Annotated in this window: 88 protein-coding genes and 2 pseudogenes (2 of these 90 running past the window's edge); 36 read left to right on the forward strand and 54 right to left on the reverse strand. The window is 63.5% G+C overall.

The genetic code is table 11. The features are described 5' to 3' along the window. On the forward strand, positions 1 to 546 hold the end of the coding sequence (locus OIE68_RS45760; RefSeq protein ID WP_327094692.1) for an IS481 family transposase. Its footprint begins 1,281 nt before the window's first position; only the last 546 of its 1,827 coding nucleotides appear in the window; the start codon falls outside the window, past its left edge; its stop codon occupies positions 544 to 546. A 53-nt stretch (positions 547 to 599) separates the two neighbouring features. Here the strand turns inward: OIE68_RS45760 and OIE68_RS45765 are convergent, their stop codons facing one another. Together OIE68_RS45765 and OIE68_RS45770 are read right to left on the reverse strand one after the other, a co-directional pair. Further along, positions 600 to 1,253 carry a GDSL-type esterase/lipase family protein gene (locus OIE68_RS45765; RefSeq protein WP_327097107.1) on the reverse strand — a complete coding sequence of 218 codons (654 nt, stop codon included), beginning with the start codon at positions 1,251 to 1,253 and terminating at the stop codon, positions 600 to 602. After that, a complete protein-coding gene (locus OIE68_RS45770; protein ID WP_327097108.1) occupies positions 1,250 to 2,554 on the reverse strand; it encodes a helix-turn-helix transcriptional regulator in 1,305 nt (434 codons plus the stop codon). The genes OIE68_RS45765 and OIE68_RS45770 overlap by 4 nt, the downstream gene beginning before the upstream one ends. Before the next feature lie 812 nt (positions 2,555 to 3,366). On the opposite strand from OIE68_RS45770, the gene OIE68_RS45775 reads away from it, so the two are divergent. The 11 genes from OIE68_RS45775 to OIE68_RS45825 all read left to right on the forward strand — a co-directional run bounded on the left by OIE68_RS45775 (position 3,367) and on the right by OIE68_RS45825 (position 17,818). Beyond that, positions 3,367 to 4,203: an SAM-dependent methyltransferase gene (locus tag OIE68_RS45775; protein ID WP_327097109.1), complete on the forward strand. Its 837-nt coding sequence runs from the start codon at positions 3,367 to 3,369 to the stop codon at positions 4,201 to 4,203. 55 nt (positions 4,204 to 4,258) lie between these two features. Next, the gene (locus OIE68_RS45780; RefSeq protein WP_327097110.1) at positions 4,259 to 5,626 is read left to right on the forward strand and encodes a cytochrome P450; all 1,368 of its coding nucleotides are present in this window, start codon (positions 4,259 to 4,261) and stop codon (positions 5,624 to 5,626) included. 12 nt (positions 5,627 to 5,638) lie between these two features. After that, a complete protein-coding gene (locus OIE68_RS45785) occupies positions 5,639 to 6,892 on the forward strand; it encodes a cytochrome P450 (RefSeq protein WP_327097111.1) in 1,254 nt (417 codons plus the stop codon). Positions 6,893 to 6,901: 9 nt separating this feature from the next. Next, positions 6,902 to 7,408, forward strand: a complete 507-nt coding sequence (locus tag OIE68_RS45790) for a hypothetical protein (RefSeq protein ID WP_327097112.1) — start codon at positions 6,902 to 6,904, stop codon at positions 7,406 to 7,408. Between the two features lie 147 nt (positions 7,409 to 7,555). Next, positions 7,556 to 9,400: an acyl-CoA dehydrogenase family protein gene (locus tag OIE68_RS45795; protein WP_327097113.1), complete on the forward strand. Its 1,845-nt coding sequence runs from the start codon at positions 7,556 to 7,558 to the stop codon at positions 9,398 to 9,400. Between the two features lie 229 nt (positions 9,401 to 9,629). Next, on the forward strand, positions 9,630 to 10,700 hold the full coding sequence (locus OIE68_RS45800; RefSeq protein ID WP_327097114.1) for an alpha/beta hydrolase: 1,071 nt from the start codon (positions 9,630 to 9,632) through the stop codon (positions 10,698 to 10,700). A 443-nt stretch (positions 10,701 to 11,143) separates the two neighbouring features. Then, the gene (locus OIE68_RS45805; protein ID WP_327097115.1) at positions 11,144 to 11,410 is read left to right on the forward strand and encodes a hypothetical protein; all 267 of its coding nucleotides are present in this window, start codon (positions 11,144 to 11,146) and stop codon (positions 11,408 to 11,410) included. A gap of 111 nt (positions 11,411 to 11,521) precedes the next feature. Next, positions 11,522 to 11,662, forward strand: coding sequence for a hypothetical protein (locus OIE68_RS45810; RefSeq protein WP_327097116.1), 141 nt, complete (start codon positions 11,522 to 11,524; stop codon positions 11,660 to 11,662). Positions 11,663 to 12,146: 484 nt separating this feature from the next. Continuing rightward, entirely contained in the window at positions 12,147 to 13,439 is a 1,293-nt protein-coding gene (locus OIE68_RS45815; RefSeq protein WP_327097117.1) for a tetratricopeptide repeat protein, read from the forward strand. Positions 13,440 to 13,561: 122 nt separating this feature from the next. Then, complete coding sequence (locus tag OIE68_RS45820; protein WP_327097118.1) at positions 13,562 to 17,056, forward strand: CHAT domain-containing protein; 3,495 nt, start codon at positions 13,562 to 13,564, stop codon at positions 17,054 to 17,056. Between the two features lie 75 nt (positions 17,057 to 17,131). Next, entirely contained in the window at positions 17,132 to 17,818 is a 687-nt protein-coding gene (locus OIE68_RS45825) for a DUF6338 family protein (protein ID WP_327097119.1), read from the forward strand. Positions 17,819 to 19,184: 1,366 nt separating this feature from the next. Here the strand turns inward: OIE68_RS45825 and OIE68_RS45830 are convergent. Then, the gene (locus OIE68_RS45830) at positions 19,185 to 19,331 is read right to left on the reverse strand and encodes a hypothetical protein (RefSeq protein WP_327097120.1); all 147 of its coding nucleotides are present in this window, start codon (positions 19,329 to 19,331) and stop codon (positions 19,185 to 19,187) included. Between the two features lie 393 nt (positions 19,332 to 19,724). Between OIE68_RS45830 and OIE68_RS45835 the strand changes: the two genes are divergently transcribed. After that, complete coding sequence (locus OIE68_RS45835) at positions 19,725 to 20,672, forward strand: hypothetical protein (RefSeq protein ID WP_327097121.1); 948 nt, start codon at positions 19,725 to 19,727, stop codon at positions 20,670 to 20,672. Positions 20,673 to 21,163: 491 nt separating this feature from the next. Here the strand turns inward: OIE68_RS45835 and OIE68_RS45840 are convergent, their stop codons facing one another. After that, entirely contained in the window at positions 21,164 to 21,562 is a 399-nt protein-coding gene (locus OIE68_RS45840) for a hypothetical protein (protein WP_327097122.1), read from the reverse strand. Between the two features lie 453 nt (positions 21,563 to 22,015). On the opposite strand from OIE68_RS45840, the gene OIE68_RS45845 reads away from it, so the two are divergent. Then, positions 22,016 to 22,348 (forward strand): hypothetical protein, encoded by a 333-nt coding sequence (locus tag OIE68_RS45845; protein WP_327097123.1) that lies wholly within the window; start codon positions 22,016 to 22,018, stop codon positions 22,346 to 22,348. 132 nt (positions 22,349 to 22,480) lie between these two features. Here the strand turns inward: OIE68_RS45845 and OIE68_RS45850 are convergent, their stop codons facing one another. Continuing rightward, positions 22,481 to 23,230: a hypothetical protein gene (locus OIE68_RS45850; protein ID WP_327097124.1), complete on the reverse strand. Its 750-nt coding sequence runs from the start codon at positions 23,228 to 23,230 to the stop codon at positions 22,481 to 22,483. 102 nt (positions 23,231 to 23,332) lie between these two features. Then, a complete protein-coding gene (locus OIE68_RS45855) occupies positions 23,333 to 24,145 on the reverse strand; it encodes a hypothetical protein (RefSeq protein WP_327097125.1) in 813 nt (270 codons plus the stop codon). A gap of 45 nt (positions 24,146 to 24,190) precedes the next feature. Here OIE68_RS45855 and OIE68_RS45860 point away from each other — a divergent pair, with 45 nt between their 5' ends. Further along, entirely contained in the window at positions 24,191 to 26,086 is a 1,896-nt protein-coding gene (locus OIE68_RS45860) for a hypothetical protein (protein WP_327097126.1), read from the forward strand. Between the two features lie 136 nt (positions 26,087 to 26,222). On the opposite strand, the gene OIE68_RS45865 is transcribed toward OIE68_RS45860, so the two are convergent. From OIE68_RS45865 to OIE68_RS45875, 3 genes are all read right to left on the reverse strand, one after another. After that, a complete protein-coding gene (locus tag OIE68_RS45865; RefSeq protein WP_327097127.1) occupies positions 26,223 to 26,465 on the reverse strand; it encodes a hypothetical protein in 243 nt (80 codons plus the stop codon). Positions 26,466 to 26,707: 242 nt separating this feature from the next. Continuing rightward, entirely contained in the window at positions 26,708 to 27,871 is a 1,164-nt protein-coding gene (locus OIE68_RS45870) for a hypothetical protein (protein WP_327097128.1), read from the reverse strand. A gap of 415 nt (positions 27,872 to 28,286) precedes the next feature. After that, positions 28,287 to 28,592 (reverse strand): hypothetical protein, encoded by a 306-nt coding sequence (locus OIE68_RS45875; RefSeq protein WP_327097129.1) that lies wholly within the window; start codon positions 28,590 to 28,592, stop codon positions 28,287 to 28,289. A 354-nt stretch (positions 28,593 to 28,946) separates the two neighbouring features. Here OIE68_RS45875 and OIE68_RS45880 point away from each other — a divergent pair. Next, a protein-coding gene (locus OIE68_RS45880) for an IS3 family transposase (protein WP_327097130.1) occupies positions 28,947 to 30,058 on the forward strand; the annotation gives its coding sequence in 2 pieces (ribosomal slippage) (positions 28,947 to 29,214 and positions 29,214 to 30,058; 1,113 coding nt in all). On the opposite strand, the gene OIE68_RS45885 is transcribed toward OIE68_RS45880, so the two are convergent. From OIE68_RS45885 to OIE68_RS45910, 6 genes and pseudogenes are all read right to left on the reverse strand, one after another. Continuing rightward, a complete protein-coding gene (locus OIE68_RS45885; protein WP_327097131.1) occupies positions 30,013 to 31,221 on the reverse strand; it encodes a hypothetical protein in 1,209 nt (402 codons plus the stop codon). The genes OIE68_RS45880 and OIE68_RS45885 overlap by 46 nt on opposite strands. 845 nt (positions 31,222 to 32,066) lie before the next feature. Then, complete coding sequence (locus OIE68_RS45890; RefSeq protein WP_327097132.1) at positions 32,067 to 37,952, reverse strand: toxin TcdB middle/N-terminal domain-containing protein; 5,886 nt, start codon at positions 37,950 to 37,952, stop codon at positions 32,067 to 32,069. 1 nt (position 37,953) lies between these two features. Continuing rightward, on the reverse strand, positions 37,954 to 41,454 hold the full coding sequence (locus tag OIE68_RS45895) for a hypothetical protein (RefSeq protein WP_327097133.1): 3,501 nt from the start codon (positions 41,452 to 41,454) through the stop codon (positions 37,954 to 37,956). Between the two features lie 153 nt (positions 41,455 to 41,607). After that, positions 41,608 to 42,307 (reverse strand): annotated as a pseudogene (locus OIE68_RS45900) (IS5 family transposase); the annotation flags it as partial. A 266-nt stretch (positions 42,308 to 42,573) separates the two neighbouring features. Then, positions 42,574 to 42,807, reverse strand: coding sequence for a transposase (locus OIE68_RS45905; protein WP_327097134.1), 234 nt, complete (start codon positions 42,805 to 42,807; stop codon positions 42,574 to 42,576). 168 nt (positions 42,808 to 42,975) lie between these two features. After that, positions 42,976 to 43,242 carry a hypothetical protein gene (locus OIE68_RS45910; protein ID WP_327097135.1) on the reverse strand — a complete coding sequence of 89 codons (267 nt, stop codon included), beginning with the start codon at positions 43,240 to 43,242 and terminating at the stop codon, positions 42,976 to 42,978. An 832-nt stretch (positions 43,243 to 44,074) separates the two neighbouring features. Between OIE68_RS45910 and OIE68_RS45915 the strand changes: the two genes are divergently transcribed. From OIE68_RS45915 to OIE68_RS45930, 4 genes are read left to right on the forward strand one after another with little or no spacing between them, the layout of a single operon-like run. Next, positions 44,075 to 46,012 carry a CHAT domain-containing protein gene (locus tag OIE68_RS45915; protein ID WP_327097136.1) on the forward strand — a complete coding sequence of 646 codons (1,938 nt, stop codon included), beginning with the start codon at positions 44,075 to 44,077 and terminating at the stop codon, positions 46,010 to 46,012. Continuing rightward, positions 46,009 to 47,475, forward strand: a complete 1,467-nt coding sequence (locus tag OIE68_RS45920; protein ID WP_327097137.1) for an ATP-binding protein — start codon at positions 46,009 to 46,011, stop codon at positions 47,473 to 47,475. Before OIE68_RS45915 ends, OIE68_RS45920 begins: the two co-directional genes overlap by 4 nt. Then, entirely contained in the window at positions 47,472 to 48,884 is a 1,413-nt protein-coding gene (locus OIE68_RS45925; protein ID WP_327097138.1) for a hypothetical protein, read from the forward strand. The genes OIE68_RS45920 and OIE68_RS45925 overlap by 4 nt, the downstream gene beginning before the upstream one ends. An 18-nt stretch (positions 48,885 to 48,902) precedes the next feature. After that, positions 48,903 to 50,249: a hypothetical protein gene (locus OIE68_RS45930; RefSeq protein ID WP_327097139.1), complete on the forward strand. Its 1,347-nt coding sequence runs from the start codon at positions 48,903 to 48,905 to the stop codon at positions 50,247 to 50,249. 279 nt (positions 50,250 to 50,528) lie between these two features. On the opposite strand, the gene mobF is transcribed toward OIE68_RS45930, so the two are convergent. The 8 genes from mobF to OIE68_RS45970 form a co-directional block, all read right to left on the reverse strand. Beyond that, on the reverse strand, positions 50,529 to 56,549 hold the full coding sequence (gene mobF, locus OIE68_RS45935; protein ID WP_327097140.1) for a MobF family relaxase: 6,021 nt from the start codon (positions 56,547 to 56,549) through the stop codon (positions 50,529 to 50,531). A 335-nt stretch (positions 56,550 to 56,884) separates the two neighbouring features. Then, positions 56,885 to 57,271 (reverse strand): hypothetical protein, encoded by a 387-nt coding sequence (locus OIE68_RS45940; protein ID WP_327097141.1) that lies wholly within the window; start codon positions 57,269 to 57,271, stop codon positions 56,885 to 56,887. A 116-nt stretch (positions 57,272 to 57,387) separates the two neighbouring features. After that, positions 57,388 to 58,590, reverse strand: a complete 1,203-nt coding sequence (locus OIE68_RS45945) for a hypothetical protein (RefSeq protein WP_327097142.1) — start codon at positions 58,588 to 58,590, stop codon at positions 57,388 to 57,390. A gap of 335 nt (positions 58,591 to 58,925) precedes the next feature. Then, positions 58,926 to 59,417, reverse strand: a complete 492-nt coding sequence (locus tag OIE68_RS45950) for a single-stranded DNA-binding protein (RefSeq protein WP_419150656.1) — start codon at positions 59,415 to 59,417, stop codon at positions 58,926 to 58,928. Positions 59,418 to 59,528: 111 nt separating this feature from the next. Next, positions 59,529 to 61,196, reverse strand: a complete 1,668-nt coding sequence (locus OIE68_RS45955; protein WP_327097143.1) for a hypothetical protein — start codon at positions 61,194 to 61,196, stop codon at positions 59,529 to 59,531. A gap of 112 nt (positions 61,197 to 61,308) precedes the next feature. Then, positions 61,309 to 61,533 carry a hypothetical protein gene (locus OIE68_RS45960; protein ID WP_327097144.1) on the reverse strand — a complete coding sequence of 75 codons (225 nt, stop codon included), beginning with the start codon at positions 61,531 to 61,533 and terminating at the stop codon, positions 61,309 to 61,311. A 178-nt stretch (positions 61,534 to 61,711) separates the two neighbouring features. Then, entirely contained in the window at positions 61,712 to 62,779 is a 1,068-nt protein-coding gene (locus OIE68_RS45965) for a DUF4192 domain-containing protein (RefSeq protein ID WP_327097145.1), read from the reverse strand. Between the two features lie 136 nt (positions 62,780 to 62,915). Further along, positions 62,916 to 63,617 carry a hypothetical protein gene (locus OIE68_RS45970; protein ID WP_327097146.1) on the reverse strand — a complete coding sequence of 234 codons (702 nt, stop codon included), beginning with the start codon at positions 63,615 to 63,617 and terminating at the stop codon, positions 62,916 to 62,918. Between the two features lie 150 nt (positions 63,618 to 63,767). Between OIE68_RS45970 and OIE68_RS45975 the strand changes: the two genes are divergently transcribed. Then, positions 63,768 to 63,941 carry a DUF6374 family protein gene (locus tag OIE68_RS45975; RefSeq protein WP_327097147.1) on the forward strand — a complete coding sequence of 58 codons (174 nt, stop codon included), beginning with the start codon at positions 63,768 to 63,770 and terminating at the stop codon, positions 63,939 to 63,941. A 15-nt stretch (positions 63,942 to 63,956) separates the two neighbouring features. Here OIE68_RS45975 and OIE68_RS45980 read toward each other — a convergent pair whose 3' ends face one another. From OIE68_RS45980 to OIE68_RS47375, 3 genes and pseudogenes are all read right to left on the reverse strand, one after another. Further along, the gene (locus OIE68_RS45980; RefSeq protein WP_327097148.1) at positions 63,957 to 65,018 is read right to left on the reverse strand and encodes a DUF4192 domain-containing protein; all 1,062 of its coding nucleotides are present in this window, start codon (positions 65,016 to 65,018) and stop codon (positions 63,957 to 63,959) included. Between the two features lie 85 nt (positions 65,019 to 65,103). After that, positions 65,104 to 65,505, reverse strand: coding sequence for a hypothetical protein (locus OIE68_RS45985; RefSeq protein ID WP_327097149.1), 402 nt, complete (start codon positions 65,503 to 65,505; stop codon positions 65,104 to 65,106). A gap of 45 nt (positions 65,506 to 65,550) precedes the next feature. Beyond that, positions 65,551 to 65,784, reverse strand: a pseudogene (locus OIE68_RS47375) (bifunctional DNA primase/polymerase); the annotation flags it as partial. Between the two features lie 468 nt (positions 65,785 to 66,252). On the opposite strand from OIE68_RS47375, the gene OIE68_RS45990 reads away from it, so the two are divergent. Continuing rightward, on the forward strand, positions 66,253 to 66,816 hold the full coding sequence (locus tag OIE68_RS45990; protein WP_327097150.1) for a GNAT family N-acetyltransferase: 564 nt from the start codon (positions 66,253 to 66,255) through the stop codon (positions 66,814 to 66,816). Positions 66,817 to 67,106: 290 nt separating this feature from the next. On the opposite strand, the gene OIE68_RS45995 is transcribed toward OIE68_RS45990, so the two are convergent. The 4 genes from OIE68_RS45995 to OIE68_RS46010 form a co-directional block, all read right to left on the reverse strand. Then, positions 67,107 to 67,232: a hypothetical protein gene (locus OIE68_RS45995; RefSeq protein ID WP_327097151.1), complete on the reverse strand. Its 126-nt coding sequence runs from the start codon at positions 67,230 to 67,232 to the stop codon at positions 67,107 to 67,109. A 690-nt stretch (positions 67,233 to 67,922) separates the two neighbouring features. Beyond that, positions 67,923 to 73,718, reverse strand: a complete 5,796-nt coding sequence (locus tag OIE68_RS46000; protein ID WP_327102041.1) for a DUF6531 domain-containing protein — start codon at positions 73,716 to 73,718, stop codon at positions 67,923 to 67,925. Positions 73,719 to 73,822: 104 nt separating this feature from the next. After that, positions 73,823 to 76,150 (reverse strand): PASTA domain-containing protein, encoded by a 2,328-nt coding sequence (locus tag OIE68_RS46005; RefSeq protein ID WP_327097152.1) that lies wholly within the window; start codon positions 76,148 to 76,150, stop codon positions 73,823 to 73,825. Between the two features lie 169 nt (positions 76,151 to 76,319). Further along, positions 76,320 to 76,556, reverse strand: a complete 237-nt coding sequence (locus OIE68_RS46010) for a hypothetical protein (protein WP_327097153.1) — start codon at positions 76,554 to 76,556, stop codon at positions 76,320 to 76,322. Positions 76,557 to 76,849: 293 nt separating this feature from the next. Here OIE68_RS46010 and OIE68_RS46015 point away from each other — a divergent pair, with 293 nt between their 5' ends. Together OIE68_RS46015 and OIE68_RS46020 are read left to right on the forward strand one after the other, a co-directional pair. After that, entirely contained in the window at positions 76,850 to 77,260 is a 411-nt protein-coding gene (locus OIE68_RS46015) for a hypothetical protein (RefSeq protein ID WP_327097154.1), read from the forward strand. Beyond that, positions 77,257 to 77,613 carry a hypothetical protein gene (locus tag OIE68_RS46020; protein WP_327097155.1) on the forward strand — a complete coding sequence of 119 codons (357 nt, stop codon included), beginning with the start codon at positions 77,257 to 77,259 and terminating at the stop codon, positions 77,611 to 77,613. Before OIE68_RS46015 ends, OIE68_RS46020 begins: the two co-directional genes overlap by 4 nt. Here OIE68_RS46020 and OIE68_RS46025 read toward each other — a convergent pair. From OIE68_RS46025 to OIE68_RS46080, 12 genes are all read right to left on the reverse strand, one after another. Beyond that, a complete protein-coding gene (locus OIE68_RS46025; protein WP_327097156.1) occupies positions 77,574 to 78,449 on the reverse strand; it encodes a bifunctional DNA primase/polymerase in 876 nt (291 codons plus the stop codon). The genes OIE68_RS46020 and OIE68_RS46025 overlap by 40 nt on opposite strands. Next, entirely contained in the window at positions 78,436 to 78,963 is a 528-nt protein-coding gene (locus OIE68_RS46030; protein ID WP_327097157.1) for a bifunctional DNA primase/polymerase, read from the reverse strand. Before OIE68_RS46030 ends, OIE68_RS46025 begins: the two co-directional genes overlap by 14 nt. After that, on the reverse strand, positions 78,960 to 79,550 hold the full coding sequence (locus tag OIE68_RS46035) for a hypothetical protein (protein WP_327097158.1): 591 nt from the start codon (positions 79,548 to 79,550) through the stop codon (positions 78,960 to 78,962). Before OIE68_RS46035 ends, OIE68_RS46030 begins: the two co-directional genes overlap by 4 nt. 88 nt (positions 79,551 to 79,638) lie before the next feature. Continuing rightward, on the reverse strand, positions 79,639 to 80,328 hold the full coding sequence (locus OIE68_RS46040; RefSeq protein WP_327097159.1) for a hypothetical protein: 690 nt from the start codon (positions 80,326 to 80,328) through the stop codon (positions 79,639 to 79,641). Positions 80,329 to 80,330: 2 nt separating this feature from the next. Further along, positions 80,331 to 80,594, reverse strand: a complete 264-nt coding sequence (locus OIE68_RS46045) for a hypothetical protein (RefSeq protein ID WP_327097160.1) — start codon at positions 80,592 to 80,594, stop codon at positions 80,331 to 80,333. Next, complete coding sequence (locus OIE68_RS46050) at positions 80,591 to 81,109, reverse strand: hypothetical protein (RefSeq protein WP_327097161.1); 519 nt, start codon at positions 81,107 to 81,109, stop codon at positions 80,591 to 80,593. The genes OIE68_RS46045 and OIE68_RS46050 overlap by 4 nt, the downstream gene beginning before the upstream one ends. After that, on the reverse strand, positions 81,099 to 81,251 hold the full coding sequence (locus OIE68_RS46055; RefSeq protein ID WP_327097162.1) for a hypothetical protein: 153 nt from the start codon (positions 81,249 to 81,251) through the stop codon (positions 81,099 to 81,101). Before OIE68_RS46055 ends, OIE68_RS46050 begins: the two co-directional genes overlap by 11 nt. 27 nt (positions 81,252 to 81,278) lie before the next feature. Continuing rightward, positions 81,279 to 81,491 carry a hypothetical protein gene (locus tag OIE68_RS46060; protein ID WP_327097163.1) on the reverse strand — a complete coding sequence of 71 codons (213 nt, stop codon included), beginning with the start codon at positions 81,489 to 81,491 and terminating at the stop codon, positions 81,279 to 81,281. 210 nt (positions 81,492 to 81,701) lie between these two features. Further along, positions 81,702 to 82,460 (reverse strand): hypothetical protein, encoded by a 759-nt coding sequence (locus OIE68_RS46065; protein ID WP_327097165.1) that lies wholly within the window; start codon positions 82,458 to 82,460, stop codon positions 81,702 to 81,704. Next, positions 82,448 to 83,653: a hypothetical protein gene (locus OIE68_RS46070; RefSeq protein WP_327097166.1), complete on the reverse strand. Its 1,206-nt coding sequence runs from the start codon at positions 83,651 to 83,653 to the stop codon at positions 82,448 to 82,450. Before OIE68_RS46070 ends, OIE68_RS46065 begins: the two co-directional genes overlap by 13 nt. A 92-nt stretch (positions 83,654 to 83,745) precedes the next feature. Next, a complete protein-coding gene (locus tag OIE68_RS46075) occupies positions 83,746 to 84,561 on the reverse strand; it encodes a hypothetical protein (protein ID WP_327097167.1) in 816 nt (271 codons plus the stop codon). Then, a complete protein-coding gene (locus OIE68_RS46080) occupies positions 84,549 to 85,745 on the reverse strand; it encodes a hypothetical protein (RefSeq protein WP_327097168.1) in 1,197 nt (398 codons plus the stop codon). The genes OIE68_RS46075 and OIE68_RS46080 overlap by 13 nt, the downstream gene beginning before the upstream one ends. Before the next feature lie 626 nt (positions 85,746 to 86,371). Here OIE68_RS46080 and OIE68_RS46085 point away from each other — a divergent pair. Next, positions 86,372 to 86,941, forward strand: coding sequence for a hypothetical protein (locus OIE68_RS46085; RefSeq protein WP_327097169.1), 570 nt, complete (start codon positions 86,372 to 86,374; stop codon positions 86,939 to 86,941). Positions 86,942 to 86,964: 23 nt separating this feature from the next. Here OIE68_RS46085 and OIE68_RS46090 read toward each other — a convergent pair whose 3' ends face one another. The 3 genes from OIE68_RS46090 to OIE68_RS46100 all read right to left on the reverse strand — a co-directional run bounded on the left by OIE68_RS46090 (position 86,965) and on the right by OIE68_RS46100 (position 92,768). After that, a complete protein-coding gene (locus OIE68_RS46090) occupies positions 86,965 to 87,144 on the reverse strand; it encodes a hypothetical protein (protein WP_327097170.1) in 180 nt (59 codons plus the stop codon). A 1,062-nt stretch (positions 87,145 to 88,206) separates the two neighbouring features. Then, positions 88,207 to 88,947: an ISL3 family transposase gene (locus OIE68_RS46095; RefSeq protein ID WP_327097171.1), complete on the reverse strand. Its 741-nt coding sequence runs from the start codon at positions 88,945 to 88,947 to the stop codon at positions 88,207 to 88,209. A 212-nt stretch (positions 88,948 to 89,159) separates the two neighbouring features. After that, positions 89,160 to 92,768, reverse strand: a complete 3,609-nt coding sequence (locus OIE68_RS46100; RefSeq protein ID WP_327097172.1) for a tetratricopeptide repeat protein — start codon at positions 92,766 to 92,768, stop codon at positions 89,160 to 89,162. On the opposite strand from OIE68_RS46100, the gene OIE68_RS46105 reads away from it, so the two are divergent. Beyond that, complete coding sequence (locus OIE68_RS46105) at positions 92,745 to 93,677, forward strand: hypothetical protein (protein ID WP_327097173.1); 933 nt, start codon at positions 92,745 to 92,747, stop codon at positions 93,675 to 93,677. The two genes, OIE68_RS46100 and OIE68_RS46105, sit on opposite strands and share 24 nt — an antisense overlap. Positions 93,678 to 94,252: 575 nt before the next feature. After that, positions 94,253 to 94,705 carry a transposase gene (locus OIE68_RS46110; protein ID WP_327097174.1) on the forward strand — a complete coding sequence of 151 codons (453 nt, stop codon included), beginning with the start codon at positions 94,253 to 94,255 and terminating at the stop codon, positions 94,703 to 94,705. A 536-nt stretch (positions 94,706 to 95,241) separates the two neighbouring features. On the opposite strand, the gene OIE68_RS46115 is transcribed toward OIE68_RS46110, so the two are convergent. Both OIE68_RS46115 and OIE68_RS46120 read right to left on the reverse strand, forming a co-directional pair. Beyond that, complete coding sequence (locus tag OIE68_RS46115; protein WP_327097175.1) at positions 95,242 to 99,222, reverse strand: hypothetical protein; 3,981 nt, start codon at positions 99,220 to 99,222, stop codon at positions 95,242 to 95,244. Between the two features lie 279 nt (positions 99,223 to 99,501). Continuing rightward, positions 99,502 to 101,163 (reverse strand): ISL3 family transposase, encoded by a 1,662-nt coding sequence (locus tag OIE68_RS46120; protein WP_327097176.1) that lies wholly within the window; start codon positions 101,161 to 101,163, stop codon positions 99,502 to 99,504. A gap of 615 nt (positions 101,164 to 101,778) precedes the next feature. Between OIE68_RS46120 and OIE68_RS46125 the strand changes: the two genes are divergently transcribed. Beyond that, positions 101,779 to 102,354 carry a hypothetical protein gene (locus OIE68_RS46125; RefSeq protein ID WP_327097177.1) on the forward strand — a complete coding sequence of 192 codons (576 nt, stop codon included), beginning with the start codon at positions 101,779 to 101,781 and terminating at the stop codon, positions 102,352 to 102,354. A 589-nt stretch (positions 102,355 to 102,943) separates the two neighbouring features. On the opposite strand, the gene OIE68_RS46130 is transcribed toward OIE68_RS46125, so the two are convergent. The 4 genes from OIE68_RS46130 to OIE68_RS46145 form a co-directional block, all read right to left on the reverse strand. After that, positions 102,944 to 103,432: a hypothetical protein gene (locus OIE68_RS46130; RefSeq protein WP_327097178.1), complete on the reverse strand. Its 489-nt coding sequence runs from the start codon at positions 103,430 to 103,432 to the stop codon at positions 102,944 to 102,946. A gap of 360 nt (positions 103,433 to 103,792) precedes the next feature. Continuing rightward, positions 103,793 to 104,713, reverse strand: a complete 921-nt coding sequence (locus tag OIE68_RS46135) for a DUF2637 domain-containing protein (RefSeq protein ID WP_327097179.1) — start codon at positions 104,711 to 104,713, stop codon at positions 103,793 to 103,795. Positions 104,714 to 104,899: 186 nt separating this feature from the next. Further along, positions 104,900 to 105,952, reverse strand: a complete 1,053-nt coding sequence (locus OIE68_RS46140; protein ID WP_327097180.1) for a site-specific integrase — start codon at positions 105,950 to 105,952, stop codon at positions 104,900 to 104,902. After that, positions 105,949 to 106,230, reverse strand: a complete 282-nt coding sequence (locus tag OIE68_RS46145) for an AbrB/MazE/SpoVT family DNA-binding domain-containing protein (protein ID WP_327097181.1) — start codon at positions 106,228 to 106,230, stop codon at positions 105,949 to 105,951. The genes OIE68_RS46140 and OIE68_RS46145 overlap by 4 nt, the downstream gene beginning before the upstream one ends. A gap of 433 nt (positions 106,231 to 106,663) precedes the next feature. Here OIE68_RS46145 and OIE68_RS46150 point away from each other — a divergent pair, with 433 nt between their 5' ends. From OIE68_RS46150 to OIE68_RS46160, 3 genes are read left to right on the forward strand one after another with little or no spacing between them, the layout of a single operon-like run. Next, positions 106,664 to 107,527: an ABC transporter substrate-binding protein gene (locus tag OIE68_RS46150; protein ID WP_327102042.1), complete on the forward strand. Its 864-nt coding sequence runs from the start codon at positions 106,664 to 106,666 to the stop codon at positions 107,525 to 107,527. Positions 107,528 to 107,530: 3 nt separating this feature from the next. Next, a complete protein-coding gene (locus OIE68_RS46155; RefSeq protein ID WP_327097182.1) occupies positions 107,531 to 108,493 on the forward strand; it encodes an amino acid ABC transporter permease in 963 nt (320 codons plus the stop codon). A gap of 41 nt (positions 108,494 to 108,534) precedes the next feature. Continuing rightward, entirely contained in the window at positions 108,535 to 109,287 is a 753-nt protein-coding gene (locus tag OIE68_RS46160) for an amino acid ABC transporter ATP-binding protein (RefSeq protein ID WP_327102043.1), read from the forward strand. 3 nt (positions 109,288 to 109,290) lie between these two features. Here the strand turns inward: OIE68_RS46160 and OIE68_RS46165 are convergent, their stop codons facing one another. Then, on the reverse strand, positions 109,291 to 110,184 hold the full coding sequence (locus OIE68_RS46165) for a LysR family transcriptional regulator (RefSeq protein WP_327097183.1): 894 nt from the start codon (positions 110,182 to 110,184) through the stop codon (positions 109,291 to 109,293). A gap of 71 nt (positions 110,185 to 110,255) precedes the next feature. Between OIE68_RS46165 and OIE68_RS46170 the strand changes: the two genes are divergently transcribed. From OIE68_RS46170 to OIE68_RS46180, 3 genes are all read left to right on the forward strand, one after another. Further along, positions 110,256 to 111,620 (forward strand): FAD-binding oxidoreductase, encoded by a 1,365-nt coding sequence (locus OIE68_RS46170; protein ID WP_327097184.1) that lies wholly within the window; start codon positions 110,256 to 110,258, stop codon positions 111,618 to 111,620. A 153-nt stretch (positions 111,621 to 111,773) separates the two neighbouring features. Continuing rightward, positions 111,774 to 112,658, forward strand: coding sequence for an SPFH domain-containing protein (locus OIE68_RS46175; protein ID WP_327097185.1), 885 nt, complete (start codon positions 111,774 to 111,776; stop codon positions 112,656 to 112,658). 8 nt (positions 112,659 to 112,666) lie between these two features. Beyond that, positions 112,667 to 112,837, forward strand: a complete 171-nt coding sequence (locus OIE68_RS46180; RefSeq protein WP_327097186.1) for a toxin-antitoxin system HicB family antitoxin — start codon at positions 112,667 to 112,669, stop codon at positions 112,835 to 112,837. A 79-nt stretch (positions 112,838 to 112,916) separates the two neighbouring features. Here the strand turns inward: OIE68_RS46180 and OIE68_RS46185 are convergent, their stop codons facing one another. Beyond that, positions 112,917 to 113,813, reverse strand: coding sequence for an SDR family NAD(P)-dependent oxidoreductase (locus OIE68_RS46185; protein WP_327097187.1), 897 nt, complete (start codon positions 113,811 to 113,813; stop codon positions 112,917 to 112,919). A gap of 43 nt (positions 113,814 to 113,856) precedes the next feature. On the opposite strand from OIE68_RS46185, the gene OIE68_RS46190 reads away from it, so the two are divergent. Both OIE68_RS46190 and OIE68_RS46195 read left to right on the forward strand, forming a co-directional pair. After that, the gene (locus OIE68_RS46190) at positions 113,857 to 114,435 is read left to right on the forward strand and encodes a TetR/AcrR family transcriptional regulator (protein WP_327097188.1); all 579 of its coding nucleotides are present in this window, start codon (positions 113,857 to 113,859) and stop codon (positions 114,433 to 114,435) included. A 43-nt stretch (positions 114,436 to 114,478) separates the two neighbouring features. After that, positions 114,479 to 115,060 (forward strand): hypothetical protein, encoded by a 582-nt coding sequence (locus OIE68_RS46195; protein WP_327097189.1) that lies wholly within the window; start codon positions 114,479 to 114,481, stop codon positions 115,058 to 115,060. A 4-nt stretch (positions 115,061 to 115,064) separates the two neighbouring features. Here OIE68_RS46195 and OIE68_RS46200 read toward each other — a convergent pair whose 3' ends face one another. Next, positions 115,065 to 115,343, reverse strand: the 3' portion of a protein-coding gene (locus OIE68_RS46200; protein ID WP_327097190.1) for a class I SAM-dependent methyltransferase. It continues 576 nt past the right edge of the window; only the last 279 of its 855 coding nucleotides appear in the window; the start codon falls outside the window, past its right edge; it ends in the stop codon at positions 115,065 to 115,067.

Genomic DNA, 115,343 nt, shown 5'->3' on the forward strand with positions numbered 1-115,343 from the left:
CGACGCGGCCTCGGTGGCAGCGCGGCGATCAACCCCGGACAAGCCGTCGAGATCCAGCGCGCCGTCGGCAACGACGGCATCGCGCACATTGCCGGGATGCGGTTCCCCATAGGAACAGCCTGCGTGGGCCGCAACATCACACTCCGACTCGACGGGCACCTGATGCACGCCATCCTCGACAACGCACTGGTGGGCACCTGGCCATGTCCCGTCGCTCAAGGCGACCTGGGCAAGCTCCGGGGTGCACAACAACCGACCACGCCACTGCCCCCGCTACCCCTACCGGCCGGGTCGCTACGCGCACTGCGCAAAGTGCATACCAACGGGCAGATCACCATCGCCGGTCAAGGCATCACGCTCGGGCGGCGCCACAAGGGAAAGATCGTCACCGTCGTAGTCGAGGACACCTTCTTCCGCATCCTTGATGGTGACGAGGAAATAGCCGTGCGCCCGCGCGAAAACCTCGCACCCATCACCAGATTCCACGTCACAGGAGGTGGAGCCCGACCTCAAATCAGTCAAGCATCTCTCGACGACAATCAGTAAAGGATGTCCTGAGCCCTCACACCGACAAGTGGACGCGTAGTCGGAGCCGAGGGCTAATTAGTTGGCCTGATTTGTTGCGCGATCAGATTTGAAAGCGTTTCGTGTGAGTCACGGCTCAGGTGTATTCCGTCATCTCCCGCACACGCGACGGTAGCTGCGTCTGCGAACAGAACTTTGCGTTTTTCGGCGACGCGACGTATAGCTGCGCCGAGTTCACGCGATTTGCGTGCGGAGTTGGCGTCATATTCCGAACCGTTCACGGCAAATCCAGGCTTCGTTGCATCGAGATAGATTGGGCTGACCAAGAGGGTTACAGGCACTCCAGCCGTGCGGGTCCAGGCCGTGCGCTCAATGTTGTCGATGTAACCCTCTAGCGCGGTGGCGACGTCCTCTGGTTCTCGATCAAACTTGGTTTTGAGATCGTTGTTCCCCAGCATGATGACCACCATGTCCAAGGGCGAGTGGCTGCGCAGGCATGGTTGAAAGTAGGTACGGCCATTGCGGTCATCACGATCGGGGTCGTCCAAGTCGGTAGTACGACCGCCGAGCCCTTCCTCGATAATGGCGTATCCGGTACCCAGAAGTTGCTGTAGCCGCCCTGTCCAGCGCACGTCACCTGGCCATCGGCCGCTCCCCTCGGAGGGTTGGCCGAAGGTGTTGGAGTCACCGAAGCACAAGACGGTAAACGCGGCAGGGTTAACGATCAAGGTCGGATTCCTACGTGTTGGACGGCTACGCCGAGGAGTTCGGCAACGCCGACAAGCCCATGCAGCCGTTGCCTATCTCGACGGGTCAGTAGCTCATTGGTCAGCGTGTGGGCCAGGGGTATGTGGCCAACGAATTCCGGTGCCATCGAGCACGCATGACGAAGCGTATCCACGGCTCCCGCATCGTCTCGGTTGTGGACCTGGGCTTGTGCAACGTTGATGAGCCTGCGACTGCGCAGCGTGGGCGGAATTCCGGTACCACCCCCACGGACAAGAGTGGCAAGTTTTAGAGCTTCACGCGGCCGATTCGCCCCGGTCTCGTTGATAACACCGAAACTCGCGGCCGAGGTGTGACCGAACACATTGGACGCCTCGGGTCTACTGGCATACTCGTCTTCTAGCTGCGTCCCGGCCGATTCGCACAAGCGTAGATATCTTCGTGCCTCGCGGTAGTCCCCCGTTCGAGAGGCTGCGAATGCTGCATAGCATAGAAGTTCTCCCCAGATGGCGATATGGCGCGGGGTGGCTGTGGACAAACGCGGTTCAATGCCGCTAGCTGCCTGGTCGGCATACGCGGCTGCATCGTCATACATGCCGTTTTTCGCAAACAGCCATGACTGCGATCCTCTAATAGCAGCTCGTGTCAGATCGTCTCCGCTCTCCGCTGCCAGGGCATCTGCGCGGACGAGCGCCAGGGCAGCTAAGTCTTCCTGCGCCACATAGCCCAGAAGATTTGATGAGGCGTGCAGTAGTTGAGCGAGCGAAATATTGATCTGACGCCGTAGCTCACCTGTCGCCGCCTCAGCTGCGCTATAGGCGCTTGCTAAGACGGTAGGAAGCACCCGTTCCATTTCACTGAAACGAGCCGAAAAGAACAAATCCCACGCGTGCGCTACCGCAGCCGTGAGCTCAATCTGTGTGCCTGGCGGTGTATCTGGAATGCATCCCATTAGCACCCGCCGCAACTCAAACATACTGCCATCGTGCGAGCCGCTGCTTGAGTTATCTAAGACGGTATCGCCGCCGGGGTAGGTCATCACCGTAGGTGGCTGTAGCGGCGAGTGGGTGACCGCACGAACGGAGCCTTCGGCGAGTAAGTCAGTAAGTTGCTCGGACGTAACTTGCAGCGTTGCAGCAAGTTTCGGCCACAGCCCAGCTTGAGGCTGGCTCTTGCCCGCCTCCCAGCGGACCACTGTTGACCGCTCTACCTCTAGACAGGCAGCTAAGGACTCCTGGGTGAATCCCTGCGCCTTACGGCGCTGCGCTAACCCACGGCGCGCCCCGCGCCCGGCAACCCCCATACCCTTACCACCTTCCGCCCCTGTGTAACACCCAAGCTCAGCGGGGCAATGCCTCTTTCACGCCTCATTAGTGCACAGCGGGCGCTCTGGCCGGTGACCGCTGCGGACGGTTGGCTACAGGGTACGGCCCGCACGCGCCGAATGCTTTTTTCAAACTCCCGGCATCGGGCCGACGTCGATGTCCTCGCTGCCGGGAGAAACCACTCGCCACAGATTTCGGGGGTTTCGCTGATGGCCGCTATGGCGCCGCCGCCCACGCACCGTGTCACATCGTCTGCCTCGCTGGGATGCCCGGTCAGACAACGATCCGGACCGAGTGGCCTGGGCGGACCTGTAGTCGCGCTGCACTCGCCGAAGCTCGAGCAGGAAGCGATAGTGCCGCATCCGACTTCGTCCACCCGCCGAAGCCTCCGGCCTTCTCCCCTGACCGGCGCGGCAGCATTGTCCGGTCGTGCGGTGGCCGCCGTGCTGCTGTGGCCCGGCAATGCCATCGAGGCAACGGTACTCGCCTGCTCGCAAACCCGGACGCCTGACCCCGTCACAGGATCCGGATCGGGCAGCACCGGGGACGGGCCGGCGGTCATCCTGGCGTTCCAGCGTGCCTACTACATGTGGTCTGGGGACGTCGCCCGGTTCAGTGAGCCGAACAACGCCGTCGAGGCAGCAGAGGTTCTGCGGTCATTGGACGTCGGCTGGTCGGATGTGGCGAGCATCGTCAATGGTCGCGCCTGTTCCTCTCGAGTGCTCGTGAACTCGGCTGTGGGAGTGGCGGTTCGCCTGCCCGCGCCATGTGTCCCGCGAGGTGCGGAGGGATGAACGACCTGTCAGACGGCGGCCGGTGTATCTCGGTGGTGGACCCGTCACAAGCCCACAGTGGGCGCGTCCACGATTTCTTGCTGGGCGGCAAGGACCACTACATGTCGGACTGGAAGTTGGGACAGGCTCTTCGGGCCGAATGTCCCGATTTCGCAAAGGTTGTCACCGACGTCCGCGCTTTCCTTCTTCGTGCGGTCCGATCGGCCGTCGAAGCTGGGGTGCTGCAGTTCCTCGAACTGGGCTGCGGCTACCCGTGCTCACCGAATGTGCACGAGGTCGTTACCGCTGTGGCGCCTGACTCGTACACCCTGTATGTCGACAGCGACCCGGTCGTCGTGGTCCACCAGCAGGCGATGTTGTCCAAGATCGCCGGTGCCGACATCGTGTGCGCTGATCTGACCGACACCGGCAGGATCCTGAAAGAGCTCGAGTCGAGGATGGATCTGGGTGCGCCAGTGGCGATTTCGCTGTCGTTTGTGCTCGAACTCATCGCCGACCCCAGCGTGGTCGTTGAGACATTGGTGGGGGCACTGTCGCCGGGGTCGCATGTGGTGATCAGCCACCTCGGTTGTGACAGCGGTGCTGAGCTCGCTGTTCGCGCCGCCGAAATCTATGGCATGCACGGCATCGAGGTCTTTCCGCGTACCCGTGCGGCGATCGCAGAGCTGCTGGGCGACTGCGGTCTCGTTGAACTCGAACCAGGGATTGTTCCGCCACACCGTTGGCGATCTTCCATCGCGGAAGTCAACCACATGCAGCGTCGAAGCTCGACCGCCACAACATATTTGAGCGAGGAATGGTCTTGCTACACGGTAGTCGGACTCGTCGTCTGAATCACCTCGGCCAGCGCCATTGAATTCCCACACCCACGAACATCAGGACGCTCCGATGACGAGATCCGCGACGAAGCAACGCTACGGGTTCATCAAGGACGCGGCTTGTTCCCATGATCAACGTTTGGAGTATGACGCCTTGACCGCCTCACCACCTGAGCCTCAGCAGCAGACGGAATGGCCGATCACTACGGCTGCCGACCACGGACCGCCTGTCGACACTGCCGAGCCCCGGATCGCGATCTACGGGGCGGAATTCGCAGCCGACCCACACGCCGCGTACCGGAAGATGCGCAAGCACGGGCCGGTGGCGGCGGTGGATATCGCGCCCGCGGTTCCGGCCACGCTGGTGACCGATTACCGTGAGGCACTGCGCATTCTGAACGACCCGCGTTATTCGGCCGATCCTCGTGGCTGGCAGCAACGAGTACCTCCCGAATGCCCGGCGCTACCTACGCTGGGGTGGCGGCCCGACGCACTGCGCAGCTCCGGCGAAGACCACTCCCGCCTACGGCGCGCCATCAGCGCCGCCCTCGACCGTGTCGACCAGTACGGCCTGGATTTCACGGTCGCGCACATCACGACAGCGCTGATCAACGGTTTCTGCGAATACGGCTATGTCGATCTGCTCGATGATTTCGCTATCCCGCTCGTCGGGCAGACACTGAATTGGCTGCTGGGGCTATCGCCAGAAACCGGTCAAGCCGCGCTCGACGCGATCATGGTGTTACGGGCGGCCACCGACTCCGAAACGGTCAAGGCAGGCAACCAGCAACTCATCACGGCGATGGCCGATGCTGTGATGGCCAAGCGTCTGCACCCGGCAGCCGATGTGACGTCATGGTTGATCGGGCCCCCCGACGGCTTGAATGACGCTAAGGCGACCTATCAGCTGGCGATGTTGTACGCCACCGGCAGCCAGCCGACCTGGAATCTCATCGCGAACATCCTGAGGCTGATGTTGACCGACGACGAGTTCGGCGGTCGTCTTCTTTACGGAGCGCTGTCGGTCACCGACGCGATCGATGAAGTGCTGTTCACCGATCCACCGTTGGCGACCATGTCCCCACGGTTTCCGCAGCAGATGCAGATCCTCGACACAACGATGCTGCCCCCACATCAACCGGTGCTGATCAGCGTGTCCGGGTGCAACACCGATCCGGCCGTGCACAGCGACGACCACCTCGGTAACCGCTCCCATCTCGCGTGGGGCGCGGGTATCCACGCCTGCCCGGCTCGATCATTGGCGACGGTCATCGCGACCAAGTCTCTGACTCTGCTGCTGGACGCGTTGACCGAGATCCAACTCGCGGTTCCCGACGGCGCCGGTTTGGCGTGGCTGCCGGGCCCCTTCCATCGCGCGCTCACAGCGCTGCCGGTCACGTTTTCCCCATGCCCGCCGCTTGAACTTCCGCTCGCATAGGAGACCACCCTCGTGCAGCAGCACACCCTCCCGGCGCCCGGCAAAGCCAAAGGGACCCCGATCGAAGCACTCGGGCCTCGAATCAGCATCTACACCGCCGAATTCGCGGCCGACCCACACCGCGCCTACAAGCAGATGCGCGAGAACTACGGGGCGTTGGTGCCTGTGGAGCTAGCACCCGGGCTGGCCGCGACGTTGGTGATCGACTACCGCACCGCGGTCAACATTCTCACCGATCCCGAGCACTTCTCCGCTGATCCTCGTGAGTGGCAGAAGACCTTGCATGACCGCACGTGGCCGATTCTGTCGATGCTCGCGTGGCGGCCGAACGCGTTGCGCAGCAACGGCGAAGAACACTTGCGCTTCCGTCGTGCGACCCACGACGCCCTTGCCGGAATCAATCAATACGGGCTGCGCGCCTTGGTGGAGCGCACCGCGGTCGCCCAAGTCAACACGTTCTGCCGGTCGGGCTCGGCTGATCTGCTCAGTCAATACTGCCTGCCGGTGGTGTTCGCGGTGGTCACCCAGATCATCGGGTGCACACCAGAACTCGGGGAGCAGCTCGTTGCTGCCAGCGCGGCGTTGTTCGACGGACAGGACAACGCCGAGGAACTGTTCGACTCGGCCTTGCGTCAACTGACCTGGCTCAAGCGCACCAATCCCGGCGACGACGTCACCACACGGCTGGTGCGGCATCCGGCCAAGTTGAGCGATGACGAGATGGTCCAGCAACTGCTGACGATCATTTCGGCCGCGATCGAGGTGCCGCAGAACTGGATCGCCAACACCCTGCTGCTGATGCTGACCGATCGCCTCCGATTCATCGCGGGCCTCAACCGTGGCCTGCCGCCCTCGACGAGTGCCGCGCTCGCCGAGGTGTTGTTCACCAACCCGCCGATGGCCTGCTACTGCCTCACCTATCCGGTGCAACCCATCCTCGCCGGCAAGGTGTGGTTGCCCGCGCATCAACCGGTGATCACCAGCATGACCGCGTGCAACAGCAGCCCCGAGGTCAACACCGGCCAATACACCGGCAACGACTCACACCTGGCCTTCGGCGCGGGCCCACACGCTTGCCCGAAACCGGCCCGCATCGTGGCTGAGCTGATGGCCGAGACAGCTATCGACCAACTACTCGACTTCCTCCCAGAAATACGACTCGCCATCCCCGCCGAAGAACTCGAGTGGCGGCCCGGCCCGCTCCATCGCGCGCTGTCCACATTGCCGGTCATCTTCCCGCCCTCGCCTCCCCAACACATTCTGTAAAGGACCACCATGATCGACGCACTGCGCCCGCCAGCCCTCGACCGCGACGGCAACCAGGTCCCGCACCGTTTCCTCGACACCTACTGGCGCCCGTTCATCAACCAGCACCGCGGCAACCGAACCCTGACCCAGCTGCAGCTGCAGGCTCTCGATGACAACCCACACTTCTATCTGGAGTTCTTCGCCCAACAGTTGGCCGCCGCGCGCCGGGCGTGGAATCCGGAGCAGGCGGTGGTGATGACGCTGACGCTGTGTGACGTCATCGACACACCCGTCGCGCAGTTCGACCACCGGTGGTGGCCCCACCCAGGTGCCGCCATGGCGACCAGGGTCCGCACCGGCGCCACGGTGGCCCACCACAACGAACGGTGGCGCGCCGATTGGGACGTACTGGCCAGGGTGTGCGAATCCTGGCGTCCGGAAGAGGCTTTCGCCGTCCTCGGCGCCATCACCCGCCATCGCGCAGTCGGTCGCGACGGGGCCTCAGCCCTCCACGCCGTCGGTCTCTTGCCCTGATCACACAGACCTGGCCGCACAACGTTTCGGCCTACAGGTGCACCCCGGATCCGAACACATACGAAAGGCATCGCAACCCAACATCATTCGGCGACACGCCGCGGCTACAGCCGAAGGCGGTCGCCTGGCGAGAAGGCGAGCACCAGCATGACCATCGATCTCACCACCACCCGCGCCCACATCGACAGCGAACCTGTCGATGCCTTGCGGACCGCGCTGCTCGGCCCGGACGCCGCGCTGCGGGCCCGGGTTCGCGACACCGTGACCGCGCTTGGGGATCTGCCCCGGTCGGGCCTGACGTACTCCGAACAGGCTGGGCTTGCCCCGGATCTTTTGCGATCGGTGATCGCCGCGCTCGGTGGGGCCGGGACAGCGATCGCCACTGACGTCGAGCTGCGGGGCATCCTCTGCGAGGAGGTCGCAGTCAGCGCGCCCAGGCTCCTGCCGGTGTTGACCGGGCATTTCGACCTGGCGATGGGGGCGATTCTGTCGCTGGGGTCCGGCGCGGACTATCAACAGGAATGCCTCGCCGAACTCGACACCGGCGCGGCGCTGGGGGCGTTGATGTTGACCGAGCTCGGTGGCACCAACGCAGCGGCCGACCATCGGACCACAGCGACATGGGATCTCGTGAGCGGTGGATTCCTGTTGTCGACACCAGACATTCGCGCCGCGAAATTCATGCCCAACGTCGGTTCTGATGCACCCAAGGTCGTAGTGGTCACCGCCCGGTTGATCATCGACGGCTGCGACCAGGGCGTGTTCGCGTTTCTGCTGAAATTGCGTAGCAGCACAGGCCTGGCTGCTGGTGTAGAGGTGGAGTTGCTACCCGATAAGGCCTTCGCGCCGATGGACCATGCAGTCATCCGGTTCCGTGACTGCTGGGTGCCGAGGCAGGCGCTGCTGGGCGGGGACTGGGCCCGCATCGATGCCAACGGCAGGTTCGAGTGCGACCTGCCGGTGGGTGAGCGGTTCCGCCGCGCGGTGGCCGGGTTGGGGGGCGGGCGGCTCGACCTGGCGAATGCTTCTGTGGCCAGCGCTCGCGCCGCCCTGACAGGTTTGGCGAACTTCGCCAGACAGCGCGGGTCGGGCACCCGGATGGCCGACCGCGATGCGGTCCAGGCCAACCTGGTTACCGGGCTGGTTTCCCTCTATGCCGCAACCATCCTTGGGCGACACCTTCGCGACATGCGCACAGCCGCCGACGGTGCCAACGCAGACAACGCGCTGTGGTCGATGCTCGCGAAACCGGCACTGACTCGCGCGGCGCAGCGGGGACTGCGGATGTGTCGAGAACGCACCGCGTCGCACGGATCACTGCTGATCAACCACCTGGGAGACTGGGATGGCAACGTCTTGGGAGCGCGCATCGCCGAGGGCGAGTCTCAGGTTCTGCAAAAGACGGCAGGGCGGGCGCTGCTGCACCGCCCGCCGCTGCAACTGCCGGACACACCACTAGAGCTGCCGTGGACTGTCGAATTGCTCGCTGAGCGCGAACGGATAATCGCCGACGGTCTGCGGTGTGGCGACTTCACAGTCGCCGGACCGGTGCTGGGCCCGGACGGCGCTGCCATCGAACTGGCCACCGCAACCGCTGAACGGGCTCTGGCAACCGCCCCGCTGATCGCAGCGTCCAATGTCCGCGATCCATTCGCCAGCGATCTGCTCGCGACGGTAGGCGCGGCGTACGCGCTCGAACGCATCCACGCGCGCCGCGGCTGGTACATCGACCACCCGGTCAGAATCGGCGATGAATACCGGCCCCCGATGACGATCGCCGCCGAACTCATCGGCCACCACCGCGTGCTCCTCGACCACTTTCCGCAGCTGCTGGCCGCCTTCGACATCCCCGACCTGCCCGGCGCGCCGCTGTTCGCCAGCGACTACACCGAGCCGTACAAGACGCTCACCGGCTGGCGCGATGAAACCTTCCCTAGCAACCACACACACCGTGACCGATCCAGCGATGCCACCGAGAGCTCGAAAGGTTAAGCCTGCGAATGAAGTTGACAATGTCTCCACCAGGTCAGGCAGCACTGCCACCATGGCTGACCGAACCGCCTGTCGCAGCTCGAAAATCACACCGGTACGGCAATCGCCGCTGGCCGGTGAAGGACAACGTTGTGGGTCTCTGGTGGGCCGTTGTGATTCTCGCCGCGTACTGGGGATGGGCGCCGACCGGTCGTGTCGAAGCTCTCCTCGACGAGGGCGGGCATCGGCAATGATCAGCGCTACAGCGAAATCCCTTGCCAGAACCAGGGCTATTGCGATGGTGGGAGCCGTCATCGCGCTGTTGTGTTCAGCACCCGGTGCAGCCCACGCCGATCAACCAGGCTCGGAGTCCGCGCGCTGTGAAGCCACTTCATGGCCGGTGCCGTTGGGCGCGATGGGCGGCACACTGTGCCGTCCCGAGCAGCCGACGGGCACTATCGTGGTACTGCTGTCCGGTGCGGCAACCAACGCCCGCTATTGGGATTGGCCGATACAGCCGCAGACATACAGCGCGCGACGCGCGCTCACCACCGCGGGCTACGCGACTCTCACCCTCGACCTACTCGGAACCGGCACCAGCACACGACCGCCCAGCGCGGCGGTAACGGCCACCGTCCAAGCCCAAGGCGTGCACGAAATCGTCACCGCGCTGCGGACCGGTATCAATGGGCATCCCGAATTCCAGACGATCATCCTCGGTGGGGTGTCGCTGGGAGCCGGAGTCGCAGCCATGTCGGCCGCGACCTACCACGACGTCGATGGCGTCCTGCTGCAAGGGTTTTCACATTCCGTGTCGCCCATGGAGACGCTGAAGGCCGTGGGTGGTTTCATCCCCGCCGCCACCGATCCACGATTCGCCGACCGCGGCCTGGACCCGGGTTATCTCAGCACGCGCCAAGGCAGCCGGGCAGCCAGTTTCGTGGGCCCGAACACTGATCCCGTCGCACTCACTGTCGATGACGCCGAGGTCGCCGACACCTTCAGCCCGGCGGAAATGGTAGACGGGCTGATGAGCACCATCGCGCCCCTGACCAGCAACATCGACGCACCTGTGCTGATCGTCAACGGCGAGTTGGACCAGCTGTGCGCACGGGCGGTGTGTTCGTCGAGTGCGAGCCTGGCCGATGCGGAGCGGCGCTATTTCGCGCCAGCAGCCCAGCTACTGACCTATATATTGCCCGGCGCGGGTCACGCGGTCACCGTAGCGCCGAACACCGGGCGGTTTCAGGACTGCTTGGTGGCGTGGGCCGGGTCGCTGGCGGCACGCGCGGGCAGGGGATCGGAGGCTGTCTGTGCATGAGGAACCGCAGATGCAGCTGCAAGTAACTCGCGTGCGTGACTATCTGTTCCGTGGTGTGGGCCGAACACGAGGAAACCTCGAAAGGTCTCCGAATGAAGTTGACAAGGCTCACTCGGCCGAGCCCGAGTGAACACGCTGGCCGCATGTTCGTCATGAACTCCTACGGGCATCCGCGCCAACATCTGACCGCAGTCGCAGCGGACACGTATCGTCCATGCCAACAGTGCCCAGGCGATTACGAGGCCGACTTCCACACGGTGACGGTCTATCTGGTGACAGCGCCTGCTGTTCCTTGGTGGCTGACTCTGGAAATCCATTGCTGCCCAGGCGGGCACAGCGGACTGGTCGTGCGCATGACCAAGGCTCTACTGCGACCGGATCTGTGGACACCGAGACGGTTGCCGCGACCGTTGAGGTCTGGTCAGTGCGTCCGGGCTTTCGAAGTGACCAACGTCGACGGCGGGCATAGCGCGAAGTTGACCGGGACCGAGATCGACTCCGATCTTGAATGCGAGTCGTGCAGCCGCCCCTACGGCGTCACCATCTACGAGTTGTCGGAGAGCACCGTCCCGTCGTGGATATCGCTGGAAATCCATTACTGCGACAGCTGCAGCAGCGGTCACATCGACACTGGCTCCGGCTACCCTCGCCCGGTTGAACCGGTGCCGGATGTGGTGAGCAGCCAACTCGGCACGGAGGTTCAGTCGTGATCCCGATGACGAATTTGGCGTGGCCGGAAAAGCCGTTCGGCGATCCAGGATCGCCGCCGGGCAGCCGCCGCCCGGTGGTGGGGTCGATAGCGGTGACACTGTGGCGTCGGAATGGTGTACGCCAGGTTCGACGCCGAGCACCCGCGCGACCTCGACGACCCCCGCGGCTTCGTTGTCGGCTACGAGCTGCTGAAGCCCTCGACTGACACTCCCGATGTGTTCGTAGAGGTCGTCGACGATCTCCTCCCGTAGCGGGGAAGCTTCGGATCCCGTGGCGTGCGCCGTGCGCGGTGATCACCCGCGCTGCGGTCGGCGTGTCCGGCCCGATGACCATCCCCCAATCGGAGTGGCAGCGTAGCGCTGAGACAGATCCCGGCCTGGCCGCGGTTCGCGAGCCTCCACCTATCGCCCCGCTCGCAGGATGGCCCTCACTGCGCAGTCGGTCGGATCTGCGCAAAACCACATGCAGCTAATCATCAGCTAAGCAAGGCTCGCTCCATTTCGGCAGACCTGCCAGTAAGAACCATGCCACCAGGTGCATGAATCTGGCGCATTTCAAATATATTGCTGGACAGTTGCCCTTTAGGCCACATCACCACCGCGTAAAGGTGGCCACACGTAGCTATTTTGCACCAGTTGGCACTGTCCAAACGCTCGGATCAGGTGTGTACTTAAAGGTGCAGGCAGCTGAATAAGGTGACAACGCCGCTACAGGGGATCGTCAAAAGAGGTTCGGATGCCCAAGGGATTGGATCCAGCAGCACTTAACGCCAGAGGGATCGAGCTGGCTCAGAAAGACCCCGCTGGCGCATGCTGGCGTTTTGCCAAAGCCGCCGAGCTCGGCGATTCGCTGGGTATGTATCACCTGGGGGTCTTGGCGGCGGGCGAGGAGGATATCGCCGAAGCACGCCGTTGGTACCTCAAAGCTGCCGAACTAGGCAACACTGACGCTATGAACAACCTGGGCGTCGTGTCGAGAGACGCGGGGGATACTGCCGAAGCACGGCGGTGGTTCCGCAAGGCCGCCGAACTCGGCAACTCGCGGTCCATTCACAACCTGGGTGTCTTGGCGATGGACGAGGGGGATCCGGCCCAAGCACGACAGTGGTACCTCAAGGCCGCCGAACTCGGCAACCCGGAGGCCATGAAGAGCCTGGGCGTCCTGCTGGACGGCAAAGATCCGGCCCAAGCACGACAGTGGTACCTCAAATCCGCCGAACTCGGCAACAGGGACGCCATGACAAATCTCGGCGTCATGCTGCGGGACGGGGGGAATCTCGCTGAGGCAAGGCACTGGTTGCTCGCGGCCGCGGAATTCGGCCACTCGCATGCCATGTACAACCTCGGCGTCGTGATGGAAGAGCAGGGGGATCCCGCCGAAGCACGGCGCTGGTATCGCAAGGCCGCCGACCTCGGCAACGCAGAGGCCATGAATAACCTGGCCATCTTGTCGAGAGACAATGGGGACATCGCCGAAGCACGGCGCTGGTTTATGCCAGCTGCCGAACTGGGCAATACGGCCGCCATGAACAACCTTGGGGACTTACTCAACGACGAAGATCCCGCTGCCGCGCGGGGCTGGTTCGCGCAAGCCGCCGAACTCGGCAACACAGATGCGATGACAAATCTGGGCCGCTCACTCTGGAATGAGAACCTCGCCGAAGCGCGGCGCTGGTTTTTCCACGCTGCCGAACTGGACCACCCAGCCGCCATGACCATGGTGGGCTACTTGTTCCAGGCTGACGGCGATCTCAGCCAAGCGCGTCAGTGGTACCTGAAGGCCGCCGAACTCGGCGATGCGGACGCTATGTGTCAGTACGGCATGCTCCTTATGGAGGAGGAGCCCCCCGCAGAAGTCACGATTCTGCAGTGGATCGAACGTGCGGCGATGTTGGGGAACACGACCGCGATGACGATCATGGGTTTGTGGTCGCAGGAAGCCGGAGATCTCGCCAGCGCGCGACGCTGGATGACCCGCGCCGCCGACCTCGGCAACCAAGACGCAATTGCCGCCCTCGCCGAATTGTGATGAAGGCAGCCCAGAATGAAGATCGTCGGCGATCCGCCGCAAAAGGTAATGGGATTCCAATGCCGGATCGCGCATTGAGGCCAACGCACAGTTCCGGTAGTTCGGACAGGGCAGAGTTGCTGTTGGAGCTCTTTCGCCGCATACGGCTGTCCGTCTGCACGGGTGAGCACGCCGCGCTGCTCGATCCCGACGCAGTGTTGGTCGCTGCCCGGCTGCTGCGGAGTGCCGTCCCACTTGTGCCATGGGGCAACGGAAATCCCGAGGTGGACGTCGAGGCCGCGAATGTGCTGGCCGACTTTCACGGTGCCCGCGATTGTGTAGCACCGGCCGAGAACGACGAGGGTTTGAGCAATCTGCTTTACCTGGTTATCGATTCGCTTCTGCCGGACGGTATCCCCGAGCCGATGCACTCCATGGTCGCGAAGATTCGCGCGGATGGTGCGCCCGCACCGACCGCGGCGGAAGTATGGAACGGGGAAGTCGCAGTGCTCTACGGCTCGTTCCACGCGACCGGACGCCTCGACCTCCTCGAGGAGATGATCCTGATGGCTCGGCCGATCGTCGATGTTACGCCGATCGGCCTGCCTCGCATGGCGGCGTACCGGACGAATCTCAGTGTCGCCCTGCTGGAGAGGTTCTACTACACGCAGACACCAGCGGATGCGGCGCAAGCGATCCGACTGGCTCAGGCCGCGGTGAATGCGACGTCGGTCAACGACCCCGATCGCGCCGGTCGACTGATGATCTTGGGCAACGCACTGCAGAACCGATTCACTCAGAGTTCGTTATTGGCCGACAGCGACGCGGCTATCGAGATCTTGGGCGCGGCGGTGGATGCAGCGCCTGAGGACGCTCGCACACGGGGCTTGGGTCTGTCCGGGCTGTGCATGTGCTGGGATGCCAGGTTCGAGCGCACAGGAGCGGTGCACGACCTGGACACCGCCATCGCTATCGGACGCGATGCCGTGGCCGCGATGCCTGCGGGCGACCACAGTGTCGCCGAATGCCTCGGTAATCTTGCTGGCGCCCTGGTATCCCGGTTCGAAGTCTGTGGCCGGGCGGCGGATCTGAACGAGGCCATCGATCTCGAGCGGACGGCCATGAACGCCGCGGCCGATGATCCATGGTCGTCCCGAAGCATCAAGTCCAACCTCTGCGGTGCGTTGCTGCGCCGGTTCGAACACGCCGGTGTGCCAGGCGATTTAGATGAGGCCATCGCGATCGGCCGGGCCGGGGCAGCCTACGCACCGGCGGGGTGTGACCCCAGCGGCGCGATACTCCTCACCAACCTCGCCAGCGCACTGCGAGTCCGGTACGGGCACACCGAAATTCGCTCTGACATCGACGAAGCAGTCCTGGCCGCTAGAGCTGCGGTCGCCTCGGTGCCCAAGAACCACCCGAACCGGACGACCTTCCTGTCAGGCCTCGGGCTGGCATTGCAGGACCTATTCGAGCGGACCGCAGCGCTGTCCGACATCGATGAGGCAATCGAGATCGGTCGGGCTCTGGTAGCCGGGACACCCAACCATCACCCGACCTATATAGCCTATCTATCCAATCTTGGCCTGGCACTGAGGCATCGGTTCGCTCAAACTGCAGTGCCTGCTGATCTGGATGACGCAATCGCAGCGGCCCGCGCCGTCGTTGCCGCGACCCCGGCCGGTCATCCGCTTCGGGGAGAGTATCTGTCCAATCTCGGCTTGGCCCTGCGGACCCGATTCCATCACTCCTCCGACTCCACAGATCTCGAGGAAGCGATCGAGACCGCACGGGAGGCTCTGGCGCTGATACCCGTTGATCGCCCGTTCTACGCCGTTGCCTCACTGAACCTCGGTCTTGTCCTGCTTCTCGCAATGCGACAGTCCGGCAGCAGGGTTACGGCCTGGGAGGCTGTGCAGGCATTCCGGACCGCCGCCCAGTCCGAGGTGGTGCCTCCGTTGAAACGGGTGCAAGCCGCACAGGGATGGGGCGAAGTAGCCGCGGAGGTCGCCGACTTGCCCGAGGCCGCCCTTGGATACGAAACGGCAGTGGAACTGCTCGCGGCGGCGACCTGGCATGGCATCCACCGCGGCGATCGGGTTCATACTCTCAGTCAGGTTGCGCACCTGGCGTCTGAAGCCGCCACTGCGCAACTAAGGATCGGACAGCCGCGGCGGGCAGTTGAGCTTCTCGAACAGGCGCGTGGCGTACTGATCGCCCATGCCGTGGACGCCCGAACAGACCGTGCGCTGCTGTCGAAACATGCCCCCGCACTGGCGGACCGGATGGATGCCATCATGGCGGAGCTGGATCATCTGGATGGTGCCGCTACTGTCCCCGCCCCGCTGCGGGCCGGAGACGGCCACCGCACCCGTCCCGGGACCGCACAACACTTCGTGCTGGCGGCCTCCGCACACGCGGATCGTCGAGCTCGACTTGCTCGCGAGTGGGACGAACTCCTCACCCGCGTGCGTCAGCTGCCGGGTTTGCGAAACTTCATGCAGATCAAATCTTTTGCCGAGCTGCAGCAGTGCGCCGCGCACGGTCCGGTTGTGATCATCAATATCGGCCGACGCGAATCTCATGCCCTGATCGTGACCCCGGAAGATCTGATGGTGTGTCCGCTGGATCAGGTGACAGGTATCGACGCTGCTCGACGGATAGATGCATTATCAGAAGCCCTCGCCCACAATGACGGCCACGACGCTGAGGGACAGCAGAACGCGGAATGTCTGCTCGACGACACCCAGGGTTGGATCTGGGACACCATCGCCGAACCGGTCCTGAACGCATTGGGCTTGACCAGTACCGATCGGGCATCAGTACTGCCTCGATTGTGGTGGTGCCCGGTCGGCCTCGCCGCATTTCTGCCGTTGCATGCGGCAGGCCGCGATGGTCGTCCGGGACCGTCCGCGAGTGTGATGGATTGCGTCGTATCGTCATATACACCGACACTTCGCGCCCTCATCGATGCCCGCGACCGAGCAGCCAAGCCGCCCCAACGACCTGGCAAAATGCTCGCGTTCGCCCTGCCTACGACCCCTGACTTGCTCGACCTGCCCGCAACTGAGCACGAGGTCCGCGCCGTCAAGGATCTGTTTCCAGGCGAAACGACAATACTGCCGAGCTACGACCGCAACACCCACAAGCGCGGCACGCGCGCCGCCCTGCTGACCTACCTTCCGCAGCACGCTTTCCTGCACTTCGCCGGCCATGGCATGCAGGACACCGCCGATACACACAGCGGCGCTCTCTACACCTACGACCACCTCGACGTCGGCCCAACCACTGTCTCCGATCTGGCGGGACTGCGCCTGAACGATGCGCGGCTGGCTTTTCTATCCGCGTGTCAGACCGCCGTCGGCGCAACTAATGTCCCAGACGAAGCGATCCACATCGCAGGTGCGCTACAGATCGCCGGGTTCACCCACGTCGTTGCCACCTCCTGGGTGATCTACAGTTCCCTCGCCGTCCCGGTGGCCACGGAGTTCTACCACCGGATAAGGCAGAGCGACAATCACGGACAGATCCGACTCGACCCCGCCGACGCCGCCCGCGCGCTGCACGAAACGACCCGCCAGGTTCGTACGCACCGGTCCGCACTGTACTGGGCACCCTATGTTCATATCGGCCCGTGATCGCCTGGACAACAGGACAATCCGTCAACGTGAAAGCGCCGTGCGGCCGGGCCGCGGCGCGGGAAGTTGAGAACGATGGCACAGGCACCTTCGGCAGCACAGCAGATAGTGCTGTTGGTGCTGTTCGTGCTCCCGGGGATCAGTTACCAGTTCATTCGAGAGCGCCTACGTGGGCAGGTCCCAGGCGAGAAGGATCTTGGCGAGCGGGTACTGCGGGCAATCGCCGCGAGCATCATCCTGAACAGCATCTACCTGATAATCGCGGGTCCAGAAATCGTGAACCTGATCGTGCCCACTCATGGGGCATGGTTCACAACGGTTTCCACACACCCCCGCCAGATCACCACAGTTGGCCTAGCCCTACTCGTCGCCATACCCGCAGCAGCCGCTTGGTTGGTAAGCGCAGTCGAACGTCGTCGAAGCCCTTCCCGATTCCATCCCGTCCCCACCGCCTGGGACAGCGCATTCCGCACTCGCTCAGCCTGTTTCGTGCGAGCCAGGCTAAAAAGTGGCGACTGGGTGGGTGGCTGGTACGGAAACAACTCGCACGCCTCGGCGTACCCCAATCCCGCCGACCTGTTTTTGGAAGCGGCGCGCGAGATGACCGATGACGGACGTTTCGGGCCACGTGTCCAGCAGTCTGCGGGACTCTATCTACGCATGGACGATGTCGAAATCCTCGAATTCGTCCACACCACCCCCACCATTGAGAACCCACAATCCGCTTGCCCCAATGAACAGGAGCAGACCCATGGCGAATGAGAAGCCGACCGGGCCCCTACAAGAGTGGTTCAACAAGGCAACAGCCGGCGAACCGGACGACACACGCGGCCACCGGCCGAGGAAGGGCCCGACTGAACCCGACGCACCACCGCACGGACGTGCCTCGGCCTCGGCACACGACAGCAGCCCGGCAGCCGACAGCACGCAGACAACGCAACAAGATCCGACCGGATCGGAATAACTACTGGTGGGATACTGCCGCGCCGACCTGGTGTCGGTGGAACAGCGAGACGGCGGTGGGTTCTGATGCCTCGCTGTTCTTGCGGAGCATCCAATAGGCGCTCCCGCACGAAGACTGCGACGTAGGCGCGAGTGCGGGTCACCCGGATCCACCTCCCGCTCACACAGCAGCAGATACTCCGCCAGCCCGCGCGCCCGTGCGCATCGATCGTGCCCGGTGCCCTCCCGATATCAACCCTGATGCCCAGTCACACCGCAGCCTGCTCGTGCCGACCCAACACCGGACACTCCTGCATCAGCGCCATCGTGCCCAAGCCTGACTTCCAAGTCGGCGGTCACCCGAGGAGGCATGATCACCGACCGGGCCAGGTTCCACGTAACTTTAAGATGATCAAGCCAGATGTTCGGGCGAGCAAAACCGAAACTTCTCCAGGTAGGAGTTGGAACCCGGAGCTGCCGTACATTTGCCTTCTGATCAGATTTGTCTTTCTGTGGAATCTGATTTGTAAAGTTGGCCCCTATTTGCCCTGGTTGACGGAGACGATGAGCAACAGCGTGGGGGCGCCGGAGCTCCAACCTGGCGGGGTGTCGCTCCGGCGAGTGTGGGGACGTCGACCAGCCGCTCGAGGAGCTGGTCGAGCGCGGCTTTTCCTTCATCGACCGCGGCGCGCTCGTCTTCGGAGAGCGGGACGTTGGCGGGCATGCATTGCAGGTTCTCCATGACCTCCAGTAGCTGGCCCTTGCTGGAGTCCTTGAGGGAGTAGAAGTCGCAACGAGCGCAGGATTCGGTGCGGACATACCGATGACCCGGAAATGCGCCTCGATAGCTGCCTCCAGGTCCGCCTGCTCCGCTTGCGGCGTACCGGGCTCGCAGGGCGACACCGAGGTCCAACAGTCTATGGGCACGGTCGGGATTGTCTTCGGGAGTGGCGTCATCAACGGCATCGCGAAACGCCTCGATAGCCTCGTCTAGATCGAGCTGGTCCCCGAGCGCGTTGTTCCGCTCGACAGTGCTGCACCGAGCTTGCTGAAGTAGAGGCGCGGTGGGGATGACCGGCGGGAGCAGCGGCAGCGGTGCAAGTAGAGGAGGTCGATGGCCTCATCCAGGTCGGCAAGCAGTCTCGTCTGGTCATGTCTGTTATTCGGCATCGTCGCGAGGACCCCCTCATACGTGGCTCGCTGGCCTATGGGGGGCGGTGAGCATGGCGTCGCGCAGCAGATCAATCGCGGCGTCGAGCGCGCCCGGCTGTTTGGTTCGCTGGTATTCGTAGTAGGGACCGATCCAGCGGTCGTCGCCGGGGTGTGACATCATAGCCGCCGCAGTGGCGGCGGCATCTGCGGAAATAGCGTCGCCACGTAGATCAGCTGAGATTCCACACGCGGCAATAAAATGATCGACCGGACCGTTTGAGTGCCTCGTCGATCTGGTCGATGAGCTGCTCGATGTCCGGCACTCTCATGCTGCGGGAAAGCATGGCGAGTACGACTGCCGATCTGCGGTATTCATCGCTCGGGGCTTGCGGGGCCTTCGGGATATCTACCCGGCCACACCGTGTTGCACAGCTGTCCCCCGAAGGGGTCGATGGTGGGCGCCGACCCATGCGAGCATGTCGTCGTCGAGCCAATAGTAATCGACCCTCATGTGCCTGTCCGCGCCGAGTGATCGTGCTCCTGAAATGCGTAATGATTCAGGCTACCCAGACTGATGCCCCTGGCACCGGTGAATGCCTTGCCAAAGCACACCGGACAGTCGAGTCTGAAGATGGCGGTAGTTGAACACAGCTTTTTGCCGAAGATTGTGGGCGGGGACGTGTCACGAGTGATCGCAGACGGGACCGTCATGGATGAGAACAATCTCAACGAGCTCTACGGCGCGTGCCGCCGCAAGGCGATCGCCGAAGGGGCTCTTAAGCCCCAAGGGATGAAGGAAGGTGCGATCGCCAACCATATGGCCGCGAACGGTCAACGCTGGGCGGATTCTCCGACCGCCCAAGATCGCTTGAGCCGCGCGATCCAGGCATGTGTGCTCAGCGCGGTCCCTTGCATGTGGACCGACTGCCAGTGCGTCAATCCCGCCGGCGCATCACGTTGCCTGCACTGTGGGCGCCCGCCCAGCCGCAGTCCGCATACGAGCGCCGCCGTCGACAGTCATACATCCGCACCCTTGATCGGGACGGTTTTCGAGGCACCGCGGGCCGTGGACATCGTAGCGCTGAGGCCCGCTCGTCTCATCGTCGTCGCGGTGTCGGCGCTATTTCTCTGGATCCTGTCCAAGCCCGTCTTCCTCACCGTCGTGCCGGTGTTAGGGGTGCTGACGCTGCTCGCACAGTTCGGACTGTCGGGCGACGGCTCGGGACGCTCAGCCTTCGATTCGATGTGTCAGGGTGTCCGGCGCGCAATAGTGGGGAATGGCGTGGTGCAGCGGATGCAGGCACAAGAGTTCCCCGTTGCGGACCCGGACGGACGCATCTGGAAAGTGAGCGTTGTTCCGACCGGACCCGTCGGGCTGTCGAAAGGTAGCGAGGTGCGGCTCGAGGGCGCGTGGCACGCGGGCGGGAAGTTCACGGCCCGGAGCGTGGAGAACACCGCCAGCGGGGCGAAGTATGTGGGACGCACCTTCCGATGGAGCTGGAAGGTCGCAGGCACCCACTGAACGCGCTGATCTACCGGCTTTACTGGTGCGAATCCGCGGCAAAAACGATAGATCTCGGTCTTCTAGCGACCGGATTGGGGCGAACTCGCGACATTTGCGTGTTCATAGCTTTAGAGATTACCGCCACCGGCATCGAAAGCGCCTCCACGACGAGCTCACGGCCTTGAGTGAGATTCGTTTCGTAGTCATGCATTCCGGGAGCTCGGGTGTCGAACGGTCCGGCAGGTGGCCCTGGATCGTCGATTGCGGCTGTGGTGCAATGGGTTTGCGCGGTGGGTGTTGTCTTGGTAAGACCTGGAAGCGAATGCATCGTTGAGTTGCCGGCGGGATGGGCTGTCCAGCAGCACACTTGGCTGGCGGCAGGATGGCGCGGCATCGCTAGGCCTGCGCGCGGATCAGCAGTAACGGTGCGCATCGCTGCGGTGTGGTTGCCGAACTCTGTGACCCATGAAGCGAATCTAAAGCGAATTTCGACTGTATGTCAACGGTCATTACCGCCACCGCTGCTCCCATGGCGAGAGTGGATGGTAGGGGGATTGGGCGAGTGGGTGTGGTTGCCCGGTCAGCGCCGAAAGTGCGTGGGCGACTTCGATAATGCCGGCTTTGGTGTAGATCGGTGTCGATCCCTGGTAGGCGGTGTTGTCGGTGTGTCCGGCGTAGGCGTGGGCGACAGCTAGCCCGAATTCTCGTTCGACGTAGGTGAGTGTGGTGTGTCGTATCCAGTGTGGGGTGACCTGCATCCGCGCTGCCCATGGCAGGTGTGCGTGGATTCGCTTGCGTAGGTAGTCGTATCGGCCTTGTCCGAGGGGGCGTCCATCGCGATACCGCAGGACCCGGGTGGTGGCGGGTTTGCCGCGTCGATGGTCGGCGTGTGTGACAAGGCGGGTCATCAGTAGTGGTGAGATCGGTTGCCAGCGCATCGTTCGGCCACGGTCCACGGAATGTGTACGAGCGGACGGTTATCGACTGCCACGGCGACAAGCCCCTTCAGCAATCTGGCCGACCGCGATCACACGATGGTGCACTAGGTACGGCCTGTTCTCGTCGGCGCGATCGAGTACCGCGAAAACTAGGAAAGTAGCGGTTATCGGGGGGATTCTCGTCGGAGTTAGCACAAGATTGGCAGCAGAAAGGGCCTGGTCCGCAGTGGTCGATCATGTGCTTTCCGGTGTTCGACGCCGCCAGTGGGCGAGATTGTTGCGGGTGATGTCGGATCCCGCACGTGGAGTATGCATCGACTCCCAAGCTCCCCGCCAACGGTCACTTACAAGGTCAATCGGCCTGTGCGCTGTGCCGACCATGACATTCCCCCACCACAACCGTGAGCACCAGCAGCGTTGGCCATGACGGGCACCCTGACAGCCGCCGCCGAAGTTGCATTCCAGATCAAGGCCAACACGTCGATCGAGTTGCAGATCGCGCAACTCGCTGAGCAGCAACGAAAATGGCAGACGAGGTTTGCAGCCATCGAGCAGCAGCTCTCGATGCACAAGCACGAGATGGCGCTTGCACGTGAGCACGCCGAGTCTGTGGCGAATCAGGCCAGGGCAGAGGCGCAGGCGGACATGAAGGCGTTCGGGGATGCACTGGACAAGGTCACCGCGCTCGATCTCAGATGGGCAATCGCGGGCATTCTCATCAACTCTGTCGGCGTCGCGATGTGCTACTGGACATAGATCTGCGACCATCCCGACGCATATGCACCACACGAACGTGTCGTAGGCACCGCGGCTACGCGATTTCGAAACCGCGACGGCTCCGAGGCGTCAGTCGAGGATCGGACAGCAGCGGCTAACGAGCACGGCTGGTTACGGCTGGGCCAGCGTCCGAACAAGCACCGCCTCAACCTCTCGCGGGGCACCGCCGGCAACATCCACGGAGAACACGGCTTCGAATGGGCCTCCAGACCGCACCGCCGGATGATCGAGGAACTCGGCTTTCTGGCACAGCTTGGCCGCTCCTGCGGTACCGAATGCTGTTCCACCAGCGAGGATCAAGATAGTTCTCCGTGCATTGAACGGGCTGATGGCACGAACCACGAAGCCGTGGTCGGTGCGGGTCTTCTTGCCGTCGGGAGTGCGCACCCTGGACCACGTTTGACCCGACTGCCGGTCATACACAGCCGAACGCTCCCTCGAGGGCTGCGCGAGACTGCCGAACCCCACATTGAGATTGAGGCGCGCCAAGGCGTCCGCGGTCACAGCGTTAGTCCCGGGACCGCCGATCAGAATCAGGTTGCTGCGCCAGTCGTCGTCGTTCAGCCTGTTCGACGGCCGCACAACAAGTTTGTCTATACCCAGTGTGCTCACCGCATCCTGCAATGTGACGAGAGCGACGACGTCGCCGAGGCCCACCCATTCGGTTCTTTCGATCGTCTGGTCTTCACCGACCTGGTGGATCGGGGTGATCACTCGGAACTCGCCGTTCGCGTACGGCTTCCAGAAAGCTCGGGTGCTTCGCGTTCGCCATCGGTTGCGAGCCTGATTGCTCGACAGCCCTACGCCGAACGCGATGCCGGCGGCCAGAAGATTGATTCCGAGATCCTGAAGCTCCTGCACACCCGCCCATCCTGCCGTACTTGCTGCGCTGTCACCGTCGCACCGAGTGCATCAATTTTCCACGGGCACAGCCGTTTTGATCGTGGAAAATTGGGTTCTGGGTCAGGATGTAGACAGGTCGCCGGATCGGCCTGCACGTTTGCGGCTGGCGTGCATACGGCACGCGGTGGAGCAGTAGCGCCCGGGCCGTCCGGTCGAGGCTCGGGTGAGGACCTTCGTGCATTTCGGTGCCGCGCACCGAGTTTCGTAACAGCCGCGCCCAGCCGGGGTGTCGCTGTTACGGAACTCCGTCAGTGGCAGCATGCCGGCGTCAGGAGTGTTGAGTGGGTGGTTGGACCATAGGACCTCGGTCCGTTCGTGGCGGGCCCCGCCCTGGGTGGTGAAGGCTGCCATCTCGTAGCGGTACCAGTGCGGGTAGAGCTCGCGGTCATACAGGTCGCTGGCATACCCGGACAGCACCGCGGTGGCCTGGCAGGCGTGCAGCGCGGCCGCCAGTTCCCGATGCTCCGATGCTGCGCCCATCTCGTGGCGGTAGTTGCGGTCTCGGGTAGTGCCGAGATACGGCGGGTCCATATACAGCAGCGCGGAACGATGGCGGCCGTAAGTGGCGATCAGATCCAGCGCCGGACGCGATTCCAGCGATACTGCGGCTAGACGCTCCGCGGCGGGCAGCATCCGCTCCACGTAGGCCGCCAGATAGCCCGGCATGGACACTCCGGACCCATTCGGGTCGACGTGGTGACGCCAGCCAGTGCGCCGCAATGTTCCGGTGCGAGACTGGGTGATCCGCACCCACACCCGGCGGGCCCGCTCCAGCTCGTCCAGCCCGGACACGGTCTGCAGCGAGCGGATCGCTGCGCCATCAAACAGCGCGGCATTTGCCGTGGTTGCTTGCCTGCTTGGTGCGACAATCATGGGCGGCGAGCACGATCCGGGTTGCGGAACAAGATGAGGAGACCGATGGCACGCGTGCCGTGGGCAGCGCTTTCGGGCGAAGACGTCGAGGCCGTTGTCGCGAACCTGCTCTACAACGAACACCAGCGAGCGTGGCGGATCAGGCCCTCACAAGGCGATTACGGCATCGACGTGATTGTGCCCCGTGACGTCGGCGGCTCCACGGTGTGGGATGTCTACCAGATCAAGAAGTTCGCGCTTAACCTCGATGACAGCCAGAAACGACAGGTCGAGAAGTCGTTCCGACGCCTGATGATCGGGCTGGTACGCAGAGGCTTCCCGCTCGGTGACTGGTATCTGGTTATGCCGTTGGACCCGACGACCGACAATCTCTCCTGGTTCGAGAAGATGCCCGACACGGTCATCGACGACATGTTCGCCGAGAACCCCAAATTGGCTATCTCGGCCGAGGAGCGCGACAAGCCCCTGACCATCGATGAGCAAGCGATCATCAGGGCGTGGCGTCAGGCCCCGGGACGCATCATCGAGTGGCACGGCCTGAACTATTGCGAAGCAATGATCGCCAAACACTGGTACGTCCAGGACTATTATCTCAACGGTGGCCGCGAGCGTCTGAAGAACGCCGTCGCTGACGTCGCGAAGATCCTGCAGCGAGATATCACGTTGCGTGACAACGATTCCGAGACCTCGGTACTTACTCCCGCCGAGATCCGTGAACATCTCGTGCGTGTGCAGGGGGCACTGGACGGGGATCCACACTTCCGATACGGGGTGAGCCTGGATCCACACAGGCCCGAGTTGCGCGAGGAGCGAGATCTTCTCGCCGCGGCGCAGGAGATCGCCTCGGACGGATCGTGTCTCACTTTCCGCATCTACCAACGGTTCGACGAATCACTCAACGAACGTCCCATTCCCATACGCCTGGTCTATGCGTTCGAGGACCCTGGCTTCGACCAACGAGCCTTCGACCGGTGGCGCAAATACGGCACCCCGGCCACCTTTCCCGCCAGCGTCGATGTCGACCTGCCCGGAGGCCTCGCATTAACGGGCACAGCGAGTGTCGTGCGCGTCAGCGCGGCCCGCAACCGCCGATACGAGATCCGGCTACGGGTCAGTGCACCAACAGGCCCTGTCGGTCGCGAGCACCTGTTCAAGATGACCTCGACCACCGGTCCCGACGGCACCGGGGTGTGGACCCGCGGCATCGACGCCAGCGGGCTCATCACCACTGAAGGCCTCATCGACAGGAGTGGCGAGCACGGTCACCTGTCCTTTACGTTGCGCGACACCACAGGACTCGAGGCCGCCGTGGTGCTACCAGCGATGGAGTTCCTCGCATCGATGACACACCCCAATACGCTGCAACTGGGTGAGAAGTACGGGCCATTCCATGACTTCCATCAAATCCCTGTCGGTCAGCAGCTGATCCACCCGCAAGGACTCAAATATCTGCGCGCTCTGGCAACACTCCAAACACACACCACGACACCGATTCTCGTACCCGAGCTCACTAACCTCACGGTCACTGACTTCCGGAACGTCATTAGTGCCGCATCGCTGATCGAAGAACCTGTCGTTGTGGGGACCTGGGAACCCTTCGAATGCGATGTGACCAATGGCGACCTCGATCTCGACGACCACTACCAGATGGCGTTCGACAGCGAGTTAATTACGGAGATCGGCTCACAGAAGGTGACGATCCCAGGTGTTGTCACGACGACCATGATGTCGGCCCGAATGGAGGATCTCAGCGATGGGCGGGCCCGCGTGCTGCCGCATCTCAATGCCACCGCGCACCGGACGTATCACCCTGACGGATCAATCCCCGCAGGCACACATTTGCCCCTCGTCGCCGCAGCTCGTCCGGCTAGTGACGCCGCCGAAGGCGACTTCGGCGCATCAGATGTCGCGCAGGACGCGGACGGTAGTACACCCTCATAGAAACTGCCCGAGTCAGGACTAACCTGTCATCTCGGAATTCGCCGGCGTGAACCTTCATCAGTGCGCCGTTTCACCGAAGCCAAGCGATCGAAGCGGACAAGGCGGTGTTGATCTTGAGTTGCCGCTCGATGAGTAACTAGTCGTGGTCGAGCGCTGCGAAATCGATGGGCGATCCGTCGCGGAAGTCCTTGAAGGTCATGTACATGCGTGGCGTGTCCTCCATCGTCCGGAAGCCGAATCCTTCGTACATGTCCTGTAGCCTCGCCTCGTCATCCATTGGGTGAATAACGAGGAACAGGCCGCCGATCAGGTCTACAGCCTCGTTGGCCATGAAGAACGCGTCGGCGAACAGGTAGGGGCCATACCCGTACCGGTACACCCGGCAGGGGCTGTCCGCATCTCAATTCGCCAGTGTGCCACGAGGACACATCCGTCCGATCGCTGGCCGACTGCCGAGTACCAAGGCACCTGCAGTGGCGATAGAGTGTGAAATGCTCTCGGAGAGCTCCAGGGAAAGACCGCCTCGTCGGGCTCGGGGGCGGCGGACAGGAGCTCGATGCGGCGCAAATGAGCTTACTAGTCAACGGATTCGGCCAGGCCAGTGCCGTGCGTGCTGGCTGGTCAGGTGAACAGCTGCTCGTAGGACTGTTGGGTGATTGCGATTTGGCGGCGACGCGCTTGGTCATTGGTGAACTGGTCGAGGTGATGGCGGACGCTATCGCCGGCCACGTGTGCGTGTAGGGCCTGATCCAGGCAGTAGCGGCCGAGATGGAATGCGAAGTGGGCGATTGTTTCGCATGTCCCTGTGGTGATCGGGCCACCGTGGATTGCGGAGTTCCGGACACGCCGGAGGCGGTCCAGGTAGCGGTTGAACCGCTGATCGTTCGCTTCCAGCCTCGCCTCGAGTGTGGCTCCGGACTCGAAGACAGCGGCCACTTCGGCCATCGCCCGGTACAACCAATGGTTGGCGTAGATGTCGCGTATCGCGGCTGCGTGACCGATGGCCGCGAGTGGAATCAGCTTGCCTTCCTCGCCGTTCCATTCATAGAGATCACACGTCAATTGGAGCAGTTCTTCTGGATGTTGCGCGAACAGCTCATCGGATGGGGTGTTCGCCTCGACTGCCCCCATGACTGCGGTGACGAATTCGACGAGTTGCGCATGCGAGACCGCGGTGCGAAATCGAGCACGCTGGAACTCGGTCCAGTCCTCGCCGCCCGCCCACGCGGTGACATGCTCGAGCGCTCTCACGGCGGTCATCACAATCTCGACAGGCCCCACACTCCACGCGCTGCTCAACGCTGAACGCAGGGCTAATGCCACCTCGACTCTCTCGACAGCGGCGATGTCGGCGAACGTGGTCGTGGTGCCGATCTCTTCGAGACGTTGCCCGATGTCGTCGATAAGGTGATGCGACCTCCGGGTGGTCGTGTTTTCATCACGCCAGGCTTTGCGGTATCGCAGTTTTCCGTCGACGTAGACGGTTTCGCCTCGGAGGAGATTCCATGTGCCCGGGAGGGGGTCGGCGAGTTGGATCAAGGTGGCGGCGATCGCTCTGGCCTGTGGCACGGCGAGATGGGGTTCGATTGCGTTCAGTGCGACACGCACATAGACAATTCCGGGATCGTCGTCCCACTCGAAAGGTTCGGCTGTTGTGAAGCCTTCCGGTGGCGTGGCCAGTTCGGGCGGCTTGAGTTTGAGTGCGGAGCTGGTATTGACGCGCCCGACGAGGGGACCCAAAAGCTGCGCGGCGTAGAAGGTGACGTTGCCGTGACTGACTTCCATGGTTCCTATGTGGGCGTTATCCACGCGCAGCCACACCACAAAGTCACCCGTGGGGGGTGACTCGGTGAGGACGGCTTCGCACAGTGCCAGCTTCTGAAAGGGGCGAAGTGGTCCTGTCTCATCGATCGCGAGCTCGTGCTTCTGTTCCTGTGTGAGCCGATGGAGTTGATAGTGGATCGCGGGCTCGGTGGCGGTCAGGATTTCGGTGCAGAGCCGTACAACATCGTTTGGTCCTTGGCGACGCATCTGGATGATCGCCGACCAGCATTGCCTGCGGGACTCGAGGCAATCAGCGTGTCTGGCCGTGCTCTGCGCCTCCTTCACCATGTCCTTCCAGGCCGCAATCACTGCCTTTTGGGAGGCCAACGCCGCGAGCAGCTTCTCTGCTGTTGTCGTCGCCGCAGCGCGGACACGTTCATCCAGTGGGCTTGCCGTCTGTCGCCGTGAATAGTCGGTCCAGACATGACGTCAGGGCGCGGTGCTCGGGCTGCAACAACGCGCACAACCGTGGTCCTGAGCCCCGGAAGCTGTCCTTGTACTCCACGATCACCGTCTGCCAATCACGATGCTGAACCCGCTGGAAAACGCGTGGGTCGCGCAGCCATGCCAGCAGCTCCTCGGCCGCGAAGGGCAATGGCATCGAATCGGTGTCGACGACAATCTGCTGGTTCAGCACGGCAACGAGCTCACCGATCCATCGCTCATCGTCTGGAGTTGTCACTCCCCACCTCCTCCACTCAATGCTTGATACACGCGGTCGACGAGGCGCCTCCGCCCCAACGACTTGTGGCCGTGGTACCCACGGCTATGCGGACGAAGACCACATCACTCACTTTCGTAGCGTCGAAGTCGAGATAATGATTTGCTCGGCGACGAATCTCACCAGAGGTATCTCTGAAATTAACTCTTTATCATGGGAAAAAGGAATATAGCGGGCCTTCAACCCATCCTTGCTGTGCACCAGCGCATTACGGGTCTTATATATTCTGCGGGACCATGACCTGACCCCAGGTTTTCGGTCCGGGGAGTGTGAGAGCCTTGCGGCCCACGTAGCGGGCAGGAAGGCTCGAAGACCATGGCGACACGCAAGAGGCACACCCCTGAGCAGGTCGTGCGCAAGCTGAGCGAGGCCGATCGGCTGTTGGGCGAGGGCAAGGACATCGCCGACGTGTGCCGGACCCTGCAGATCACCGAGGCCACCTACTACCGCTGGCGCAACCAGTTCGGCGGCCTGAAAGCCGACGACGCCAAACGGTTGAAAGACCTCGAACGCGAAAACTCCACCCTGAAAAGGCTTCTCGCCGAAGCCGAGCTGGAGAAGGCGGCGTTGAAGGAGATCGCCAAGGGAAACTTCTAGACCCGGAACGCCGGCGGGCGGCCGTGGCGCACCTGATGCGCGTGCTCGAGGTGAGCGAACGGTTCGCCTGCCGGATCACCGGGCAACACCGAAGTACCCAACGTCGGCCATCGGCCGACCAGACTGCGACCGATCCTGATGCAGCGCTGCGTGATTGGTTACGCGACTGGGCGAAAGCGCATCCACGGCAGGGTTTCCGCCGCGCCTATCACGACGCTCGCGGCGAGGGCTGGACGGTCAACCACAAGAAGATCCAACGCCTCTGGCGCGACGAGGGACTACGAGTGCCGCAGCGGCGCCGCCGAAAACGCCTGGGCACCTCCACTGCCATGGCGGTGACCGCGAACGCACCGAATCGGGTATGGGCAGTCGATTTCCAATTCGACGCCACCGACGACGGCCGCCCCGTCAAAATCGTCTCGATCGTCGACGAGCACACCCGCGAATGCCTCGGCGGCCTGGTCGAGCGCTCGATCACCGCCGACCGACTCATCGACGAACTCGACCGCATCGCCGTCGACCGGGGCTACCCGGGCGCGCTGCGCTGCGACAACGGCCCCGAACTGGCCTGCCAGGCGATGGCCGACTGGGCCGGTGAACGGGTCGGGCTGGCGTTCATCCCGCCCGGCCAACCCTGGCGCAACGGCTACATCGAATCGTTCAACGGCCGCCTGCGCGACGAATGCCTCAACATCAACAGCTTCTGGTCCCTCACCCAGGCCAGGATCGTAATCAGCGACTGGAAGAACGAATACAACCACCACCGAAGACATTCCGCGCTGGGCTACCAGACCCCGGCCCGATACGCTGCAACCTGCATCCACCGATAACCGGCTCTCACACCCGGTGGACCGAAATCACGGGGTCCCGTCAACCACGCTGCGATGGCATCTGTCGGATCGCTACAGCGAAGTTCAACTCTATCCCCAGCGGAGAATTCGACAATATTCCGCGCGTAGTAGTCAAGGAGATTGGGGTCAAAGATGGAGATTTCCTCAACAAGTCGATCGATTCGCACATACCGATCGAGTGTCAACCTTAAAGCCGTCTGCTCATTGAATACGATGTCGTCATCTTTGGACTGGACCGTCTTGGCGATGAGGCGAATCAGTCGCTGAATATCCTTGGTGTTCTTGTATGAAAAGCTTGGGTCCATTATTTCGGATTGAACTTTGACAATCAAGCCCTGCTGAACTATAGCCTCGAACCAGTGTTCCATCACATGATAGTAGGATACATATTCCAGCATGGGACTTTCTGTGGCCAAGCCGAGTTGATAGTGGTACACAAGATCCGAAATATAAGTGCGCTTCGGGGCGTCGAGGCTACGCAGGTGCCTCATGTTCGATGTACGGACCGGCCAAAGCATATCGTCGAGGTATCGATGGCGAATCAGTGCAGCGTTTATGCTGTACCCGATATGGAAAAAGAAGTCGTCTGCATAGGCGCTCCATTCTTCAGGGGCGACGGGCTGGCTCGATTCTATCTTCAGTACACGTATGCGGACGGTGGAGCGCAATGCTGTGAACAAACCTGTCGTACCGCCTCTGCCTCTGCGGGTCCTGCCCATCTCGCCAAAGAAGTGCGGCGACAGCAGTCTCGGCGGAGAATCTCGTCTGCAAATGCTTATAAGTATGTACGCAAGGTACGAGTCGCTCGGCCGACCGTATGTGTAAGATATGCCTTCGCTGTCGTTCGAGGCGACAAAATCGTCGCGGCCAGTTCCCATGGCAGCTAAACTATTCTGTGAATAGGATCCCGCTCCCCGCACCAGCATCTCGGCGCTAGATTTTAGCGCGACGGCCGCCTCGTCCAATATTGAATAAGAGTTGACCTCATCTACTATTCTAGCAAGGTCGGTTGAGGATAGTGTCAAACTGTCCCAGCCGGACCGTCTTCTACTATCAAACTCGAATCCCTCCACTGTCTCTGTGTAGACAAACGCAGTTGTTCTTGCGATGGCCTCGAGAACATCCCCGGGCGTGATCTGCATTCTGTCCTCCCGCCGCAGTCGCCTGGGCGTGTCATCGTCACTGAAGATGGCGGTCGATCCTAATGATGCCGGACCGGAAGAAGATCGGTGCCACCCACGCGTGTGATGGATGCGAGCGCCCTGCCCTGGAACGGCGCGCGCTGCTTTGTAGGCCCCCTGTGATCGGTCCGGTTGGCACCGATGTGGAGGTGCGGGCATCAGTCCGTTCTGGGGCAGCGGCGTTGTCCTCACAACGCACTCAAGGGTCTTGCTACGCTCGCATCGAAGTCGTTGTGTCCCATCGCCGTCGACGTGTGGGATCTCGATCGAGCAGGGAGGCGGTTGACGCGGCAGCCGTGGTGTGTACCGGCGTCTGCGTCTGCCCGCTCCCGAGATTCGGATCTTGCTGCAAGCGAACGGCGATGACAAGGTGTCGAAAGAGCGGATGCACATCGACATCGAGCCTGAGGATGTGGAAGCCGAGGTGCGGCGCCTCGCGGGCTCGGGGAGACAAGGTGGGAGCATCGTCAGGAGCGCGGCTACGACTTCTGGATTCTGCGAGGCAGACCGAACTGAGTCCTTTGCGCCGACGGCCCGAGGTTGATCTTCACCGCCTCGGCGCCGATCATCTCAATCGCCGAATCGCAGGCAGCTACGAAAAGGATGTCGTCCAACCAGGGACGTTGCGGAATTGATCGGGCTACCTACCTGCTCGTATAGGAGTCGACAGGCGGGCCGCCCAGGATACTGTCCAAGACGCTCAACAACCCAGCCCAGCAACCCGCCGGGCTGTGATACCAATAAGTCTCCGGACTCAAACGGGGCGATTCACGTTCCGCGGACAAGTGACATAACAATACTCGTGTCTAGCAAGGTTTGCTCGAAGCAATCTGTCCGTTGTCATTTGTGTACGTATGCGCTGTCTTTTCGAACGGATTTCCGTTCCCACGCGTGTTAATGTCGTTCCAGCAGAAGAGACTCGAAGTCGCACCGGCCCAAAGGCCCCCGACTACGACGTAGGTGAAATAGAAGCCGAGTTCTCCGATGGCTGCGATGGTTCGGCTGTGATGGGCTTCATGTTGAGCAAGTGCGTCGCGCACTGTGCCGTTCCGTTGGAACTCGCAACTCCGCGTCCATGCGATCGCGCCGAGAGTGAGCGCTCCCTCGCCTGGACCGACCTCGACGAAAAGCATGCCGCGTCGGAAGTCGACATCATTGCCACCCGCCACGAAGAAAGCTGCGACGATCAGGCCGATGGTCGTTATTATGGGCGATTGTGCCCACTTGACGAGAAAGCTGACGAACCAGAATCGTTTGTCTGCCGAATTATCCCATCCGTAAGTAAATAGGGCGCCTATCAGGCCGAAAATGGAGTAGATGATCAAACCAGCCGTTGCGGCGGCCGCCAATGGGACAGTGGCGCCGAACAAGGCTGCTGTGCCGATGATTATGCCGGCCCAACCTATAACGGCGAGCATCCCTCCGATCGCCCCGCCGAGGGTCCAGAGCAGGAACTCGTCCCAAGTTTTTACCCCGCTGCTGGCGGCACCGACCGCCCCGAGGACGGCACCGACAATTGCCGCGATAGCCAACGCGGCCAAAAAAGCCAGCCTACCGGTGGGATCGCTGAAATTGGCCGGATTATTCAGCGCATAGAGGTACAGGTGGGCACCAGCATGCATGCCGGGGATCGTGTCTTGATGAATGAGGAGGTAACCATCGGCGGTAAGAAAGCGGCCCAGCGTCGGTCGGTACCACCTCTGGCCGAGTAGGACGATGTCCATACCGTCGGTGAGCATTGCGCCATGGAATGCATAGTGCGGCTGCAATACGATGGAAGTCGCCAGTGCGCCCAACGGGGAGTACTCATTTGCCGCAGCCAAACCGCCTGTGTCGAGGTTGGTTACGACGTTCACATTGCCCAGACGGTCAAAATGATGCAGCAGCGCATTGCCTGTCGAGGGGATCAGTGCAAGCCGGTGGTCTTCGTCGAATACGACCTTCGTGGTTCCTTCGGCGTCGATTACGAAGACTCCCTCGACCTCGTGCCGAGTTGCTGTCGAGCCGCCGCTGGCCAACCGTGTGGTTACCCGTCGGTCGTTATGGTCGTAGTCGTATTCGACGACTCCTCCGTCCGGCCGCGCAACCCGGATGAGTCTGTGGCGGGCATCGTATTCGAGTGTTCCCAACTCCGGGTCGTTGATCAGGTTACCCGAAGCGTCATAGGCGTATTCCGACTCCGACCTGTCGGCCCGGCGCACAAGCCGGTTGGGATGAGCCGTATCGTCGCCGTCGCGGCCGTGGACCATCCCCGAGAATGACTCGCCATCGATGATGTTGCCCGCAACGTCGTAGGAGTAGTCGAAGCGGTATGCGGCGCCGCCGGGTCCGGTGCCGGTGGCGAAGGCCAGCCGATTGCGTGCGTCGTAGCCGAACGTCTGTGTATTGCGGACCTTTCCGGTCACGGTTGACAGATCCTCCGTCATGCGAACGCGTCCCACGTCGTCGAGGGTGTACACAAGATGCTGCAGTTTGGTGCCCACGTTTGGGCCACCATCCATGGCGGTCACGACTGCCACCGACATTTCGCGGAGCAAATGGTCGCCTCCGGTGAAGCCTCGGCGAGCTTCCAACCCGTTGACGAACAGCATGCGCGTACGGCGACCGTGCGGGCCGTACGCGATATCTTCGACGACACCGGAAATGGCGCGCAGTAGCCCATCCGGATCGTAGTCATAGGAGACGACGTGCCCGTCCGGGTAGGTGACCGAACGGACCTGTCCCTGGGAGTCGTAGCTGTAGGCCATGGTGTGCATTGTCGAATCCCCAGTAAACGTGCGCGCGACCGTGGTCGGATTCCCCTCCACATCGTAGGAGTAGTCCACTGTCCCGAATGCGCCGACAACACGACCGAGGCGACCGGCAAGGTTGTTGCCCGGCCCCGTGTCGTAGGTGTACGTCTCCTCGACAGTCCCGGCTGGACCGCCGGCACGGATCTGCACGACCCGGCCGTGGGCGTCTCGCTCGTGATAAAGCTGCCGGGCGTCGGCGTCGCCCCGCAGTACCTCGTTGTTGGCCGCGTCGAAGACGAATAGGGATGTACCTGCATCGGCCGAGTCGATCCGGATTCTGTTGCCCCATCCGTCGAGCACAGAGGCGAGGGCGGTCGTTCCTCCGGCATCGACGATTTCGACGAGTTCACCGAGCGCGTCGTAGCGGCGATGCTCTGTCGGCGTTGCGGTTCCGTCGTGCTCCACGATGGCGACGATGCGGTCCCAGGCGTCGGTTCGGCTGGTGCGTGACGGCGGCGACAAGGGATCGAGGTTCAGCGCCTTGGTTGCGTCCGGGTCGTAGAATCGTGTCTCCGCGCCCGCGTACCGGTGGAGAACCTCTGTGCCGCCGAACAGGGTTTCGCTGACCAATCGCCCAGCGAAATCATAGTGCTTGTCGTGGCGAACCGTTCCCGTCGGTGCAGTCGCCTCGAAGACCGACGTCGCGGCGTCGTAGCAGTCGATGACGGTGATCTCGCGGTTCCGCATCGACATCACCTTGGTCTGCTCGACGGTCCAACCCGTGCGCGTTCGAGTACGCACCTGGAACGCACGGCCTGTCCCGTCCAGGTAGCTGTGCCTCTCCCATCCGGGGACATCGTCGGTCCGCAGGACCCGTACTCGTTGGATCATGCTGTGCGGGACGGTTCGGCGGTCGTAGGAGTAGGTTTCCGTCGGTTTGTCCGCCTCGGCCCCTCGCTTCCAGACGGCGATAATCTCGCCGAGCCCGTCGAACCGGGTTCGCAGCACATTGCCGTTGGAGTCCTCGATCGAGGTCGCCTGCTGCACGACCGGGTCGAAAGTGACGGATCGTGACGTCCGATCGGATTCGGTGATCAAGATCGGGTTGAGTCCGGCCGAGTCGTAAGTCAGCTCGATCCGCAGTCCGAGCGCATCGAGTGTCGCGATCTGATTACCGAACACATCATTTCGGTAGCGCCGCGTGTCGTGAATGTGCACCAGACCGAGTTCCGGATCCAGTTCGGTGCGGTACAGGTCATCGAGAATCGGCGGCGCAGCGTCTTCGTAGGCATCGGCGCGCATCTGCGGTGTCAATGCGATCTCGGATTGCCGGCTGAGGTAGGCACGCTCCACCGCACCGGTGGGTAGACCGACGAAGTCGGGGCCGTCGTAGAACCAGTCGAAACCCTTGAGCAGCCGACCGCCACTGGATCTGCGTTCGCGTGACTGGAAGCTGGTCAACCCATGGACCGGGTGAGTCGCGAATACCCTCTCGATCAGGAGCTCGTCGGTGTGCGGGCCTTCCTCGTCGGACCACTCTCCCCGCCGAGTCTCGCGCACCGTATTACCGATGTCGTCGTGCTCGTAGCTGTAGCGCTCTATCGCGTAAGGCAATCCCCCGTCCAGCCGGGTGGATGTCCGCCCCGTCTCTACCGCCAACCATGCGCCGGATTCTGGGCTATCGGGGTCAGTGGGGAGCGCCGACCAAGTCGAAGTCGATACCACTCGTACCTCACCTGTGGCGGGGTCAATGACTTCTGTCCGGTGCGGCTGGCCACGGCCGGCCTCGAACGCGGGGACACCGGCGGAGGCGATCTGATTGTGAAACCAAAGCCGCTGCATCGAGGCGGCCTCGTGATCGGTGCCTGGATCCTCCGACTCGACCTCGGCAAAGCCCAGCCACTGACGCGTACGGCCGTCGAACTGCCCGTCGTGGTATCGGTAGCTTGTCGACGCCGACTGCCCGGTCACCGAGTCGGTTGTGGCGATCGACCCAACAACATGCACTGGGAAGGGAAGATATCCCGTCCAGCGACGTCCGGCGGCGAGGTCGCGTGCACGTTCCCGGGCGGAGGTCGTGTAGGTGATGTCTGTGTGCAGCCCGGCGCCGTTGTCGACCGATGACAGCAGGTATGGTTTTTCGCCCCCCAACAGGTCCAGGTAGAGGTAGCCGGTCGTGCCGTCGGCATTCGGACTCTTCGTCCACAGCAGCCCAGCTGTGCCGGATCCGGTCATGTCGGCGAGGATTGCTCGGGACGAGGACAGTACTGGTGTCCGGTCGATGACGATGGCCGGCCCGAACCGTCGTCCACCCTGATTGAGGTGGATCCGCACTTCGCCCGCACCGAACAGGACGAGGTCGGCGGTGCCGTCGCCGTCGACATCGGCGAGATGGACGTTGCGGTCGGGATCCGGTACTTCGAACGGGGGCGTCCCGTCGATCGTGACCGGTGCCCCGAGCCGACCGCCACCGAGGTTGGGCCAATAGACTATTGCTTGCGAGCGCAGCAAGACTACGTCCGGAAGCCCGTCGCCGGTCATATCGGAGAAACGCAACCGGGGGTCGCGGTCGAGCTGCGGCGGCAGGTCGCCCCATGGCAGTACAAACGGCCCGGACCATTCCAATCCGCGATGGTTGTTGATAAAGGCGAACGGAGTGCCCGCGCGAAATGCCAGCAGATCAACCACGCCGTCGCCGTCCAAATCGAGGAAGGTTGACCGTTCGTCCTCCAGGCCGAAACCCGCGGCGAGGCGGAGCTGCCGCCGCACCGCGAATCCGTTCGTGGGGTCGTGGTCGAACCAGGCTCCGCCGATGGTGTCCCCGATCAGCAAATCGGCGGTGCCGTTGCCCGTGAGGTCAGCGAACCGCGCCATGTCCTCCGCTAGCGACACACCGCCGGGCAACTGATGCAGCCGTCGCGGGGGGCCGAAGCTGTGCTCGCCGCGATTCTCCCAGTATGTTGCTCCGTCGCGTCCCAGCCGCAGAACGCCGGGTAGTGACGTCCCTAGGTAGTCGAGGAGCGTGACATCGCCATCTAGAGGCGGCGGCGGGATTGTGCTCGTGGAAAACTGCCGCAGCTGTTCGCGGCCCGGATCGAATGCCGTGTAGCCGAACGTTATCGGTGCTCGGCGGGACTCGACCAGCGTCTCGTTCTCGCCGTGCCAGCCCAGAACTGTCAGTGATGAGAGTAGGGAATGCCCCACAGCCGGTGCCTGGGTGTACCCGAATTCCCATGCCCGCGCGTCGGAGGGGGTGCTGCGGACGGAATGCCGCAGCAGCATACGGGTGCAGCGCGAACGCAGGGGCACCGCGAAGCCCAGCGCGTGCGAGGTCGATGGGTCAGGCCGGGCCTCGTAGTCGAGCAGTAGCTCGAACTCGCTGTACGAAAGTCGCCGCAGTCGGTGCTCCCCGTCGACCGTCTCGTACTCGTGGCGAACCTCTAACCCATTGGGGAAGGTGATCGTGTCGACGTACCAGCGAACCACTTGGTCGGCCCCGTCGACCGAACCGGCAAGTCGCGATTGTGCACTGGCGCCGAACGTCATGGTGAGCAGGTCCGGTGTCCGGCATATCCAACTGTCTCGTTCGCGCGTGAAGATCTGCGGCTGACTCCCCACACTGGGTGCCCACCGCTCACCCGTCATCGCGACCAGTGGTTCGGCTCCCGACAGGGTAAACACATCCGGCTCTGCTGGGCGGAACGGCGAAGGACGCCGACGCTCGACGAACGGCACATTCAACGCCCACCCCATCCCGAAGAATCCATCACCGAGTCCAGTGCTGTACAGCAGTTCCAACCGCGGGCTGACACCACCCGGTCCGTGCGGCAGGTCCAGCGGGATCCGGTGCGATCCGCCGCCCATGGCCAGGTTGGGCCGGAAGCCCTCGCCGACGGGACGCGTGCCCCCGCCGCCGACCGGAAGTGGACGCGATACCGGGTTGACACCATTTGCGGTCATCTCAGACCTCTGGGTCGGTTCGGTAGCTGAATCGGTAGGACAGGGCAAGCTGCACGTCGACGATTGGAGAGAGATCGTCGTCTTCGGCGAATGCCACGGTGAACGTGTCCACCGGGGTGTCGTGCCGCCAGGCACCGAAGGGAGCCATAGTCGTGGCATCGCCGGCGAGTGTTCCGGCGGCATTGGAGTTCGCCGTGACCGACGCGCCGTCCGAGCCGCGTGTGATCGTGAGTTCTCGGACACCGATCGGCGGCGCACCCGGTGCGCCGATCAGACGCACCGTGAAGCCGGTGAGCTCAGGATCTGTCACCCACGCCGGCAGCTGGGTCTCGCGGATATGGAACGCGAGCTCGCGCTTGCGCTCGAGCAAGAAGTATTCATCGGGTTCATGCAGCCGGGCCGAGCGGATGAAGGAGCGGCCGCCGGTCGTGTCGTAGAGCGCGCGAGTATGCTCCTCGAGGGAGGAGTCGACGTCGCAGTCGAGGTAGAGCACGAGCGTGATGTCGCTGATCGACTGGAAGTCCAGGTCGTTCGCTGACGGCCATACTGTCAGTGTCCAGTTACCTTGCGGGCTGAGGTTTTCGAAGGCTGTGAGTACCTCCTCCCGCAGTCGCAAGACGGCATAGTCCCGACGGAACTGGTAGCTCGATAGAACCATGACCTCCTCGGGGACAACGCGGGTGTGCTTGACCCATGAACCCGACTTTCGGCGCCAGTCAGTGGACACACCTGCGTGCTGCAGGGTGCCGCTTATCCCGTTCGTGGGGATGAGCCCTTCGACGAACACCTCGACACGTTTGATCTTGCGTCGCACCGTGCCCGGGTAACGGCGGTCGAAGATCTCCAGGTCAGTCCGGAACGGCAGCACACCGCTGCTTTGGAAGGCGTGAAATGCTTGCGGGAACTCCTCGCGCATCGATACAGCAACGCGGATTGGGTTCTGTTTCTGGGCATGACGGATGTAGTCGATCGTGAACGAGGCAATGTCCTGCTTAAGCTGGTCGCCGCCGAGCAAGCTCTCCGGACCGCCGAGTCCGTAGTCGAGCCGAATCCGGTGCAGGTCGCGGTCGAACTCGAGGGCGTACGCCCGTTCCATCACGTAGGCCGCCTCGATCGCCATGTCGAGGTACGTGCGAGCGACGCCCTCCATGTCGCTGGCGAGGCGGAACCACAGGTCCTCATCGAACATCCGGTTCTCGGCGTAATCGAGGATCTCACGCGAACTTTCGAGCCGGAGTCCAGCCAACTTGGTGTTGAGATCCTGGACTTCCAGTCGACGCCGCGCCTGGTGTTCGCGCATCTCTGTTACGAGCACCTCCGCCTCGGCTTCCTCGACCGCTCTGGTCAGCCGATTACGTTGAAGTTCGAAGTTCAGCCATTCGCGTTCCTCGCCAACTACGTCGAAGAAGTCTTCGACATCACCGCTGTAATCGTGCGTCTCGCCCTGGTAACGCACTCCTGTATAGGTGATGTCATGGTCGTTGGCGGCGTTCGCTGCGTACGACAGCGCCGCGTTCTGATCCGCCACGTCGCGACCAATCGTGTCCCAGTCGGTGAGATTCGCCTCGGCGTGCGCCTTCCGCGACTCAGTGAGTGAGTGGGTGCGTGCCGCCACCACTGTCTCCAACGCTGCGTCCTCCTGACGCTTGACCTCGACCTGCACGGCGGCCTCGTTCAGCGTGACGGCGCTTTCGAGCTGCATCCGCTCGAACCTTTGCTGCTCTGCCTGGGACCGGAACTGGATGAACGTCCGCGCTGCCTGGATGGCATTGTCCGCCAGGAAGTTCGCTGCGCTCTGTAGGTAGGTGAACCGCAGGACCGGGACGTAGTCATCGGAGAGGCCAAGAATGTTCAAGCCAGCGTCGATCTTGAGGAGCTGGCGCGCGGCAGCGGTGACGATTTCGGCGACCTTCGGATTGACCGCACGACTTCGCCGACCGGACAGGTCTTTGACCACTTCACCCGCCTGTGCGCTTGCGGCAGCGAATGGCGTTGGCGCGTAGAGCGGAGAATCGACAGGCACCGCATAGGGCAGGGTCACGATCTGCTCATAGTGCGCGAGAGCTTCCGCGCTCTCGCCTCGACGGAACAAGGAGTCGCCCCACAGCACCTGCGTCGAAGCCATTCGCTGCCACAGGTCTGCACCCTCATAAGCGGTGTTGAGCCACGGGTAGTTCAGGATCCCGGCGTAGGTTGATACGGCCTGTTCGTATCGCCCGAGCTTGGCGTAGGTTTCCGCGATCGCGAGCGGGAGGACATAGAAGAACAGGTGGGTGAGATAGGCCACGAAGGTGGTGGGCGTCTGAAAGGCAATCCGCAGCCGGTCAGGCGCGGCGATTACTCGCGGCTCTAGCAAGTCGTGGACGATCGCCTTCTGCCACTGCCCAGACTCGAGCCTGACGACCGTAGGTCCATCGACGCCGAGGAAGCCAACCGAGCGCGCTTGCTCGTTGACCTTCGCCTCGCTCGTTACGATGGCTGCTGCGCTCGTGAGTGCCTTGCCCTCAGGCACAAAGAACACCTTGCTGGTCACCGGCGTGGGAAGGACGAGCGGGTCATCGACGGACGCGCCTCCATCGCGGTGAGCGATCAACACGTCATCCGGCCCTGTCCGGCCTCGCACAACATCATCGATCGCGATCACGCCCGCCCCAGGTGGGTCAGCAGCGTTCGTGCCCTCGGGCGTTGTTCCGTGGGCTCGCCCAACGAGTCGGCTCAGCCAACAGCCTCCCTGCGGTTTCTGCCGTAGTAACTCAATGTTGGCTTGCATTGCCTGGTGAGCTTGTACGTCACCAAGGGCACTGTAGATTGACCCGGCCTGCTCGAACAATGCGGCAGCTCGCCACGGCGATGTCTTGTCGTCGCGCGTATAGGTGGCGAGCACCGCGCCGGACTCCGCGAGAGTATCGGCGGCCAGCCTGACTGCGCCTTGTCGTCGTGCTGCTTCGACCTGCTGGGCGTACACTCGCTCCGCGCCGGATGTGTCGCCCTTGACCACCAGGCGCCGCGCGTCGATTCGCAGTGCGTCGACCGTCGCTGCCTCAGCGAAGTCTGGGTCAATGGTGAGCGCAGAGAATTTGGTGAGCGCCTGGTTCGGCGCCACTTCCGTCCGGGTGAACAGCCGACGGTTATCTGCCGGAAGGATTATCGGCGCGCCGGGTTTGGTCGCGGCCACATGACGCCGGCTCAGCTCTACGATCCTTTCCGGATCGATGACTGTGGCGTCCAAAATCCGTCCGCCCAGTAGTGCTGAGCCATGCGTAGCGGCAGGTAGTTCAGGGTGACTCTGGATGAGGATCTGCTCCCACAAATCCAGATACCATTGCAGAGCAACCGTGTACTCCCGGCGAAAGAAACATTCGTTCGCCTCGGTGAGCAGGTCGCGGTAGTCGATCTCCGTGCTGCCAGCCGGCTCTTCGACAATAATCCGGCTTGGCGTTCGCCATGACGTTCTGGCGTGGAGAGTGCGGATGGAGAGGAAGTTCTCTTCGTGAAGTGCCATCACGACCTCGGAGATGGTCTTGCAGTATCTTGCGGTAACAGATATTCATGTTTGATGAGGGCTGAATCCTCTGCCTTACAAAAATGTCCACCGCGATGGCGGAGATCACACGAGTAGCGGACTACTCGAAGTTTCCGGCCCTTAGACCGTGTCTCATGTCGCTGATCTCACCTTTGCCAGTTTCTTGAAGCAGGTGAGCGCGGCGGCCAGTGTCAGGAAGGCGCAGAAGTGGATGCCCTTGCGTTCGTAGCGGATGTTGAGCCGGTGGTAGCCGGTCATCCAGGAAATCGTCCGCTCGATCACCCAGCGGTGGCGGCCGAGCCGCTCGCTGGACTCGATGCCCTTGCGGGCGATGCGTACGGCCATGCCGCGCCGACGGACCCACCCGCGCAGTTCGGCGATGTCGTATGCCTTGTCCGCGTGCAGCTTTGCCGGTCGGCGGCGCCGCGGCCCGCGCCGAGACCGTATCGGCGGGATCGCCCGTACCAGCGGGCGCAGTGCCTCGGCGTCGTTGGTGTTGGCGGCCGAAACACCCACGGCTAGAGGGATTCCCGCCCGATCGGACAGCACGTGCAGTTTCGAGCCGGACTTGCCACGGTCGACCGGGCTCGGCCCGGTCATATCGCCCCCTAATGAGCTCGCACCGACGCCGCGTCGATCACCGCTCGCGACCAGTCGATCAAGCCTTCGCTGCCCAACTCATCGAGCACGGCGCGATGTGGCCGCCGCCACACACCAGCGTTGGTCCACACGGTGAACCGGCGATGCGCTGTCGGCACGGTGACCCCGAACGACGGCGGCAGCATCCGCCACGCACACCCGCTGGTCAGCACGTCACCACCGCGGTGAACACCTAGCTTTCTGCACTGCTCTGGTCCGCCTCGAGCAGTTGGATGTGGCGCCATATATTCGTGTGGCTGCGCTGTGCCGTGCGCACCCAGTTGGGGGGAGAATGCCAGTCGATGGCTGCTTCGCGTTCACCCCAAGCCACCTGCATGATCCGACGATCGCGAGCGAAGTCTTCGACCAGATCGCGGCGCAGGAAAAGTAGGTGGCCGCGCCAGGGCTTGTCCGCGCGAAAGATTACGGAGGCGCGGCGACCGTCGAGACTTACGAGATCTACGGTGCCGGGTAGTTACCGTAGGCCGAATCGGTCTTTCCGCCGCGGGTCACCGGCCCGGACTGGATGGTGCTGGGCGACAGCTTCGCCCACGACACCAAGTGCGCGGAAGTGCGGAAAGGGCTCACATCCGTCCCGATTTCGGCGAGGATGATCTGGGCACCCTGTGGTCCCAGGCCCGGAATCTCGTCGAGACGTTCGACCAGAGTCATCCCAGCGTCGTCGGTCTCCACCGGCATAGCCGTCGGAGACAAGACCGGCTTCGAGCGCGATCGTGGCCAGCAACTCGTCGATGCGAGTGGTCAGGGTATCGATCTGATCGAGCATCATCCTGGCCAGCTCGCCGTGGTGGGCGTCGAGCCGACCCGACAGGGCCTCGACCAGAGCGGGGCGTTTGGCCTTCATGACACCGCGAGCCAGATCCGCCAATAGTCCGAGGTCGATTCGACGGTGACCTTCTCCCCCTCGGCCACCAGCTGATCGGCCAGCTCGCTGATCGCGCCGGTCGTCGCGGCTACGTCCCACACCGGCTGCCCCTGCGCCCGGATCCGCCCCCGCGGCATCCGCACGCACACCTTGCCGGCCGCCTTGGCCACATCTATCGCGCACACCCGCTTGGGCACCAACTCGTGCTGCTCGTCGGGAATCTCCTCCGGAACCGACCTCACTGATCGCCCTTCCCTGCTCGAACCCGCATGGCGGGCCGCCCCGGGGGCCTCGGTCAGGGAAACGAAAAACTGACCGGCGTGCTCGAAGCAGCAATGCGTGCCCCTCCAAGTCGGGCCCCGGCACCAAGCTCTCAATCGGGATCGCATACCCAAAGAACGGTCGGCGTCGGCGAGGCGACCCGACTGCCAGTGTTTCACATCTTCGAGGCGTCCCGGCACGGATCAGGGGAGCTCTCAACAACCACCACGCCGACCGGCGCTTACCGGGCTTAGTCTTCGTCTACGACGACGAGACGGTGTGGCTGCTGAAGACGTGGGCAACGGTCCAGCGTTGAATATCGAGGTCGCCCAGAAGATTGTCACTGAAGAACAAGCTTGGACATTGTTTGCTCCTGCACGGGTTCCGCCCGTTCGCCCGCAACATACAGGCTGAACTTTCGTGGCTCGGTCACGACAACGACCATGGCCTTGGATTTTCTTCGGGCACGCCCTGGCCTGTCGAAGAAGTCCTGATTGATTTATATGTTGATGGCATCGCTACCTGCCGCCATGTCGTCATTTAAGGTCCGGCTCTCGCACCTCGTATGGTTCGTACTACGTGTCTCGCCCGCGCGGTGTCCCGTGATTTGAAGTAGTCGACTACCCGTGTAATTGGAAAATTGTGTGAATAGATTAATCCCAGAGAATTGGGGTGATCAGGATGGGTACGAGATGTGCAGAACTTGAGCTGGGGCTACGCTGGCGACACGATGACGGTAGGTTCGACGTCAGTATCCACTACGACGATCCGAGTAACGCGAACGATGTTCGTGAGCTCGGTACGGACCCCTTATTGATCGATGCCGATTCGCTAGGGTTACTGCGTGGCAATCCTACGGCCTACGCGACGATGCTCACCGATCAGGTGCTGCGCTCAGAACACGACGTGCTCAAGATGTATCGACAGGCGCGGGCCGTCGCGGACAACGGCGAACTGCCCGTACACATGCGATTGCTGCTCGATCCGAAGGCGCCCTCTCGATACCACGCCCTGCGGTGGGAGCTGCTGGGGGATCCCGACGACGAAAGTCCGATCGCCACTCGGAACAACATTAGCTTCTCGCGCTATCTGAGTACGTCGGATTGGCGCACTATCGCTCCGCCTCGGAAGCACGAACTGCGCGCGCTCGCCGTAATTGCGAATCCGGACCTCGGCACAGTGACCCCTGGCGGGCGCAGCCTTGCGGCCCTCGACGTGCCCGAGGAGGAGAACCGCGCCAGGCAGGCGCTCAAGGGTATGCAGGTCAAGCTGCTTTCCAGTGAACAGAACCGAGCCACGCTGCCCGCAGTGCGGGAAGCCCTCAGTGGTGATGCGCCCGGCGATGGGTTCGACGTGCTGTATGTCGTGTGTCACGGTGCCTACTTGGCGAACGAGACGGTTCTGTACCTGGAGAAGCCGGACGGAACCTATGACGGCGTAACAGGTTCCCAGATCACCGAGATGATCGCCGGACTCCAGCACCGGCCCACAATCGCGGTCATTTGTGCATGCCGGAGTGTCGGCGGCGAGGATGGAACCTCGGACGAGGTTGCCCTTAAGTCGCTTGGTCCGCGCCTCGCCGAAGCCGGTATCCCCGCCGTGCTCGCGATGCAGGGCGACTTCACGATCGAGTCCGCAGCTCGGTTCCTCCCCGCCTTCTTCGAGGCGCTCGGCCGTGACGGCGTGGTAGACCGCGCAGTGGCTCACGCACGCGGTCAGATCGCGAATAGGACGGACTGGTGGATGCCCGTGCTGTTTTCCCGGCTCCGGACCGGGCGCACCTACTACCTGCCGGAATTCAGCGAGAAATCCTCGTTCACCTGGAAGGCGCTGATCGACGGCATCCAGACGGGAATGTGCACACCGGTTGTCGGGCCGGGTGTCGCCGACCGCATTCTGGGTTCGCGTTCGGAAATCGCTCAACGGTGGGTCGAGCGGTGGCAGGCACCGATAAATCAGCACAACCGGACGGATCTGTCAAAGGTGGCGCAGTATCTGACCGTGCGCGTCGCCCAGCGTCATCCAGAGGTTGAGCTGCTCAAGTACGTGATGACGGAGCTGCGTGACCGCTACAAAGACACCCTTCCAGGCGAATTGTTACAGGGACCCGATCCCGAACCAGCACTGCTCGAGATCGGGCGGTTACAGCGCGCGCAGGACGAGCACGACCCATTCCACATAATTGCGGATTTGCCAGCGTCGGTCTTCGTCACGACGAACTGGACCGGCCTGCTCGAGGCCGCTCTGACGGAGGTCGGCAAGCGGCCGGTCATGCGATCGTTCGATTGGACCGCCGAAACCGTCGGCGCGGCACAGGACCTCGAAGAAGCGCCAAGCGTCGAGCGGCCGCTCGTTTACCATATGTTCGGTCGGCTGGAGCATCCCGAGACTCTGGTGCTGTCGGAGGATGATTACTTCGCTTGGATAAAAAGCTGGATCGAGCGACGGAATGAGACGTCGATCGTCGGAAAAGCCCTCACTCGAAGTTCCTTGTTATTTCTCGGATACGAGCTCGACGACTGGGATTTTCGCGTGCTGTTTCAGGGCGTACAGAGCTTCCGTGGACGCGACCAGTTGAGAAGGCGACAGCACGTCGGCGTGCAGCTGAGTCCGGACAGCCAGCTGATGGAATCGGACGCGGCTCAGGAGTACCTGGAATCCTACTTGGACCTTGCGACGGTGCGCATCTTCTGGGGTGAAACGAGCGAATTTCTGCGCAAGCTCCAGGCTCGATTGCAGGACGAAGAATGACCACCGTTGTGCCGGCAAAGAGCCGCCGGAAGAAGAACCCCTACGTCGGACCGCGTGCCTTCAGGTCCGATGAGGTCCTGTACGGCCGGGAAAGGGAACGCCGCGAACTTACCGATCTGCTGATAGCGGAGCGAATAGTTCTGCTCCACTCACCATCCGGCGCCGGAAAAACGTCGCTCATCCAGGCGGGGGTGATACCGGCACTCACCCGCGAAGGGTTCAGCGTCTCGCGCACTCTACGGGTGAATGCGTTTGCACCGGAACCGGTAGCCAATCGCTGGGTCTACAGTGTGGCGCTCGCTTTGGTCGGGGAGGATCGACTCGATGATTGCCAAGGCCTCGAACAGACCACGCTAACCGATGTGCTTGAGCGGCTCGACTCAGAGCAGCCTTCGGACACCGAGCGGGTTCTGATATTCGACCAGTTCGAGGAGATCCTCAATCTCGATCCGACGGATTGGGACGGGCAGCGGGAATTCTTCGAGCAGCTGGGCGCGGCGCTCACGAATGCAGGTCGGTGGGCGCTTTTCTCGATGCGCGAGGATTTCATCGGCGGGCTTGAGCCGTTCTTGCGCTACATTCCCGGCCGACTACGGACGCGGTATCGGCTCGACTTCCTGCAGCATGACTCCGCGCTGCGGGCCATCCAGGAGCCCGCGAGAGATTACGACGGCGACTTCTCCGACGAGGGTGCCGAACAGTTGTTCGCCGACCTCGCCCGGGTGCGGGTGGAGTGTCCGGGTGGTGTCTTCGAAGAACGTGTCGGACTCCACGTCGAGCCGGTGCAGTTGCAGGTCGCATGCCATCGACTCTGGCGCGCGTTGCGTCGTGATCGCTCGGGTGTGGTAGGCAGCATCACCGCAGCGGACGTCGAAAAGCACGCCGACATCGACACCACGTTGGCGGGGTTCTATTCCGACGCGATCAGCGACGTGGTCACGGAGACCGGAACCGACGAGCGCGCGTTGCGTGATTGGTTTGACAGCGAACTCATCACCGAGAAGGAATGGCGCAGCCAGAGCCGGAGTGGGCCGAAAACAGGCCCTGCCGAGGTCTCGACCGTGCTCGCCGGGCTGGAGGATCGCTATCTGATTCGAAGTGATCGCCGGGCCGGTGTCATCTGGTACGAGCTGACCCATGATCGCTTGGTCACGCCCGTCATCCGCAGCAACAGGAAATGGCGGCGTATCAATTTGCACCCGATCGAGTACCGCGCCTCCGTGTGGTCGCGTAAGGACCGCGACGACTCCTACCTGCTATCGCGAGAGGAGTTGGCGGAAGCGCGATTATGGCTGTTCCTGCACCGCAACGACGTTGGTGACGTCGAGCGTCAGTTCATCGAACGATCCCGACAACGCAATGGCCAGGCAATCCTACGCTCCCGCCTCGCCTTTCTGGTCGTCATTTTGTTCATCCTCAACGTTATGGAACTAATCACGATCATTTTGCTGGTGACACCATGAACGCGCCGGAATTCGCATTCAACGGCATCGACGGGTCGACGGGCGCGTACCTGCAGGCACCGCAGACCATCGAGGCGCTCGCAAAGGCGATTCGCAACGAGCCGGAAGATCTCGAGGATAAGGAGGACGTCAACCTCCGTTGCCAGAGTGCCGAGGACCATTTCGGCGCAGTATTCGGTGTGGATCTTGAGGATCTCGAGAAGGCGGGATGGGGTGTGATCTTCGCCGATGGAACATCGGCGGACGTTGTTAAAGCGCTATCTCCATTGCTCAAGCTCCGGCGCGAGCAAGCCGGCAGTCGGTATTGCGAGTATCGAGGTGAGAGTGCACCACGGCCGCTCGAGACCAAACGGCGATGGCTCGCCCGACACAAGATGGGCCCCGGGCCCGCCAACCCGGAAAAAGTTCCATACTATCTGCTGCTCGTCGGAGACCCTGCGGCGTTGCCATACCAATTCCAGTATCAACTCGACGTGCAGTACGCGGTTGGCCGCATCAGCTTCGAGACGACCCATCAGTATTCGCGATACGCCCAATCCGTTGTAGCTGCCGAACGCGGTGAACGGGCGAAAAGCAAGAAGATCACGCTCTTCGGCCCGCGGAACAAGGGGGACCGCGCAACCAAACTCAGTGCCGAACAGTTGGTTGCGCCGCTAGAAGCGGATCTATCCAAGTCCGTCGACTGGCAGGTCGACATGTCGATCGGCGAGGATGCGACCAAGGACTGCCTCGCTGAGCTCCTCTCGGACACCGACGGGCCAAGCGTCCTTTTTACGGCCAGTCACGGAATGTGTTTTCCCAATACGGATGTGCGGCAGCGCAACAATCAGGGCGCACTGCTATGCCAAGATTGGCCGGGACCACTGAGCTGGGGAAACAAGCCGATCAGTTCGGAGTTCTACTTTGCCGCAGCCGATGTCCCCGCTGGTGTGCGTCCAGAGATCGTGTTCTCCTTCGCGTGCTTCGGCGCGGGAACGCCGCATCGCAACGACTTTCCCCACCTTGCGCTGGGTGGACCCCACGATGAAATAACGCCTTTCGTTGCACAGCTGCCTGTGCACCTACTGACGGCGCCGACAATGTCGACGCTGGCATTCGTCGGTCATGTCGAACGCGCCTGGAGTTGTTCTTTCAGCTCGCCCGACGTCAGCGAACAACGCGAGCCGTTCACCAGTTGCCTGCAGGCCATCATGGCCGGTTGGCGAGTGGGGCACACAGTGGAAGTCTTCAACCAACGGTATGCAGATCTTTCCACGGACCTGAGCGAGGGGTGGTACCGACAGGACCATTACGGCGAACGGTTCCTCGACTCGGACCTCGTACGGCTCTGGACCGCAAACAACGACGCACGCAGCTACGTCGTAATCGGTGACCCCGCCGTTCGCGCACCGAGCGCGATCGGCGAGTAGGACATAAGGAAGTGCACAATGCCGATCCGGACCGTACCCAACAGCGATGTCACCTACCACCTGCTCTGTTACGACGCCGAGGGAGTGGAACGGCCCGAGTGCGGAACGAAGCCGAGCGAAGCTGCGGCGGATCGGATTCGGAGTGAAACGATTACCGATGTGATTCTGCTCAGCCACGGCTGGAAAGGTGATATTCCATCCGCCATCGATCAATACGACCGATGGATCGGCGCGATGCTGAGCTGTCCAGCCGACCGGAACAATGCCGAACTACACAGACCCGGCTTCAACCCGCTAATCGTCGGTCTACATTGGCCAAGCCTGGCATGGGGCGACGAGAACCTCGACGACTACCCGGGCTCGTTCGCGATCGCCGCTGATGCAGACGCCTCCTTCGGCCGGGCTGTAGATGACTTCACGAACGCCCTCGGTGGTGGGGCGAATACCGCAGCCGCCGTCCGCACCATTCTGGAATCGGCCAACGACGATATCGCGCCGGACCATCTGCCGCCCGATGTTGTCGATGCGTATGCCCTGATCGACAGTCGAATTGGGCTCGGCAACAGCGGGGAAGGTGCCGCCCCGGGTGATGATCGAGAAGTCTTCGACGCCGAGGCGGCGTATCAGGCAGCGCTGACCGAGGAGGAGCTGGCCGACTTCGGTGGAATCGGCTTGGGCGGCGTAGTGGCGCCTTTACGCATGCTCACATTCTGGTCGATGAAGCGCAGGGCGCTGCGATTCGGTGAAGGCGGTGCGAATAGCTTGCTACGCCTCTTGCAAGATGCGATATCGGCAGACGGTGCTGTGCGGATCCACCTCGCCGGTCACAGCTTCGGATGCATCGTCGTTTCGGCATGCGTTGCGGGTAAGCCCGGAACCAAGTCCCTCAGACCGGTCCATTCGGTCCTGCTCGTGCAGGGTGCAATGTCACTGTGGTCGTACAGCTCGACAATCCCGGCTGTGCGGAATCGATCCGGCTACTTCCATCGGTTGCTAGCGGACAACCTTGTGGCTGGACCAGTAATCACTACACGGTCTGTCCACGATCGAGCGGTCCGCTTCTTCTACCCTGTCGGAGCATCGGCAACCCGAGACGTCGAGTTCGCACCGGGAGCCCTACCCAAGTATGGAGGCATAGGCACTTTCGGCGCACACGGATCGGGTTTTGCCGCCCAGGACATCCCAATCGGACCTGTCTCCACGGATTATGACTTCGTCCCAGGCAAAGTTTTCAACATCGACGCCACCGCTGTGATCAAATCAGGCCGGGGGCCGTCAGGCGCGCACAGCGACATCAGCCATCCCGAAATCGCGCACCTCGCTTGGGAGGCCATCAACGTGCGCCGTGGGGAGGCCCCGACCTGACCATAGTTTGACCTTTATTCTATTGCGCTGTAATAGTTTCAGCGCTTCGGAGGAAGAAGCTGAGTAAGATTCCTTCGCCGCGTTCTGTAGATCGTTCGACTTCGGTCTCGTTGTCGGTGGCCAACATGTTGCGGCATTGGTGAAATCGTGGATCGAACGCTGCCCGTGCTGGTGCTGATCTATCGGCTTTTCGGGGGCGAATTCGCGGCAAAAACGATAGATCTCGGCGGACGACCACCGAATACTGTTCTGGTTTGGCGCGATTGACGGCTCTGCGCCCTACAGGCCGAGGTCATCCTCTGGCTGCCGATCAGATGTCTCGGCGCGGTAGTCGATGATCTGTTGGGCGATGTCGTCGGCCGTTTCGGTGTGACGGTGTTGTTGTTCGTGCGCGAGTTGGGTTGGGTTGAGGGTGCGGCGTCGTTGTTGTTCGGCGCGGTATTGGTCGAGCTGCTGGTGGATGTCGGCAATGCGTGTCCGGATCTCGTTGTCGGTGTTTGCTTGTACCTCGGTGCTGGCGCGCTGGCGGTCAAGAATGGTCGCGGCGTCGGTGTCTAGCAGGTGGTCCCAACCGTCGGGGGTGCCGGCGAGGAGGATGGCGTCGCGGTTGGCTTGGCGTGCGGTGGCTCGTGCGGTGCTGTGGTTGCGGCTGCGGGTGGCTTGTTCGGTGATGAGGGTGTTGATGCGGGTTTGGAGGGCGCGGCGTTGGCTGCGGCGATAACTGGGTGTGGTGTTGAGTGCGGCGCGGGCGTCGGCGAGTTCGGTGGCGGTGGCGTGGAAGGCTTTTGCTGCGGTGTGGAGTTGGTGGTCGGCGGTGCGGGCGTCGCGGATTGCCTGTTGGGCTGCGGTGTGGCGGCGGATGTGGTCGTCGGTGTCTGATTCATGATCTGGGGTGTGCTGGGGCGGGTTGAACAGGACGGTGTCGGTGTCGGCGAGGGCGAGGGCTTGGTGCAGTTCGTTGATGTGGTGGTCGAGTTGGGTGTCGGTGAGAGCGAAGAGCGGATTGTCGGTCGCTGGGTCGGTGACGGTTGCGGCGGTGGGTGTTTCAGGTGTGGTGTCGGTTAGCGGGTGGGTGTGGATCCAGGCTTCGATCGCGGCCCGGTGTGCGGGGTTGTGGGTGGCGCGCCAGTCGCGGCGCAGTATCGCGCGGGCGGCGGCGGGGGGTTTGGTGGCGGTGATGTGGGTGCAGCGTGCGGTGATGTGGTCGGCGGGGTCGTGGTCGGGGATGCCTTGCTGGCCGCTGTCGCGGCATTCGCCGCATAGCCCGTCGTCGGCGCGGCGCGGTGGTATGGGGGAGGCGTCGGTGCGGGTGCGTTCGAGACTGCAGGCGACACAGCCCAATCCTCTGGTGTCGGGCAGGGCAGCGCGGTCGTAGTCGAGCGGGCGGTGCTTCGGGCGCGCATCGGGTAACACTGGCCGGTAGTAGTGATTCGGAACTCCGTCCGGAATCACGTTGTCGTAGGGATTCTCGTCGACGTCGGCCCGGGTGTCGTGGTAGCCCTGCTCGGTCCGGCGGGCATCGATCTGTGCGTCGGTGAATTGTTTGCGGCGTGCATCGGGGTCGATGTGGCTGGGGTGGTCACGGGCGACTTCGCGGCGCCGGTCGCGGCGGTAGCCGGGTTCGGCTGGGCGGGTAGGGGTTTGGAAGACGTGCGGGTCGCTGGCTGGTGTGCATGCCTCGATGAGTGCGCGATGCTCGGGCAGGCGCTGGGCAGCCCACCGCAACCGTGCGCGGGCGACGGGAAAGGCATTGCGGTAGAGGGTTTCGGCGATGTCGGCGAGGACGGTGTGTTGTTCATCGGTAGCGATATCGGCGAGCTCGCCGAACGCATCGACGGCGCCAGCGATCTGGCCGGTGCGAAACAGCTCGGCCACCTCACGAATACGGTCAGGGAATTCCGCGGCGACGGTTTCAGTTCCGATGTCGACATCGGAGGCAGGTGGTGACGCAGGTTCGGGAGTCATTGTCTGGCGGCCTTCCTGGTTGTATTCGGGTTGTGGTGGTGCAGCGGAGGGCGTGGTGGATTCAGGCGAATCCGCGTGATGAGGCGGATCGGCGGTGGGGGTTTCGTTGCGTGGGGTGGGTGTGTGGTGCAGGAGTGCGTCGATGCGCCAGGCCAGCGCGCTGGCGAGTTGGTCGGGGCGCAGGCCGGGGGTGTCGTCGGGTTGGGCGGCGAGGAGCAGTTCGTGCGCGGTGGTGAGTAGTTGCTGGGGTGTCCAGTCGGTGCCGGTCGCGCGGTCGATCGCGGCGACCACACGCGGCCACGCCGGGTCGGCGGTGACGCGGTCGGCGGCCTCGTCACCGAGCACGGTGCGCAGATCGGTGATCCAGTCCGGGCGCAGGTTGGGTTGTCCGAGACCGGTGTCGAGTGCGGAGGGTTCCAATTCCAGGCGCGACCACAGTGCGGCGGCGGGCATCTGATCGGGCAGCGGCCGGGACGCGGCGGCGTCGGTGAGCCGGGTTTGGATGTCGATTCCCGCGCGGGAGGCGACTTCGATCTTGTCGGCGAGGACGGGCCAATACGGGTCTTTCACGACGCGGGCCTCCAACCGCTGCACGGTGGCGGCCCATTTGTTGACCGGAAGACGGATGTCGCCGAGCGCGTGGGTGACTCGTTCGTCGAGGACCTGTTGGTGCTCGCGTTCGAGCGCGCTGTAGCGGGCTGGTCCGGTGGGGCACATGTCGCGGTCGTCGACATGCAGACTGGCGCGCCAGACCGCGAGATCGCCGAGCAGCCGCGGATCGGTGCCGACGAGAGGTCGGGCCCAGTGCGGCGCTGTGACCGGAGTCCACTGGTGGCTGTCGCGGCGGATCTGGGACGCGAGGTCGCTGACGATGCCGGCACGCGCAGTGACTTGTGTGGCGTCGCGGTCTTCGCCCAGGCCGCGGGGGATTCCTTGTGCCCACGGCAGCGGTCCGGTGCCGGTGGAGTGCGCGCCGGAGGGGTCCAGACGCCAGTCCAATACCGCGGCAACATCATCGGCGGTGTCGAGTTCCCGCGCCCCTGCTGCGGTGTGCAGGGCAGCGATCGGGTCGGCCCCGGACAGCGCGATCATCGCCAGGTGCTGACGCAACACCGGGTAGGCGGGGCTGTCGGTGAGGTTAGGACGCAATGCTTCCGCGGCGGCGTCCAGACGCTCCAGACCATCAGCGCCGAGGGCGTGTTCGGCGGCGACACCGAGGGCGTCGAGGTAGATATCGAGTGCGCGCCCGATGCGAATGCGTGGGTCGAGTGCGTCGCGTAGTTGTGTGTGTGCCGATTTTTGTGCGCCGTCGCGGCCGAGGATGCGCAGCAAAACTTCGACGGCGGTGCGCGGAAACACCGCTGGTTCACTCCAGAACGAGCCTTCACTGCCGTCCAACGCGGTCGGGATGTAGGCGTGGTTGGCGTACACACCGCGGGTCATTGCCACGTAAAGCTGCTGGCGGGATTCAATTCCGGTGAGCGCGATGTGACAGGTGTCGGCGGTGATTCCCTGCGCGGAATCGATCGTCGTGGCGTACCCGAGGCGCACATGCGCGGTCACATAGTCGGCGGGAAGCCACACACTCGCACCGCGTTTTCCCCCGGAACGCAAATGCGTCGCGGTCAGGCTACCGTCGTCGTGGACGGCGGTGACCCTCCAGGCGTAGCCGTTGCGCACCCAGTCGTCGGCGCCCAAACGTAGGCGTGGATTGTTGCGGCGGGTGCGGATCGTGTCACCGACCGAGGCCGCCAAGCCATCGGCGAGCCCGCACTCGGCACCGACAACGCCGCCGGTTCGGGCGATGCGATCGGTGCGGGCGCGAGCGTTGAGCGCTTTGACCACGTCGTGGTTTGCGGCCAGCATGATCGCGTCGCGGCCCGCGAGATGGTCAGCGGCCCAAGCGGTGTAGGTGTCATCGTGGGTCGCGCCCAGGTGGCCCGCGTGCACGCGAGCATTGTCGAGATACCAGCCCAGAGCGGCCGGATCGCCTTCGCGCAGCGCCAAACTGGCCGTCGCTTCGGCCGTCGAGGCGAAGCGCACGACATGGGTAAGGGTCAGGGTGTGCTCGGGAGCGGCGGCGTTCATGTCCGCGTCCGCGCCGCCGGCCTCGATCGCGGGCAGTTGCTGATCGTCGCCGATACAGCGGACCGTCGCCCCGCGAGAAGCCAGAAACCGCAGCAGCCGTAGGCGTTTGAGGTTGCCGAGTTTGACGTGCTCGTCGACGATGACCAACGTGTCGGCGTCGATTTGCAGCACCCATTGCGGCAGCGGCGGCGGGACATCCCGGTCCAAAGCCGGGTTGTCCGGGCGCGGGGTGTGACGCGACAACACGTCGAGGACCTTGTCGACGGTCTCGACCCGGGCGCCGATCGATTCCCCGAGCACCGCGGCGGCTGACGCGGTGGGTGCCAGGCCGAGAACTTGCCCGCCGCTGGTGTGCCAGGCGTCGGTGAGCACAGCCATCGCAGTGGTCTTACCGGATCCGGCGGGGGCGTTGGCGGTATGCACCCGTAATCCCGAGGTCGCGAATCCTTCGATCACACCGACCTGCCCGGCATTCAACGGCCTATCCGGGTTGAGTGTGTTGTAGTCGCGCACCGCCGCGGTCACCATCGCGGGGGTGAGTTGGCGGGCGCCGGACTGCACCGACAGCTCGATCAGCTGCTTTTCCACCGACAACGTGTGCGCCGAGGTATAAAGCTGCGAGCCTGCGGTGGTGTAGACGCTGGAGCCGTCGCGACGACGCAACAGCTCGGGCACGGTACGCAATTCGGGTTCGTCCGCGATATCTGGGTCGCCGCGTTCGATCGACTGAGTCGGCGAGAGCGCTTGGGTCAGTACCGCTTCGGTGACGTGTTCCCAATCCTGGCCTCGGATGCGGCCGCGGATCTGCCGCTCGACTTCGGCGCGCACATTGTTGGGCCGCCAGGTCGCTCGATGCTCTGCCACCACCTCCAGCACACGCTCAGCCGTATGCTCGATCCACTGATCCGACACCGAAACACGCGGCGCACGAATCGGATTCAACGCCCCCGCGACCATCCGCGACAGCGGTTCCCGGCCGCCGAGCAACGCGACGGCTTCGGTCCGCCAGCTGGTGCGTTGTTCGGCCAGTGAGCGCAGTTGGTGTTTGGCGGGGCGGGTTTCCAGGGTGGCGCGCTGGGCGAGGTCATAGATTTCGCCGGGGATCGGTTCGCGCCCCAACCGGTGCTGGAAGTCGGCGGCCAGCTCCCCCAGACGTTCCTTGATCGCGACTTCGCGCCGCGACCACGCCTCGATCAACCGGGACGGGATACCGACGATTTCGCGGATCGGCCGCTTGGACGGATCAGTTCCGGCGCGTTCGGTGAACTCCACACCGACGAGACCTTCGAGATGATGCTCCAGGCGAGTGTTGTAGATCTCCGACACCGTGACCACCGCCTGGTAGATCGCGCCACCGTAGAGGGTGCGCCAACGCCCGTCCAGGGCGCGAACCCGGTTGGCGATCAGTACGTGGGTGTGCAGGTCCGGGTCCCCGGCGCGGCTGTCGCGGTGGGTGAACTGTGCTGCCACGATGCCCTCGACATCGACCTGCCGGATCCCGTTGCGCCCCAACCGGGTGAAAACAGCATGCTGCTCCAGCCAAGCCAGTGCGTCACCGATCGCGGCCTGATGTGCGGCCTCGATCTTCTCCGCGACCGCGCGCGACGCCAGCGCCCACAGCACCGACACCGACTTCACAGGCGAGAAAGTGATGTCGAAACCGGCGACCGCGGTCGTGTTCGGGCGAGAGTTCTGTGCCACCCATCCCGACAATTCACGCTCATTCAGTGGCGCGCGATCGTAGGTTTCGGTGAACATTTGTGTCGCGACCGTGGTGCGAATCCGCGCCCGTTCGGTGTCGGGAATGGCGTCGTACGGGTCTGAACCGCGCGCAATATTGTGTTGCTCGAATGCCTGCGCGCACCGTTTCCGGAACTCGGAAACCTCCGCATAAACACGAAACGGGTTACCCAAACGAGAGGATTTATCGGCGGCGCGTGCGGCATCCTTATGCTTCGCGCCGAGGCGGATCTGCTCGTCATAGACCGCGGTTTCGATGACATCGGCGTTGGGATGACGCCCCAAACCGAACAGCGATTTCATCTGCTCCTCGGTCACTTCATCACCCACGGAGAGGCCCAGAGACCCCAGGCCGGTGCCGTGCCAGCGGCCCGGTGCCTCGCCGTGGGCGGAGTAGTAGTCGGCCAGGCTGGACCGACCGCGAGCGGGATTATCGTTCGCGGCGACATTACGCAGGTAATACTGATAGCCATTGCCTGCCACGACTTTATGAATTGTCGCGGTCATATATCCATCAGGCACGAATCAGGCGATTACCGCAATGGGTTGGATTTGACTATTTTTTAGTCAAATCAAACAAATCCCCAGGTCGTTACCAAATCGTTACCCTCGATGAAAGAGGTGTGCTTGTGAGAAAGAGGTAAAGGGAGGGGAGTAAGTGAGATGAGTAGCAGAGAAGAAGAAGTGTATAGGAGGTGAGGTATGCGAGTGGGTGGATGAGGGTGATGTGTGGAGAAGTGTTGGGGTGACCCGTGAGGAGACATGGTGGGCGGAGGGTGCCGGTGCGTGGGGCCGGGTCCGGACGCGCGGTCCCGGCCCCTAGCCGTCGGCGGTGCGAGCACTCAGGCGAGTGGTGCGGCGATGCGCGTCCACCCGGCGGACTCGCAGGCGTAGTGGCGGTCGTCGATGGCGACGACGTCGCCGACCGACAGCGACCGCAACGGCTTCGCCGCCCACGCGTCGGCATGGGTGTGGTCGTCGGGGTGCTCGGGGTGGCCGTTGAACGCGGCGAAGGCGCGTTCGAGGATCACCGCGTCGGCCGAGGGACTTCCGGTGGGGACGGTGTACTCGTAGGCGAGGACGAGCGGCGCGGCGGGGGTGTAGCCGTGGAGCAAGGAGTGCGGGGCGTGGTTGAGGAACACGCGCACGATGAGGTGACGGCGGTGCGGTGCGAGCGCGCCGCGCACGGCTTGGGTGAGGTGGCGTAGGTAGGTCGGGTATCGGTGCATCGCGTGGGCTCCTGAAGGTTGGGGTGGCGGTCCGGTCCGCCGCAGGAGTGGACACTGCGGCGGACCGGAGATCAGAAACCCCGCCGATGGCGGGGCGGAATCAAGGTGAACGTTGGTCAGGCTGCGGTGCGGTAGTGGTGTCGGCATTCGCCGCAGAGGTCGTCGATGTCGATCTCGCGGTGGCGGGTGCACGAGCAGCAGCGCCCGGTGCGCAACTGCACCGGAGTCAGTGTCGTGATCGGCGCGCCGAGTGCGGAGGTTTGCGGGTCACGGTCGAGGAACGCCATGACCAGTCCGCGCACGGTCCGTGTCGAGCGCTGCTGCAACGCATCGAGCAGCGTGGGTGCGGTGGCGGGGTAGTGGTCGGTCAGGTACTGGCAGTAGGCGGCGACCTCGTCGGCGAGAGTGAAACCGGTCGGGAGGGAAGCGATTCCGGTCTGGCTGTGGTCGCGGCAGTGCTGGCAGAGTCCGTCGTCGCTGAGGCGGTGTCCGTCGGTGTCGGTGCGGAAGTGGTCGCTGCAGGCGCGTTCACCGAAGCAGTACACGCACACCCAGCCTTGCAGCGGAGCGAGGGTGGTGTGGTCGTAGTCGAGACCGTTGCCGTTGGTGAGGAATTCGGGTCGGTCGTCTTCGCGGATGTCGAGACCGGTTCGGGTGCGGGCGATCGCGGCGGCGTCGAAGTCGTCGCGGGTGCGGGCACCGGCACGGTCACGCTCGACGAGAACCTGGTCGGCGACTTGGCGGACATAGTTGCGATCCCACACAGACGGTTTCAACGCGGGATCGGCGTCGACGAGGAACCGGGTGCGGATGTAGTCGGTGACGACACGCGGTTCGCGCACGGGGCGACGCTTGGATTTGATGGCCGCGATGTGCTCGGGCCGCCGCCACGCTCGCTTGGCGGCGATCAGGGTGGCGGTCGAGGGGGTGCCCTTCAGGACTGGTTTGTCGTCGGTGGCGAGCATTCGCCGCACCTTGCAGTCGACCGCGGTGATCGGGACGGTCGTGATCCAGCGCGGCTGGTTTTCGGCGGGGCGATGCAGGCCCGGGTCGGTGCGCGTGACGAACATGTCGAGCCACGCCTGCAGCTCGGTGTCCGAGCGCCGCCACAGCGACCGCAAATTTGCCCGCGCGATCACGTACGGATCGTTGGTGAAGGTGTCGGCGAGCCGGACGAGGCGGTCGAGGTCTTCGGGGGAGCCGAGCGTGGTGAGGGCGTGTTCGAACGCGTCGCGGGCGTCGTCGTGGAGTCCTGCTTCGAGTTGCCAGTTGATGTGGGCGATCGCGTCGAGGAAGGACTGAGGTTCGGTGCTGGTCATCGTTTTCCCTTCAGATCGAGCGGAGTGGACCCAGCCCCGTGTGAACGTGACATTCCACAGGGATGGTCGGCTGGCCGGGCGGCCAGCCTGAGGGCGCTTGGACCGGGGCGGCGGCCGGCGCGGTGGGGAACGCGCCTAGGCGTGCACCACCGAATTTCCGAACCCGACCGCCACATGGCTATGGGCGGGAGGGAAATTCGGTGGTGCCGGGCGCGGGCCCCGCCGTGTCGGACGACGCTCTGGTAGCCCTCGTCCGGGCTGGACGACCGGCCAGACGGGCATCTACCCACTCGACGACTCCCGCTCACCTACCCATCGGGCAGGCAAGCAGCGGGTCAGAACCCGGGCTCCTCACCCGCCCCGACACCGGCGAACGCCGACTCGCGCGTGCCCAGCGACGCCCACGGATCACCGGAGCTGGGCCGAGAGGTCGTTCGGGTATCGCTGTTCCAGCCCGCACGCCGGTCTGCCCTGGTGATCTTGGCGGTGGCGTAGCGCAACGACGCAGCCACCTCGTCGGCCTCGAGCTCTACGACCGTGCGCTTGTCGCCCTCAGCGGTTTGGTAGCTGCGCTGTTTGAGTCGCCCGGTTACGCTGACCCTGGCTCCTCGGGACAGCGACTGCACAGCGTGCTCGGCGGCCTCTCGCCAGACGTTGCAACGCATGAACAACGCCTCGCCGTCCTTCCACTCGTTGGTGGTGCGGTCGAGATATCGAGGCGTCGAGGCGACCGTGAAATGGGCGACCGGAACGCCCGATGTTGTCACGACCAACTCGGGATCGGCAGTAATGTTGCCGATCACGGTGATCGTCGTATCGCCAGCCATAGCTACTCCTTGGAATGTTGTTGATGAGAACAGGAATCGGGTACACGCCTCGTCATCGCCGCTGACCGTGAGAGGTCGGCGGCGACGCCGTGGCTGTCGATCGGTCCGGTGTCAGGCGGCGATGTCGATATCGTGGTAGCCGATGTCGCCTGCTGCGGCCAACTCGACATCGACGAGGGCGAAGTCGAGTCCGGCGGCGGCTTCGGCCAGGAAATGCAGGTACCGTTCGGTCGCGGCGGTGTGGTTGCGCCACAGGGACTTACCGAGAACGGTTTCGTGCTGGGCGACGATCATCGCGGTGACGATGACCCACGCTCGCGCGGGTGTGGCGGCCTCGATGGCCTCGAGCAGCGCTTCGCGGGTGCCGCCGACCCCGAGGATGTGCAACACCTTGCGCAGATCGGCGGTGTCGAGTCCGTGAGCGATGGATGTGGCCACGAACGCGGCGGCCAGGTTGGGCGGAGTGCGACGGGTGAAGAGGTTGATCAGCACACCGTCGCGGCGTTCGTTCGCGGCTTGGCCCCGGATGTTGAGCTCGATCACCCGGGCGCGTTGTTGGCGGGCGGCCTCACGGTCGGCCGCGGCTTTCGCTGCCGCTGCGGTGGCCTCGGTGGCCTTGGCCTCGTCTCTGCTGCTGGTGTCGTCATCGGCCGTGGTCGGGGGTTGGAGCTGGAAGCCGCTGTCGGGCAACTGGTTGGCGGGTATGTAGCAGAACGGCACCCACCGGTCACACCACTGGACCTGATCGGCATGGAGCAGCCCAGCGGCGGGGGCCGCGTCGGTGTTGTCGCGGGTGTCCCAGTCGACGGTATCGGGGTCGATGATCGCGCCGGTGTTCTTCTCGACGAGCTGCCCGTTCTCCTCGAGATGCAGGTACACAACCCATCGGGTCGGGTCGGTGTTGATCTGCTCGATGGTGACGGGTTCACCATCGGCGGATGTCAGCAGTTCGGCGGGGATGAACTCGGCGGCGTCGCTGCTGGTGTCGGGTTCGGTGGTGAGGATCCCGAACCCGTACGCGCCGTAGAGCAGTGAGGCTTGCATGCGGGCGCGTTCGGCGGCGCGTTCGGCGAGGATGCGTTGGACCTCGTGGGCGAACCTGGATCGTGTGGTCTGGTTGAGCCGCTGCACGGCGTCGGTGTCGCCGAGGGCTTCGTAGTGGCCGATGACCGCGAGCTGGTCGAGGCTGAACTGATCGGTTTCCAGTAGCGCGGTCGCGGTCGGCGACGCCCCGATCTTGGCGTGGTTCTTCACATCCTCGCGTTTGGCTTGCAATCCTTTTGCTACCCGGGTCACGCTCGCGCCGAGGTCGAGCATGAGTGCGACACCCCCGGCGTAGTCGGCCTTGGTCAGCGGGATCCGGCGCTCGTTGAAATTGATCTGATCCAGAGTGCGTTCGATGCGGCGTTCGTTGTCGCTGAGCCCGACCGGTGCGGCGGTGATGAACACCGGGACCCGCGACAGGCCGAGCGCGCGGGCGATGAGTATGCGCACCTGACCGTCATCGGCATACACTGAGCCGTCGGCTTCGCGTGTGGCGTTGATCGGGTCCTTGACGCCGCGGGTTTTGATCGAGGCGACCTGGTCGGGATGGTCCTTGAGCCGGAAGCTCTTGCGGACGTTCTCGGCGATCACCAGTTCCTCGGGCCGCATCCACTTCGCCTCGATCGCGGGCAGATCAGCCTCATCGACGACGTCGACCTCGGGGTGGGTATCGGGCTCGACGCTGGTATCGGGGTCGAGGACCGCTGTGGCAGTGGCGGTTTCGCTTTCGGGCATCGGGACTCCTGACAAATGGCGGCGGGAGCAGCCCGCCGCGATTGGTGGGCTGCTCCGCCGGAATGGGCTGTGGGCGACAAGAACCGGGGATTGCCCCGGCGGCGGATCAGGTTCAGGCGGGCTGGGCGGTGGCGACGTTGATCGGGCGCAGCCGCAACACATCTCGGTGATCGCTGGTGAAGGCCCAGTACTTGCCGCGCCAGTCCGGGAACTCCGCGCGCCAGCGCTCGAGTACCGCGGAGTCCTCGATCTCGGGGGTCGGCCCGGCAGCGCCGGTGTATTGGCGCTGCAGGTACTGCTCACGGGTGACGGTCTCGATCGCAGTGATCACGGACATGGGTCGGTCTCCTTCGTCGGGGGCAGATGGATATGGCTGCGCCAGAAACGGAAAGGGCACAAGCGATTTGCGAGGGCAAGGCAACAAGAAGCGCCTGCCTGCCGGACAGTGCATGGCGATATCGCGGTGGCCTCAGCGCGGCAGTCAGCGCGCCCTGGCTTGGCGATACGCGAACCTGTCAGTCGAGGTCGATGCCGAGTTCGGCGGCGATGGTGTAACCGCCGCGCATCGATGCGCGGATCAGGTCGGGGTTGACCGAGCACGCGAAGGCGGCGGTGAGTGTCAGCGCTGTTTGTTGGCCGGGTTCATCGGTCAAGGCGACCTGGATGGCGGCGGTGGCCAGTGCGGCATCGTCGTCGGTGTAGGCGGTGACCGCGAGCATCATCGCGGCTTGGGTCCGCCCGGGTGCGGGCAGTGCTCGCACCAACTGGGTCCACGCTGCCATACACGCGCCACCGCGCGGACCGGTCGACAGGGCGTAGAGGCAGTCACGAATCTCGATGTCTTCCAAAGCGATCGCCAACTCGGCCAGCGACGCCGCCGAGAGGGTGGCGCCGGAACCGGCGGCGTGGATCTGGGTCAGCGCGAATCGCAATCGGTCACGACGGCAGGCAACTGCGGCCGCGCTGTCGTCGGGGACGTAGGGTGCCTCGCTGGTGAGGACCACACCTCGCTCGCGTAGGCATCGCGCGACCTGTTCGGTGAGTGCGGGGCCAGGTTCCAGGACCGCCGGTACCGGCTCGACCAGTCGCACGGGTTCGCCGACTTCGGTGGGATCGGTGGTCGTGTAGTCCGCCAGCACACCGGTGTCCTTGTCGAGCAGGCTGGTCCAGCGCGAGCCTGGTTCGGTTCCGGTGACTACCCAGGCGTCGAGCAGTTGCGTGTCGTGCTCGCCGAGGCGCTGCCCGAGCACGGTGATCAGTTCGTAGTGGGTCGGGCGTGGAACCGGGCGGCCGGGACGCGGATCGTCGATGATGATGACCGCGACCGCGTCGGGTGTGTGCTGGCGGCATACGCGCAATGCGCGGTTGAGGATCGGCACGGTCGCGAGGTAGTCCCCGCCCAAGCCGAGGTCGTCTCCGGTCAGATACAGGTCCTCCCGCACACCGGTGCCGGGACGAATGTAGGTGCCGGGCCAACATCCGAATACCTGCATCTGCACCAGCAGCAGGCAACGCTTCAGAGGCGGTGGGGCTGCGGAGAGGATTGCGGTGATCACCGCGCCGGGATCTTCGATCGAGGGCATTGAAACTCCTTGGCATGGACGAATCCGCACCGCGGACGCGGCAGCGCGCAGGTGAGGTGGACAGAAACCCGGCCCACGACCGTGTGCGGTACCGATGCATTCGGGGTGCGGGCGGGGCGTGGCGGCGCTGAACGGGTTAGCGGTAACGGGGGCTGGGGAGGCCGATGTAGTCGGGCAGCATGCGCAGCACCTCGTCGAGGCCGTAGGTGCTGTAGCGGTCGGCGTCGTCGGTGTCGAGATGGCTGAACCGGATCGGCGTCGGGAGGTGGATCTGTTGGGCTGCGATCCAATCGACCTCGCCGGTATCGCTGCGCGGAACGGTCAGCGACAACGCCGATTCGGCGCGGTCGATGATGTGCTGCCAGCCGCGAACGCTGTAGTGGCGACGCAGGGTGAAGGTTGCGCCGAAGGGGTGATCGGTGCTGATCCAGCCGTCGATGAACGCCCGCACGGTGGCGGGTGTGGGGCCGTCGATCCATTCCACCTGGGCGTCGGTGCGGTAGGGCGGTTGGGTGGTGAACGCGGCAGCGGGCCACCGGGTGCGCAGGCTGGTGCGCATCAAATGCTCGAGGTCGGCTGGGTGGCGGGGCCGAACCGGCACGATGATGTGGGACTGGATCAGATCACCGTCGGCCTCGACGGTGGTGTGGTTCCACATCCGCACCACCCGTCGCCCCTGGGTGCGCGCGGCGTCGAGGGCCAGTTCACGCATCCGGGTCAGGGCCTGCTCGGCGGTCAGATCCGTCGCGATCACACGGGCCGGATCGTCGTGGCGCGCAAACGCGTCGCCAAGACTGTCGTAGAGGGTGAACTGGTCAGGGATATCGGCATAGGGCATGGCTACTCCTCGCGAAGACGAGCGGACACGGTGTGCCGCGGGGACAAAGTGGTGGCGCGATCACGGCGACCAGGTCGCACGGCGTCTGGGCGTTGAGTCACGCCTCCATCCCGAAGCGAACGTATGTTCGATTTGCGGTATGGTCGCGTTATGCCCGAACTTTCTCGGTTGGACAGGGCGTGGATGAACCTCGATGAGGTTCGTGAACAGCTGCTCAACGCGGCGGCGTTCGGCAAACACCTGAGCCCTGACCAGTTGGAGCACGCCGCACGCAAGGTGTCGGAAGGCATGCGGATCTACGCCGAAGAAACCGATCACCGGTGAATAACGGTGCCCGGGTCAGTACTGGTCGAGGTCGATGCCGAGTGCGGCGGCGGTGAGGTAGCCGCTGCGCAACTGTTCACCGATCACCGTTGCCGGGACCGACAGTGCGACATCGTCGGCGAGTTGTCGCCCGGTCGGTTCGGTGGGGTCATCGGTCAACGCGATCCGTAGCGCGGCGAGAACCATGTCGAGGTCATTGCTGATGTAGGCCGAGACTGCCAACTGCAATGCGGCGTGGGCGCGGCGCGGTGAGGGCAACGCGCGAACCAGCAAGGTCCACAGTGCTTGGGTCGCGGTCCCGCGCGGGCTCGAGGACAACGCGTAGAGACTGCGGCGGACGGTTTCGTCGTGCATGGCGACCTCCACGCGCGCGATATCGAGCGCTGCGATGTCGGTACCGCTATCGGCCGCCTGGATCTGATCGAGCACCAACCGCAGCAACTCCCGTGGGGATTGCTGCTGAGTTCGGCCTGCGGCTTCGGCGGCGTTGCGTGTTTCGTTGAGCGATTTCAACGCGCGGTTGACTGCGACGGCCAGGGCGGGGTCCGAGACCAGGACAGCCGGTATCGGGTCGCTCGCTGGCGAGTGTGCCCTGATCCACACGGGCTCCAGTTTTCCTGCCGATGGCAGGACTCCGGTGTCGTTGTCGAACAGGCTGGTCCACCGTTGGCCGGGCGCGAAGCCGGTCAGCGTCCAGGCATCGAGTAGTTCGATGTCCTGCTCCACCAACTGTTCTCGCATCAGGGCGATGAGCTCGTGATGGGCGTTACGTGGGACGGGCCGGTGCGGTCGCGGATCATCGACGATGACCACGGCAAGAGCGGCGGGGTTGTGCAAACGACACGCGTCCAAGGTGTGCGCCAGGATTGGTCTGGTGGCGATGTTCTCATCGACCAACCCGAGATCGGCGCCGGTGGAATACAGGGCCACGCCCCGCACCGCGTCGACATAGAAGTCCGCGTCGAACCCCGCATCGGATGTTTTGACGGGCAGTATCAACACGATTCGGTGTGCTGGGCGCGGAAGCTGAGAGAGGACTCCGGCGAGGAATGCGCCGGGATCTTCGATCGATGGCATCGAAACTCCTAGGGCAGAAAGGGGCCGATGAGGACGCACATTCAGATGGGATGTGTCAGGCGAGGTCGGTGAGGGCCGAGCGATTTCACTGGCAACCTCGGACAGGTCGACGACACCCATGCACCGTCGCGAGGCGGGCGGGGTTAAGTCTCAGGTCGTGCGACGTGAGCGGATTCCCCAGTTGGTGCGAGGCACCGGTTCGGTTCGCGGCGTAGGTGAGGCCGTCGCTGATGGTGCGTTGGGCTTCGGTGTCGGTGAAATCCTCGACCCCGACATGGATCTGGGCGGCGTCGAGCAGGACCGCGTACGCGTGGTCGTAGTCGAGCAGCCCGGCCCCGACGAGACGACCGAGACTGTTGGCGGCCAACAACACAGCGCGGTGCCGGGAGCCGATGCGTGCGGCGCGGACCCGGGCAGTCTGATTCGATAGCGCCGCCGCGACGTAGGCATCGCGGTGACCGATGCCGGTGAGCTGAGGAGGGATCATCGGTGGCTGCGGTGGGGCCAGCAGCCGAGTCGGCCACGGCGGCAGCGGGATCGGTGGGCGGTCATCGATGGTGCGGTAGGTGCCGTGGGGCAGTTCCGATCGCGCTGCGACGATGTATCCGCCGACACCGCGGCTGTCGATGCGACAGCCGCGTCGTCCGATGGTGTTGCGCAGCAGTGGTTTTCGCAGCGCACGGTAAGAGAGGGGTATTCCTCCGGATGTTATCCGCAGGAGAAAAGTGTTTGATCGGCATCTTGCCTGGTCAGAACGTTGATGCAATTGCAGAAACGAGTGGTCAGGTCGAGCTGTGTGTCATCGGCCGATCCGGGTTGAGTGTGGGGTGTCGCGGGTGCACTGTGATGGTTGTGCCAGAGACTACCGGGCTTGATTCCGCCGAAGGTGGGGGTTGAGTATGCCGACGAGCTGGGGCCGACTGCGCTGAGACTGTGCGGTCTTGTCCGAATCGACGCGATGTGCCCAGCGGGGTTTAGCATGCCGAGGAGTATGAGAAGCTGCGCCGCTAGGACCCTGAGATGGCCTTGCAGCCGCTGGGGCTGGCTAGATCGGTGATCTGCGACGTCGTTTGTCGGTGGATCTTGAAGTCGCCTGTGCTGGGCGGATGTTCGTATCGGTGAATTCTGACGGCGTGATCTTGCTTGCGGTGGAAGGCTTTTCGTGCTTCGTAGAGGTGTCCACGGGGCGGTGAAATGATCTTATGGATCAACGTCCAAGCAAGGGGAGGGCCACATGAACCAGTTGCCGATGCTGTCCGCTGTCCAGATCGCCGCAGAGCGGGTCCTGCTGCGCAAGGCGCGCGACGCTGATCGGGAAGGGCTCATCGAGCTACAGACTGACCCGGAGGTCTGGGCCTACATCGGAGTCCCGCGGCTGCGGGAGGAGGTCGAGCAGCGCCTCGACGCGATCGGCGGCGCAGCCAACGCAACCGCCATTCCCGGCCACTTCATCATCGCCGACAAGGCCACCGACAACCTGATCGGAACATTCGAGCTCAAACGGCGGGCCGCTGACGAGCCCGGCCACGTCACCGACGACGGCGAGGAACTGGAACTGGGTTACCTGATGCGGCACGATGCCTGGGGCGCAGGACTGGCGTTCGAGGCCGCGAGCGCCGCGTTACGCGCAGCCGCAGACGAGCTCCCAGACCAGCCGGTCCTGATCGCGACCCAGACGGCCAACAAACGCTCGCTCGGACTCGCAGCCCGCCTGGGATTCCAGCCGGTCAGCACCTTCGAATGGTTCGACGCCGGGCAGACCCTGTGCCTGGCCAGCCTGCACTCGTTCAAAGCCTGAATGGCAGGTGACGCCACCAAGACCCGTTCTGCGACACGCTGTGCGGGTGACGTCACTTTCCGCCGACACAACGCGAGCCCTGGCGCGGACTGGTCGTGACCGCAGCCACACAGATCCTCGACTACGTCGGCGGTGTCCTGATCATTCCCTAGTCCGTTCTCGTCCACCAATACTGGCAGGAGATCCGCACCGGGCTCGAAACCGCAAGCGTCCCACTGCATCACATCGTTCTCCACGCCGAACGCGACGAACTGCTCCGCCGCATCGAGACCGACCCCACCAAACCGAACTCAACATGGCGCCTCGAGCATCTCGACGACTACGCCGCCGCCCGCTCCTGGCACAGCCAGGAAGCCCACGTCATCGACACCACCGACTTGCGCCCGCGCCACGTCGCGAAACTTATTGCCGCTCACGTCGATCACACCCGAACAGCGACGACGGATCGACCTCCGGTGAACTGACGACACTGCAACGGACACTTGCCTCAAAATCAACGAGATTCACCGGGGCCACGACGTCTCACGAAGTTGAGGCACCGCACCTCACTGCTGAACGCTGCCTCATGATCAACGAGACAGGACAGCAGGCGGCTTTGTTCTGGGTGGGTCGGTTGTCATGGTTCGTATCTGCTCGGGCTGCGTCTGGCCTTGCTGCGGGGGCACCATCACTGCGGTCACCTTCGAGGCTGCGGTTGACTATCGGTCGCCGGTTCCGCTGTTCGGTTTCGGCGGCGAGGCTGCTGATCACGGGCAGGCCGAGGTCGACTGTCCAGGAACGGATGCCGTGCAGGCCATCGACAAGATCAGCCGACGGCGGTCCGATCTCGCCTGAGTGTCTCCTCGATATCTGGTTACTGCGTTGACGGTGCTGGGTAAGAGTGGCCAGGCCAGGTGCCTCCGCGGCGGGTCAGCTCCCGGTGACGTCACCGGCGGAGGTCGAGGTTCTCGTCGTGGGCTTGCGCGAGAGCGTCGCGCAGCTGGTCGACCTGTTGGCGGTGCGGCTTCTTCATTTGGGTGATCTTGCTGGCGAATGGATTAAAACCCTGACGGGAAGAGATTGCTCTACCGGACTAGGGCGCCACCGCCCGGGCTTCGAGGGGTCTGTCATGGACCACCCAAGCCCGCCAGATCGTTTATGTACGGCGTCAGGCTCCAACAGTGAACGCATCGCGAAACGACAAATGGGCCGTTCTTTCCGATGTTGACAGAAATGATTTCAAACTCACTAAAGTTAGCTGTTGTCAAGAGCTTGCCGGTCGGGTCCCTCGCCCAGAGCGCGCGATTCAGCGCGTTGATCTCGCTGTGTGCGCCTGGTGGTCCCCACTTTCCGTATACTTTGTCGCCCTGCATAATTCCCTGGTAGGGGCCGATTTGCTCAGCTAAAGCCGGATACATTTCGTCAGCAGCCACTGCCGCTGCGTTTCGCCCAAACGTCCGCGTACCGGTCACGAGGTCTCTGACTCCAGACAGCACCTGATCGCCCTTCTTGATTGCCGCGCCAGCGGGTGCCCCTCCAGATTTATTCAGCTGGATCAGGTACTCGGCCTGCTCTAACGTCTGGGCTTTAAGACTCATTTCGTGAAACACGGGTTCGAGCGCACCCGCTATCGGAGCTGCGATGGAAGCGGCGGCGTCAAAGCCCGTCGTGAACGAGGCCAACGCCTCGAGTACTTCGGCTGTTGCCTCAGCACCCTCGCCTTGTTGGCCCCACAGGTATGCGCGGCCGAGGTGCTCTCCTGTCCCAATGCCTGCATTCAGCACGGTGTCGGGACTGTTAAGGAGGGTCCGGGCGCCCCATTCCTCTGCGCCGGCAAGTGGCGCCGCCACGATTGCCAACGCCCCGAGCGTAATTCGGGCCCACAGTGGGTTGTTGGGGTCAAGCGCGTCTTTAACTGCCCCGGCGTACTGAGTCCAAATTACTCCGTGGCCGAAGTGCAAAAGTGTATTGGGTGCACTGATAGGGGGTGGGGGGGCAATCGCCCACCCACTATCGGTTCTCGGTCGAGTGGTCGGTGCTTCCGCCGTTGTCGATGCGTGTGTCTTCCCCAGTCCGGACGGGTCGGCGAAGTCGACCGGATTTTGAGTGGCGAACACCCATGGCGATGGACTGTTGATGTATAGGAGCGGATCAGGAGCAAGGAAGATTCCAAGATTCGGGTCGTACAGGCGTTCTGTGGACGCGTAGAGACCGATCACGTTGATTAGGGGCATCCCCCGCCATCTGGGTTCCGACGCCGCGTCGACGGGCGCGAGCGATGTGACGCCATCGCCAGCGAAAAGATCGGGGGCTCCGAATGGCCCGTAGCGGTGACGTTCCCGAACGATGCCGGCGGCATCGGTGACACAGAGCGTGGACAAGCCGTCGTCGGGGTGAATGAAGAACGCGTCCGCGCTATCGGTGACGCAGAGCGGCTGCCGCCAGAGCGGGTGAGGAGTCGCTTGGCGGACATTGCCGCCGCGGGTCTCGTGCACCCAGGTTGGTCCGACAAAGGACCGCGCGAACGTTGTTCCCGCGATGTTGCCGGTCGCAGCGCGGAACAACGCATCGTAGGTAAATTCTGCCGTGACGGTGCCGGTGGTGGCGTCGCGAACACGAACGATCCGGCCGAGTGCATCGATGTCGTAGTGCTGGTGAGTGTCGGTGGCGCGAGGCCCGTCGGGGTGGTGGGTTATCGGGTTTCCGGCTGATGTGACGATCCGGTGGTCGGGTCCGAGCACGTTGATGTCTACGGAAGGTGCTGCTCCAGCGGCGGTACGGGTCCGCTGTTTTCGGGCATCAGCCTGGTCGAGGATGTAGGCCTCGGTTGTGGTTGCCGCAGCCGCCGCTGCGGCCGCCTTGGCCGCGGTGATCGCGGTGGTGTGGTCTGCCGGCGCCGCGATCTCGGGCAGCGACGGCAGGGGGAATCCCCAGCGCGCTTGCGTCAGCCGGTCACGGGCATCGAAGTCGTGCAGCGTGTTGCGGGTGGGGCTGCCGGTGAGCTGGACGACTGCCCGCCGGTTCCGTTCGTCGTACCGCGCGTGGTATCCGTCGAGGAGCACCCCCGCTCGGGAGTGTTCGATGCCGACGAGGCGGCCAGGTTGGTCGTACGTGAGCGTCGTCTCGACGCCGTTGGAGTGAGTAATTTTCGCGGGATGCCCCGCGTACTCGATGGCGGCGAGAATGTCGCCGGTGATTCCGCCGAGGGCAGCGCCGGGTGTCTCGAGCGTCACTGATGTCGGCCGGCCGCTTGGGTCGTGGTGGGTGCGTTCACGGCGCCCGTCGGGGAAGTCCAAGTCGACGTCACCGCGGAGGTCGTTATAGGAGAGCCGGATCGTTTCGCCTCGGGCGGTCTCCTGGATGAGGCGGCCGACGCTGTCGTAGCGGCGCTCGACCGCGCCTGCGGGCAGTTCCGCACGTACCAGTCGTCCGAGGGCGTCGTAGACGAACTCGTGGGGCGGTACCGGATCTACGCCGGCGACTGCGGTGCATTCGAGTTTCGATGGTTGGCCGTGGGTGTTCAGCGTCTGGGTGATGCGGGTGCCCGATGGCATGGTTTGTTCGATTCGTCGACCAGCCACGTCGTAGTGGTATTGCCAGGTCGCTCCGCCGGGGAGGGTGAGCTTGCGGACGCGGCCGAGCGAGTCGTGGTCCCAGGTCGTGATGGCGCCGGTGGGGTCGATAAACGTGGATATTCGGCCGACGTCGTCGTAGGTCCATTGGGAATGGATATTCAGGCCGGCGGGGTCGAGACAGATGTCGGTGATTTCGCCGAACGGGTTGGTGGTGATGGTGGAGGTGACGTCGCCGGGTTCGCGGCGTTCGACGAGTGCGTCGCGGTCGTCGTAGTCGAACTCTGTTCTTCCGGAAGGGCTTTCGCTGGCATGGAGGCGGCCACGCTCGTCGTACTCGAAGGTCGATGATGCCTGTCGCAGTACACCGCCCTCGGTTTCGGTCACTGTTGCCTTGTCGAGCTGTCCGGCGGCGTTGTAGTGGTGGTCGCGTGTGGTGCCGTTGAGGTCGGTGACGCGTGTAAGGTGTCCCAGCCCGTCGTAGTCGAAGACGGTGGTGGATCCGCGCGGCAGTTCGACCTTGCGGATCCGGTCGTCTTTGTCATAGGTGGTGCGGGTGGTCAGGGGCATGGCGCTCGGGGGTATTGCGGTCGCGGGGGCGGTGACAAATGACCACGCTGTCTGTGCAGTGACGCGGCCGCGCTCGTCGTACTTGTACGTCTTCGCGGTCAACAACTGGCTGGGCAGGCCGGGTCCGGGGCTGTGCTCCTCTATCGTCTTGAGCAGGAGATCCCGTGGACCCCATGTGTTTGTGCGGGTCGCGCCGCCCGGGAGTTCCACGCTCTGTACCCGTCCCCATTTGTCGGGGTGGATACGGGTTTCCCAGCCAGCTGCGTTTTTGACATCGGTAAGTCGGCCCGCGCGGTCGTATGTGTAGCGGGTGATTGTCTCTTCTGGGGTTCCCGGTGATCGTGTCTCGCGTATCAGTGCGCCACGTTCGTCGTATCGCAGCTCGGTGACAGTGCCTGTCGGATCGATGATCCGGATGGGGCGCCCTTCGTGGTCGAGGCGCTGTTGCCGGGTGCGGGGGCGGTCGGTGTTTGCCGCGAGATGTGAGGCAGTGAGGCGGCCGAGTACGTCCCGCTCGAAGATGTCGGCTAGGAACGGTTCGGTGATCACCGAGTCTGTGTAGTCACCACGTGGCCGCTCTATCCGTACTGGGGACCCATCGTCGCCGAACCAAGTCCGCACTGGTGAAGTCACTCCCCCCACCGCTAGGGGCACGACCTTCTCGAGTTGGCCGAGCGCGTTGTGACCTAGTTCGGTGACGTTACCTCCGGGGTCCGTGATGCGGGAAGGATGGCCGACGGCGTCGTACGCGTAGGTGGTAGTGAGGGCCGCACCTGCCGCGTCCTCGATGGTGCGCTCAAGCATGCCATGGTCGAAGCCTGCTGCGGTGATGTACTCCATGACGGTGTGGGCTCCCTCGGGGGAAACAACAGCGGTCACTTGTCCGCGCGAGTTGTGCTCGAAGTGGATGATGCTGCGCTGAATCCCACCGGGACGTGGGACCGGCGGCAACTCGACACGGGTCAGACGTCCGGTTGCGTTTGGCACGCCGTCGTTGAAGTCGTAGACGTAGCGAGTGACGTTGCCAGCCTCGTCTGTGTTGTGGATCGGCAGTTGATAGCGCGGGTCGTAGCGGGTGTCCCGAAGTGTGCGACTCAGTGTTGAACCTGGTAGTCCTGCCGCGATATCGACCCGAAGAAGGTTCCGCCGAGCACATGGGTCGGGGTTGGAGTCTTCGTATTTCATCACGTGTCGCTGTCCGTCGGGTGCGACCGCTCTGGTGATATTCCCTTGAACGTCGTAGGTGAACTGCGAGGCCACAACCCGGTAGGAGCCGTCACGGTTGAGGCGGTATCGGTGATCGAGGAGATCACCGCGGTAGTTAAAGGTGTGGAGATGGAGTCCGCCGTCCGGCATCAGCACACTGGTCCGGGTAGATGGGATATCGACATAGATGGGGTCCGGCGGAACATACTGAATTTGCTCGTAGTCGAACTGGTACTCGAAACCGCCGGATATCTGCCGGATCACGCTGTTGAAGGCCCACCCCACGTCGGGTCCCGCGTACTCGTTCTCCAGGTACGTGTTGCCCTCTGCGTCAACGATCCGGATGATGTTGTCACGCATGGCCGGATGAGAAGCGTAGGTGTCGTACTCATAGTCGGTGGTGACACCTTCAGGGAACTGCGCTGTGGCCGGGAGGATAACTCGTGCAAGGTGTTCGATTTCGGAGTCGTGCTGGTAGCGGACAACCCGTTTGCGGGTGTGGTCGGTGACTTTCTCGAGTAACCCGCATTCTCCGTAGTTGAAGATCAGTCCGCGTCCTTGGTCGTCGAGAACGGACTCGACCCTGTCGCGGGTGTCGTAGACAAGGTGAACAGCGTTGTGGTGCCGATCGGTGATCGTGGCCAGCGGTATGCGTTCCCCGTTGCCACTAAGACGTTCGAATAACAATTGTGTGCCGCCTGGGTGGAACATGATGAACTGGTCTGCCGTGTCGCCCTGCTCGAGTCGGGCGGTCACCCCCGGATCAGGGTCCCAACAGCCGGCGGATGCTGGCCGGAATGTCACCTCACGTAGTTGACCCGTCCAGTAGGCGATCGATCCGTCGCCGAGCTGGCGGAGATAGATGTCGTAATTGTGGTCCCAAGCGCGACCAAATGGTCCGTAGTAACCGGGTCCGCTGCAGTAGCAGCGTTGCATCGAGATGGGTGTGATTGCCGTCGGAACAACAAGATCGGTGGTGGAGAGCGTGAGCTTTCCGGTGAACAAGTCGACGGGGTCTCCAGCCGTCGACGGGGACCGTGACATCGGGTCCGACAGTGTCGGATGGGGCTGCCCGGGCATGCTTTCGTGATTCTTGATTCGTTTCTGGATTTCAGCGCGGTCGGCGTCAGTGGCGGGGGGCGGGTCGATGAGATCGACGATGAACTCGGGGGGAAGTGGGTCTGTTTGACGCACGGCGGCACGACTGGGTTCGGTCGATGAAACCCAGGTGTCGGACGGCCGGACCGCAACCGTGACTGACGGGTGGGGTTCGACCGCTCCTAGCAACGTGGGTGAGTCCGCCGTGGATGGTTTGGTCTCGGTAGGGGGCGGTGGTGGAGGCGGGGGCGGCGGTGGTGGTAGAGGCGGCAGCGCAGGCGCGCCGGGCTTTTGCCTGTCCCGCACATCTCTTTGCGCGTTCGCGACGATCTTCTTCTGCTGCTCCACGAGTGGCGCGTATTTGGCGTTGAAATAGGCGATTAGCTGTTCGAGACATTGCTCGTCGTTCGTATCAGTCCAAATCTTGCCGTCCATGGAATAGGTCGTGTAGTTGTCCCCTGCCATTGCTGCACCCACCAAATTGTGAAGGTCATCATCTTGTCGCTAAGGGTCACGGACGAACTATTGAAGACGTATCCTCACGGTCGATTGTTGAAGAGACGCGCTGTCGCTGCTGCCGCTTACTCGAGCTCTGGGCGTTGTTCCCGCATCGTTCGCAGACGTATTGTGACCGCAGCGTGCGGGGTGATAAGTGTGCCCGGTGGGGGCTCTACGTCGGCGACTCGTGTATCCGGCCCGGTCGGTCCTTCGACCGTAGGGTCGCTTTGGAGGCCAGCGTCGAGCAGTGCGCACATCCCTTCGGCGAGGCTCAGTCCGATAAGGTCCGGCATCACAACCGATAATCCGGATGAGAAGGCAAGAGATACCTCAGTTGCCGGCGGGACTGTGACGTCTGGCTCCGGACTCTGTTCGACGACGATGCCCGCAGCCAAGGGGTTGTCTACCTGTGTTACGTCGACCAGATCAAGTTCGAGGTCGGCGACTATTTCGCGGGCGTCTTGGAGGGTTCGGCCGACCAGGCGGGGAACGCTGACCGGCCGGTAATCGGGTACGGGTGGTGGTCCATCCGGGGCGGGGAGGTCGACCAGGGCTCGACGAAGTGTCGTCGCTTCTTCAAACGTCAGACCGAACCGCTCCACCTGCTCTGGTAGCGGCACACGCAGCAGTTCCGAACGAGTCATCATCGGTGCATACTGCGACACCCGTCGAGCGATATCTTGGCCATCGCCGACCCATCCGCTGAGTCGAGGATTAGCCGTTCTATCGCGCGGCGGCAGCGCCGCGCTCATCGTATCCGCGACGAGCTGGGTGTCTAGGAGGCTGACCGTGTTCCGCGGATACCGATCCGCGCTCGTGATCGACTGCATCATCTCCTGCCGAATTTCAGCAGAAAATTGGTTCGCATCACGAATGTCCATCTCCTCTCCGGGGCCTCGGCCAACCATCTGTTTGGTCAGCATCCGTTCCTCGAACACAATGTCGTAGTGGTGTCCAGAAGCGTCCACCGAGTCCCTCGTACAGGAACACACCGAACGAGCCGTCAGAAGAAGTTGATCGCTGAAACCACCGGAAAACGCACCGATTTTCTTGAGGAAAATCGTTGCCGTGAGTTCGACGCGGGCCTCACCAACCTTTATCTTCTCCGTGTACCCACCCACCTTCGGCCCGACAATTCCACCGATGGGTACGCCCGAATGGGTCACTCGTACATACTCTTCCACCGTGCGGGCGATAAGGTTCAGGTGATCCGGTGCGACATCCCAACTCAAGTCAGCAGAGCCCATCTGGATTTGGGTGTCAATTTTGTAGCCCGGACCGCCTCCGTGCGGCCCGTCAGATCCGTCCCGCCCGACATCTATCTCGAAGCCAGCCGGTACTGGGAAGGGAACCGAAGCTTCTTTGGTCAGCAACAACCCATCGGCACTCCATTGTCCAGCTCCAAAGTTGTCGGGTCCTAGGTGCAGTTCCCCGGTTTTTGTGTCGCCCGGCCCTGGGATCGGCGTGCGGATGAGGTGAGCTGTTTCGAGGTACGCCTCGACGCAGTATCGCTTCTGATCGGCTGGCCGGGCCACCACCAGCATGAAGTCCTGAATCCCTTCGATCTCACGCGGCCCGTTGACGAACGTGCTCGGTACCTGGTTGGTATGTGGGCGAGAGAGAACAAAGAACGCGGCCCGGTTAGTGCCGATGTGGTAGCTGTTGAGGAGCTGATAAAGGTGGCTCATTTGGGTGGTATGCGAAAAGGTTTCGCGATTTTCCCGCGCTGCATCGGTCGTGCGGAGGTTTTCGGTGGTCTTCTGGGAAAGGTCCGTCGTGGTGTTCTCATACCCGGCCGTCGCTGAGGCGCCGAGGCCTCCAGCGCTCACTCCCGCGGTTCCGCTGATCGAGACCTTGTCCTTCACTTCATGGGATTGAAGGGTTGTCTGTCCCTTTCGGACATTCACATCGTCGAGCGATCGCGACATGCTCTCGCCGGTTTCGGTGACCTGTTCGTACATCTCCCGCTTCTTCGGATCGAAATCGACGAAGTGCGGATACTGCGAGAAGAACATGCCTTTCGTAGTTTCCGGCGGTGCCACCACAACCTCCAGCATCGCCCCGAAGCAGGGATAGTAATGGTTGACCAGTTGACCGAGCTTGTTCTTCAGCCCAAGGGTGTCCACATTATCTAGATGCGTCCAACCTGAACGGGCGATCCGCTGGCGGATCTGAATTTCAGGCCCGTTCGGTTGGTAACCCGTGATCGAGCAGGACACCTTGAGGTAGCTGATCAGGAAGCCATCCATCTCCTGTTGGTCTTCTGGAGGCTCATACTCGAATACCGCGACGGAGGAACGCCACCGTAAAGGAAGGGACCTGTCGCAGGCGAATTGGTCCATCATATCTTGGCTGAACGCAATCCGCTTCCACGGAATGTCAACCGGGAGCGACAAACTCGTGATCGTCATCTAAAACCCCTCTTCTGGACTTGCGCAGTCTCCGATTACAAGAAATCGTCGTGTATGCGCGCATCTGCGCATCAGCCGAGCTGGCGGGACGCGCCGCGATAAATGCATCGCGGGTCGTAACCCTCCCCTCTTGTGCTATGGAGTGTATTACGCGTGGATAGTCCTCCAGCTAAATTACTTTCGGCCTTGGTGGGGCGACAACCACTTCGAGCATCGCGCCATAACACGGATAGTACGGATTGACAAAATGCCCCAGCTCGTCCTGCATTTTCAGGCCGTTCTTCATGTCCTTTTTCGCCCACCCGGACCCGACGATCCTGTTGCGAATTTGAATCTCAGCGCCATTCGGCTGATAGCCGGTGATCGAACAGGGCAGCTTCAGGTAACTGATAAGGAACCCATCCATCTCCTGCTGGCCGGCAGGAGGCTCATATCGGCAGGAGGCTCATACTCGAACACGGCGATCGGCGAACGCCACCTGAGTGGAAGGGACCTGTCGCACGCGACCTTGACCATAATGTCCTCGCTGAACGCAATCCGTTTCCACGGAGTGTCCACCGGCGCCGAAAAGTTTGCGATCGTCATTTCAGCCCGTCCTCAACAGCGTAAGAGGGATAGAAAGGTTCGCGATTTCGATTTTCCTCTCTCGCTTACCCGATGTCACGGCTCGTTCGTGCCTCTAACCTTCTCGGTTCGCTCGTGACGAGATCGACAACGCGTGCGGCCCAGTACGAGGCGGACGACACGACTCCCCAGTGGCTGCGATGCGTGACCCATTCCGACGTCAGCTGCCACGAGGCGCGCGGATACGCCGACATCGGAGAATTGTCGCGGGCGGTCGAGTTGTACGGCGCGGCAGCCGATCAGCAGGTCGGCACTCGCAACGCGACCAACCTGCGCGCCTGGTTAGCGACCACGCGCGTACATATCGGTGACATCACCGGCGCGCTCGAGGAGGGCCTGCGGGTTTTGCATAGCTTGGCCAAAGTCTCCTCAACGCGCACCTTGCGTGTGCTCGAATCGATTCGAACCGCGGTCGACCAGCTTGCGGTCGGTAGCCACTTCTGTGGCCAGTTCGACTCCCTCGCAACGAAAGCCGTCACCACATGACCACCGCACGCCCTGCGACCGCCTTCCTGCATCTCACTGCGGTGCAGGCAGGGCAACGGCGCGACGTGGTCGAGGATATCTACCGCCGGTCCTATGTCGAGGCCATCGCATCCGGGGATCCGTTCGATTCACCCGAGCAGTTCATGCATCGGTTCGACGCCCACACTGACCCATTGCGCAGCCGCGGATTCGAGCTGGTAACGGCCTCGATAGATGGCAAAACCGGCCGGACAAACCTGGGGTTGGCCGCTACAGCCGAACCCCGCCTGGTGGCGCAAAATCCATCAATGCATGTTACTGACAGCGATGAAGGTCAAAGGTTCCTAATTCGGCGCGGAAATTGCTTGCCGTAGGCGATACCGTCATCGATCGTGCGCCGCACCTCCTTCTCGGCGTAGTCGGCGACGCCGAGATGTTGAGCGGAAGCATGTTCCAGAACTGCATGGGCCATTGATTCGGCCAGTTCACCGGCGGCGACGAGCCGCCCCAACGTCACCGCGGCCCTGAGCAGGGCATCGTGGCGGGAACCGACCTGTGCCCGTGCAACTTTGCGCGATTCGCCATCGAGAATCGCTCGCAGGTAGGCGTCCGCACGCGTGGACGGTAACTGCATCGGCGGCGTTGCTGTCGGCGGCGGTGCGGGCATCAGCCGATGCGCGAGCCATTGTGGCAGCGCCATGACCTGCGTGTCACGAAGGATGCGGTAACGGCGACCGCCCACGATTGATCCCGGGGCCACGACATACCCGCCATGCGCCCGTGTGTCGATCAGGCGGCCGAGCCTACCTGCGGTGTTGCGTAACCCAAACCCGGCAGGAGCGCGAAAATACAAATGTAACCCGCTCGGCGTGGCCACGGCGAATGTGTCGTCAGGAAACACTGCGCCGACACCAGATGCCAAGGCCGCGAACGTATCGAGGCCGTGACGTTTCCCCGAAGACTCGTGTGGTGAATCGCGGACGAGGTCGTCGTCCAAATCGACTACGACCAGTCCCGACCTACCGGTGGCAACACCGACGTTGTAGCGCGCCGCGGGTGCCCAAAACCGGTGAACCGCAACAGGATCAGAAGTTGCGTGATCTTCCCAGGACCGTATTGCCGGCGTCTTCCTGCCCGGAACCAGAGGAAACACACACCATCCACGGGCCGCCGCAGTCAACGCCGCATCGAGAAGATCACGGCTGGACACGCACGACCACCCCTTCCGGCCGCCGCACGAAACCGGTGTCGTGATCGTCGTTGTCGCCCTGCTGATAACACTGCAACAACGAAATCGAGTCCGGGACAGGCGCTTCGTCGATGACGTTGTTGCAGTGACCGAACCACCTGCGGATAACGGACGGGGTGGAGACGGCGTGGGTGGGGACGGGGAGCGGTTGAGCGGCTTCGGCGGCGAGGTGGGCCAGGACGTCGCGGCCGTCGCGGGCGTGGCGCCACGGCGGCGGGGGTGGTTGGCCGTGGCTGGTGTCGAGGTCGAGCACATGCAGTCCCGACGGCCCGCATGCCACGGCGATATTGTCCGCAGGCCACCGCAGCCACCACCGCCGGATCTGGTCCAGGTCGCGGGTGGTGTGGTGTTCCCAGTGTTTGATCGCGGGAACCTTGCTGCCCGCGTGCAGAGGAAAGATGTGGAATCCGCGTCCTGCGTGGTCGAGGGCCGTTGTGAGCAAGTCCGGGCATGCTGCGGTGAGCGCGGTGGTCACTGCTGTTCCTGAGGGGTGCGCCGCTGCGCTGCGATGACCTGCGCCAGTTGTATCGTGTGCGCGGCGGTGGCGCCGAGTTCGAATTCGGTTGCGCCGCTGTAGAGGACGCGGATCTGCCCGCGAACGTCGTCTCCGGATTCGCCGAAGCTGATGCGATCACCAGGAGGGAGGACTTCGGTGGGGGCCAGGACCCGGCACAGGGTGTCGATGGTCGCGTCGCGGTGGGTGAGGTGGATCGTGTGGGCGTGCGCGCGGGGGCGGCACCGCGCGAGAGTGGCTTGGTAGTCGGGCAGTAGCCGCCGGGTGATGTCGGTGGCGATCGCGGCGGCGGTGCGGTGGGCGGAGACGGTGATGGTGTTATCGCCTTCCCCGGTGCCCAGGTGTGAGCTGTATTGGTGGTAGTCGGCGCGGATGTGGAGGCGGCCGTGGTCGCTGCGGCGGTGGGAGTCGTCGCCATCGGTGACCGACAGGCGCTGTTCGTCGGGGCCGTGGAGTAGGACATGTGCTCGGAGGGTGTGGGCACGTTCGGCGACCCAGCCCGCCCCGAGGGCGGCGGCGATCTGGTGGGCGAGGTCGAGCAGATCCATGATCACGCTCCTTGCTGGTCGGTGGAAACGCAGATCGAGGTGATCCGGCGCGGCATCGCGGCGAGGCCGGCGAGGATGTCGGGCGATGTCACCTCGGCTCACCCGGGTCGCCGAACAACGCGCGCCCGAGGATGAGTGCGGCGAGTAGGTCGGTGGGTTGGTCGGGGTTGGGGGCGGCGTCGCGGATCTTGCGGACCTTCAACAGCCGGGCATTGCGCAGGTCGACCCCGATCGCGGGTGGGGTGGTGTCATCACCGGGGTCGGAGACGATGATGTAGTCCGACAACGGCATCCACGCCTCGTACCAGGCTTCGGCGGGTTGGCCTTCGCGGGCGGGTTCGCGGGGATCACGCTCGGGCACCGTCCATACAGCGCAGCGGCAGGCCGGGTCGTCGCAGCGGGAGAACCGTTCGCCCGGGTTGGGGTTGTAGCGGTGGGTGCGCCCGGCCAGCATCGGACATACGCGGCGGGAGTAGTACCCACATTGCGGGTGGACTCCCGGCTCTACAGCCAACCCGCGCAGGTAGTCGACGGGACGTATGTAGATCACGACACGGTCGTAGAGGCGTTGCCCGCAGATCTGACACAACCGGTCACGGAAGGTCTCGGACAAGATCGCGGGGTCGAGTTTGCCCCACACCGGTCGGCTCCGGTCGCGATGGGCCAGGGTGATGTGGGGAACCACCATCCCTTGGGCGGTCGGCGCACCGGCCAAATACGCCAGCGCTGGTGCACGGTCGGGCTCGGTGGGGGTGATGGGGGTTGGTGAATCGGTCATGGTCACCTCGAATCTGGTTGTGCCGCCGCACCACTGCGTGGTGTTGGTGGAGGGTGGGGTGGTTCGGTGATGGGGCTGGCCGACAGGGCGATGGTGGTGACCCGGTCGGCGGTTGCGGTGCCGTGGATACGCACTCGCACTTCGATGTCGGCGGTCACCGCGCCGGGTGCGCCCGGTGTGGCCTGCCAGGGTCCGAACCGGTCCTCATCGAGGACGGGCAGGTTCGCTTCGATCCAGGCCAGCAGGGCTGTGCCGCTGGCGATCACGTTGGCGTCCAGCGCCTGCCGGTGTGCGGGTCGTGGTCGTGGATGTCGACTACGGTGGGCGCGCCGGGGGCATGCATGGTCACCGACCGGGGCAGCACGGCTTGACGTCCACCAGCCGACCAGCGTCGGTCGGCGATCACACAGCGGCCCGCGTCGTCGATGTCGGTCGGGGTGAGATACCAGCTGAACCCGGTGGGGAGTTGGTCGAAAATGCTGGTTTCCCAGTGGGTTCGGCTGGTGCCATCGCCATGGGGTGTGATGACCTGGGTGGTATGCTCGACCCGCACCAGCGCCATGACCGGCAACTTCTCGCTGCGAGCGGCGGCGACATCGGCGCCGGGAAACAGCCCGACCACGGTCGCAGAATATGGGTGCATGCCGAAGGCGGCGTGATAGCCGGCGACCACGACAACGCTGAACCCAATAGAGTGGGCCGGGTCGCAGGCGCGGAGGTGGTGGTCGTAGCGGGGGTCGACGCGTAGCCGTGCGGTGTAGGCGTGCAGGTCAGTGTTCATGGGCGTCACCGAGGGATCGCGATGCCGGAGCCGCGGTGATCGTGAACGGCAACCGCCGCACCCGGTCTCCGAGGTAGGCCGCAAGCGTGGGCAGCAACTCGGTGACGATGTCGTCGCGATGCGACGGCGCAACGCTGTTCATCAGTTGGTGTCCTCTCCGAATGGTGGGTCAGGGCAGTTGCTGCACCGATTCGATGAAGGTGAGCGGCAGCAGAACGCCGGGAGTGTCGGTGTTGTGGTGCACGACGGTGTGGTGGCGATGCACGGCACCAACCCGCACCCGGTCGTGCCGGTACCCGCCGCGTGTCACGACGGTCGCGATCGCGTCGAGGCGACGCAGCCGGTGCAGTTCGGTACCGATGACCTCGAGGACCGGATCCACCGCATCACCGCGTGCGGCACGGTTGCCCGCGTCGGCGAGGGTGAGCAGGCGGTGGTTGACGAGGTTTTGGACGTGGTGCGGGCCATCGAGATTCGCGTGGTCGACCGACCCGGCGTCGATGCCCTCGAGTACCCAGCGCAGGAACCCGTCCTCGGTGTCGACACCTTGTCGCGGCCGTGGGGTCCAGTGGTGGATGTGGTGGGGTGGGGTTCAGGCGGATTCGAGGTCGAACAGGTCGGCGTAGCGTTCCTGGCCCTGCAGTGCTGGGCAATCACAGTGCGGATAGGCCCCGAAGCAGTCGGCGCAGTAGCCGCAGAAAATGCAGTGCGGGCCCATCGGGTTGTCGTTGACGACCCCGCAGTTCTCGCAGTAGCCCCAGTCGCCGTCACCCGTGGTGGCCCACATGCCGTGCAGGTAGGAGTGGTTGGAGTACCAGCTGCCTTGGTCCCAGTGCCCGCGGCGTTCGTTGAAGATGTAGCCGGTATACCGGTAGGCGGGGTCGACGGTGAGCAACACCATTTTGTCGGTGCCCAGCCACCGTTCCAGTCGTTCGCGCCCGGCCCAGGAATCCAGCGACCCGAACGGGCGTCGAGGCAATAGTTCCTCGGCGGCGATGCGGGTATCCGAGCGCGGATCTCCCGGGCTGGGGTGCACTTGCTTGGGCAGGATCCCATTGTGCGCGAGCACGGTTCGCGCGTCTCCACCGACGACGAACGGGTGACAGTTCTCGACATCGCGCACGCCGTGGGTGGCCAGGCGGGAATGAAACAAGGCCGCGCCGTTCGGGTATCGCGCTCGCGCAGTAGCGAATTCGGTGATGACCGTGTCGGGGTCCATGCCACGGCCGATGGTGATGGTGTCGCCGGTGATGATCGCGTAGCCGTGCCCGTGTGGGTTGGCGAGCGCGCCACCGCGCAGAGCGTCGAGGTCGGGGTTCGCGCCGGGTTTGATGAAGGTCAAGATGCACATGCGAGGTCCTCCAGTTCGGCGAGAAGCGGTGAATAGTCCGTGCGCCCACGCAGCCACGTGGTGAAGGCGGTCCACTCCCAGCCGCGGTGCCGGGCGATAGCGGCGGGGGTGAGGCGGCGGGTGTATTCGACGGACCCGGCGGCGAACGCGAGAGCGGCTTGAACCTGTTGTGGTTTCAGGGAACTGGCGAAGATCCGCAGCTCGAAGGTGTCGGTGGGGCGCACGTTGACCGCCTCGTAGCGCGCCGCGCTGCGGTCGCCTTTGGCGTAGTCGCGCACATGGGAGCGCGCGCTCGGGGAGAACACCGCCCAACTCGAGGACCGCCGCGCCAACGTGGTGACCGGGATTTCGTTGCGGTAGATGAACTTCAACCACCGGTAGGCGTGGGCCGGGGAGTCGAATCCGTCGCGCGAGAGGTGTATGTGAATGCCGACCTCGCTGTCGGTGTAGCAGCCCAGCAGCCGCAGCTGGTTCAGCAGCTGCCACGGGAACCGGGTCCGTGCGTATTCGTGACTCATCGGGTGGGTCACGAGCTCGAATCCGCAGGGGCGGATCGAGGAGTCCTCTTTGAGGTAGGCCAAACCCTCGATGTGGGTGAGCGCGGTATCGACGGCCGCGTCGAATCCGTCGTGCGGGGTTTTGATTTCGAGTTCCAGCCCGAGGAACAACCGCCCGTCGCCGTGGAAGCGCGGGCTCGGTTTGTAGTCGTAGCCGTGGACCGCGGCGTGCTCGGGTGGGGCGCAGCTGCGGCAGTAAAGGTCGTCGTTGCCGATGACGTTGCAGCACTCGCAGCATTCGCGGTAGTCCTCGTCGAAGCAGGTGTCGCAGACCTCATTGCCGCCCTCGACGCGGTAGGCGTCCAGGACGAGGGAGTCGCAGTCGTCGCAGGTGGTGTAGGAATCGACGCAGTTCTCGCAGACGGTGCGGTCACCGAGGGCGGTGCGGGTATCGCGGCTGTATTCCTCGCAGTCCGCGCACTGGCTCCATCCCGACACGCACCGCTCACACAGCAGGGTGGCGTTGGTGGTGGTGTGCGTGGTGCGGGTGGGTTCGGCGCATTCGTCGCAGACCCGGACGTCGGTGGCGCAGTCCGGGCACAGCCGCTCACCTTCGACGGTCGTGGTCACAGTGGCTGCGGTGACCGGATGCGAGCAGTCCGAGCACAGCGGGTCGACCAGCGTGGATGCGGGCATGACACAAGGCCTTTCGACGGAATGAAACAACCCCGCGCGCGCCAGGAGTGGCTGCGCACGGGGTTGCGGGGGACGTATCGGCGAGAGGGGTTTTAGGTGGAGGTGGCTCGGCGGCGGGATCGGTGATGCGACGCCGAGGTGAGGGCGCGTCGGGGACGCGCCGCGGTGTGGTCAGGGGGCGGGGTGTCTTCGGTGGGTGTGGTGTCGTGGCAGTCGCAGTCGGGGAAGACGGACTCGCACTCAAAGCACCAGCCGCATGTGCCGCAGTAGCGGCTGTGGTTCAGGTTGAGAGCTGAGCAGTCCCAGCACACATAACGGCGTGGCTGTGTCGGCCAGCGCAGAGAAGACGCGAGGTAGCTGGTGTTGGAGTACCAGATGTTGTTGTCCCAGCGACCGGCCTTCTCGCCGAAGAGGTAGGCGCTGTGCTGGTAGGCGGGATCGACGGTGAGAATGACGAGTTTGCTGGTGCCCAACCAGGATTCGAGCCCGCGTGCGCCGCGGTGGGTGTCGATCGACCCGAACGGCGCACGCGGCAGGTAGTCCTCGGCGGCGATGCGGGTATCCGACCGCGGATCGTAGGGGCCCGGATGAACCCGTTTGGGCAGGACACCGTTGTGCGCCAACACTGTTCGCGCGTCCCCGCCGAGCCGGAAAGGATGACAGTTCGCCAGGCCGCGCACACCGTGGGTGGCGAAGCGGGAATGAAACAACGCCGCCCCCGCCGGGTAGCGGGCCCGCTCTGTGGTGAACCGGTTGATGACCGCCTCAGCGTTCATCCCGTGACCGACGAGGATGCGGCCCGCGGCGATGACCGCGAACCCGTGACCGTGTGGGTTGGCGGCGGCACCGATCGACAGCGCCTGCGGGTCGGGGGCGACACCGGACGGGAAGTAGGTCAGCAGGCACATGCGAGTTCCTCCATCTCTGCCCACAGCGGTTGGTAATCGGGTTGATTGCGCACCCACGCGGCGAAGCGCGGCCATTCCCACGCGCCGGCGCGCACAGCGGCCACATCCAGGTCGCGCGTGTAATCGATGGAGGCGGCGGTGAACGCCAACGCCGCCTGCACCTGCTGCACCCGCAGTGAACTGGCGAAAACCCGCAGTTCCAAGGTTTTACGGGGATAGGGGTTGATCGCCTGATGTCGGTCCAACCCGAGGGCGTGCAGGTTCCCCTTAGCGGTGTCCTTGACCCGGGCACGAGCGACCCGGTCGAACGGCGCGAAGTGCGATCGTCGACGCGCGATCATCGACACCGCGGACTCGTTGCGATACAACAACTTCATCCAGCGGTAGACATGCGCGGGAGAGCTGAACCCGTCACGGCTGGCGTGCACATGCAACCCGACGCTGGTATCGGTCGCACACCCCAACTCATCGAGCTCACCCAGCAGCTGCCACGGGAACTGGTCGATGGCATGCCGATACGACATCGGGTGGGTGACGATCTCGAACCCGGTGGGCCGTATCGAGGAATCGTGTTTGAGATACCCCAACGTGTCGAGCCGGTCGCACGCCAGCCGCACGCACCGGTGGTAGTCGTATGTGGGGACGACGATTTCGAGTTCCATGCCCAGATACAGCGGACCGTCCCCGTGGAAGCGGGGATCGGGTTTATACGTGTAGTTCCAGACGTGGTGTGGTCGATCACAGGTATCGCAGTCACCACCGTCGCGCACGAGGGTGCCGCACTCGATACAGCCCGCGTATCGCTGGGCGCACAGGGTGCATGCGCGGGTGCCGCCGGACACATACCGGCTGGTGGCGCTGAAACGACTGCACCGGCCGCAAAGATCGAAGAACGCCGCCGAGCAGCGTGCGCACACCACCTCTTCGGTATCGGTGCGCCGATGAGGCGCGCTCAGCCCGCGGCACGACACACACGCGGTCCAGCCGGTCGCGCAGCGCGGGCACAGCTGAGGCCCATCGGCGGTATCGAGCAGGGTGATGACGCGGTGGCGGCAACTATCGCAGCGCGCCATCCGCGGCAGACACTGCTCGCATACCCACTGATCCTCGAACGGGTAGCGCTCGCCCGGGTCATCGCAGCGACACAAGACACACGGTGGTGGAGACGGGACGGGAGCAGGCATGGCAGGGCACCTTTCGGGGAACGAAAGAACGCCAGGTCGGAGCACATGCTCCGACCTGGCGTTCGAGAACGACGACGGGAGTTCGGTTGCGTCGCTGGCAGATAGCGGCCCGCTAACCAGGCGGGACCAGCGGGCGGCGGCGGCCAGGACCGACGTGGGGGCCGAGTACTCAGGAATTGGACGTGGCGGTGTCGTCACGCAACGACACACTCGGATCTATATGCGCATTCATGCATGTATTAGGTTTCGGGAGCGTCATTCATTTCAGCCATGCTGTGTGCATTCGGCGGTGCTATTCAGAGAAGGATGATTTGGGTGGGCAAGGTGGCGTCGACGACCGCGCCAGTGGTCAGGGCCTTATCTGGAGTGCGGTCAGCGATGCGGCGACGGTAGGTCGGCGATGGTCACCCGCCCGGGGCGTCGTGCCTGTGGTGGGTTGGGGCGTTGAACAGATCGGGCAGGCAGCGCACGGGAAAGCTCCTTTGCAACAATCGGATTGGCAGCCGACCTCCGGTACGGTGTGTGGCTCATGGGTGCGGGTTTGACCTGGGCGTGCCGCGAGTACGACGCGAGTAGGATCAAGAGCGGGAGAATCTGCAGGCGGGCCTGAAAATCAGGAGGCCGCCATGTCCTCACGTCGCCCGCCGCGGTCCCCGCGGACGGATCGATCCCCGGAAGTCGTTGAACGACTGGAACGCTCGCGCGACCGCATCAGGGAACGTCTAGCGCTGGCACGTCAGCGAGAGCGAGCCATCCATGAGGCGGTGAAGCGGTATCTGACCGACTGGCAGGCGATCACCGCGTGTGAGACCAAGCGCGACAACGAGATCAAGGCACTACGTCAGCAGATCGCCGAGGTCGAATCACGCGCCGCGCAGGAAATCGCCCGCTACCGCGCCAACCAAGCCGAGGTAGCTGCGGTGATCCGTGATCACGGTCAAACCGACGACGACGTCGCTGAACTGCTCGAGATCAGCACCAAACAAGCCCGCCAGCTCGTCACGACCGCACGCGCACAGCGCGCCACAACATCACCGACGCCCACCTCCACATCGGCCGAGCAACATGAGCATGCTCACGACATCCCTGCCGGTCTGAGTCGGCGACAGCGGACAGACCAGATCGCTGACCCTGTCGAGACCGTTGAGGCCCGCATGCCAGCGCGTCCCACACAGGCGGGCGACGACCAAACCTGATGGTGTGCTGAAAGGAGAGATCGCTAGTGTTCAGCTGGAACGGCATAGGTCAGATCGGTAGGGCCCGGGTAGGTTCCCAGAATGTCGGCGACTGCTTCGGCGATGGCTTTGGTCGGGTCGCCATCCACACCGATATCGAGGATGCCGAACACGCTCACCCCACCCGCAACCACGCGGATCAGGGGGCCGATTTCGGACTCCACAGTTGCGAGGAATATCGAACGGTGGCGGCAGGTCGGTCGATTGCGGTGTGCGGATTTCTGCCAGCTTGCCCGTGCGAGGTTTCAGGCGTTTGCGTAGCCACCGGCGTTCCACACGTACCAGCGGAACTGCTGTGGTGCGAGAGCCTGCCGGGAAGGGATTCCCGGTGCTGGTGAGTAGGGCCAAAACGCGACGCCGCACCGATGGCAATAGAAACCAGCTCGCCACACCTCATGCGCGTTGCCTCGGCCCCGTATAACTCTGCCGTTGCGACGAATACGGCATATAGCAACGGTGAGCGGCACAGCCCCAGGCGCCGCCAACATCCCGAAGAACACGACCACCGATAGCGCGGCGACCCAATGTGACACCCCAGGAGCCGGATCGGCGATCGAGACGATCGCCGGGACGATCCAGCACATAACTGGCAAGAGCAACACCAGCGCGGTGAAAGTCAAGCGTCCCGCTGGAGCACGGGCTGGTTCCCGGGACAGACTCGCTGCGAGTGCTGTTGTGTGCGTGCGCTCTACGGTGGCAGTGCCGAACACCGGAACCAGTCCAGTCGAAGTTACCCCGACCCCGGAATAGCTGTTCGTCCCGGAACTGGTCGACACACCGTCGGCATGAAGGGCCGGCACACTCTGCACCCAGTCGAGTTGGCTGCAGTGCGGACACGTCAGATCGATGTCCATGCGGGGAACCCCCTCCAAAGCCGTTGCGCTGTAGCGGCGCGTCTGTGGTGCTGGTACCTGCAACGAAAGCTCTGGCTGGTATCCAACACCTTCCATGACCTGCTGTCGAGAGATATTTGTGAGCTTCTGCATCGATGTTCCTTCCCATAGCTTGCTGATGAGTCGGATTCAGGTGATTCGGTTGCAACTGACCTCAGTCCGGGCCAAGTGTCGTTTGCCACCGTTGTGGCTCTGGCGCAAACAGTGTGATCGTCATCGAAAACATGCTGAGCTGTCGCATGGGTGAGCAGGATGCGTTTTCTCAGCAAGTCCAGATTTGCTCTACCGAAGCATTGGCGTTTCAGGTGCTTCAGTTTTATATTGACGGTGCCTTCAGTTGGGCCGTTGCTCCCCGGGAGGGTGAGTCCGGCGGTTACGGCGGCGAAGTCGTGTTCGAGGCCGGTGGCGGTTGTTCCAGAGGTGCCACCTGTCCGCGCATTGGGTGGCCTGCGGTGCGCCACGGCGGGCGCCCTCCATGGTGCCGGCCCGATCTCGAGTAATCACCTCGATTTCCGGATGCGCGGCCAGCCAGGTGGCCAGCGGATCGGCCTCGCGGCCGTCGAGGACATCGATCGGCCGGTGGGTAGCCATGTCGAGCAGGATCGTTGCGTACCTGCGGCCGCGTTTCACGGCGAAATCGTCGACGCCCAAGACCTTTACGGCACTGACCGGCGGATCTGGCAACCCACGGACCAGCTGCAACAAGGTGTCCCGGCTGGCCGGGAGTCCCAACCGGCTCGCCGGCCGCGCACCAGCCCGCCCCGCCAGGGCCAATCCGATCGTGGTCAGCATCGAGGTCAACTGGTTCGTCCGCCGCGACCACCTCACCGTGAGTCCATCCACCTGCTCGGCGAAAGTCCTTGCCGCACAACTGGTGTTCGGGCAGAAAAAGCGTCGCACGACCAATCGCAGGATCATCATGCGGCCACCGATCGCGGCATCGGCCACCCGGCGCCGATACCGGGAATGCGCACGCGCCGAAACCGTTTCACATCCCGGACAGCGGGCCGCCGAGGTGGCAACGGCCGCCTCCACGACCACAGCATCGCCCTCGGAACAGATGTCGCCAATCACCAAATTACCCCAGTGCGGCAACAACTTTCGAACCAGATCAAAGCACGCTCGCCACCATCACCCATGCAGAACCAGATCCGACGCCAACACGCCGAACAGCGCAATCACGCTGTTTGCGCCAGAACCCATCACCCTGGCAGCCGACAGTGTCGGGCAGGCGATCCGAACGCTACAGTGGCAGCTCATCGGCCTCGCAGCAATGCTGCGGCGAATTACGCTCGGTCGGCACCCGGATCCCCCGCTTTCGCAGCCCAATGGGCGAGGTTCGCTCGAATCATGAGAGGGTTGGGGTGTTCGGGCCCCGACACCTGTTCGAGGAGAGGCAGCAACGCGGCGAATTGGTCCCGGGCCGTACCCGCATCCCCCGCCTCACCCGTCCAATGAGCGAGGTTCGCCCGAACCGTGAGAGTCCTAGGGTGTTCGGGCCCCGACACCTGTTCGAGGAGAGGCAGCAACGCGGCGAATTGGTCCCGGGCCGTACCCGCATCCCCTGCCTCACCCGTCCAATGAGCGAGGTTCGCCCGAATCCTAAGAGTGTTGGGGTGTTTAGGCCCCGATACCCGCTCCCGAAGAGGCAGCAACGCGGCGTATTGGTCCCGGGCCGTACCCGCATCCCCCGCCTCACCCGTCCAACGTGCAAGACTCCCCCGGACCATGAGAGTGTCGGGATGTTCAGGCCCTGACACCCGCTCGAACAGGGGCACCAATGTGGCGAGCTGGGTGCGCGCGGCACCCGCATTCCCCGCCTCACCCGTCCAACGAGTGAGGTTCGCCCGAACCGTGAGAGTCCTAGGGTGTTCGGGCCCCGACACCTGTTCGAGGAGAGGCAGCAACGCGGCGTATTGGTCCCGGGCCGCACCCGCATCCCCCGCCTCACCCGTCCAACGCGCGAGGTTCGCCCGAACCACGAGAGTGTCGGGATGTTTGGGCCCCGATACCCGCTCCCGAAGAGGTACCAACGCGGCGTATTGGTCCCGGGCCGCACCAGCATCCCCGGCCTCACCGGATAAGTAGGCGAAGTTTCCCCGTGCTCTAAGCGTCTCGGGGTGTTCAGGCCCTGACACCCGCTCGAACAGAGGCACCAACGCGGCGAATTGGTCCCGGGCCGCACCCGCATCCCCCGCCTCACCCGTCCAACGTGCAAGACGCCCCCGGACCATGAGAGTGTCGGGATGTTCGGCCCCCAACACCCGCTCGAACAGGGGCACCAATGTGGCGAGCTGGGTGCGCGCGGCTCCCGCATCCCCCGCCTCACCCGTCCAACGGGCGTGGTCGCAGCGACCCCGAAGAGTGCTGGGGTCTTCGGGCCCTAAGACACGTTCACGAAGAGGTACCAACGCAGCGTATTGGTCCCGGGCGGCACTCACATCCCCCGCCTCACCCGTCCAACGCGCAAGACGCCCCCGGACCTTCAGAGTGTCGTGATGTTCTGGACTCCACACCTGTTCGTACAGAGGTAACAACTCGGCGTATTGGTCCCGGGCGGCACTCGCATCCCCCGCCTCACCCGTCCAGCGCGCAAGATGCTCGCGAGCGGTGAGGGTGTCAGAGTGCTGGGGACCCAGGGCCTCGTTGATTTGAATCGCCCAGCGGTACCAACGTTCTCGTTCGTCAGCAGCCCTTCGAAGGGGCCGCCCAACAAGGCTTTCGATCACATCGTCGACCTTCCCGCCGGCCAAAAGGTGGTCTGGTTCTGCGTACATCGCGTAACCATCAAGGGGATCGTTGGGGTCGTGTTGGTCTACTGGAGCAAGTTCACGGAGAGCAGCGACGATTGCCAGGTGAGCCTCTCGTGCATCGATAGCGAACCGGATGTTGAGATCGGGTCGAAGCAGATAATCTTCGGTGAGGCTGAGATGGAAAATTCCCACACGTTCCTCAGGTAACCCAGGGCGGGAACGCACAGTCAGCCCAGACAATCGGACGAGACTATCCCGGAATCGTGTAGAGGTGCTGGGTCCGCCGAGTCGACCAGCGGCAGCGACGGCCAGCTGCAGTGGCATAACCGGACCGACACCCGCAGCGGCGCATACCGCCAGCACAGGACGGAGCTGGGATTCCCACCGGTCCGGATCGTCGGCGCCAGCAGCAAGGAGCTCCGCCTCATAGAGCTCAATCAGCGAAGGGGAAACCTCAGATGGCAACCGCCCAGGTGCGAATCCGGGACGCACAGCCTGTTCGGAGAGCAGGTAAGCGTGCAGCCAGTTGCCTCCTGTCTTTTCGACAAGCATCGGTAGATGCTCCTCGGCGACGCCGCGGCGGCGAAGGTACGCGCCTAAGACGTCGTCACCTGGTTCCTCCACCGGAAGCACATGTGCTCCTGGTGGCACGGGGGCCCCTGGGCGCGCGGTCAACACGAAGCTCACCCCAGCAATATCCGGGCTCCCGCCGTCGCTGGTATGTGCGGCCGTGATGGCAGTGCGAACAATATGCTGGGTCGCCTGGGGCAACTCGTCGAGTGCATCGATCACCAGTCGAATTGGGTGCTCGAGTGTCAGCATCCTCAACGGACCAAGAACTCGGCGGTCGAGTGCAGGGAGCCCTCTGCGTTCGGCGGCGTCAAGCCGTCCGTCAAACTCATTGACCGCGCGTGCAAACCCGTCGACAGTGACCCGCAACTGTCCGGCTAGAGCGTTTGTCAGAGTTTCCATTGTGCTGGTTGATCTGGCGAATGCGATTGCATGCACGAATCCATCGGGAACATGGCCGCCGGCTTCCGCCGGCTGCGCCAATGCTGCCGAAAGTGTGCTCTTGCCACTGCCACGGGCGCCGGTGAGCACCACACACTGATGACCTTGGGCTGTGCTGACGAGGGCGTCGAGGGTATCTGTAGGTTGCAAACATTCGATAAGCTCGCTGATCCGAGCGTGCACTGCAACGCTGGCGATGTCGTCGGCGTCGTTAGCGAACGCGCGGTTGTAACCCAGCCAAAGGCCCTTGTCACCATCTTGGGCCCACCCACCGCCATCAACGGTGACTCGTTGTGGTCGTTGCGCTGGCGTCCCCTTTTGCAGTGGTCCGCGCAGGGCGTTGGCGTCGATCGTGTCGCCCGCTGTCGGAATGCCTCGGCGAAGCGCTCCGATCAGTGCGCGCGTGAAGTCCCCACCGTAGGCTGGGTTGTCGTCTGCGGCCGACAGAAGTTCGTATCGGCGCACATTCTTGCCCAGGCCCGTCTGCGCCCACTCGGTGGCACCCTGCTGCGCGGCGACACCTGAGTGACAGGTGTCGAGCCACACGATCAAACCACTCAGATCGGCACTGTCTCGTAACAGTTGCTTGAGCTCCTGTGACAGATGAACATCGCCTCTTGTCCTGCCTTGACCAGCCGAGTTCTTACTCAAGAAATAGAAATCCTCGCCCACAGCCATGCCATGTCCGAGCAGCGCCACGAAGAGGGTCGATCCAGTTCCGTCGGCCTGTTGGTCAACACTGTTCGCTTGTATGAATGCCTCTTCCAAAGCATCAAGGACCTGATCGTGAGTCGGGTCAAGTAGCAACCCCCCGGCGGACCGGTCAGGAAGACCTGGCTCACATGCCCCCAGACGGGGATCGGTCATCACCTCATATAATTCAATCGCCAGGTCGGGCAGGAAACTCAAGCGCATCGACTCACCGAACGAATCGCACTGTGATCCAATCACCAACGCTCGGCGCTGCACTTCGGCCATTATAAGAGAATCCCACGACGAACCCATCGAGCGCGGCAGAATAAAATAGAGCAGCACCATCCTCGATAAAGAGAACCGCTGCGAGTTCAGCCAGATGACCCGCAGCCTGGCCCAGGAGGCGAACGACTGGTGGCGCAAATCGTACTTGTGCATGGCATCGCTCAGGAACAGCTTTCGGCTGCTGCTCTCGAAGCCGAATGGCTTCCCAGCCTAGCTGGCGGACTGGAGAACGCCGGTCACAACGCGATGGCTGACCGTCTCCGAAGCGGCGAATTCACAGTGCGAATGGCATACTACGGTAACAGGTTTCATACCCCGGACCATCAAGGACTTGAACCGGAAGAGCTGACGGCAGACGAGCAAGTGATCGCGCATGAATTCGCGTTGGACCTATTAGAAAACGCGACATACTCCCCGAACCGCAAGGACGCCGAAGAAGCTCGCCACGAACTTGCGAAGCTCGAACGCGGCCCCCAAGATGCGCAGGGTAAGGTCAAGGCCGCGGCGGTCCGCGCTGTTGGTGCTCTTGATAAAGTGCCATGGTTCGGGCGCGGTACCCTCGCCGCGACATCCGCGATCAACCGTACTCTTGCCCAAGTCACCCGCTATTTAGATGATCCCGCCATCCATGACTACGCGATCGGCCAGGTTGACAAGTTCTTGGGGCCCGAAACCCGGGTTGTGATTGGGCATAGCCTCGGCTCGGTTGTAGCCTACGACGCGCTTCGTGCCCGATCGTCTGAGCATCCGGTACCGCTGCTGTTGACCCTGGGCAGCCCCCTTGGGTTTTCCGCGATCAGCCGACGGCTACAACCTCCGCCACCCGGATTCCCGTCCGTCGTCCGACGGTGGGTCAATATCGCCGCGCCCGACGACATTGTCGCTGCACGCAGCGACCTGCACACAGTTTTCGATCAGGGGCGACCAAACGGAGCTGTGTTCGAAGACACCTGGAAGGTCGACAACGGATCAAAACCCCACCAAATCAAGTTTTACCTCAACAAGGAAAGCTGCGGAAAGGCTGTTGCTGAATCTCTCCTCCCATTCGACTCGGACAGGTAACACGCTGATTGAAAGTCCCGCGGGACTGTAAATCTAACGGCTCCGGCGCATATTCGATGGTCGCGAACCTGTCTGGCCGTTCAAATCGCCGACGACCAATTGTGGTAGCGCAAAACGTCTACTACTACAGGACTATTCACGCCTTACGCGAACCTGCGGTTTCGTCGGCGGTGCCACGACCACCAAATGTGCAGCAGAGCCATTGGATTTGCAGTCCCCGCCCCGACAGTTGCGTCGCATATTTCAACCGGGCATCGCAGGACCGGCGCCGGTTTCGGATATCCTTCCGGCGGACGAGAACTTTCATATTCTGGAGACTGGGATTCAGGCAATCCAGCTCTCGCCCTATCACGCGGGTCTCCCAGCGCACCGTCCTTGACATACGGATTCGGCCACTGATTTCCTGGGATGCTCTTGTCCCCTTCAACCTTTCGGCGCTGGGAAAGCCATCAGACCCAAGAACCTTCTTTCGAATTCCTCCCGCCTGCGACGGGGATAAAACCAAGCGCCTCGAGGCGCACTGGAAGCGTTCCGCTTTGCCGTGAGTCGCCCTCGTCGACGAAGCAGGCGATGGCGTGCCCGTCGCCGCCGCGATCATCATCGACAAGATCGGCGTGGACATGTCCCGATTCCCCACCCCGGGGCACCTCTGCTCATGGGCGAAGTTCTCGCCCGGCATCAGCACCTCCGCGGGCAGACCCAAGGGCAACGGCTCAACCGGACACGGCAACCGCTACCTCGCCCGGGTCCTCGGCGAAGCCGCCGTCGTGGCCGGGCGCACCACAACCTTCCTCGGTGAACGCTACCGGCGCATCGCCAGACGACGAGGCAAGAAACGCGCCATCGTCGCCATCGGCCGCTCCATCCTCGTCATCGTCTGGCACCTGCTACACGACCCCGATACCCGATTCCACGACCTCGGCGCCGATCATTTCAGTCGCCACATCAACCCGAACACCAAGAAACGCAACCACATCCGCCAGCTCGAAGCCCTTGGCTACACCGTCACACTCACCCCAGCCGCCTAGCACGACCAGCAACAACAACCATGTCGGCTCCGCCGACAGCTACCGCCTGCCCGGTCACCGTCATTTTCGGATTAGAGGGCTTGTGCGCCTGAGAGTTTCGGTTGCAGAGGATGCGGCCGAGCATGCGCCAGCCGCCACTGAAACCAGAGCACCCAAGTGCGGCAGCAACTTTCGCACCAGATCAACGCACGCTCGCCACTTTCACCCATGCCGCGCCCGATCCGACGGCAACACGCCGAACAGCGACATCACACTGTTTGCGCCAGAACCACCGTTGTGGACCACCGCGTTGCCAGTCGTGGGACCACCGACAGCGGAACAGAAGTGGAACAGAAGTGGAACAGGTTATTGCGCTGTCGATTGGCGAACGCTTCGTTCCCGAACGACCGATACGCAGCATTATGGTGCCTTCGTCGGTGAATCTAGCCGGAGAGTCAGCGGTGGTGCTGGCAGGAGTTGCCGATTCTAAGCTCCCTCGTTTGATGTCATAGGTGCATCGCCGATGACGATGCCAACCGCTTAGGGAGGCTGGCGCTTTATGACGTCGAGCCGATGTCCAGGACGACGACCTCGATGTGCTTGTCAGGGAGGTGAGATCGGGCCTGCGCGCGCAGTTCCTCGGTCAATGCTTTCGCGTCCGGATACTTTTCGGGCCACGACGGCGGCCGCAGTTTAGGAGTGATCCAGTAAATGATGTAGATGCCGTGTGTGAGGGCGGCGGGTTCCATGTACTTGCCGACGAGTTGATCGTCGATCGCGGTCGGCAACTCGGGGTTGTTGACCCGCTTGGCTTCGAAGATTACACGGCCAAGGTCGCCCCCTCCGGAGGTGGCCGTGATGTCGATACGGGTGCCGACGCCAGCGGCACGGTGTCGAGTCACCTGTACTTCTCGATCAACGATGATGTGCTGGAGCCGCAGGCGAAGCTCGTGGGTCAGCCAATCTGAGATTGTGTCCTCGCCTTTGGGTGAGGCGCCCTTGGTGCCGGGTTCGCCGTCCCACACATGTCGAAAGAGAGCGCGTTCATGGATGTCGTGTTGGACCTGTTCAAGCTGTTCGAGCAGAACCGTGAGCAGTCCAGCGTTATTGCGTATCAGCCTGGCGTCGCCACTGGCCAGCAGGTCCATGAACGTGCGCGGCGGCAGTGGCTGCCAGTTCATCAGCGCCTCACGAGCGCGCGCCTGCTGCATTAGATGCTGGATTGCCTCGCGGTCTGCCGCTGGTCGCCCTTGCCCGAGCGCGGCCAAGGAGGAGGCCATGCCACGACCGGCCATCGAATGCAGTAGAAGGGGGCGCAGCCGCCGATTCGCTGCCTCTGGAGTCCATTTATCAAAGTCGTCGCTGTGCGCAGGATCCGCACCAACAGGCATCTCGTCGAGCAGCATGCCGGTCAGTGTGATGAGTGAGGAGTCGGATAAACGCTCGAGGTCCAGGTAGATCAGATGTTCCCTGGGGCCGTGTTGATTCTGCTCGGTGCACTGCGCCACCAGTTCGTCTGGTGCCAGCTTCGCGAGCGCGATGTAGGCCGTGGGAGGGACATCGTCCTCGCTGATCGTCGTACGGGCGACGTCGAGCGCGATGTCAGGCGCGTGGTCGATGAGCACGCTGATGGCCTCGCCGCGACGGGCTTCGGAGTGGTCGGCGTTTCGCGCTACTCGTTCCACTGCGGCGATCAGGTAGCTATCGGAGAAGTCGGCAAGTGGGTGGTGAGCGAACGAGGTGCCTTCAGCCTGGTGAATCTGTTCTCGCAGCGCTTCATCGATCGCGTCCCGTCCCGTCTGTGGCGCGGCATCGCGGATGCCTGGCAGCCCTGTTCCTAGGCTCATGTAGGTCGGTATCGCGGTGATCGCCGGGGCCCACGAGACCCAGGCAGGCGGCTCGACGACGGCCAGCAGGTCCGGACGATGTGCAAGCAGTGTCGCGAGTAGGAACACAGCAGCCCAGTCGGGCATCACGTCACTGAGAGTCCACTGGGATCGGCCCAGCCAGCCGCCGACCTCAGGCCGCCTGGTGTCGAGGTACTTCAGCCCGAGCCGCAGGAATTCCTCCTGTTCCTCGCTGGACATCGTGGACCACATCGGCCGACGGGTCAGATCCCGATCGAGTAGAACCTCGGGATCGTCGACCTGGTCACCGGTGAGCGCCACCACGACGTTCCACCAGTCGTTGACGTCCTCGTGCGCGCGAGCGATGGCATCACGCAGACGCGATTCGAACTCGGTCGAGGAAGGTCCCTCGTTGTTGCCTAGTTGGCGGGACCGCCAGTCGGGCCGTGAGGAGATTTCTCGAGATCCCTGGAAGCCTGCGAGTACGTCATAGGCCGGATGGTCCGTGCCGACGCCGAGAACACACTCGGCCGACTCGGCGTCGCCCACATCCCACGCGAGGTTGCTCAATGTCACGCGAGCAGGTTTGAGTGCTTCGGGTGGGGCGGTGCGCATCCAGTCGATAATCCATCCAAGGTCTGCGGGTGTGAGAATGGCCAGGTCGAGGACCGCGATGGAGGCGTCCTCGTGAGCACCCAGCGCGGCGACGGCCATGGCACGGCGCATGGACGGATCGTCGTCTACCTGCCATGGAAGATCCTCGCCGCTCAACCTGTATGCGAGTAACGGCTTGCTGCCCAACGCTTCTCCGATCACGGCCGCGATCGCAGGATTCCTCATGTCCCATGCCCGCCGCAGCAGCCTGCCGATCAGATCATCGAAGGCGCTGTCACTGTGCTCGGACCGACGGTGTAGCGCCTCAGTCAAGGTGGGGACGACCTCGTCGGAGGGAACGAGCGAGGGCAGCTCGCTTAGCAACCGGGAGTAGCTGCCGATGTAGTTCAGCGTGCGTCTAGGCCGCAGTGCTGTTCGGATGCGGTCGAAGTTCGCCGCGTCGGGCAGCATCGCTGGCATGGTCGCGGCGAGGATCTCGTCGCGGGGGTCCTCCTGCGAGTTCAGATCCAGCAGGGGCACCAACTCGGCTATGCGGTCGCGTGGCGCGACTTCGGCGAAGGCTTTCACGGCTTCCGCTCGTATCGGATCCGGCCAGCGCGGCTCGAGGGCGATTTCGAGGAGATCGTCGGCGGCCTCGAGCACGGCACACTGGCGCGCGATGCTGCAGATCCAGAAGACGACCCAGTGATTCGACGGGTCGGCTGCAGCGTCGTGGAGCTGGGCGGCCAGGTCGGGATGAGACAGCGCAGAGGTGTCGGTATTCCACCCTTCAGCGATCGTGCCCGTCGCAGCTCCGTGCAGCAGGGCCTCGACGAGCTGTTTGCGAACCTCGTTGTCGATCAGTTCCAGTCCGGCTGTGATCAGCAGTTGCTTGGCGTTGTCCGTGATCAGTGTGTCGAGAACATGCGAGCCCGAAGCCAGCAACCAGCCAAGCACCTCGATCATCGGTCCGGGAACCAGACCGTTGACGTTGGCCCCGAGTAGCGAAACGAGGCGCTGTCCAGCCACGCCGCGGCGCTTGAGATACGCCGCGGCCAGGAACTCTGCGTAGGACTGATGGACGAAGGTCACGGTGCCCTGCCCTGCCGCCGTGAAGAGGGTGGTGCCGAGGACCTCGCGAATATCGTCGACGGTCGGCAGGTACCCCGCCAAGTCGGGTTCGGTCTGGGGCGGCACCGAACTCACCGCGAGCACGAAGGCGTCACCCGCTGCGGGCTGAGCCGATCCACTCATGGATTGCTGCGCGACAGGGCCGAGCGCGAAGTTGCCCACGCCGCAGAATATTGACACAGCGGCCAGCCGCTCAGCGATCAGACGTCGACGGTAGTCATCGAGCTTCCCGGGCGGACGGGAGGTGCTGGTCTCGGACAGCATGCCGGTGACGGCATACTGCATGGCCCCCGACCGGGTCGCGGGCAGTTGGCTCGTCCGACGCCATTGGTTCAGCAAGTTCGACGCATGCAGAGGGTAAGTGAGCAGACGTGTCAGACGCGCGTCCTCGACCTCGGCCAAGAAGTCATCGGCGCCGGTGCCCGCCATCTCCCGGATCTCGGGCAAGTCCAGAGGAAGAAGCTCGAGCTCCTCGAACCCATGCAACGCTGCCCGCAACCCTTCTGCCAGGTCGAGCGTCCATGAACCAGGTCTGCAAGCGAACCGCCATGCTATGCGATCGGATCCCGGACGTTGTAGCAGCCTGACCAGCGCGTACCCAAGGTCAGGTTCAACCTGGAGCGCCTCGTCGACAGCATCGATGAAGACAACCTTCGCCGGAAGATCGGACGGCGAGGACTCGTCCGAGGGCAGGGAGCCGAGCAAGTCGGCGATGGATCGGCGACCGTCGAGCCGCAAGTCGATCGACACACTGTCAGCTTCTCGGCCCCTGAGCTCCTCGATCAGTGTGCTCTTACCGGCGCCTCCCGGTGCGAGCAACACATAGGAACTGTGGGTGCCGATCAGAGCCTCGGTCCGTCGGGGGCGGTCGCCCGTGTACCAGTCGCGGCTCAACGTCGCAGAGTCGAGCAGCCCGTCCCTCGTGCGCGGGATGTCGCTCTTTACCGAGGCCAGCCATCGGCCCATCACTCTGCTCCGCCCCGTCCCGTGGCTTGTCGCCTCTCCCCGGCACAGGTTCCTCGGCATCCGTCATGACAGTCGAAGCCTAGAACTCGTCGGCCTGTCGACCAAGACGCGGGTCGACGTGTCTGGCCATTCCATTGCCGGACGTTCAGATTGCCATCGCCGTTATCTGTCGGCATGCCGAATCTGGAACGTGTTCTCCCAGCGGATCGCCTGCTGTCGGTGGTTCCACGGCTGGCAACGCGGCGGTCCCGCAACGGGGTTCTGACGCGGATAGCGTGATCAGTCCGCGGGTCGGCGGATCTCTGTTGTCGAGCCGGATTCGTTGTGGCTGAGTAGTATTCGCTTCCGGAGCAGGTCCAGGTTCGATCTGCCAAAGCACTGTCTCTTGAGAGCCTTAACCTTGTTAACGGTGCCCTCGGTCGGTCCGTTGCTCCAGTTCAGGGTGAGTCCGGCTGTGACAGCGGCGAAGTCGTGCTCAAGGCCGGTGGCGAACGAATGCAGTGCGGGCAGGTCATCGGCTCGGACGCTCGCAATCCATTCCGGGAGGCGGTCGCCGCGTCGGTCGCGCATGAGGACCGCGAACGCGCCGACGTGACGGCGGGTGGCGGCAAGTTCGGGACAGTACGCCAGAATCGTGGTGAGCTGGCGTGTTTCGGCGTCGGACAGGTTGTCCGGGTGACGGGTGATCCAGCTGGTCACCGCCCGGATATTCGGTTTCGGCGGTGGGACCACCACCGGTCGCGCCGATGGCTTGCTGGCCTGGTAGGGCCGCAGGAAGCGGTAGACGTTGTTGGGACTGCCGCGGTAGCCGAGCTCACGCAGCTCGGTGATCAAGGCGGCGACATTGGTATGTCCGGCGTTCCAGCGGGTGAGTAGATGCGGCACGAACTGATCGATCATCCTGGCGCGAGACGTCGCGGTGGCGATGACGTCCTCAGGGTCGGCGGCCAGAGCGAACCGGCGCGCCGTCTTCCGATCGATATCGAGTTCTCTGGCGATGGTGCGCAAGCCTTTACCCTCAGCACGCAGCCGTTGCACCGCCTCGTACCGTTCGACGGCGCGAGCACGCAATCCCGCGTATCCATCGCCGCGATAATCTTCGGGCAGCAGTGGCGTGTTCTCGGTGGCCTCGCTCGCGACCGCTCCAGAAGAACCGTGGGCAGCAGCGCCGGGATCGCCACTGGCATTTGATGATTCGGTGAGACAACGACGGTGCGCCACCACTGTCTTTTCCACGGCTTGGCACAAGTTCTGCCACAAGTGCCACCTATCCGCGCATTGGGTGGCCTGGGGTGCGCCGCGGCGCGCTGCTTCGCTGTAGGCGCTGGCCCGGTCGCGGGTGATGATCTCGATTTCCGGATGCTGCGACAACCATGCCGCCAGCGGGTCGGCCTCACGCCCGTCGATAACGTCGACGGGTCGGTGGGTGGCCATGTCCAGCAGGATGGTGGCGTACCTGCGGGAACGTTTGACGGCGAAATCGTCGACCCCCAGCGCGGTGATCGCACCAACCGGCGGATCGGGCAGTGCGCGGATCAGCCGCAGCAGTGTATCCCGGCTGGCTGGCAACCCCAGCTGGGCCGCGAGCCGGGCACCGGCTCGTCCTGCCAGTGCCACCGCGATCCTGGTGAGCATCGCGGTCAGCTGATCGGTGCGGCGCGACCGTTTCACCGTGAGCCCGTCGACCTGTTCAGCGAAAGTCTTTGCCCGACAACCGGTATTCACGCAGAAGAACCGGCGCACCACAAGCCGCAGTACCATCTTCCGCCCGGCTACCGCCGCGTCGGCGAGCTGGCGGCGATAACGGGAATGCACACGACCAGAAAGGGTTCCGCATTCGCCGCATCGGGCCGTCGAGGTGGCAACAACAGCAGCCACGACGACGGTGTCGGCCTCGGCTCGAACGCCCTGAACCAGCAGATCGTTCAAGTGCGGCAACAAGATTCGAACAAGATCAACGCACGCCTGCCACCTTCACCCAAGCCGAGCCGGAAGTTGCGGTGACACGCCGACCGGCAAAATCACGCTATCCGCGTCAGAACCCGCAACGGTGGCAAACGACAGCAAAGTCAGCGCGTTGTGGCTGGCGTCCCGCTCGAGAGAAGTCGGAGTCGGCTGGATTGCAATCGGGCAGGTCGTCCGGACGTCAGCTGGAAGCGCTGCTCTGAATGGTTGCTAGAACCGAAGTTGGGCGGATGAACCGCGGATGTGTCGGAGATCGCTCGCGGAGAGTTCGGGTACTGTTGGCGCGCTCGCAGGTGATGACGCCGTCATCACAAGGCATCAGAACCAGGCGCTGAGCACGTGATGACCGTGTCATCAGCTGAGTGGTAGATTTTGTCGTGAAATGTAGTGACACGTCGCGAAGGTGCATTTGAGCGGCGGTGATACGCGCAGGTCAGCTCGTTGACCTGGTCGTTTCCAGTGGAGCGCAATGGGGTTCGATTCCCCCGGGGGTAGCGGTAACATATTTCTTTTGGCGTAGACGGCCTTTCCGGTAGCTTGGAAGTGATTCCGCGTCATGCACGCGGTCACTGCGGCGGCTTCTCAGGCATCGTGTCTTTCGACAATCGAAAGTTACGCATGATTACACCCCGCCCACGGCCTCGGAATGACGGCACCGTTGGTTGGCAGGTTCCCTTCCATTACTACGACACCGACGGCACGCGTCGGCAGTCCTCGGAAACCTTCGATGACTTCGAATCTGCCCGGGGCTGGGCTGCACTCGTTGACCGTGTGGGTGTTGATGACGCACTCGGCAGTCTCGAAGACCAGCGTTCCGGCACCGATCGGCCGGTGTTGTTGACCGAATGGCTGACCGAATACGTGGACCGACTCGCTGCGGTTCAGGATGATGTTCGCCTCAAGTATCACTCTTACATCCGCAACGACATTGCTCCGTTTTTCGGCGCGAGCGCGCCGATCGACGCGGTCACCCGGGACAGCGATGCCGCCTGGATCGCCTACCTCAGGCAGGACAAGGGAAATTCACCGAAGACGGTCAGGAACAAGCACGCCTTCCTGTCGGCCGGTCTAGGTGCGGCCGTACAGCACCGCCCGTCGCTGCTGCCATTTAATCCGTGCGCCCAAATGAGGCTCACGCCGCAGGGAGAGGATCCGGATCAGCAATGACGCAATGTAGGCCATCGGCTAAAGGACCCGCCGAGCGCATGGGATGAGGAGACCGAGACTCTCGTTGTCCAGTGGGCGCTTCAGTTCATCGACATGACTGCCGAGCCAGTCGCCATTCCCAACCGCAATCGAGTGTCCAGCAGCTTGTCGTATGTGGTACGCGGCTCCAGGGGTAGCGGCACTGGCCGCGGGGACTGGTGTGGATTGTTGTGCTTGGTGTTCGCCACGCCGTGGCGGTGAGTGCTGTGTCATCGATCAGCGTTTAGCTTGTGTGGCGACAACAATGCAATGGATACGTCGCCCTGCGAAGCATGTGGTTGTCCGCGGTTCGGATGCTCTTAACCGCAGTGTTGGTGGGCCTGCGGGGTTGACTCGCAGGCCGCCTACGGATGTGGACACGATGATGTTGTCATGATCAGGATTCTCGATCCATGTGTTGACCGCGTGATGACAGCAGACGGGATTTCGGTCGTGAAATGTAGTGTGACGCCGCGAAAATGTAATTTAGTGGCAGTGATACGGATACGCGCAGGTCGAGTTGGCTGACCGCGCGTATTGTCTGGGGCCCAAGGGGTTTCGAGCCCCTGGGTCATGTCGTGTATCGCTGGTGAGGCTTTCGGCATCGACCAAGGATCGAGGCTGAATGCCGACTGTTCAGGGCTGGTGCATGGTCGGGGGTGACAAGTTCGGCGGCGACGGGTGGAATGCTGCGGCGAGCAGGGTGTCGTGGCTGCTCATCGTCGGTCCTGCGGCGGTATCGGATGGCGACGGCGAGTTGGGCGCCTTTTAAACGGCCTGCTTGGTTCGGTGGTTGTCGCGGGGCTGCGGGAGTGGTCGTCGAGGTGGCTGGGCGGCTGGTGGCTTCGATGGCAGCGGCGATGTCGTCGGCGGTGAGGAACCAGGAGCGGCCGGCCTTGTGTCCCGGGAAGCAGCCGGTCTTGAGTTGCTCGATATACCAGCGTTCTGACTTGCCCAGCGCGCGTGCACCAACTGAGACCGGGTAGGTCGCCTCGTGCGGACCACCGGGCGCAAGCTGCTCGAACTCGGACAGCGAGGTAGTCGAATTGTCGCTCACCATCAACCCTCTCGTTCGGTGGGTCGGTCATGGCGATGCCAGCCCATGGACATGTCGGCATCGGAGGTGGGAGTCGATTCTATGGTGGCCGCGGATCTCACTCCTTTCTGCGGCCCAGGTTATCGCCGACCGGCTGCCCTGGGTGCGTGCCGAACATGCTCGCCCTCGTCGCCTGACCGCACACGCCGCTACACATCCACCGACCGAAATCCATTCCATTCGATTCCCCGTGAAACGGAATGCAATGGAATGGATTGAAACGGAATCCGCGATGTCGAACGCCGTCACCACTGACACCGCGGCCGAGCCCGGTCAGTGCCAATTGCCCGGCTGTACCTCGATTACTACGGCTCGGCAGTCGGGTCAGCGGCGGTGGCGATAGTCAGCCGTCGATGTGGCGGGACGGCTCCGCGGGAACGTCGTCGGTGTCGTCTGGCCCGCGCGGGCCTTCCTGGGCGCGGCGAGGATTTCGGCGGCGACGGTTTCGATTGTTGCGGCGTCGCTGAGTATTCGACTGATGGTCGAGCGGCTTTTGTTCAGTTCCCGTGCGATTCGGGTTGGTGTCCACCCATCGAGGTGGTGATGAGTCAGTGCTCGGGCGACCATGTCGGGATCGCGGCGGCGGCCGGGGTCTCGTGCGCACAGAAGCGCCGCCACATCCTGGAACTCTGCGTCGGTGCGGTCGGCTAACGGCGGTGGCATGCGCACATGATCGCTATCGATCATCACCTCGGGTTGAGTCGCTGTCGGCGTGGTAGATGGTGTGCACGTGTTCTGCGGTGCGTGCTGATCGGTGGTGGCCGGACGGATGTCACTGTGGGTGGTTGAGTGGGCGAGCGCGAGCAGTGCGACCGTCGCTTGAGCCATCGACCCTTCGATGATCAACGGCCACAGCCACGCTTCACCGTGCGGGACACCGGCGGTGATCGCCAGCGACCGCAGGGCGGTGAACGATAGCCAGAACGCCCCGATGGCAATGAATGCGGTCATCGCGGTCGCGACCACGTGGGTACCGCGGGCTCCGGCGTGCGCACGCAGCAGAACCGAGACCCCGTGCACCGCGGCCAGCAGCGCCAGGGGCGGAATGACGGCAACCGCCGCGGCGACCGCGGGCAGCGCGGTGTCGTGCAAGAGGGCTTGGGTGGCGTTGCCGGTGATGCTCAGGATGGCCGCTGCCGTGAGCACGGTCCAGAAGAACGCGTGCGCACGCGGCTTACGGGTGGTCGGTGCGGGCCGTGCGGTGTGCACGCCGGCGTGAGGTGAGTCGATGGATGTGTCAGGCATGGGACAGCTTCCTTGTGCAGGCGTGGTCAGCGTGCGGACGAGGCATGTGTGCTCGGCTGGTGTGCGGATACCTCGGTTGAGATGGATCGCGAGTTGCAACCCAGGCGCTTTGACTTGGGCGCTACCGACCGGAAAGGGCTCCACATGAGCTGGATGCCGACCCGGCGCCCTTTCCGAGACCGCGCGCTATTCGTTGGGCTGGCTGCCGTAGTCGGCAGATGGGGCCAGGGGATGTTGTTCACCGGTGAGCCAAGACAACGCTTCGGCGACTTCGCTGGTGCTGGCGCGGGTGTAGATCGTGGTAGCGCCGTCGCGATGGCTGTCGGCGTGTCCGGCATAGGCTTTGGCGACCGATAATCCGAAGTTGCGTTCGACCCATTTCAGGGTGGTGTGGCGCAGCCAGTAGATGCTGATGCCGCGCACGGTGATGTCAGGGATGTAGCGCGACATGCGGACGAACATGTTTTCGTAGCGGCGACGACGGACCGGGCGTCCGCCACGTTTGGATCGCAACAGTGGTTCGTCTGGGGCGACGGGGCGGTCGGCGGCGTGGCGCAGCAGCGCGTCCATCAGGCTGGGGGAGACGGGCTGCCAGCGCTCGGTGTTGCCTTTCTCGCGCAGGCGGATCAGGCATTGGGTTGTGTCGAGATCGATACGGCGCAGCGACATCGCACCGATAGGGCGACATGCGGTTTCGGTGTGTAGCCGCAGCAACAAAAGGTCGAGTTCGGGGTCCTGACCGGTGGTCGCCGCGATGTCGTACATCTGCCGCAGAATCTCGTCGGGGATCTTGTCGCGGGTGGAGGGCTGCTGGCGGGGCAGTCGTAACCGCTGGGCGGGATTGTCGGTCGCGTCGATGAGGCGATCGTCGACCGCGCTCTGGTACAGGCGGCGTAGTGCGACGACGGCATGGATGCGCACGGAGTAGCCGTTGCGATCGTTGCGGCGCACCTTGCGTTGGGTCTGGAGCAGCTCGATGGCCAGTTGGAGGTCGGTGACGGTGACTTCGTCGAGACGCCGATCGGCCCAGCCGTCGAGTTCGAGCAGGCGGCGCCAATATCCCAGGTAGGCGTCACGGGTGAGCGTGGCAGGCAGGGATGCGTAGACGCGGGGGATGTATTCGGCGAAAGTCGGTACTGGAGGGCGAGTGCTCAGCCCTTTCAAGTCCTCTGCGGACACACCGAGGCTCTGTAGCACGGTCAGGGCGGTGGCGATCTTGTCAGGTGCTGGGGGAGTCATGCCGGTCCCTTATCGGTGAGGGCGGTGAACAGCGGTGCGGTCAGCTCGTCTATGAGTGGTCGGGGGAGTACGAGCAGCGTTTCGCTGGGTAGGTGGGCGGCCAGGAGGACGCGCTGCCCGGCGCCGATGCGCAGCGCACGGCGGATCGCCGCGGGCAGATGCAAGCTGCCCTGGTTGTCGATGCGGGCGTGTTCACCGGGGCAGGTGACCACGACGAAGCCCGCGCGCAGCCGGATTCGCACCCGCGTGCCGGGGGACCAGCTCAGGGTGCGGAACATGACTGCGTCGCTGATCCGGCCTTTGACATCGATGGAGCCGACGCCGTAGAGAGTTGTGTTCGCTGGCAGTTCGCTAACCGGTGCTAACGGCGGTGCGGGCGGACGCGGTGTGCGTCGCGTGGAACCAGGTTCTCTACTGTCTGCGCGGCTCGGCGGGATCAGTGGTCGCACTGTGTCAGAAGACACGGCTGTCGGCCTCTGCCAGCGCTATCGATCAGCGAACTAGGCGGTAGGGTGTTCCGGCGGCGTACCGACACCTGGGCAGTAGTGAGTTCGCAACGAGTTCGCGTCACTGTTCCGTTACTGTCCAGCACGAAACGCCACGATCGCTTAGATTGCCAAACGGGTGGTGACACCCGGGTTTCTCGAATCCGAAATGTGGAGGGCTGCTGTGTCTGTTCGATCGGTTCTTGGCAGGCGCGCCCTGCAAGCGATGTGCGTCCTCGCCGGTGGTGCACTGGTGTTGACGGGCTGTAGTAACTCCGAGGACGACTCGCCCGCGGTGGCGAAGGTACAGGGTATCGACAAGTTCGACACGGCCGCCGCGCAGCTACCGGACAAGATCAAGCAGTCGGGCAAGCTCGTCGTCGGAGTCAATATTCCCTATCAGCCCAACGAGTACAAGGACCCGAGCGGCAAGATCGTCGGCTTCGATGTCGATCTGATGGACGCGGTCGCCGCGACCCTCGGCCTCAAGGCCGAATACCTCGAATCCTCCTTCGAGAAGATCATTCCCGCGATCCAGGCGGGCACCTACGACGTCGGCATGTCCTCCATCACCGACTCGAAGGAACGCGAACAGAGCGTCGACTTCACCACCTACTTCAACGCGGGCAGCCAGTGGGCGCAACAGTCGGGTAAGCCGATCGACCCGGATAACGCCTGCGGTAAGCGGGTCGCGGTGCAGGCCACCACGGTTCAGGACACCGACGAGATCCCGACCCGCAGCAAGAAGTGCGAGGCGGAGGGCAAGCCCGCCATCGATAAGAAGCCGTTCGACGAGCAGAGCGCGGCGACCAACGCCCTGATGCTCGGCCAGGTCGACGCGATGTCGGCGGATTCGCCGGTGACCGCGTACGCGATCAAGAAGAGCGACGGCAAGATCGAGGCGGCCGGTAAGGTCTTCGATTCCGCGCCCTACGGTTGGGCCGTTCCCAAGGGTTCGGCGCTCGGCAAGGCGCTGCAGGCCGCCGTCCAGCACCTGATCGACAACGGTAAGTACCTGGAGATCACCAAGAACTGGGGTGTACAGGAAGGCGCGATCACCAAGTCGGTCATCAACGGCGCCGAGAGCTGATCGATGTCGTCATCCGATATCACGTCGGCGCCCGGCGACAACACCGGGCCCGGCGGGCCGATCGACGCGGCAGAACCGGAGCCGATCAAGGCCGTTCCACTACGCAGGCCGGGTCGCTGGATCGCCGCGGCGATCATCCTCGCCCTGCTCGGGTTGTTCATCTATGGTGCGGCCACCAACACCGCGTACGGATGGGGGACCTATCGAAAGTACTTGTTCGACAGCCGGATTGCCTCCGGCGCGGTGGTCACCCTCGAATTGACCGTGCTCGCGATGGCGATCGCTGTCGCGCTCGGCACGTTGCTCGCGGTAATGCGCCTGTCGCCGAATCCGGTGCTGCGCTCGGCGGCCTGGGTGTATCTCTGGATCTTCCGTGGCACACCGGTTTTCGTGCAGTTGGTGTTCTGGGGTCTGTTCCCGTCGCTGTACAAGTCGATCCAATTCGGGGTGCCGTTCGGGCCCGAATTCGTGCAGATCGACGTGCAAGGCCTACAGGCCGCGTTCACCTTCGCGGTAATAGGCCTCGGCCTCAACGAGGCCGCGTATATGGCCGAAATCGTTCGTGCCGGAATCAATTCCGTCGGTGAGGGACAGCGCGAGGCCTCGACGGCGCTGGGCATGTCGTGGTCGCAGACGATGCGCAGGACCGTGTTGCCGCAGGCGATGCGGGTGATCATCCCGCCGACCGGCAATGAGCTGATCGGCATGCTGAAGACCACCTCGCTGGTCACCGCGATCCCGTTGAGCACCGACCTGTACGGCCGGGCCCGCGATATCTACGGCGTGAACTTCCAGCCGATTCCATTGCTATTGGTCACCGCCACTTGGTATCTCGCGGTCACCAGCGTGCTGATGATCGGGCAGTTCTACCTGGAGCGCTACTACTCGCGGGGCGCCTCGCGGCAGCTGACCGCCAAGCAGCTGCAGGAACTCGCCGACGCGCAGACGATTGTGAAGGCGAAATGAGCCCGACGACAGACAAGGTTGAGCCGACCGACGCACAGCCGATGATTTTCGCGGATCGGGTGTGCAAGAACTTCGGTGCGCTGCAGGTGCTCAAGGGCATTTCGCTCGAGGTCGGCCGTGGCGATGTGCTGTGCATGATCGGGCCGTCGGGTTCGGGCAAATCGACCTTTCTACGCTGTATCAACCACCTCGAGCAGGTGAATGCGGGTCGGCTCTATGTCGACGGCGATCTCATCGGCTATCGCGAAAAGGGCGGCAAACTCTACGAATTGCACCCGCGCGATGCGGCCAAGCAGCGTCGCGATATCGGCATGGTGTTCCAGCATTTCAACCTGTTCCCGCATCGGACGGCGCTGGAGAACATTGTCGAGGCGCCCATCCAGGTGAAGGGCATCCGCAAGGCGGACGCCGTGGCGCGTGCGCACGAGTTGCTGGACCGAGTAGGCATGGGGGACAAGGCGAATGCCTATCCGGCCCAGCTCTCCGGCGGCCAGCAGCAGCGCGTCGCGATCGCCCGTGCGCTGGCGATGGATCCCAAGCTGATGCTCTTCGACGAGCCGACCTCGGCGCTGGATCCGGAATTGGTCGGTGAGGTGCTCGGGGTCATGCGCGAACTCGCGGCCGACGGTATGACGATGGTGGTCGTGACCCACGAAATGGGCTTCGCCCGTGAGGTTGCCGACCAGCTGGTGTTCATGGACGGCGGTGTGGTCGTGGAGGCGGGTAATCCGCGCGAGGTGCTCGCCGATCCGAAACACGAACGCACCAAGACGTTCCTGTCGCGGCTGCTGTAGCGGTCAGCGGCCGCCCAAGCCGATACGGAGTTGTCCGAGTAGGACTTTCGCGGCCGGACTGCCCGGGCGATCGCGCCGCCATGCCAGCGCGAGTTGTCCGTGCAGTTCCGGTTCGGTGATCGGCAGCACCCGCACGCCGAATGCCGCGGCCTCCTCGGCGGTGAGTGCGGGCACTACCGCGATGCCGAGGCCACGGGCGGCGAGCCGGAGCAACAGCGGAGGAGCGGCGGCCTCGAATGCGATATCGGGTTCGAATCCCGCTGCGGCGCAGGCTCGATCGAAGACACCCCGGATGCCGGTGCCGCGCGGTAGACAGATCAGCGGGTGCTCACGCAACTGTTCGAGCGTAATCGTGGCACGCTTCTTACCGCCCAGCGCGACCGCCGCGACCACCGGCGTATCGAGCACAACATCTATGCCGATATCGGCGCTGATCTCTGCACCCGTCAATCCGACCAGGGCGATATCCAGCTCACCGCTGCGCACCGCCGCGAGCATCCGTTCGGAGGTGTCCTCGGTCAGGCTGATGCCGACCTGCGGGTGGTCGTCGTGAAAATCCGCGAGCACCGAGGAGATATCGAATTCCTCGTCGCCCGCGCCGGAAATGCAGCCGACGCGGACGTGTCCGCGCAGCAATCCGGTGAATTCGTCCACCGTCGAGGTAATCCGCTCGGTCGCCGCCAGCGCGGCCCTGGCATCCGGTAGTACCGCCGCGCCCACCTCGGTCAAGGTCACCGAGCGGCCGCCCCGATCTAGAAGCTGTTGTCCCAGTTCATGTTCGAGCTGGCGGATCTGCGCGCTGAGTCCGGGTTGGGCCAGGTGCAATCGGGCGGCGGCGCGGGTGAAGTTGGCCTCCTCGACCACGGTCACGAAGTAGCGGAGTTGCCGTAGTTCCATAACTGATAATTATAGTAATAAGCAGAACTATCTGTTGTACTTCTGCCTCGAAACGCGGCATCGTCCATGGCATGGGAAACACCGCAGAGATCGTCGACACCTTCACCGGCCCCGTCTTCCGACCCGGCGATAGCGGATACGACGAAGAGATCGCCGGCTTCCAGGCCGCGTACCATCACCGCCCCGCATTGGTCGTCGGCGCGGTGCACGTCGAGGATGTGCGGGGTGCGGTGGAGTACGCCGCGCGCCACGGACTTCCGGTCGCGGTCCAGGCCACCGGGCACGGACTCTCGGTCGCGGCCGTCGGCGGCGTGCTGATCAGCACCCGCCGGATGACCGATATCCGGATCGACCCGCAGACGCGCACCGCTCGCGTCGGCGCCGGAGTGCGGGCGGGCGCGCTGGTCGAGGCCGCCGCACCGTACGGACTGGCGCCACTGAACGGCTCCTCACCGTCGGTCGGGGTCGTAGGTTACAGCCTCGGCGGCGGATTGGGCCTGTTGGCACGGCAATTCGGATACGCCGCCGAACATGTCCGCGTCATCGAGATCGTCACGGCGGACGGTCGAGTTCGCACGCTTACCACCGGCGACGAACTCTTCGGCGCGGTACTCGGCAGCGGTGGCAACTTCGGCGTGGTGACCGCGCTGGAGTTGGAACTCGTGCCGGTCGCCACCGTCTACGGCGGCCAATTGGTCTTCGATACCCCACTGGTCGAGCAGGTCCTGGAAGCCTGGAAGGACTGGACCGCAACGCTGCCCGACGAGGTGACCTCGACGGTGACCGTCATGACCTTTCCGCCCATTCCGCAGATTCCGGAACCGCTGCGCGGGCGCTATGTCGCGTCGATCCGGATCGCTTACAACGGATCCGCAGCGGACGGCGAGCGCCTGGTCGCGCCGTTGCGCGCGGTCGGGGATCGTTTGAAGGACGATCTGCGGCTCATGCCGTACACCGAATCGCACACCATCCACAGCGATCCGGACCATCCGCACGCGTATGCCGCCACCAATGCATTGCTCGGCGAGCTCACCGGAGAAACGTTGTCGGCCTTGCTCACTGCCACCGGACCCGAATCGCCGATCCAGGCGGTGGTCGATATCCGGCACCTCGGCGGTGCGCTGGGCAGGCGTGGTCCCGCGAATATTGCCGTGGACAACCGGGATGCCGAGTACATCGTTCGCGTCATCACCATGCCCGGACCCGATGTGGGTGACGCCGCGCCCGAGGATCACGCGGTGGTCCGCGCGGCACTCACGCCGTGGACCGTCGGCCACAGTCTGAACTTCCTCTACGGCGCGGGTGCCGCCGCCGACGAGGCGCAGACCAGAGGTGGCTACGCGCCGGACACCTACGCGCACCTGAGCGCGCTGAAGGCAAAGTACGACCCCCGCAACATGTTCCGCTTCAACCGCAACATCCCACCCGCGAATTGACGCGCTGGCCCGCGTGGGCCACAACTGTGCCGACCGAGGCCCCGCACGGATCCGCATCCGTACGGGGCTTCGTCATGACGCGTGAAAGCGGAAGTGTGTGGCATCCGCATCGGTGCTATCTTTGTGATATCACTTTGATACTCGGAGGATGTCATGAAGCTTCGGTCGGCGTTCCACGTCAACGGCTTTCTCGTGCTGGTGTCGTGGTTTGTCCTCACGTTCCTGATCGGTGGCGGCGCCATCGCCGGATACGCCGTGGCCGCGCACAACGACAATGTGCCCGCCTTGGTCGGCGCGATCATCGCGACCGTTGTCGTGGTCGTGCTCCTGCTGCTGGTCACCGGGCTCACCGTGGTGAATCCCAACGAGGCCAAGGTCGTTCAGTTCTTCGGCCGCTACATCGGCTCGCTGAGCGAACCCGGCTTCTACTCCGTGGTGCCGCTCACCGACCGGCGCAGCATCTCGCTGAAGGTGCGTAACTTCGAAACTCAGAAGCTCAAGGTCAACGATGCCGACGGTAATCCGGTGGAGATCGCCGCCGTCGTGGTCTATCGGGTGGTCGACAGCTTCAAGGCCGCCTTCTCGGTCGACGACTACGAGGAGTACGTCGAGACCCAATCCGAGGCGGCGGTGCGGCATCTGGCCACCACCCACCCCTATGACGCGCACGACCAGAACGCCACCAGCCTGCGCGACGGTGCCGAGGTGGCCGAGGAATTGACCATCGAATTGCGCGACCGCACCGATCTGGCGGGTATCGAGGTCATCGAGGCCAGGATCACCCATCTCGCCTACGCGCCGGAGATCGCCCAGGCCATGCTCGTGCGGCAGCAGGCGGCCCAAGTGGTCGCCGCGCGCACCCGCATTGTCGAGGGTGCGGTGGGTATGGTCGGGCTGGCGCTGGACCGGCTCGCCGAACAAGGCGTCGTCGAACTCGACGAGGAACGCAAGGCCGCCATGGTGTCCAACCTGCTGGTCGTCCTCTGCGGTGACCGCGCCACCCAACCCGTCGTCAACACCGGCTCGCTCTACTCCTGAGTCGCCTCATGGCCGAGCGCAAGAAAATCCTGCTACGCCTGGACCCGGCGATACACGAGGCCATTGCCCAATGGGCCGCCGACGATCTGCGCAGTATCAATGCTCAGATCGAGTACGCACTGCGCCTCGCGCTCAAACAAGCGGGTCGCGGCCCGAAGGCGAAACCCGCCGCGGAGTAGCCGCGAAATCAGCTCTGCCGCAACGATGCCGAACGCCCACGGGTGTTCGGCATCGTCGGCATTCGCATCCGACGATGCGTCAGTGCGCGAGCTCGTCGAGGAGTTCGAGACTGTCGGTGTACAGCGCGCGTTGCGCATCCCGGTCATATGACGCCTTCGACGACGGTTTCGTGGTGCGGCCGACGAAGTACTGGCCGGTTATCTCTTCGAGCGACGGATCGGTGACCAGCCACGCGAGATCCTCGCCCGATCGGCGCGGCGTATTCACACCGGGCAATAACACCAGACCCCGAGCGACCGTGCGCCACAACAGTTGTGCCGCCGACCCGGCGTCTCTGGCGAGTCCGGTGCCCGGCATCAATCCCGGATCGAAGGCATTCACCGTGATGTCGCGCGCCTCGAACTGTCGCGCCAATTCGTAGGTGGTCTGCAGATTCGCCAATTTCGACGTGCTGTAGCGGCGGCGGCCGTCGCGCTGCGCGGATTCGGTCGGCTCGGGCGGGTAGGCGAGGTCGCGGACATTCGTATCCAGCGGATCGGGCATGCCGGTGAACTGATCAGGATTATGCGTGCCCGAGGTGACGAAGACGATGCGCGCGGGCGCGATCAGGTCGTCCAGTAGTGCTTGAACAAGTGCGACGTGTCCGAGGTGGTTGACACCGAAGGTGGCTTCGACACCGTCTTCGGTGTAGCTGCGGCGGGTGAACTGCAGTCCGGCATTGCACACCAGCGCGCTCAACGGCGGTAGTCCGCTGCTACGGAATTCGTCGGCGAAATGGGCGACCGAGGCAAGTGCGCCGAGGTCGAGTGTTGCCGCCCGCGCGCCGATGGCGGCGGCTTCCGTCTGGGCCCGGTCGGCGTCGCGCCCGGTCACGACGACCGTCCACCGCGGATCGGCGGCGAGCACCTTCGCGCATTCGCGGCCGAGTCCACTCGTGCCGCCGGTGATCACAACAGTTCTGTCACTTGTTGTCATATGGCAGAGTCTGCCATATGGCGCGCTGTGCGACAATATGCGGATGTCGTTGCGGGATCGGAAGAAGGAGCGGACCAGGCGAGCGATCGCCGATGCCGCGCTGCGATTGTTCGTCGAACGCGGGTACGACTCTGTGACCGTCGCGGATATCGCCGCCGAGGCCGAGGTGGGGACACGCACCCTGCACCGCTACTACGCGAGCAAGGACGAATTGCTGTTCGCCGAGGACGACGAGCATCGCGCGGAGCTGGCTCGGCTATTGGCCGACCGTCCGGCCGACGAATCCCCGGAGGAAACCATGGCAGCGGTCATCGGCCCGTTGGTCGACCGCTTCGCCGGCCGCATTGCCGACGCCCGCGCCCGCGATGCGCTGATCGCGGCCAACCCGGCCCTGCAGGCTCGTGAGCTGGCCAAACGAAATGCGGTGGAATCCCTTGTCGCCGAACATCTTGCGCGTCGATTGGGCGTAGCGACGAGCGCCGATGTGCGGCCGCTGCTGTGGGCCAAAGTCGGCATGGCATGTTTCTTCGCGGGCTACGAGATCTGGCTGCACACCGGCGGCGACCTCGGCTCGCACATCGGCGATGCGCGAACCGCATTGCTCGATGAATTTCGTTCGTGACCCGGCGGTTCAGACGATGCCGCGTCCGCAGTAGCGTGATCAGGTGCCAATTTCGTTCGACACCAGTGGATTACAGCAGCTCGACAGCAATGCATGGCGGGATCCCGCCACGGGCGACATTGTCCAGTTGAGTTACTTCGATCTGGTACCAGATCTGCCCGCACCACTGACGGACCTGGCTACGCTGCGCCGCGGGCTCACGGAGATCCATGCCGAAAGCGGTTGTCTCATCGAGGCCTTCGTCGTCGGTATCGACTCGCAACCCGCGCTGCTGCGGCTGCAGAAGATGCGACTGCCGGATCAGCCCACGGGCCTGGTCTTCGTCGCCTCGCTCACCGTGCCGAAGGCGAATTGCAGTGCGGTGCTACAGATCCTCTGCCCGGAGACCGGCACCACCGGAATCCGTGAGGCGGTACTCGCACTGGAAATCGGCTTCGACAATATGTATCCGCCCCATCCGTACGCACCCGGTCTGCAAGGCGCGCTGCCCTACAACATGGCCGATGACCTGCGCTGGGACGAGCGCTTCCCCGATCATCCGCTCTCGCGTGCCCGCCGCTGGGTGGCGTATACCTGCCCCGCCGCCCGGCTCGATCCGAACTTCGCGGCCCTCCCGGCGTTCTGAGAAATCACGCGTTGGCAGGTTTGTGGGTGACGAAGATGGCGGTGCCGGGGAACAACTCACCCCGCAGCGGACTCCACTGTCCCCACTCTCGCTCGAGCCACTCCGGCCAGTCCGGTTCCACGATGTCATCGAGCAGCAGCCCCGCGGCGACGATCTCGCGCACGCGATCCCCGATGGTGCGGTGGTGTTCGACGTAGGTCGGCGCGCCCTCGCTGTCTACCTCTACATACGGCGTGCGGTCGAAATATGGGATCGAGGCGGTCAGACCGGCGGGTCCGGGGTC

Origin of the sequence: Nocardia vinacea, assembly GCF_035920345.1 — a bacterium.
GTDB lineage: Bacteria > Actinomycetota > Actinomycetes > Mycobacteriales > Mycobacteriaceae > Nocardia > Nocardia vinacea_A.

Bases quoted from the DNA above. Each gene is read 5' to 3' on its own strand.
- OIE68_RS45770 (WP_327097108.1), bottom strand. From the start codon at position 2,554: ATGGGGGTTGCCGGGCGCGGGGCGCGCCGTGGGTTAGCGCAGCGCCGT.
- OIE68_RS45775 (WP_327097109.1), top strand. From the start codon at position 3,367: ATGAACGACCTGTCAGACGGCGGCCGGTGTATCTCGGTGGTGGACCCG.
- OIE68_RS45780 (WP_327097110.1), top strand. From the start codon at position 4,259: ATGACGAGATCCGCGACGAAGCAACGCTACGGGTTCATCAAGGACGCG.
- OIE68_RS45790 (WP_327097112.1), top strand. From the start codon at position 6,902: ATGATCGACGCACTGCGCCCGCCAGCCCTCGACCGCGACGGCAACCAG.
- OIE68_RS45795 (WP_327097113.1), top strand. From the start codon at position 7,556: ATGACCATCGATCTCACCACCACCCGCGCCCACATCGACAGCGAACCT.
- OIE68_RS45800 (WP_327097114.1), top strand. From the start codon at position 9,630: ATGATCAGCGCTACAGCGAAATCCCTTGCCAGAACCAGGGCTATTGCG.
- OIE68_RS45810 (WP_327097116.1), top strand. From the start codon at position 11,522: ATGGTGTACGCCAGGTTCGACGCCGAGCACCCGCGCGACCTCGACGAC.
- OIE68_RS45815 (WP_327097117.1), top strand. From the start codon at position 12,147: ATGCCCAAGGGATTGGATCCAGCAGCACTTAACGCCAGAGGGATCGAG.
- OIE68_RS45825 (WP_327097119.1), top strand. From the start codon at position 17,132: ATGGCACAGGCACCTTCGGCAGCACAGCAGATAGTGCTGTTGGTGCTG.
- OIE68_RS45830 (WP_327097120.1), bottom strand. From the start codon at position 19,331: ATGATGTCACACCCCGGCGACGACCGCTGGATCGGTCCCTACTACGAA.
- OIE68_RS45835 (WP_327097121.1), top strand. From the start codon at position 19,725: ATGCCCCTGGCACCGGTGAATGCCTTGCCAAAGCACACCGGACAGTCG.
- OIE68_RS45840 (WP_327097122.1), bottom strand. From the start codon at position 21,562: ATGACCCGCCTTGTCACACACGCCGACCATCGACGCGGCAAACCCGCC.
- OIE68_RS45845 (WP_327097123.1), top strand. From the start codon at position 22,016: ATGACGGGCACCCTGACAGCCGCCGCCGAAGTTGCATTCCAGATCAAG.
- OIE68_RS45855 (WP_327097125.1), bottom strand. From the start codon at position 24,145: ATGATTGTCGCACCAAGCAGGCAAGCAACCACGGCAAATGCCGCGCTG.
- OIE68_RS45860 (WP_327097126.1), top strand. From the start codon at position 24,191: ATGGCACGCGTGCCGTGGGCAGCGCTTTCGGGCGAAGACGTCGAGGCC.
- OIE68_RS45870 (WP_327097128.1), bottom strand. From the start codon at position 27,871: ATGGAAGTCAGTCACGGCAACGTCACCTTCTACGCCGCGCAGCTTTTG.
- OIE68_RS45885 (WP_327097131.1), bottom strand. From the start codon at position 31,221: ATGCAGATCACGCCCGGGGATGTTCTCGAGGCCATCGCAAGAACAACT.
- OIE68_RS45890 (WP_327097132.1), bottom strand. From the start codon at position 37,952: ATGACCGCAAATGGTGTCAACCCGGTATCGCGTCCACTTCCGGTCGGC.
- OIE68_RS45895 (WP_327097133.1), bottom strand. From the start codon at position 41,454: ATGGCACTTCACGAAGAGAACTTCCTCTCCATCCGCACTCTCCACGCC.
- OIE68_RS45920 (WP_327097137.1), top strand. From the start codon at position 46,009: ATGACCACCGTTGTGCCGGCAAAGAGCCGCCGGAAGAAGAACCCCTAC.
- OIE68_RS45925 (WP_327097138.1), top strand. From the start codon at position 47,472: ATGAACGCGCCGGAATTCGCATTCAACGGCATCGACGGGTCGACGGGC.
- OIE68_RS45930 (WP_327097139.1), top strand. From the start codon at position 48,903: ATGCCGATCCGGACCGTACCCAACAGCGATGTCACCTACCACCTGCTC.
- mobF (WP_327097140.1), bottom strand. From the start codon at position 56,549: ATGACCGCGACAATTCATAAAGTCGTGGCAGGCAATGGCTATCAGTAT.
- OIE68_RS45940 (WP_327097141.1), bottom strand. From the start codon at position 57,271: ATGCACCGATACCCGACCTACCTACGCCACCTCACCCAAGCCGTGCGC.
- OIE68_RS45945 (WP_327097142.1), bottom strand. From the start codon at position 58,590: ATGACCAGCACCGAACCTCAGTCCTTCCTCGACGCGATCGCCCACATC.
- OIE68_RS45950 (WP_419150656.1), bottom strand. From the start codon at position 59,417: ATGGCTGGCGATACGACGATCACCGTGATCGGCAACATTACTGCCGAT.
- OIE68_RS45955 (WP_327097143.1), bottom strand. From the start codon at position 61,196: ATGCCCGAAAGCGAAACCGCCACTGCCACAGCGGTCCTCGACCCCGAT.
- OIE68_RS45960 (WP_327097144.1), bottom strand. From the start codon at position 61,533: ATGTCCGTGATCACTGCGATCGAGACCGTCACCCGTGAGCAGTACCTG.
- OIE68_RS45965 (WP_327097145.1), bottom strand. From the start codon at position 62,779: ATGCCCTCGATCGAAGATCCCGGCGCGGTGATCACCGCAATCCTCTCC.
- OIE68_RS45970 (WP_327097146.1), bottom strand. From the start codon at position 63,617: ATGCCCTATGCCGATATCCCTGACCAGTTCACCCTCTACGACAGTCTT.
- OIE68_RS45975 (WP_327097147.1), top strand. From the start codon at position 63,768: ATGCCCGAACTTTCTCGGTTGGACAGGGCGTGGATGAACCTCGATGAG.
- OIE68_RS45980 (WP_327097148.1), bottom strand. From the start codon at position 65,018: ATGCCATCGATCGAAGATCCCGGCGCATTCCTCGCCGGAGTCCTCTCT.
- OIE68_RS45985 (WP_327097149.1), bottom strand. From the start codon at position 65,505: ATGATCCCTCCTCAGCTCACCGGCATCGGTCACCGCGATGCCTACGTC.
- OIE68_RS45990 (WP_327097150.1), top strand. From the start codon at position 66,253: ATGAACCAGTTGCCGATGCTGTCCGCTGTCCAGATCGCCGCAGAGCGG.
- OIE68_RS46005 (WP_327097152.1), bottom strand. From the start codon at position 76,150: ATGACGATCACGAGTTTGTCGCTCCCGGTTGACATTCCGTGGAAGCGG.
- OIE68_RS46010 (WP_327097153.1), bottom strand. From the start codon at position 76,556: ATGGATGGGTTCCTTATCAGTTACCTGAAGCTGCCCTGTTCGATCACC.
- OIE68_RS46020 (WP_327097155.1), top strand. From the start codon at position 77,257: ATGACCACCGCACGCCCTGCGACCGCCTTCCTGCATCTCACTGCGGTG.
- OIE68_RS46035 (WP_327097158.1), bottom strand. From the start codon at position 79,550: ATGGATCTGCTCGACCTCGCCCACCAGATCGCCGCCGCCCTCGGGGCG.
- OIE68_RS46040 (WP_327097159.1), bottom strand. From the start codon at position 80,328: ATGACCGATTCACCAACCCCCATCACCCCCACCGAGCCCGACCGTGCA.
- OIE68_RS46050 (WP_327097161.1), bottom strand. From the start codon at position 81,109: ATGAACACTGACCTGCACGCCTACACCGCACGGCTACGCGTCGACCCC.
- OIE68_RS46055 (WP_327097162.1), bottom strand. From the start codon at position 81,251: ATGAACAGCGTTGCGCCGTCGCATCGCGACGACATCGTCACCGAGTTG.
- OIE68_RS46065 (WP_327097165.1), bottom strand. From the start codon at position 82,460: ATGTGCATCTTGACCTTCATCAAACCCGGCGCGAACCCCGACCTCGAC.
- OIE68_RS46070 (WP_327097166.1), bottom strand. From the start codon at position 83,653: ATGCCCGCATCCACGCTGGTCGACCCGCTGTGCTCGGACTGCTCGCAT.
- OIE68_RS46075 (WP_327097167.1), bottom strand. From the start codon at position 84,561: ATGTGCCTGCTGACCTACTTCCCGTCCGGTGTCGCCCCCGACCCGCAG.
- OIE68_RS46080 (WP_327097168.1), bottom strand. From the start codon at position 85,745: ATGCCTGCTCCCGTCCCGTCTCCACCACCGTGTGTCTTGTGTCGCTGC.
- OIE68_RS46085 (WP_327097169.1), top strand. From the start codon at position 86,372: ATGTCCTCACGTCGCCCGCCGCGGTCCCCGCGGACGGATCGATCCCCG.
- OIE68_RS46100 (WP_327097172.1), bottom strand. From the start codon at position 92,768: ATGCACAAGTACGATTTGCGCCACCAGTCGTTCGCCTCCTGGGCCAGG.
- OIE68_RS46115 (WP_327097175.1), bottom strand. From the start codon at position 99,222: ATGGGCCGATGGCTGGCCTCGGTAAAGAGCGACATCCCGCGCACGAGG.
- OIE68_RS46130 (WP_327097178.1), bottom strand. From the start codon at position 103,432: ATGGTGAGCGACAATTCGACTACCTCGCTGTCCGAGTTCGAGCAGCTT.
- OIE68_RS46135 (WP_327097179.1), bottom strand. From the start codon at position 104,713: ATGCCTGACACATCCATCGACTCACCTCACGCCGGCGTGCACACCGCA.
- OIE68_RS46140 (WP_327097180.1), bottom strand. From the start codon at position 105,952: ATGACTCCCCCAGCACCTGACAAGATCGCCACCGCCCTGACCGTGCTA.
- OIE68_RS46145 (WP_327097181.1), bottom strand. From the start codon at position 106,230: ATGTTCCGCACCCTGAGCTGGTCCCCCGGCACGCGGGTGCGAATCCGG.
- OIE68_RS46150 (WP_327102042.1), top strand. From the start codon at position 106,664: ATGTGCGTCCTCGCCGGTGGTGCACTGGTGTTGACGGGCTGTAGTAAC.
- OIE68_RS46155 (WP_327097182.1), top strand. From the start codon at position 107,531: ATGTCGTCATCCGATATCACGTCGGCGCCCGGCGACAACACCGGGCCC.
- OIE68_RS46160 (WP_327102043.1), top strand. From the start codon at position 108,535: ATGATTTTCGCGGATCGGGTGTGCAAGAACTTCGGTGCGCTGCAGGTG.
- OIE68_RS46165 (WP_327097183.1), bottom strand. From the start codon at position 110,184: ATGGAACTACGGCAACTCCGCTACTTCGTGACCGTGGTCGAGGAGGCC.
- OIE68_RS46170 (WP_327097184.1), top strand. From the start codon at position 110,256: ATGGGAAACACCGCAGAGATCGTCGACACCTTCACCGGCCCCGTCTTC.
- OIE68_RS46175 (WP_327097185.1), top strand. From the start codon at position 111,774: ATGAAGCTTCGGTCGGCGTTCCACGTCAACGGCTTTCTCGTGCTGGTG.
- OIE68_RS46180 (WP_327097186.1), top strand. From the start codon at position 112,667: ATGGCCGAGCGCAAGAAAATCCTGCTACGCCTGGACCCGGCGATACAC.
- OIE68_RS46185 (WP_327097187.1), bottom strand. From the start codon at position 113,813: ATGACAACAAGTGACAGAACTGTTGTGATCACCGGCGGCACGAGTGGA.
- OIE68_RS46190 (WP_327097188.1), top strand. From the start codon at position 113,857: ATGTCGTTGCGGGATCGGAAGAAGGAGCGGACCAGGCGAGCGATCGCC.